This window comes from Enterobacter sp. JUb54, from assembly GCF_014298075.1.
In the GTDB taxonomy this organism is placed as follows: Bacteria; Pseudomonadota; Gammaproteobacteria; order Enterobacterales; family Enterobacteriaceae; genus Klebsiella; species Klebsiella lignicola.
The window spans coordinates 4,768,574-4,882,771 of record NZ_CP060418.1 but is presented as its reverse complement, the minus strand read 5'-3'; the positions used below and the strand labels follow the sequence as shown (position 1 = coordinate 4,882,771).

109 protein-coding genes, 2 tRNA genes, 1 other RNA gene and 1 pseudogene (2 of these 113 only partly in view) are annotated in these 114,198 nt (G+C 55.8%); 49 read left to right on the top strand and 64 right to left on the bottom strand.

Features of this window, described 5'->3' with window-relative positions; genetic code table 11:
* The 5 genes from HF679_RS22665 to HF679_RS22645 form a co-directional block, all read left to right on the top strand.
* Positions 1-1,083 carry the 3' portion of an FGGY-family carbohydrate kinase gene (locus HF679_RS22665; protein WP_032681807.1) on the top strand. The gene continues 456 nt to the left of window position 1, outside the view, so the window shows 1,083 of its 1,539 coding nt (coding positions 457-1,539); its start codon lies beyond the left edge, outside the window; the stop codon is at positions 1,081-1,083.
* Positions 1,084-1,094: 11 nt separating this feature from the next.
* Positions 1,095-1,856 (top strand): SDR family NAD(P)-dependent oxidoreductase, encoded by a 762-nt coding sequence (locus HF679_RS22660; RefSeq protein WP_059356766.1) that lies wholly within the window; start codon positions 1,095-1,097, stop codon positions 1,854-1,856.
* A 16-nt stretch (positions 1,857-1,872) separates the two neighbouring features.
* The gene (locus tag HF679_RS22655; RefSeq protein ID WP_032681811.1) at positions 1,873-2,868 is read left to right on the top strand and encodes a 2-hydroxyacid dehydrogenase; all 996 of its coding nucleotides are present in this window, start codon (positions 1,873-1,875) and stop codon (positions 2,866-2,868) included.
* A gap of 88 nt (positions 2,869-2,956) precedes the next feature.
* Positions 2,957-4,219 carry a PTS galactitol transporter subunit IIC gene (locus tag HF679_RS22650; RefSeq protein ID WP_001546979.1) on the top strand — a complete coding sequence of 421 codons (1,263 nt, stop codon included), beginning with the start codon at positions 2,957-2,959 and terminating at the stop codon, positions 4,217-4,219.
* 597 nt (positions 4,220-4,816) lie between these two features.
* Positions 4,817-5,967, top strand: a protein-coding gene (locus HF679_RS22645) for an IS3 family transposase (protein ID WP_187042386.1) whose coding sequence is annotated in 2 segments (ribosomal slippage) — positions 4,817-5,075 and positions 5,075-5,967 — 1,152 coding nt in all. Because the reading frame shifts where the segments join, the coding sequence is not laid out codon by codon here.
* 197 nt (positions 5,968-6,164) lie between these two features.
* On the opposite strand, the gene HF679_RS22640 is transcribed toward HF679_RS22645, so the two are convergent.
* The 5 genes from HF679_RS22640 to actS form a co-directional block, all read right to left on the bottom strand.
* On the bottom strand, positions 6,165-6,857 hold the full coding sequence (locus HF679_RS22640; protein ID WP_261802970.1) for a Cthe_2314 family HEPN domain-containing protein: 693 nt from the start codon (positions 6,855-6,857) through the stop codon (positions 6,165-6,167).
* 52 nt (positions 6,858-6,909) lie between these two features.
* Entirely contained in the window at positions 6,910-8,151 is a 1,242-nt protein-coding gene (locus HF679_RS22635) for a DUF3644 domain-containing protein (RefSeq protein WP_032694012.1), read from the bottom strand.
* A 107-nt stretch (positions 8,152-8,258) separates the two neighbouring features.
* Entirely contained in the window at positions 8,259-9,443 is a 1,185-nt protein-coding gene (locus tag HF679_RS22630; RefSeq protein WP_187042385.1) for a tyrosine-type recombinase/integrase, read from the bottom strand.
* Positions 9,444-9,607: 164 nt separating this feature from the next.
* A tRNA-Gly gene (locus HF679_RS22625) sits at positions 9,608-9,681 on the bottom strand.
* Positions 9,682-9,761: 80 nt separating this feature from the next.
* On the bottom strand, positions 9,762-10,484 hold the full coding sequence (gene actS, locus HF679_RS22620) for an amidase activator ActS (protein WP_123756569.1): 723 nt from the start codon (positions 10,482-10,484) through the stop codon (positions 9,762-9,764).
* A 232-nt stretch (positions 10,485-10,716) separates the two neighbouring features.
* Between actS and idi the strand changes: the two genes are divergently transcribed.
* Positions 10,717-11,268, top strand: coding sequence for an isopentenyl-diphosphate Delta-isomerase (idi, locus tag HF679_RS22615; RefSeq protein WP_123756568.1), 552 nt, complete (start codon positions 10,717-10,719; stop codon positions 11,266-11,268).
* 91 nt (positions 11,269-11,359) lie between these two features.
* Here the strand turns inward: idi and lysS are convergent, their stop codons facing one another.
* The 5 genes from lysS to xerD all read right to left on the bottom strand — a co-directional run bounded on the left by lysS (position 11,360) and on the right by xerD (position 17,480).
* The gene (gene lysS / locus HF679_RS22610; RefSeq protein ID WP_123756567.1) at positions 11,360-12,877 is read right to left on the bottom strand and encodes a lysine--tRNA ligase; all 1,518 of its coding nucleotides are present in this window, start codon (positions 12,875-12,877) and stop codon (positions 11,360-11,362) included.
* Positions 12,878-12,886: 9 nt separating this feature from the next.
* Positions 12,887-13,985 (bottom strand): peptide chain release factor 2 gene (prfB, locus tag HF679_RS22605; protein WP_123756566.1). Its coding sequence is split into 2 segments (ribosomal slippage): positions 12,887-13,909 and positions 13,911-13,985, totalling 1,098 coding nucleotides; the frame shifts between segments, so codons are not numbered across the junction.
* Positions 13,986-14,107: 122 nt separating this feature from the next.
* Positions 14,108-15,841 carry a single-stranded-DNA-specific exonuclease RecJ gene (gene recJ, locus HF679_RS22600; protein WP_123756565.1) on the bottom strand — a complete coding sequence of 578 codons (1,734 nt, stop codon included), beginning with the start codon at positions 15,839-15,841 and terminating at the stop codon, positions 14,108-14,110.
* Positions 15,842-15,846: 5 nt separating this feature from the next.
* Complete coding sequence (gene dsbC / locus HF679_RS22595; protein WP_123756564.1) at positions 15,847-16,560, bottom strand: bifunctional protein-disulfide isomerase/oxidoreductase DsbC; 714 nt, start codon at positions 16,558-16,560, stop codon at positions 15,847-15,849.
* A 23-nt stretch (positions 16,561-16,583) separates the two neighbouring features.
* Positions 16,584-17,480 carry a site-specific tyrosine recombinase XerD gene (xerD, locus tag HF679_RS22590; protein ID WP_123756563.1) on the bottom strand — a complete coding sequence of 299 codons (897 nt, stop codon included), beginning with the start codon at positions 17,478-17,480 and terminating at the stop codon, positions 16,584-16,586.
* Between the two features lie 176 nt (positions 17,481-17,656).
* Here xerD and fldB point away from each other — a divergent pair, with 176 nt between their 5' ends.
* Positions 17,657-18,178 carry a flavodoxin FldB gene (fldB, locus tag HF679_RS22585; RefSeq protein WP_123756562.1) on the top strand — a complete coding sequence of 174 codons (522 nt, stop codon included), beginning with the start codon at positions 17,657-17,659 and terminating at the stop codon, positions 18,176-18,178.
* Positions 18,179-18,185: 7 nt separating this feature from the next.
* Here fldB and HF679_RS22580 read toward each other — a convergent pair whose 3' ends face one another.
* Positions 18,186-18,596, bottom strand: a complete 411-nt coding sequence (locus HF679_RS22580) for a protein YgfX (protein ID WP_174510451.1) — start codon at positions 18,594-18,596, stop codon at positions 18,186-18,188.
* On the bottom strand, positions 18,577-18,843 hold the full coding sequence (sdhE, locus tag HF679_RS22575; RefSeq protein WP_123756560.1) for an FAD assembly factor SdhE: 267 nt from the start codon (positions 18,841-18,843) through the stop codon (positions 18,577-18,579). The genes HF679_RS22580 and sdhE overlap by 20 nt, the downstream gene beginning before the upstream one ends.
* A gap of 294 nt (positions 18,844-19,137) precedes the next feature.
* Between sdhE and ygfZ the strand changes: the two genes are divergently transcribed.
* A complete protein-coding gene (gene ygfZ, locus HF679_RS22570) occupies positions 19,138-20,121 on the top strand; it encodes a tRNA-modifying protein YgfZ (RefSeq protein WP_154144028.1) in 984 nt (327 codons plus the stop codon).
* 68 nt (positions 20,122-20,189) lie between these two features.
* On the opposite strand, the gene trhA is transcribed toward ygfZ, so the two are convergent.
* Positions 20,190-20,849 carry a PAQR family membrane homeostasis protein TrhA gene (gene trhA, locus HF679_RS22565; RefSeq protein ID WP_123756936.1) on the bottom strand — a complete coding sequence of 220 codons (660 nt, stop codon included), beginning with the start codon at positions 20,847-20,849 and terminating at the stop codon, positions 20,190-20,192.
* Positions 20,850-21,011: 162 nt separating this feature from the next.
* Complete coding sequence (yqfB, locus tag HF679_RS22560; protein WP_123756558.1) at positions 21,012-21,323, bottom strand: N(4)-acetylcytidine aminohydrolase; 312 nt, start codon at positions 21,321-21,323, stop codon at positions 21,012-21,014.
* Positions 21,324-21,372: 49 nt separating this feature from the next.
* On the opposite strand from yqfB, the gene HF679_RS22555 reads away from it, so the two are divergent.
* The 6 genes from HF679_RS22555 (at position 21,373) to HF679_RS22530 (ending at position 27,310) form a co-directional block, all read left to right on the top strand.
* Positions 21,373-22,101: a MurR/RpiR family transcriptional regulator gene (locus tag HF679_RS22555; protein ID WP_123756557.1), complete on the top strand. Its 729-nt coding sequence runs from the start codon at positions 21,373-21,375 to the stop codon at positions 22,099-22,101.
* A gap of 119 nt (positions 22,102-22,220) precedes the next feature.
* Positions 22,221-23,654 (top strand): 6-phospho-beta-glucosidase, encoded by a 1,434-nt coding sequence (locus HF679_RS22550; protein ID WP_154144029.1) that lies wholly within the window; start codon positions 22,221-22,223, stop codon positions 23,652-23,654.
* Positions 23,655-23,788: 134 nt separating this feature from the next.
* Positions 23,789-24,148, top strand: coding sequence for a copper resistance protein (locus tag HF679_RS22545; protein ID WP_123756555.1), 360 nt, complete (start codon positions 23,789-23,791; stop codon positions 24,146-24,148).
* Positions 24,149-24,196: 48 nt separating this feature from the next.
* The gene (locus HF679_RS22540; RefSeq protein WP_154144030.1) at positions 24,197-26,206 is read left to right on the top strand and encodes a protein-disulfide reductase DsbD family protein; all 2,010 of its coding nucleotides are present in this window, start codon (positions 24,197-24,199) and stop codon (positions 26,204-26,206) included.
* Positions 26,207-26,208: 2 nt separating this feature from the next.
* Complete coding sequence (locus HF679_RS22535) at positions 26,209-26,820, top strand: DsbA family protein (protein ID WP_187042384.1); 612 nt, start codon at positions 26,209-26,211, stop codon at positions 26,818-26,820.
* Positions 26,810-27,310, top strand: coding sequence for a protein disulfide oxidoreductase (locus tag HF679_RS22530; RefSeq protein WP_123756552.1), 501 nt, complete (start codon positions 26,810-26,812; stop codon positions 27,308-27,310). The genes HF679_RS22535 and HF679_RS22530 overlap by 11 nt, the downstream gene beginning before the upstream one ends.
* A gap of 47 nt (positions 27,311-27,357) precedes the next feature.
* On the opposite strand, the gene HF679_RS22525 is transcribed toward HF679_RS22530, so the two are convergent.
* The 8 genes from HF679_RS22525 to HF679_RS22490 form a co-directional block, all read right to left on the bottom strand.
* Complete coding sequence (locus HF679_RS22525; protein WP_123756551.1) at positions 27,358-28,101, bottom strand: SDR family oxidoreductase; 744 nt, start codon at positions 28,099-28,101, stop codon at positions 27,358-27,360.
* Positions 28,102-28,161: 60 nt separating this feature from the next.
* On the bottom strand, positions 28,162-31,035 hold the full coding sequence (gene gcvP, locus HF679_RS22520; RefSeq protein ID WP_123756550.1) for an aminomethyl-transferring glycine dehydrogenase: 2,874 nt from the start codon (positions 31,033-31,035) through the stop codon (positions 28,162-28,164).
* 113 nt (positions 31,036-31,148) lie between these two features.
* Positions 31,149-31,538 carry a glycine cleavage system protein GcvH gene (gene gcvH / locus HF679_RS22515; protein WP_123756549.1) on the bottom strand — a complete coding sequence of 130 codons (390 nt, stop codon included), beginning with the start codon at positions 31,536-31,538 and terminating at the stop codon, positions 31,149-31,151.
* A gap of 24 nt (positions 31,539-31,562) precedes the next feature.
* Complete coding sequence (gcvT, locus tag HF679_RS22510) at positions 31,563-32,657, bottom strand: glycine cleavage system aminomethyltransferase GcvT (RefSeq protein WP_154144032.1); 1,095 nt, start codon at positions 32,655-32,657, stop codon at positions 31,563-31,565.
* A 434-nt stretch (positions 32,658-33,091) separates the two neighbouring features.
* On the bottom strand, positions 33,092-34,294 hold the full coding sequence (gene ubiI / locus HF679_RS22505) for an FAD-dependent 2-octaprenylphenol hydroxylase (protein ID WP_123756547.1): 1,203 nt from the start codon (positions 34,292-34,294) through the stop codon (positions 33,092-33,094).
* A 10-nt stretch (positions 34,295-34,304) separates the two neighbouring features.
* Entirely contained in the window at positions 34,305-35,483 is a 1,179-nt protein-coding gene (gene ubiH / locus HF679_RS22500) for a 2-octaprenyl-6-methoxyphenyl hydroxylase (RefSeq protein WP_187042383.1), read from the bottom strand.
* Complete coding sequence (gene pepP, locus HF679_RS22495) at positions 35,480-36,796, bottom strand: Xaa-Pro aminopeptidase (RefSeq protein ID WP_123756545.1); 1,317 nt, start codon at positions 36,794-36,796, stop codon at positions 35,480-35,482. Before pepP ends, ubiH begins: the two co-directional genes overlap by 4 nt.
* Before the next feature lie 23 nt (positions 36,797-36,819).
* Positions 36,820-37,398, bottom strand: coding sequence for a YecA family protein (locus HF679_RS22490; protein WP_123756935.1), 579 nt, complete (start codon positions 37,396-37,398; stop codon positions 36,820-36,822).
* A gap of 165 nt (positions 37,399-37,563) precedes the next feature.
* Between HF679_RS22490 and zapA the strand changes: the two genes are divergently transcribed.
* The 3 genes from zapA (at position 37,564) to HF679_RS22475 (ending at position 38,844) form a co-directional block, all read left to right on the top strand.
* Positions 37,564-37,893, top strand: coding sequence for a cell division protein ZapA (zapA, locus tag HF679_RS22485; RefSeq protein WP_041147162.1), 330 nt, complete (start codon positions 37,564-37,566; stop codon positions 37,891-37,893).
* Positions 37,894-37,934: 41 nt separating this feature from the next.
* Positions 37,935-38,118: non-coding RNA, 6S RNA (ssrS, locus tag HF679_RS22480), on the top strand.
* Positions 38,119-38,244: 126 nt separating this feature from the next.
* On the top strand, positions 38,245-38,844 hold the full coding sequence (locus HF679_RS22475) for a 5-formyltetrahydrofolate cyclo-ligase (RefSeq protein ID WP_123756544.1): 600 nt from the start codon (positions 38,245-38,247) through the stop codon (positions 38,842-38,844).
* Between the two features lies 1 nt (position 38,845).
* Here the strand turns inward: HF679_RS22475 and HF679_RS22470 are convergent, their stop codons facing one another.
* The 3 genes from HF679_RS22470 to rpiA form a co-directional block, all read right to left on the bottom strand.
* Positions 38,846-39,457: a DUF2238 domain-containing protein gene (locus tag HF679_RS22470; protein WP_154144035.1), complete on the bottom strand. Its 612-nt coding sequence runs from the start codon at positions 39,455-39,457 to the stop codon at positions 38,846-38,848.
* Positions 39,458-39,498: 41 nt separating this feature from the next.
* Entirely contained in the window at positions 39,499-40,731 is a 1,233-nt protein-coding gene (serA, locus tag HF679_RS22465; RefSeq protein WP_123756542.1) for a phosphoglycerate dehydrogenase, read from the bottom strand.
* 269 nt (positions 40,732-41,000) lie between these two features.
* On the bottom strand, positions 41,001-41,660 hold the full coding sequence (rpiA, locus tag HF679_RS22460) for a ribose-5-phosphate isomerase RpiA (protein ID WP_123756541.1): 660 nt from the start codon (positions 41,658-41,660) through the stop codon (positions 41,001-41,003).
* 167 nt (positions 41,661-41,827) lie between these two features.
* Here rpiA and argP point away from each other — a divergent pair, with 167 nt between their 5' ends.
* Positions 41,828-42,721 (top strand): DNA-binding transcriptional regulator ArgP, encoded by an 894-nt coding sequence (gene argP, locus HF679_RS22455; RefSeq protein WP_123756540.1) that lies wholly within the window; start codon positions 41,828-41,830, stop codon positions 42,719-42,721.
* A 52-nt stretch (positions 42,722-42,773) separates the two neighbouring features.
* Here the strand turns inward: argP and HF679_RS22450 are convergent, their stop codons facing one another.
* The 7 genes from HF679_RS22450 to tkt all read right to left on the bottom strand — a co-directional run bounded on the left by HF679_RS22450 (position 42,774) and on the right by tkt (position 51,382).
* The gene (locus tag HF679_RS22450; RefSeq protein WP_187042382.1) at positions 42,774-43,541 is read right to left on the bottom strand and encodes an oxidative stress defense protein; all 768 of its coding nucleotides are present in this window, start codon (positions 43,539-43,541) and stop codon (positions 42,774-42,776) included.
* Between the two features lie 92 nt (positions 43,542-43,633).
* Positions 43,634-44,269: an arginine exporter ArgO gene (argO, locus tag HF679_RS22445; RefSeq protein WP_123756538.1), complete on the bottom strand. Its 636-nt coding sequence runs from the start codon at positions 44,267-44,269 to the stop codon at positions 43,634-43,636.
* 211 nt (positions 44,270-44,480) lie between these two features.
* The gene (gene mscS, locus HF679_RS22440; protein WP_123756537.1) at positions 44,481-45,338 is read right to left on the bottom strand and encodes a small-conductance mechanosensitive channel MscS; all 858 of its coding nucleotides are present in this window, start codon (positions 45,336-45,338) and stop codon (positions 44,481-44,483) included.
* Positions 45,339-45,524: 186 nt separating this feature from the next.
* Positions 45,525-46,604, bottom strand: a complete 1,080-nt coding sequence (gene fbaA / locus HF679_RS22435) for a class II fructose-bisphosphate aldolase (protein ID WP_123756536.1) — start codon at positions 46,602-46,604, stop codon at positions 45,525-45,527.
* Positions 46,605-46,799: 195 nt separating this feature from the next.
* Entirely contained in the window at positions 46,800-47,963 is a 1,164-nt protein-coding gene (gene pgk / locus HF679_RS22430; protein WP_123756535.1) for a phosphoglycerate kinase, read from the bottom strand.
* A 77-nt stretch (positions 47,964-48,040) separates the two neighbouring features.
* The gene (gene epd / locus HF679_RS22425; protein ID WP_123756534.1) at positions 48,041-49,060 is read right to left on the bottom strand and encodes an erythrose-4-phosphate dehydrogenase; all 1,020 of its coding nucleotides are present in this window, start codon (positions 49,058-49,060) and stop codon (positions 48,041-48,043) included.
* Between the two features lie 330 nt (positions 49,061-49,390).
* The gene (tkt, locus tag HF679_RS22420) at positions 49,391-51,382 is read right to left on the bottom strand and encodes a transketolase (protein WP_123756533.1); all 1,992 of its coding nucleotides are present in this window, start codon (positions 51,380-51,382) and stop codon (positions 49,391-49,393) included.
* 277 nt (positions 51,383-51,659) lie between these two features.
* On the opposite strand from tkt, the gene HF679_RS22415 reads away from it, so the two are divergent.
* A complete protein-coding gene (locus HF679_RS22415; RefSeq protein WP_154144036.1) occupies positions 51,660-52,430 on the top strand; it encodes a M48 family metallopeptidase in 771 nt (256 codons plus the stop codon).
* 145 nt (positions 52,431-52,575) lie between these two features.
* On the opposite strand, the gene HF679_RS22410 is transcribed toward HF679_RS22415, so the two are convergent.
* The 14 genes from HF679_RS22410 to HF679_RS22345 form a co-directional block, all read right to left on the bottom strand.
* On the bottom strand, positions 52,576-54,216 hold the full coding sequence (locus tag HF679_RS22410; RefSeq protein ID WP_123756531.1) for a thiamine pyrophosphate-binding protein: 1,641 nt from the start codon (positions 54,214-54,216) through the stop codon (positions 52,576-52,578).
* A gap of 14 nt (positions 54,217-54,230) precedes the next feature.
* The gene (locus tag HF679_RS22405) at positions 54,231-55,700 is read right to left on the bottom strand and encodes an aldehyde dehydrogenase (protein ID WP_123756530.1); all 1,470 of its coding nucleotides are present in this window, start codon (positions 55,698-55,700) and stop codon (positions 54,231-54,233) included.
* Between the two features lie 9 nt (positions 55,701-55,709).
* Complete coding sequence (locus HF679_RS22400; RefSeq protein WP_123756529.1) at positions 55,710-56,480, bottom strand: aspartate dehydrogenase; 771 nt, start codon at positions 56,478-56,480, stop codon at positions 55,710-55,712.
* A 13-nt stretch (positions 56,481-56,493) separates the two neighbouring features.
* On the bottom strand, positions 56,494-57,288 hold the full coding sequence (locus tag HF679_RS22395) for an SDR family oxidoreductase (RefSeq protein ID WP_123756528.1): 795 nt from the start codon (positions 57,286-57,288) through the stop codon (positions 56,494-56,496).
* A complete protein-coding gene (locus HF679_RS22390) occupies positions 57,272-58,042 on the bottom strand; it encodes an alpha/beta fold hydrolase (protein WP_123756527.1) in 771 nt (256 codons plus the stop codon). Before HF679_RS22390 ends, HF679_RS22395 begins: the two co-directional genes overlap by 17 nt.
* Positions 58,043-58,051: 9 nt before the next feature.
* Complete coding sequence (locus tag HF679_RS22385; protein WP_123756526.1) at positions 58,052-58,582, bottom strand: cupin domain-containing protein; 531 nt, start codon at positions 58,580-58,582, stop codon at positions 58,052-58,054.
* Positions 58,583-58,592: 10 nt separating this feature from the next.
* Entirely contained in the window at positions 58,593-59,849 is a 1,257-nt protein-coding gene (locus tag HF679_RS22380; protein WP_123756525.1) for an MFS transporter, read from the bottom strand.
* A 26-nt stretch (positions 59,850-59,875) separates the two neighbouring features.
* Positions 59,876-61,072: an NAD(P)/FAD-dependent oxidoreductase gene (locus HF679_RS22375; protein WP_123756524.1), complete on the bottom strand. Its 1,197-nt coding sequence runs from the start codon at positions 61,070-61,072 to the stop codon at positions 59,876-59,878.
* Positions 61,069-61,995 (bottom strand): VOC family protein, encoded by a 927-nt coding sequence (locus tag HF679_RS22370; RefSeq protein WP_123756523.1) that lies wholly within the window; start codon positions 61,993-61,995, stop codon positions 61,069-61,071. Before HF679_RS22370 ends, HF679_RS22375 begins: the two co-directional genes overlap by 4 nt.
* A gap of 88 nt (positions 61,996-62,083) precedes the next feature.
* Complete coding sequence (locus HF679_RS22365) at positions 62,084-62,872, bottom strand: IclR family transcriptional regulator (protein WP_123756522.1); 789 nt, start codon at positions 62,870-62,872, stop codon at positions 62,084-62,086.
* Between the two features lie 14 nt (positions 62,873-62,886).
* Positions 62,887-63,636, bottom strand: coding sequence for an SDR family oxidoreductase (locus HF679_RS22360; protein WP_123756521.1), 750 nt, complete (start codon positions 63,634-63,636; stop codon positions 62,887-62,889).
* Positions 63,636-64,658, bottom strand: a complete 1,023-nt coding sequence (locus tag HF679_RS22355; protein ID WP_123756520.1) for an aromatic ring-hydroxylating oxygenase subunit alpha — start codon at positions 64,656-64,658, stop codon at positions 63,636-63,638. Before HF679_RS22355 ends, HF679_RS22360 begins: the two co-directional genes overlap by 1 nt.
* Before the next feature lie 10 nt (positions 64,659-64,668).
* Positions 64,669-64,977, bottom strand: a complete 309-nt coding sequence (locus HF679_RS22350; protein WP_123756519.1) for a recombinase-like helix-turn-helix domain-containing protein — start codon at positions 64,975-64,977, stop codon at positions 64,669-64,671.
* Positions 64,974-65,297: a Rieske (2Fe-2S) protein gene (locus tag HF679_RS22345; RefSeq protein ID WP_123756518.1), complete on the bottom strand. Its 324-nt coding sequence runs from the start codon at positions 65,295-65,297 to the stop codon at positions 64,974-64,976. Before HF679_RS22345 ends, HF679_RS22350 begins: the two co-directional genes overlap by 4 nt.
* Before the next feature lie 429 nt (positions 65,298-65,726).
* On the opposite strand from HF679_RS22345, the gene HF679_RS22340 reads away from it, so the two are divergent.
* Entirely contained in the window at positions 65,727-66,938 is a 1,212-nt protein-coding gene (locus HF679_RS22340; RefSeq protein ID WP_187042381.1) for an MFS transporter, read from the top strand.
* Positions 66,939-66,941: 3 nt separating this feature from the next.
* Here HF679_RS22340 and speB read toward each other — a convergent pair whose 3' ends face one another.
* From speB to HF679_RS22320, 4 genes and pseudogenes are all read right to left on the bottom strand, one after another.
* Positions 66,942-67,862 carry an agmatinase gene (gene speB / locus HF679_RS22335; RefSeq protein ID WP_187042380.1) on the bottom strand — a complete coding sequence of 307 codons (921 nt, stop codon included), beginning with the start codon at positions 67,860-67,862 and terminating at the stop codon, positions 66,942-66,944.
* A 204-nt stretch (positions 67,863-68,066) separates the two neighbouring features.
* The gene (gene speA, locus HF679_RS22330) at positions 68,067-70,043 is read right to left on the bottom strand and encodes a biosynthetic arginine decarboxylase (RefSeq protein WP_123756515.1); all 1,977 of its coding nucleotides are present in this window, start codon (positions 70,041-70,043) and stop codon (positions 68,067-68,069) included.
* A gap of 88 nt (positions 70,044-70,131) precedes the next feature.
* A pseudogene (gene yqgB, locus HF679_RS24940) lies at positions 70,132-70,242 on the bottom strand (acid stress response protein YqgB); the annotation flags it as partial.
* A gap of 240 nt (positions 70,243-70,482) precedes the next feature.
* Positions 70,483-70,812 (bottom strand): hypothetical protein, encoded by a 330-nt coding sequence (locus HF679_RS22320; RefSeq protein ID WP_148060398.1) that lies wholly within the window; start codon positions 70,810-70,812, stop codon positions 70,483-70,485.
* Between the two features lie 137 nt (positions 70,813-70,949).
* Between HF679_RS22320 and metK the strand changes: the two genes are divergently transcribed.
* The 8 genes from metK (at position 70,950) to ruvX (ending at position 78,524) form a co-directional block, all read left to right on the top strand.
* Positions 70,950-72,104 carry a methionine adenosyltransferase gene (gene metK, locus HF679_RS22315; protein ID WP_095099323.1) on the top strand — a complete coding sequence of 385 codons (1,155 nt, stop codon included), beginning with the start codon at positions 70,950-70,952 and terminating at the stop codon, positions 72,102-72,104.
* Positions 72,105-72,507: 403 nt separating this feature from the next.
* On the top strand, positions 72,508-73,902 hold the full coding sequence (locus HF679_RS22310) for a sugar porter family MFS transporter (RefSeq protein ID WP_123756514.1): 1,395 nt from the start codon (positions 72,508-72,510) through the stop codon (positions 73,900-73,902).
* Between the two features lie 79 nt (positions 73,903-73,981).
* Complete coding sequence (locus tag HF679_RS22305) at positions 73,982-74,497, top strand: SprT family zinc-dependent metalloprotease (RefSeq protein ID WP_123756513.1); 516 nt, start codon at positions 73,982-73,984, stop codon at positions 74,495-74,497.
* A gap of 152 nt (positions 74,498-74,649) precedes the next feature.
* Positions 74,650-75,357 (top strand): deoxyribonuclease I, encoded by a 708-nt coding sequence (gene endA / locus HF679_RS22300; RefSeq protein ID WP_123756512.1) that lies wholly within the window; start codon positions 74,650-74,652, stop codon positions 75,355-75,357.
* An 87-nt stretch (positions 75,358-75,444) separates the two neighbouring features.
* Entirely contained in the window at positions 75,445-76,176 is a 732-nt protein-coding gene (gene rsmE / locus HF679_RS22295; RefSeq protein ID WP_123756511.1) for a 16S rRNA (uracil(1498)-N(3))-methyltransferase, read from the top strand.
* Between the two features lie 20 nt (positions 76,177-76,196).
* Entirely contained in the window at positions 76,197-77,144 is a 948-nt protein-coding gene (gene gshB, locus HF679_RS22290) for a glutathione synthase (RefSeq protein WP_123756510.1), read from the top strand.
* Between the two features lie 400 nt (positions 77,145-77,544).
* A complete protein-coding gene (locus HF679_RS22285; protein WP_123756509.1) occupies positions 77,545-78,108 on the top strand; it encodes a YqgE/AlgH family protein in 564 nt (187 codons plus the stop codon).
* Positions 78,108-78,524 carry a Holliday junction resolvase RuvX gene (ruvX, locus tag HF679_RS22280; RefSeq protein ID WP_123756508.1) on the top strand — a complete coding sequence of 139 codons (417 nt, stop codon included), beginning with the start codon at positions 78,108-78,110 and terminating at the stop codon, positions 78,522-78,524. The genes HF679_RS22285 and ruvX overlap by 1 nt, the downstream gene beginning before the upstream one ends.
* A gap of 74 nt (positions 78,525-78,598) precedes the next feature.
* On the opposite strand, the gene HF679_RS22275 is transcribed toward ruvX, so the two are convergent.
* Both HF679_RS22275 and HF679_RS22270 read right to left on the bottom strand, forming a co-directional pair.
* A complete protein-coding gene (locus tag HF679_RS22275) occupies positions 78,599-79,252 on the bottom strand; it encodes a LuxR C-terminal-related transcriptional regulator (RefSeq protein WP_123756507.1) in 654 nt (217 codons plus the stop codon).
* A 334-nt stretch (positions 79,253-79,586) separates the two neighbouring features.
* Positions 79,587-80,567, bottom strand: a complete 981-nt coding sequence (locus HF679_RS22270; protein WP_123756506.1) for a type IV pilus twitching motility protein PilT — start codon at positions 80,565-80,567, stop codon at positions 79,587-79,589.
* 16 nt (positions 80,568-80,583) lie between these two features.
* Between HF679_RS22270 and HF679_RS22265 the strand changes: the two genes are divergently transcribed.
* The 8 genes from HF679_RS22265 to HF679_RS22230 all read left to right on the top strand — a co-directional run bounded on the left by HF679_RS22265 (position 80,584) and on the right by HF679_RS22230 (position 87,408).
* Positions 80,584-81,288 carry a YggS family pyridoxal phosphate-dependent enzyme gene (locus tag HF679_RS22265; protein WP_123756505.1) on the top strand — a complete coding sequence of 235 codons (705 nt, stop codon included), beginning with the start codon at positions 80,584-80,586 and terminating at the stop codon, positions 81,286-81,288.
* Between the two features lie 17 nt (positions 81,289-81,305).
* Positions 81,306-81,872, top strand: coding sequence for a YggT family protein (locus HF679_RS22260; RefSeq protein ID WP_123756504.1), 567 nt, complete (start codon positions 81,306-81,308; stop codon positions 81,870-81,872).
* Entirely contained in the window at positions 81,869-82,159 is a 291-nt protein-coding gene (gene yggU / locus HF679_RS22255; RefSeq protein WP_123756503.1) for a DUF167 family protein YggU, read from the top strand. The genes HF679_RS22260 and yggU overlap by 4 nt, the downstream gene beginning before the upstream one ends.
* Before the next feature lie 12 nt (positions 82,160-82,171).
* Positions 82,172-82,765 carry an XTP/dITP diphosphatase gene (locus HF679_RS22250; protein ID WP_123756502.1) on the top strand — a complete coding sequence of 198 codons (594 nt, stop codon included), beginning with the start codon at positions 82,172-82,174 and terminating at the stop codon, positions 82,763-82,765.
* Complete coding sequence (hemW, locus tag HF679_RS22245; RefSeq protein ID WP_123756501.1) at positions 82,758-83,897, top strand: radical SAM family heme chaperone HemW; 1,140 nt, start codon at positions 82,758-82,760, stop codon at positions 83,895-83,897. The genes HF679_RS22250 and hemW overlap by 8 nt, the downstream gene beginning before the upstream one ends.
* Positions 83,898-84,211: 314 nt before the next feature.
* A complete protein-coding gene (locus HF679_RS22240; protein ID WP_123756500.1) occupies positions 84,212-85,261 on the top strand; it encodes a sugar ABC transporter substrate-binding protein in 1,050 nt (349 codons plus the stop codon).
* 58 nt (positions 85,262-85,319) lie between these two features.
* Positions 85,320-86,156: an ATP-binding cassette domain-containing protein gene (locus tag HF679_RS22235; protein WP_123756933.1), complete on the top strand. Its 837-nt coding sequence runs from the start codon at positions 85,320-85,322 to the stop codon at positions 86,154-86,156.
* Positions 86,157-86,160: 4 nt separating this feature from the next.
* Positions 86,161-87,408 carry a sugar ABC transporter permease gene (locus tag HF679_RS22230; RefSeq protein ID WP_123756499.1) on the top strand — a complete coding sequence of 416 codons (1,248 nt, stop codon included), beginning with the start codon at positions 86,161-86,163 and terminating at the stop codon, positions 87,406-87,408.
* Positions 87,409-87,461: 53 nt separating this feature from the next.
* On the opposite strand, the gene HF679_RS22225 is transcribed toward HF679_RS22230, so the two are convergent.
* The 3 genes from HF679_RS22225 to trmB are packed head-to-tail and all read right to left on the bottom strand — an operon-like array spanning position 87,462 to position 89,277.
* The gene (locus HF679_RS22225; RefSeq protein ID WP_123756498.1) at positions 87,462-88,181 is read right to left on the bottom strand and encodes a DUF2884 domain-containing protein; all 720 of its coding nucleotides are present in this window, start codon (positions 88,179-88,181) and stop codon (positions 87,462-87,464) included.
* A 50-nt stretch (positions 88,182-88,231) separates the two neighbouring features.
* Positions 88,232-88,558, bottom strand: coding sequence for a YggL family protein (locus HF679_RS22220; RefSeq protein WP_123756497.1), 327 nt, complete (start codon positions 88,556-88,558; stop codon positions 88,232-88,234).
* Positions 88,558-89,277, bottom strand: coding sequence for a tRNA (guanosine(46)-N7)-methyltransferase TrmB (gene trmB / locus HF679_RS22215; protein WP_123756496.1), 720 nt, complete (start codon positions 89,275-89,277; stop codon positions 88,558-88,560). The genes HF679_RS22220 and trmB overlap by 1 nt, the downstream gene beginning before the upstream one ends.
* 136 nt (positions 89,278-89,413) lie before the next feature.
* Between trmB and mutY the strand changes: the two genes are divergently transcribed.
* From mutY to HF679_RS22195, 4 genes are all read left to right on the top strand, one after another.
* Entirely contained in the window at positions 89,414-90,472 is a 1,059-nt protein-coding gene (gene mutY / locus HF679_RS22210) for an A/G-specific adenine glycosylase (RefSeq protein WP_154144039.1), read from the top strand.
* Between the two features lie 27 nt (positions 90,473-90,499).
* A complete protein-coding gene (locus HF679_RS22205; protein WP_123756494.1) occupies positions 90,500-90,772 on the top strand; it encodes an oxidative damage protection protein in 273 nt (90 codons plus the stop codon).
* Positions 90,773-90,822: 50 nt separating this feature from the next.
* On the top strand, positions 90,823-91,908 hold the full coding sequence (mltC, locus tag HF679_RS22200; protein ID WP_123756493.1) for a membrane-bound lytic murein transglycosylase MltC: 1,086 nt from the start codon (positions 90,823-90,825) through the stop codon (positions 91,906-91,908).
* 237 nt (positions 91,909-92,145) lie between these two features.
* A complete protein-coding gene (locus HF679_RS22195; protein WP_123756492.1) occupies positions 92,146-93,405 on the top strand; it encodes a nucleoside permease in 1,260 nt (419 codons plus the stop codon).
* Positions 93,406-93,474: 69 nt separating this feature from the next.
* On the opposite strand, the gene HF679_RS22190 is transcribed toward HF679_RS22195, so the two are convergent.
* Complete coding sequence (locus HF679_RS22190; protein WP_187042379.1) at positions 93,475-95,613, bottom strand: ornithine decarboxylase; 2,139 nt, start codon at positions 95,611-95,613, stop codon at positions 93,475-93,477.
* 438 nt (positions 95,614-96,051) lie between these two features.
* On the opposite strand from HF679_RS22190, the gene HF679_RS22185 reads away from it, so the two are divergent.
* On the top strand, positions 96,052-96,765 hold the full coding sequence (locus tag HF679_RS22185) for a DUF554 domain-containing protein (RefSeq protein WP_123756490.1): 714 nt from the start codon (positions 96,052-96,054) through the stop codon (positions 96,763-96,765).
* 105 nt (positions 96,766-96,870) lie between these two features.
* Positions 96,871-96,946: transfer RNA gene (locus HF679_RS22180), tRNA-Phe, on the top strand.
* Positions 96,947-97,574: 628 nt separating this feature from the next.
* On the opposite strand, the gene HF679_RS22175 is transcribed toward HF679_RS22180, so the two are convergent.
* The 3 genes from HF679_RS22175 to HF679_RS22165 all read right to left on the bottom strand — a co-directional run bounded on the left by HF679_RS22175 (position 97,575) and on the right by HF679_RS22165 (position 99,744).
* Positions 97,575-97,898, bottom strand: a complete 324-nt coding sequence (locus HF679_RS22175) for a TrmO family methyltransferase (RefSeq protein ID WP_199733699.1) — start codon at positions 97,896-97,898, stop codon at positions 97,575-97,577.
* Positions 97,899-98,408: 510 nt separating this feature from the next.
* Positions 98,409-98,804 carry a YidB family protein gene (locus HF679_RS22170; RefSeq protein ID WP_123756488.1) on the bottom strand — a complete coding sequence of 132 codons (396 nt, stop codon included), beginning with the start codon at positions 98,802-98,804 and terminating at the stop codon, positions 98,409-98,411.
* A gap of 49 nt (positions 98,805-98,853) precedes the next feature.
* Positions 98,854-99,744: a LysR family transcriptional regulator gene (locus tag HF679_RS22165; protein ID WP_123756487.1), complete on the bottom strand. Its 891-nt coding sequence runs from the start codon at positions 99,742-99,744 to the stop codon at positions 98,854-98,856.
* 99 nt (positions 99,745-99,843) lie between these two features.
* Between HF679_RS22165 and HF679_RS22160 the strand changes: the two genes are divergently transcribed.
* Entirely contained in the window at positions 99,844-100,446 is a 603-nt protein-coding gene (locus HF679_RS22160; protein ID WP_123756486.1) for a short chain dehydrogenase, read from the top strand.
* A gap of 759 nt (positions 100,447-101,205) precedes the next feature.
* Positions 101,206-102,609, top strand: coding sequence for a purine-cytosine permease family protein (locus HF679_RS22155; protein ID WP_123756485.1), 1,404 nt, complete (start codon positions 101,206-101,208; stop codon positions 102,607-102,609).
* A 189-nt stretch (positions 102,610-102,798) separates the two neighbouring features.
* On the opposite strand, the gene argE is transcribed toward HF679_RS22155, so the two are convergent.
* From argE to HF679_RS22130, 5 genes are all read right to left on the bottom strand, one after another.
* Positions 102,799-103,950, bottom strand: coding sequence for an acetylornithine deacetylase (gene argE / locus HF679_RS22150; RefSeq protein WP_187042378.1), 1,152 nt, complete (start codon positions 103,948-103,950; stop codon positions 102,799-102,801).
* Positions 103,943-104,617, bottom strand: a complete 675-nt coding sequence (locus HF679_RS22145) for a DUF1028 domain-containing protein (RefSeq protein WP_123756483.1) — start codon at positions 104,615-104,617, stop codon at positions 103,943-103,945. The genes argE and HF679_RS22145 overlap by 8 nt, the downstream gene beginning before the upstream one ends.
* Before the next feature lie 9 nt (positions 104,618-104,626).
* Positions 104,627-105,049, bottom strand: a complete 423-nt coding sequence (locus HF679_RS22140) for a RidA family protein (RefSeq protein ID WP_123756482.1) — start codon at positions 105,047-105,049, stop codon at positions 104,627-104,629.
* A gap of 29 nt (positions 105,050-105,078) precedes the next feature.
* A complete protein-coding gene (locus HF679_RS22135) occupies positions 105,079-106,344 on the bottom strand; it encodes a flavin-containing monooxygenase (RefSeq protein ID WP_123756481.1) in 1,266 nt (421 codons plus the stop codon).
* A 315-nt stretch (positions 106,345-106,659) separates the two neighbouring features.
* Positions 106,660-107,589 (bottom strand): LysR substrate-binding domain-containing protein, encoded by a 930-nt coding sequence (locus HF679_RS22130; RefSeq protein WP_123756480.1) that lies wholly within the window; start codon positions 107,587-107,589, stop codon positions 106,660-106,662.
* Between the two features lie 532 nt (positions 107,590-108,121).
* On the opposite strand from HF679_RS22130, the gene HF679_RS22125 reads away from it, so the two are divergent.
* The 5 genes from HF679_RS22125 to HF679_RS22105 form a co-directional block, all read left to right on the top strand.
* The gene (locus HF679_RS22125; RefSeq protein WP_187042377.1) at positions 108,122-109,612 is read left to right on the top strand and encodes an aldehyde dehydrogenase; all 1,491 of its coding nucleotides are present in this window, start codon (positions 108,122-108,124) and stop codon (positions 109,610-109,612) included.
* A 48-nt stretch (positions 109,613-109,660) separates the two neighbouring features.
* Positions 109,661-111,043, top strand: a complete 1,383-nt coding sequence (locus tag HF679_RS22120; RefSeq protein ID WP_123756478.1) for an aspartate aminotransferase family protein — start codon at positions 109,661-109,663, stop codon at positions 111,041-111,043.
* Between the two features lie 315 nt (positions 111,044-111,358).
* A complete protein-coding gene (locus HF679_RS22115; RefSeq protein ID WP_123756477.1) occupies positions 111,359-112,375 on the top strand; it encodes an HlyD family secretion protein in 1,017 nt (338 codons plus the stop codon).
* 9 nt (positions 112,376-112,384) lie between these two features.
* The gene (locus HF679_RS22110) at positions 112,385-113,917 is read left to right on the top strand and encodes a DHA2 family efflux MFS transporter permease subunit (RefSeq protein WP_123756476.1); all 1,533 of its coding nucleotides are present in this window, start codon (positions 112,385-112,387) and stop codon (positions 113,915-113,917) included.
* A gap of 127 nt (positions 113,918-114,044) precedes the next feature.
* Positions 114,045-114,198, top strand: partial view of a hypothetical protein gene (locus HF679_RS22105; protein WP_123756475.1) — the start only. The gene runs 647 nt beyond the window's last position; only the first 154 of its 801 coding nucleotides appear in the window; its start codon is at positions 114,045-114,047; its stop codon lies off the right edge, out of view.

Below are 114,198 nucleotides of genomic sequence, written 5' to 3'. Positions count from 1 at the left end.
CAGAAAGCACATACCATTTTTATGGTAAAAGACCTGATCCGCTTCTACCTGACCGGAGAGGCTTATCTTGAGCTTACTGACCTCTCCGGGACCAACCTGATTAACGTACGTGACCGCAAGTATGACGATGAACTACTGGCATGGTGGGGGCTTGCTGACCTGCGCGCGAAATTGCCCCCCGTCAAACTGTCCACGGACTGCTGCGGTCGGATAACCGATGAAGTCGCCCGTCAGACAGGCTTATGCGCAGGCACCCCCGTCTCTGGCGGCGTGTTCGACATTTCCGCCTCGTCTGTCGCCTCCGGGATTAATACCCTCAATAAGCTGGCTATCATCACCGGAACCTGGAGCATCAATGAATATGTGACTGACCATCCGGTTATCGACAAAGATCTGTTTATGACGTCGATTTACCCGATCGACGGTAAATGGCTGATAACCGAAGCCAGCCCGACCTCTGCCAGCAATCTTGAATGGTTTATCAATAATTTCATGGAGAACGACCGGGAAACCGCTGCTGCTCAGGGATCTTCCGTCTATGAGTTGTGTAACTCGCTGGTCTTATCCACGACGCCAGAAGAAAGCCATCTGCTGTTCTTTCCTTTCGTATTTGGCTCTAACACCATTCCCGATGCCTCAGCAGGCTTTATTGGGGTGAACAGTTTCCATAAAAAAGCGCATTTCCTGCGCGCGATTTACGAAGGTGTGGCGTTCAGCCATCTCTATCACACCGAACGTTTACGAAACATCAATCCGGATTTGAGTCGCACCATACGAATTGCTGGGGGGGTCACCAACTCGCCGGTCTGGCTACAGGTCTTTGCCGATATCTTCCAGTGCACGCTTGAGATTGTCGATGTTAAAGAGCACGGCACACTCGGAACCGCAATGACAGCCGCTGTCATGATTGGCTGGTTTGATGATGTCTTCGCCGCGTCCAATGAAATGGTGCGCGTCGCGCGTACCGTGACGCCGAATCCGGCCCATCAGCAAGTGTACCAGGACAAATATCAGCTCTACAAAAACCTGTTATCTGAAATGCAGTCCCCATGGAAAAGCTGCAGTAACTACATCACGCATTAAGTGAGGAATGAATGGATCTAAATCTGAAACACCGCACAGCCATCGTCACCGGTGGAGCCACGGGGCTTGGCCGGGAATTTGTCCTTTCCCTGGCTAAAGAAGGCGTCAATATCTGTTTCACGTACCTGCGTGATGAAGAGTGCCCGGAATTACTGATTGAACAGGTGAAATCCACCACTGACGTCAAAATTATTGCGGTGAAAACCGATCTTGCCGATGAGAAAAGCCGGGAGCATCTCTTTGCGGCCTGCATTGAGCAGATGGGAAAGGCCGACATTCTGGTCAATAACGCCGGTATCTGGCTCAGTGGTTACGTTACCGAGATAACCCCACAAGACTGGGACTTGGTAATGAATGTGAACCTGAAAGCGGTATTCCATTTAAGCCAATTGTTTGTGAATCACTGCCTGCAACAAGATCAGGCAGGCAGCATTTTGAATATTACCTCACAGGCTGCATTCCATGGATCCACAACCGGCCATGCCCATTACGCGGCCAGTAAAGCGGGCCTGGTAGCTTTCTCTATCTCGCTGGCAAGAGAGGTAGCAAAACAAAATATCAACGTGAACAACATCGCTGTCGGGATTATGGACACCGCGATGATCCGTAAAAATATTGAACAGGACCCAGCCTATTACGTCAGCCGGATTCCAGTAGGTCGGGTAGCTCAGCCAAATGAAATTGCCGACATCGGGGTCTTCATGGTTTCTCCTAAAACCAGCTATATGACGGGAGCAACTGTGGATGTCACCGGCGGTATGTTGATGCGTTAATCTATGGAGAATCACTATGAAATGTCTGGCAATTGCCGATCTTTTTATCAACAAAGCGATGATGGAAGCAGGTCTTAATGCGCTCAGGGATAAAGGTATCGACGTTGAAGTTCGTGAATGGTCGCATGATTCGATCGAAAAATTGCAGGAGGATAATCTGCGGGTCGAGCAGGAAGGCGCAGAAGCGGTTACGTTACCCGCAGCCTTACTCGAGGGTGCTGACGACGTTGAAATCCTGATAACCCAGTTTGCTCCGGTCAATACGGCAGTGCTGGATAAACTGCCAAAGCTCAAATACATCGGGGTATTGCGAGGGGGCGTTGAAAACGTCAACCAGCAGGTCGCACTGGCCCGGGGAATTGAGGTAATGAACACGCCGGGGCGCAATGCCCGCAGCGTGGCGGAATTTACGGTCGGGATGATGCTGGCCGAAATGCGCAATATTGCCCGTTCTCATGATGCGTTACGCGATAAGTTCTGGCGTAAAGACAGCCCGAATCATCAGGCTATTCCAGAGCTTGGCGGTAAGGTTGTCGGTCTGGTTGGCCTGGGTCATATTGCTCAACTCGTCGCGGGTTTTCTTAGCGCCTTCGGCACGGAAATTATCTTTTATGATAAGTACGTCTCCGGCCACGAACGCTATGAGAAAGTCGATACCCTTGACGAGCTGGTAACACGGGCTGACGTTGTCTCACTCCATGCCCGTATGACGCCGGAAACCGAAAACCTGATCAACGCACACCATTTCGGGTTAATGAAAAGCAGCGCCATTATTGTTAATACCGCGCGCTCCGGGCTAATCAATGAACGCGATCTGATTGACGCTCTACAGACCGGAAAAATCATGGGGGCGGCGCTGGATACTTTCGACGATGAGCCGTTACCTGACGACAGCGCGTTTTATTTACTGAATAACGTCACCATCACCCCGCATATTGCGGGCAGTACGCTCGACGCCTTCAGTAATTCACCCAAACTATTTGCTGAGATCTTGCTGAAGAAACTCAGTTAAATATAAAAAAGACCTTTAAGGTTTTTATACAGCCCATTGGGCTCGGCTTCGCTCGCGCCCAATTCGGCCGCCTTGTTAAGGAATCATTATGGATATTATCAACAGCATTATTAGTCTGGGGGCATCAGTCATGATGCCAGTAATATTCTTTATTATCGCACTTTGCTTTGGGGTAAAAATCGGTACGGCATTTAAAGCGGGGATGCTGGTCGGTATTGGGTTCGAAGGCGTCGGCCTGGTAATTGGCCTGCTGCTGACGAACATTGGCCCTGCATCACAGGCAATGGTCGAGCGCATCGGCCTGCAACTGAATGTCGTCGACACCGGGTGGCCGACCGCTTCAACGATTGGCTGGGGCTCTCCGCTGATGCTGCCTGTCGTGGTCGGTTTTATTGTCATCAATCTGGCCATGCTACTGCTCAAATTAACCAAAACGGTGAATATCGATATCTTCAACTACTGGATATTCCTGATCATGGGCTCGGTCGTGTATGCCGGAACCGGTAACTACTGGCTTTCTGTTGGCATAACATTTGGTATTTTTGTCTTAACGTTACTGGCAGCAGATTTAACCGCCCCGTATTTACAAAAAAATTATAATCTAAAAGGGATTTCTTTCCCTCACCTTACCTGTATAGCCTACGTCCCCTTTGGCATAGCCTGTAATTACATTATTGATAAGATTCCGCTTATCAATAAAATTAATTTTGATCCGGAAAGCATTAATAAAAAGTTCGGTGTATTTGGTGAGCCGTTAACGCTGGGTTTCGTACTGGGATTGCTGCTGGCATTCCTTGCCGGGTATGACGTTTCAGCTGCCGTTTCGCTGGCAATCAAGGTCTCCGCGGCGATGCTGCTGTTGCCAAAAATGATTGAAATACTGGTGCAGGGATTGCTTATCGTCCGTGATGCCGCAGAAGCAAAATTGAAGGCCAAATTCCCTGACCGTGACTTTTATATCGGCATGGATACCGCGTTATTGATTGGCGAACCTTCAGTCCTGGCCACCGGACTGCTGTTGATCCCGATGGCCGTAGTGCTGTCTATCATTCTGCCCGGTAACCGCGTTCTGCCATTTGTCGACCTCGCTTCATTGATGTTCCTGCTGGCGATGGTCACGCCATTCTGTAAACGCAATATGTTCCGCATGTTCATTAGCGGCACGCTGATCGTCAGCTGCATTTTGTACGTCGGAACGGACATTTCTAAGGAATACACTCAGGCGGCGGTTAACTCCAACATTCCGGTGCCGGAGGGAATGTCTGAAATTACCAATATTGTCGGGGGGGCGACCACACCGGTTGGCTGGCTGGCAGTGAAGTTTGGGGAGTTTTTCAGTACTGCGCCTTAATTCAGAGTCACAACACAAACAGAGGGCAATCCCCTGCCCTCTGTTTCTTTTTAAACATTTCAGAAAAATCTTCAACTGAATGACATATCAACCAGAGCATTCCTTAGAAAAAGATGACTTCAAAAGACAAATCTTGCTATGAAATTTTCTGTATATGACTCATTTAACTTCGTCTCCAAATTGTTTTTTTTGAAAATAGAATTAACATCAAGCTCACGCTATTAATATCCCCATCCATTAAACCAGTTAACTACCCTGTTCTTTTCTCTTAGGGACATTAACTTACAAACGCCCACGTATAATCACGCCTCTCCCGAATAACGAGCTGTTCATTGTGATGGTATACATGCGTTCATTTCATGGTATTTCCTCGCATCATGAGAGTCGTTATAACTAACATCATTGAAGCGCCAACATTTCTTCGAAGGAGTGGATAATGAAAGTGCTGAGCAAAAGACAAATATCGCTGGTAAATCAATTAGCTCAGGAAGATGGTTGGCTAAGCACGGCTCAGGCCGCGAAAATCCTTCATATTGATCCTACCCGCGAATAGTGGACACACGACTAAGTGAGTAAACTCTCAACCAGAGGTGACTCATGACAAAACCAGCATCAACCAGTAAGAAGCCCCGCAAACAGCACACGCCTGAATTCCGTAACGAAGCCCTGAAGCTTGCGGAACGTATCGGTGTTGCTGCCGCTGCCCGGGAACTCAGCCTGTACGAATCCCAGCTCTACGCATGGCGCAGTAAGATTAACACTGCCCGCAGCTCTTCCGAACGTGAGCAGGAAATGTCCGTTGAAATTGCCCGTCTTAAGCGCCAACTGGCGGAACAGGCAGAGGAGCTGGCCATTATCCAAAAGGCCGCGGCATACTTCACGAAGCGCCTGAAATGAAGTATGTCTTCATCGAAAATCATCGGGCTGAGTTCAGCGTCAAAGCCATGTGCCGGGTACTGCGGGTCGCCCGCAGCGGCTGGTATGCGTGGCGTCTGTCTCGTCAGCAGATAACACCACGTCAGCAATTCCGACTCGTCTGTGATACTGCTGTCCGTCAGGCATTCACGGAGGCAAAACAGCGTTATGGTGCACCCCGTCTCGCTGACGAGCTGCCTGAGTACAACGTCAAAACCATTGCTGCCAGCCTCCGTCGTCAGGGACTTCGTGCAAAGGCTGCCCGGAAGTTCAGCCCGGTCAGCTACAAAGAACATGGCCTGCCGGTGTCTGACAATCTGCTGAAACAGGATTTTTACGCGAGTGGCCCGAATCAGAAGTGGGCAGGAGACATCACGTATCTTCGTACCGACGAGGGCTGGCTGTACCTCGCGGTGGTGATTGACCTGTGGTCGCGGGCTGTCATCGGCTGGTCAATGTCGTCGCGGATGACAGCGCAGCTGGCCTGCGATGCACTGCAGATGGCACTCTGGCGACGTAAGCGACCGGAAAATGTCATTGTCCACACCGATCGCGGCGGGCAATACTGTTCGGCGAACTATCAGGCGCTGCTGAAGCGGCATAATCTGCACGGAAGCATGAGTGCCAAAGGATGTTGTTACGACAATGCCTGCGCGGAAAGCTTCTTCCACTCGCTGAAGGTGGAATGTATCCACGGGGAACACTTTATCAGCCGGGAAATCATGCGGATGACGGTGTTTAATTATATAGAGTGTGATTACAATCGGTGGCGCCGACACAGTGCCTGTGGCGGCCTCAGTCCGGAACAGTTTGAAAATCAGAACCTCGCTTAGGGCCGTGTCCACATTACGTGGGTAAGATCAGTTGCTGCGCGGGCAGGATACTCCAGGTGGCATCTTCAGCGGATTTTTGTGCAGGTGAAATAATTTATTTACTCCTTCTTTCCATGATAATTATAGAAATGTGCAGATACACCACTCCTGGAATTTATAGATAGCTCTTCATGCCTATCTCTATAATAAAAATAAAGCTAATCGACAATATTTTTACAAGAAGAGAGAGCGCTTTGTATTTCATTAACTACAAGATCGTATATTTTATCTCTTGATTTTTCATATATTACATTTAAATCATATCCTTCTAAGTGTGAACCATAGCCCTCTATCCACGACATATTCTTAAACATCTCATCATCATCGGTGTATAAATTACAGAATCCCTTATGAGCTCTTGTATTTCTATCTGTACGTAGAAGACCACCAGAGGAATCAATTATTTTTAAGTTACTCAAAATATCAGAATGAGTGTCTTTAATAATCTTACCGAATTGTTTAATATTTAAAGAGTAATCTGGGATATTAAGTTCTAAAACCTCATTAACAAAATGAAAGGTTATATCACGAAGGCTTGAAAATCTAAATAATGCCAAATCAACAATTGCCTTAAGCCAATCATATCGATTTATATTTCTTACTTTTGAAACCAATGGCAAATTATTAACCCCTAGCATTTGAGGGATGACTCTTAAATCTGCGAATTGTTGTTCTAATGCGTTAAATCTAATATAGGTCAAATGCGCATATGCCATATGGGGATCTGCTTTAGAGAACTCATTCCAATCAGCGTAGGAATGATCATACAGAAAATATGTATTAATCGAATCATAAAGTACCCCTTTGAAAGCAGTCCCCTCCAGATCCCACCAATAATAATCATCTTTCATAAAAAGCCTCGCTGAAGTTAAATGCAAAATCCAAAAAAATATTATTTTAATGTCAGCCTAAAACCTTATCCAACTCTTTACTATCAGAATAAACACTTAGTATTTTACGCACCCATTCCTGATTATATAAATACCCATCAAAACCTTCGATATAACCACAGTACTTCCCTTTTAGAGTTTTATCTACATGAGATGGTCTGACATCAAAATGCTTCCAAAACTTTGCATGAGTACTAAGATTAAAAGACTTATGTTTTTTTTGAACCAACTCAACTACCTTTTTAGGTTTCAACTTAAATTGATTTTCCACTCCTTTGATGAAAGCAATTCCAGTATCAAATTTCTCAAGTTCATCTTCGGTGAGATTATTAACATTGATAAACTCTATAGAAATATCAGAACTTGATGCCTTTTTACCAATCAAGGGGACTAACAAAGCTCTGAGTCGATATTGTTGACTTTCTAATATTTCTTGCTCCAAGTCTCTTTTATAATCCTCGATATATTTCTTAACAATAGTGAAATTTTTTGATTGGACTTTCTTCAAAGCGTCGATCTGCGCTTGCTGAGACATCCTTGTAAGTTGCATTGCAAGAGATAAGTTTACCATTAAAGCATTTTCATCACCAAATTCGTTAATGAGAATATCTTCAAAGTTATTTATTGAAGCCTGGCACTCACCAAAAGTTAGTGTATCTATTTCAGGGAGACCTCGGTGTTCAATGATATTACGTAAACCTATTAAAAAAAATACATTCGATTTTTCTGGGGTATTTCTTCCAAGCCAATATTTTTCACAGCAGGTTTTCAGTTCCCACGCTTTTTTGTCACCATCAACAATTTTATGAGAGCCATCATCATTCAAGTAAAAATAATCAACACCTCTTTTTGCGAATATAGCATGAAATAATGATGTATATGCTATAACTACATTAACTATAAAACCATGAGTTTTAAACTCTGTAAATGGATTATTGTAAACAGAAACAGCAAGCATAGCGAACTCTCTTGCTTTTTTTAAATTAATGCTTCGCTCACTTTTGGCCGGTTCAACGCTCTTCTGACTATGAAGATTTCTGAAGTCTTCCTTACTTAAGTATTTTAATCCAAGTGTGGTATATTGAGCGCCATCCCTTGATATATATTTACTCCATCTTTTAGTTGGATATGTTTTACATGTCTGAACTTTCCAACCAGTAGCCACTGCTAAATCAGCAATAGTAAAAAATTCTTGCCGATTTTCCTTTCCTACTAAAAAATCAAAAGCCTTATCAACCTGATCATATTTTTTCATACAACATCCCTATTTAACTTTTAAAGATGAATATCCTTTTAGATTTGTCTGCGAAAATTTTTTCGCAGACAAATAAAAAGACATTGTACATTCTAAATATATTATTTTTATGTACTTACATCACACATAAAAGATAACAACTCGCCATACCACTGCATCATCTCCCTCCTCCCGTCCAGATACTGCGCATGGTTATACGTCCCACGAATTGAGTTCTTATCGACGTGAGCCAGCTGTAACTCAATCCAGGCCGAATTGAAACCCTGCTCATGCAAAATGGTACTCATCGTGTGGCGGAATCCATGCCCTGTAACGCGCCCGGCATAGCCGATACGCCTGACCAACACAGTCAATGCCATATCACTCATCGGTTTCTTAGGATTATTACGTCCTGGGAACAGCAACGCTCCTGCTCCCGTCATGGGTTTAAGCTGATTAAGTAGGTCAATTGCCTGGCTTGATAACGGAACCAGATGAGGGCGGCGCATTTTCATGCGTTCCGCTGGTACATTCCAAACCTTTTTCTCAAAATCAAATTCCTGCCACTCCGCTTGCCTCAACTCCCCAGGCCTTACTCCCGTTAAAATAAGCAATTGCATCGCAATCTTAACAAGCACACTACCGGCATAGGTGTTCAGAGTCCGAAGAAACTCTGGCAATTCATCCTGGGTTAAAAAAGCATAGTGCTCTTTCTCATGAGGAGTCACGGCGCTGGCTAGATCTGGTGCTGGATTGTACTCGGCCCTGCCAGTCACCACGGCATACTTCCAGACTTCTCCACAACGCTGGCGAATCTTACGGACCTTCTCAGTTGCTCCTCGTGCTTCTATTTTTGAAAGAACAGCAAGCAACTCCATCGGCTTGATATCTTTGATTGGCCGGTGACCGATATAAGGGAACACATCCTTTTCGAAGGTTCTCAGCATCTCTTCGCGGTAGGAGACAGACCAGCGGTCATAGCGACGCTGATACCACTCCCGCGTGATAGCCTCAAAAGAGTTTTCTGCGTCTTGTTGACGACTAAGTTTCTCAATTTTCCGTTCAAGAGAAGGATCGTTGCCAGCCGCTAATGTCCTTTTAGCATCCTCTCGCTTGCTTCTGGCTTCAGCTAAAGAAACATCGGGGTAAACGCCAATAGCGAGCAGCTTCTCTTTACCTAACGAACGGTATTTGAGACGCCAGTATCTTTTACCATTGGGATTAACCAGCAGGTAAAGCCCACCACCATCGGCCAGTTTGTAGGGCTTCTCTTTGGGTTTCGCAGTTTCAACCTGACGAGCAGTCAGCTTCATTGGGGGTACCTCTCAGCAGGGGGTACAATTATACCCCCATCCATACCCCCACATTGAGCTTGACCCTGGGGGAGTACAATTGAGTTCAATAGACTAATAGAATGCTATAACTGCTGATTTATCAAGGGAAAATTGAGTTTGATAGACTTCAGGAGACTTGAGTTTGGAGCGGGCGAAGGGAATCGAACCCTCGTATAGAGCTTGGGAAGCTCTCGTTCTACCATTGAACTACGCCCGCTTTGAGGTGCGTAGGCCATTATAGACCTTACGCACCGTCTTACAAGACTTAACCACACTAACTGCTGATAAAATAACCGGTTAGCACTTAGGCTTGCTGCCCTGCGGCGGCAAATAGCGTAGCGGATCGATAGCCGTCGCCCGATAGCGAATCTGGAAATGCAGGCGCACGGAGTCAGCATCGGTGCTGCCCATGGTGGCAATCTGCTGCCCTATCTTCACGCTCTGACCGTTATTGACCATCAGCTTATCGTTATGGGCGTAGGCGCTAATGTAATCTTCATTGTGCTTAATCATGATCAGATTCCCGTAACCGCGCAGCTGGTTGCCGACATACACCACTTTGCCAGCGCCGGAGGCGTACACCGGCTGCCCACGCGTCCCGGCGATATCAATCCCTTTATTCCCGCCATCGCTTGAGGAATAAGGCAGAATAACTTTCCCGCTGGTCGGCCAGCGCCAGCAACGTTGCCCCACCGGCGGCCAGGATACTGGTGGTAAAGCCGCAGGCGGCTTGCTCGCGGCGGTGCGCGTGCTGCTCTTCGCGGACGAACGGCTCTTCGAGGAGCTGGTTCCGGCAGCCGGGTTCAGCTTCAGACGCTGCCCAACTTCAATGGTATACGGCGGAGAGATATTGTTCAGTCGGGCCAGATCTTTGATGCTGGTGCCAGTCGTCCGGGAAATACGGTACAGCGTGTCACCGCGTTTTACGGTATAGACGGAACCGGAATCAGATGAACTGGAACACCCGGCAATCACCAGGCTACAAACCAACATCATATTGATAAAAAAGCGTTTTCTCATCAGGCGTCCTGCACTCAACACAGCTCTCATCTCATCATTATGGATGACTATCATACCAGCCCACAGGCAGAACCCCAATCGCTACGCTTGTGATGCCCGGTTTCCTCGCTGCGCTGACCACCTGCCTACCGCTTGTTTAGATAATGCCTTTCGTGACGTTATCGGCTACCCTGTGCGTGATTGCATATCCCGGCACGTTTATGCCAGTTGATTTTTACTATCAGGAGTTGTCATGACCGGGGAACATGTCATTTTGCTCGATGAGCAGGATAATCCGGTTGGCATGCAGGAAAAGTATGCTGCCCATACCCTCAATACCCCTTTGCACCTCGCCTTTTCCTGCTGGCTGTTTAATCAGCAAGGGCAGCTACTGGTGACGCGTCGTTCGCTGAGCAAGAAAGCCTGGCCAGGCGTCTGGACCAACTCGGTCTGCGGCCACCCGCAGGAGGGCGAAACGTTTGAACAGGCCGTCCAGCGACGCAGCCTTTTTGAGCTGGGCGTGACCATCACCGACATTACGCCGGTGCACCCGGCGTTCCGCTATCGCGCGGTCGCCCCAAACGGGATTGTCGAAAACGAAGTCTGCCCGGTTTATGCCGCCACGACCACCAGCCCGCTCGCTCCCCATGCCGATGAGGTGATGGATTATCAGTGGTGCAGCCTTGACGATCTGCTGCAGGGGCTCGCCTTAACGCCGTGGGCCTACAGCCCGTGGATGGTTCTTGAAGCGGATGACCAGGATGCCCGCCAGGCGCTGTGCAGCTACGCCGCGCATTTGCGATGACCCGCTAGCGGGAAACACATTCCCACCGGAAATAAAGACCAAAAAAAAACCCCGGCATCGATAGCCGGGGTTAGGTTATTCGCGGTCGGTCTTATTTCACCGGGCGCATAGCCGGGAACAGGATCACGTCGCGGATGGTGTGGCTGTTGGTGAACAGCATTACCATACGGTCGATACCAATACCCAGGCCAGCCGTCGGCGGCAGACCGTGTTCCAGCGCGGTCACGTAGTCTTCGTCGTAGAACATCGCTTCGTCGTCACCGGCCGCTTTCGCATTCACCTGGTCCTGGAAGCGCTGCGCCTGGTCTTCTGCATCGTTCAGCTCGCTAAAGCCGTTACCGATCTCACGCCCGCCGATGAAGAATTCAAAGCGGTCGGTGATTTCCGGGTTCTCGTCATTACGACGCGCCAGCGGAGAAACTTCTGCCGGGTATTCGGTGATGAAGGTCGGCTGAATCAGGTGCGCTTCCGCCACTTCTTCAAAGATCTCAGTCACGATACGGCCCAGACCCCAGCTCTTCTCGACGTGCAGACCAATGGCCTGTGCGATAGCTTTCGCAGAATCGAAGTTATCCAGATCCGCCATCTCGGTTTCCGGACGGTATTTCTTGATAGCTTCACGCATGGTCAGTTTTTCAAACGGCTTACCGAAATCGAAGGTCTGATCGCCATAAGGCACCGCGGTGTTGCCCAGAATATCCTGCGCCAGAGTACGGAACAGGGATTCGGTCAGCTCGATCAGATCTTTATAATCCGCATACGCCATATAGAGTTCCATCATGGTGAACTCTGGATTGTGGCGAACGGAGATCCCTTCGTTACGGAAGTTACGGTTGATTTCGAACACGCGCTCAAAGCCGCCAACCACCAGACGTTTCAGGTACAGTTCCGGCGCGATACGCAGGTACATGTCCATATCCAGGGCGTTGTGATGGGTGATGAACGGACGGGCAGACGCGCCGCCAGGGATCACCTGCATCATCGGGGTTTCGACTTCCATAAAGTCGCGACCAACCATGAACTGGCGGATACCAGCCAGAATCTGGGAGCGAATTTTGAAGGTTTTGCGCGATTCGTCGTTGGAGATCAGGTCCAGATAACGCTGACGGTAGCGGGCTTCCTGATCCTGCAGGCCGTGGAATTTGTCCGGCAGCGGGCGCAGGGCTTTGGTCAGCAGACGCAGTTCGGTGCAGTGAATAGAAAGCTCACCGGTTTTGGTTTTGAACAGCTTACCGCGGGCGGCGATGATGTCACCGAGGTCCCATTTTTTGAACTGCTCGTTGTAGACGCCTTCTGCCAGATCGTCACGCGCCACGTACAACTGAATGCGGCCGCCAACGTCCTGCAGGGTCACGAAGGAGGCTTTACCCATAATACGACGGGTCATCATGCGGCCAGCAACGGAGACTTCAACGTTCAGCGCTTCCAGCTCTTCGTTTTCTTTCGCATCGAAGTCAGCGTGCAGTTGGTCAGAGGTATGGTCACGACGGAAATCGTTCGGGAACGGGATACCCTGCTCACGCAGCGCAGCCAGCTTTTCACGACGGCTTTTCAGTTCATTATTAAGGTCAATTGCCGCGTCAGCGCCCTGTGCTTGTTGTTCAGACATGTTGGTTCCTCATAACCCTGCTTTCAAACTTGCTTCGATAAATTGATCCAGGCTGCCGTCGAGCACGGCCTGAGTATTGCGGGTTTCCACCCCGGTGCGCAGATCTTTAATGCGGGAGTCATCCAGCACATAAGAGCGGATCTGGCTGCCCCAGCCGATGTCGGATTTGGTATCTTCCATCGCCTGCTTCTCGGCATTTTTCTTCTGCATTTCCAGTTCATAAAGCTTGGCTTTCATCTGCTTCATGGCCTGGTCTTTGTTCTTGTGCTGTGAACGGTCGTTCTGGCACTGCGTCACTAAGCCGCTTGGAATGTGGGTAATACGCACCGCGGATTCCGTACGGTTAACGTGCTGACCACCCGCACCTGAAGCGCGGTAAACGTCAATACGCAGGTCTGCCGGGTTGATCTCGATATCAATGTCGTCATCCACTTCCGGATAGACAAACGCGGAACTGAACGAGGTGTGGCGACGGCCGCCGGAATCGAACGGGCTCTTACGCACCAGGCGGTGAACGCCGGTTTCCGTTCTCAGCCAGCCGTAGGCGTAATCGCCAATAATCTTGATGGTCACGGATTTGATGCCCGCGACTTCACCTTCAGACTCTTCGATAATCTCGGTTTTAAAACCGCGCGCTTCAGCCCAACGCAGATACATACGCGTCAGCATGCTGGCCCAGTCCTGGGCTTCAGTCCCGCCGGAACCGGCCTGAATATCGAGGTAGCAGTCGGCGCTGTCGTATTCGCCGGAGAACATACGGCGGAACTCAAGCTGCGCCAGTTTCTCTTCCAGCACGTCCAGTTCGGCAACGGCTTCGTTGAAGGTCTCTTCGTCGTCGGCTTCAACGGCCAGCTCCAGCAGCCCGGAGACATCCTCCAGCCCCTGGGACATCTGGTCCAGCGTCTCGACGATGGCTTCCAGTGAAGAACGCTCTTTCCCCAGCGCCTGTGCACGCTCGGGTTCGTTCCACACGTCCGGCTGTTCCAGCTCGGCGTTTACTTCTTCCAGACGCTCTTTCTTGGCATCGTAGTCAAAGATACCCCCTGAGAACGTCAGAGCGCTCCGTGAGGTCCTGAATGCGGTTTTTTACCGGATTTATTTCAAACATGGTCGATTTTCTTTTAATGGATTCGTCAAAATGCGGTGATAAGAGCGGAATTGTACCGGATCCCCGCTCTCTTTTATAGACACTTCGCCCTTCAGTGCGCCTCTTTATTGGTGGCTTTTTCGTCAGACCGGCCAGAGATGGTCGATGATAAGCTGCAGGCTACGATTACCACGGAACTCATTAATATCGAGCTTATAGGCCAGCGTCACTTCGCGCACGCCGTTATCCGGCCACATCGAAGTATCAACGTTGAAGGCAATACCGTCCAGCAGCGGGCCGCCGCCGACCGGTTCGACCATCACCTTCAGATGACGCTCGCCCACCAGCCGTTGTTGAAGCAGGCGGAAACGGCCGTCAAACAGCGGTTCCGGGAACATCTGGCCCCAGGGGCCGGCTTCACGCAGCATATGGGCCACTTCCATGCTCATCTCCGCCGCCTCCAGCGGGCCGTCGGACACCACTTCACCCTGTAACAGCGCCGGATCCAGCCACTCGGTAACCAGATCGCCGAAGCACTTCTGAAACTCGGCAAAACGCGCCTCTTCCAGTGACAGCCCCGCCGCCATGGCGTGGCCGCCAAATTTCAGGATCAGCCCAGGATTGAGGGTATCAAGACGCTCAAGCGCATCGCGCATGTGCAGCCCCTGAATGGAACGACCGGACCCTTTTAACAGCCCGTCGCCGGTTGGTGCGAAGGCAATCACCGGACGATGAAAACGCTCTTTAATGCGCGACGCCAGAATACCGACCACCCCCTGATGCCACTGCGGGTGATACATCGCCAGCCCGCCGGGCAGGGTTTCGCCGCTACGCTCAAGCTGCTCGCACAGCGTCAGCGCCTCGGCCTGCATGCCCTGCTCAATCTCTTTGCGGGTCTGGTTTAGCGCATCCAGCTCGTTGGCCAGCATCCGCGCGTCGCCGACGTTATCGCACAGCAGCAGCGCCACGCCGACCGACATATCATCCAGCCTGCCTGCCGCGTTCAGCCGCGGCCCCAGGGCAAAGCCCAGGTCGCTGGCCGCCAGCTTTTGCGGATCGCGGTTGGCGATCTCCAGCAGCGCCTTGATCCCCGGACGGCACTTGCCGGCCCGAATACGGCTCAGCCCCTGCCAGGTCAGGATCCGGTTATTGGCATCCAGCGGCACCACGTCCGCTACCGTTCCCAGGGCCACCAGATCCAGCAGTTCTGCCAGATTAGGGGCGGCAATCCCGCGAGTTTCAAACCAGTTTTTATCACGCAGGAAAGTGCGCAATGCCAGCATCAGGTAGAACGCTACGCCCACGCCGGCCAGCGATTTCGACGGGAACTCGCAGTCGCGCAAATTGGGGTTCACGATGGCTTCCGCCGCCGGTAATGTATCGCCCGGTAGGTGATGATCGGTCACCACCACCGGGATCCCCAGCGCGTGTGCGTGATCGACGCCGGCATGCGATGAAATCCCGTTATCGACGGTCATAATCATCTGCGCGCCGCGCGCATGGGCCTGATCGACAACCTCAGGACTTAACCCGTAGCCATCTTCAAACCGGTTCGGTACCAGGTAGGAGACCTTGCTGTAGCCCAGCGCACGCAGCGCCAGCACGCTCAGCGCGGTACTGGTGGCGCCATCGGCGTCAAAATCGCCGACCACGACGATATGCAACTCTTGCTGGAAAGCGCTGTACAGCATCTCCACCGCACGCTCGATGCCGTTCAGCTGCGTCCATGGCAGCATGCCTTTGACACCGCGCTCCAGCTCCTGGGCGCGCAGCACACCGCGGCTGCTATACAGACGCTGCAACAGCGGTGGCAGGTCGCCAGGTAAATCAGCCCCGTCAACCGCCTCGCGGCGGCGTAGTTGTATCTGTGGTTTCACGCGAATTATTTACCGCTTGTCTGTTTTTGATGCTCATCAAGGAAGGCTTTCAGCTCTTTCGGCCCCTGATAACCCGGCAGCACGTAGCCGTTGCTCAACACCATCGCCGGTGTCCCGTTCACGCCAAACTGCACGCCAAGCGTGTAGTGCTTGCTGATATCAACGTTGCAGCTCGCGGCCTGTACGCCTTTGCCGGCCATGGCGTCATCCAGCGCTTTGTTGCGATCTTTCGCGCACCAGATCGCTTTCATATCCTGCTCCGCCTGGCTTTGCAGCCCCTGACGCGGGAAGGCCAGATAACGCACGGTGATCCCCAGCGCGTTATAGTCGCTCATCTCTTCGTGCAGCTTGTGGCAGTAGCCGCAGGTGATATCGGTGAACACGGTGATCACGTGTTTTTCCTGTGGCGCTTTATAGATGATCATCTCTTTTTCCAGCGCGTTCAGCTTGCCGACCAGCAACGCATTGGTGACGTTAAGCGGCTGCGCGCCGCTGACGTCGTACATCGGCCCCTGGATGACATGTTTGCCGTCATCGGTCACGTACAGTACGCCGCTGTCGGTCAGCACGGTGCTCATCCCGGTAACCGGGGAAGGCTGAATATCCGTGCTCTGCACACCCAGCTTGGCCAATGACTGTTTGATGGCCGCCGTGTCAGCATGCGCGGCCCCGGACAGCGTTGCCGCCAGCAGAGTGAACATCAATAAACCGTTTTTCATACATCGTCCTTTTTAGTCAGCACTCACGCCCGTGGGTGATGCTGTTGATGAAGTTGTCTCAGACGCTCGGTCGCCACGTGGGTGTAGATCTGCGTCGTAGAGAGATCGCTATGTCCTAATAGCATCTGTACCACGCGCAAATCCGCGCCGTGGTTAAGTAAGTGCGTGGCAAACGCATGGCGTAACACGTGCGGCGAAAGCTTCGCGCTATCGATGCCCGCCAGTACGGCATAGTGCTTAATCCGATGCCAGAAAGTCTGGCGCGTCATCTGCTGCGCGCGCTGGCTGGGGAAAAGCACATCGGAAGCCACGCCGTTGAGCAGCCAGGGACGCCCGTACTCCAGGTAGTTCTCCACCCACAGCACCGCCTCTTCGCCAAGCGGAACCAGCCGTTCTTTATTCCCTTTACCGACCACCCGCAGCACCCCCTGACGCAGGCTGATATCGCTCATCGTCAGGCCAACCAGCTCCGATACGCGCAGACCGGTGGCGTACAGCACCTCCAGCATCGCTTTATCGCGTAACTCTAAGGGCTGTTCGACCAACGGCGCCTGCAGCAGACGATCGACCTGGGCTTCGCTCAGATCTTTCGGTAACCGCTGCGGCAGCTTCGGCGACGCCAGCAACGCGCTGGGATCGTCCGGGCGGACTTTTTCCCGATACAGATGCTGAAAGAAGCGGCGCACGGCGCTTAACAAGCGCGCGGTGCTGGTGGCTTTATAGCCCCCGGTTTGTCTTTCAGCCAGCAGCGCCTGCAGGTCTTCGCCGCTAACGCTTATCAGGGTCAACGCGCGATGGTGCAGCCATTCCACCACCATAGTCAGATCCCGTCGGTAGGCGCTGAGCGTATTTTCAGCAAGGTTACGCTCCAGCCACAACGCATCGAGAAACTGTTCGATTCGTGCAAGATCCTGTTCCACATCGGCCTCTTTGCTCGTTAAAACGGCTCCAGTATACCCAAATTAGTTGCCCTGCTGGGCAAAAACGGCAGCGCGGTGCTCTCAGACGCTGAACATACAACCTTAAGTATGCGGCCGGCGGTGCCTTTCTGATAAACTAAGCGCAAAGTCACAGCATGAATTGAGATGTTTACCCCATGAACATAGGTCTTTTTTACGGCTCCAGCACCTGCTACACCGAAATGGCAGCGGAGAAGATTCGCGATATCATCGGTCCGGAACTGGTGACGCTGCACAATCTGAAAGATGATTCCCCTGCCCTGATGACAGAATATGACGTGCTGATCCTCGGCATTCCGACATGGGATTTCGGCGAGATTCAGGAAGACTGGGACGCTATCTGGCAGCAGTTAGACACCCTGGATCTGCAGGATAAAATTGTGGCGATGTACGGCATGGGCGACCAACTGGGTTACGGCGAATGGTTCCTCGACGCGCTGGGCATGCTGCACGATAAGCTGATCACCAAAGGGGTGAAGTTTATCGGTTACTGGCCGACGGAAGGCTACGAATTCACCAGCCAGAAACCGATTATTGCCGATGGCCAGCTGTTCGTTGGCCTGGCGCTTGATGAAACAAACCAGTATGAGATGAGCGACGATCGCCTGCAGAACTGGTGCGAACAAATCCTCGGCGAGATGGCTGAGCAGTTCGCCTGACTGGCTCTTAATCTTGCGCCGGGTTTTGTAATACCAACCGGCGCAAATCGCGCCACTCTTTTGCGTCCATACTGTCCGCCGCAACCCACAAATGCTGGCTGCGGCGCGTTTCGCTCTCCCGCAGGCGCAGCAGCATTCCGCTGTTAATCACCCAGGGCGTACCGACGATCTCCCATTCCGCTTTTTGCCAGCGCAGACGCGAATCAGTCAGCAGTTTTATTTCTCCCCGACAGGCGTGGATCCGCCGCTGACTGCGAACGCAGTCAAACACCACCAGCGACAGCAGTAACAGCCATAGCGGTGTGTAGCTCAGCGGCCAGGGCATGAGCAGCACTATCGCCGCCACAATGCCGTGAAGCAGCAGTGAAAACCACTGCGAACGCCAGGAGATGCGTAAATCAGATTGCCACAGGACCACGTTCCCGATTCCGAGTCTGGATTAATTTTACCATCCGTTGCAGTTGCGCATCCGCCGGTTCGCCATGGTTCATCAGCCAGTTGAACAGATCCGGATCGTCGTTTTCTAACAGACGAATGAACAGCAGCTTGTCGTCATCACTGAGCGTATCGTACTCATACTCAAAAAACGGCATGATAGAGATATCGAGTTCGCGCATACCCCGGCGGCATGCCCAGTGGATACGGGCTTTATTAGTAATGTCCATGTTGTCCTTCCAGCATAAAGATACACAGTGCATTCTTCAGGTTAGCGGGATGCGGCCTGATGAATGTTATTAGTAGGTTAGTTTAACCCGTTTTTTGCACTTACTTTACAGCAATATCGCAAACAGAGAACGCCACTCGCAAAAAACCATAAATTAACCATGGTTTTATCTACCTTCGTTGTCAGTTCGTTTAGCTCATCAAGGCACAAATCGCCTGCCAAAAGCGCTTGCATTGCACCATAGCTCTTTTACCATTAGTGACTCACTCTGCGTTAAGCTATTCAGGACATGACTATGGCTTTTACACCTTTTCCCCCGCGCCAGCCTTCCGCTTCCGCCCGTCTGCCGTTAACGCTGATGACGCTGGATGACTGGGCGCTGTCGACGATAACTGGTCAGGATGCCGAGAAGTATCTTCAGGGACAGATTACCGCCGATGTCAGCGCGCTGACCGACGATCGGCACCTGCTTGCCGCGCACTGTGATGCCAAGGGCAAGATGTGGAGCAACCTGCGAATCTTCCATCGCCAGGGTGGCTATACCTGGATCGAACGCCGCAGCCTGCGCGACGCGCAGCTGACCGAACTGAAAAAATACGCGGTATTCTCCAAAGTCGCCATTGCCGCCGACGATGAACACGTCCTGCTGGGCGTTGCCGGCTTCCAGGCCCGCGCCGCGCTCACGCCGCTGTTTAGCGAACTGCCCGGCAGCGACAAACCGCTGGTAACTGACGGCGCCACCAGCCTGCTGTGGTTTGAGCATCCGGCAGAGCGTTTCCTGCTGGTGACCGATGTCGCAACCGCCACCCGCATCACCGATGCGCTGCGCAGCGATGCCCAACTGAACAACAGCCAGCAGTGGCTGGCGTTGAATATCGAAGCGGGCTTGCCGGTCATTGACAGCGCCAACAGCGCGCAGTTCATTCCGCAAGCCACTAACCTGCAGGCGCTGGGCGGCATCAGCTTTAAAAAAGGCTGCTACACCGGGCAGGAGATGGTCGCGCGGGCTAAATTCCGCGGCGCCAACAAGCGTGCGCTGTGGTATCTGGCGGGTAAAGCCAGCCGCGTGCCGCAGGCCGGGGAAGATCTTGAGCTGAAGATGGGCGACAACTGGCGCCGGACCGGCACCGTGCTGGCCGCAGTTCAGCTGGATGATGGCCATCTGCTGGTGCAGGTAGTGATGAATAACGATATGGAGCCGGACAGCGTGTTCCGCGTGCGCGATGATGCCGGCACCTTAAGCATCGTTCCGCTGCCGTACTCGTTAGAAGAGAGTTAAGGCTCGCAGGCCTGCCGTTCCGATAACCGCCGCGCCGCCGGGGCTCTCCCGATGGCGCGGCGTTTTCGTTACACCTGGCCGACGTACAAATAGATCGCCAGGAAATGACAGACGCTGCCGCCCAGCACGAAGCCGTGCCAGATAGCATGGTTATAAGGGATGCGCTTGCAGACGTAGAAGATAACCCCCAGCGAATAGACGACCCCGCCCACCGCCAGTAGCGTGACGCCACCTGCCGCCAGCTTAATTGCCAGCTGATACACCACGATTAATGACAGCCAGCCCATCGTCAGATAGGTCACCAGCGAGAGGATCTTGAAGCGATGCGCGATGGTGAGCTTAAACAAAATCCCCAGCAGCGCCAGGCTCCAGATGACGATCATCAGGCCCCGTGAGAGCGGCGAATTGAGCCCCACCAGCAAAAAAGGGGTATAGGTCCCGGCAATCAGCAGATAGATGGCGCAGTGGTCGAATTTTTTCAGCCACTGCTTAGCCCGCTGATGAGGGATCGCGTGATAGAGCGTGGACGCGAGGAACAGCATGATCATGCTGCCGCCATACAGGCTGTAGCTGGTAATTGCCGTGGCGCTGGCGTTGCTGTCTATCGCCTGAACCAGCAGGAGCACCAGACCAACGATACCGAACACCAGCCCGATTCCATGGCTGATACTGTTGGCAATTTCCTCTGCCAAAGAATAACCCTGTGTGATTAATGGCTTGCGAACCATATTTGACTCCGAAAACAAGAACGCTTTCAATGCACATCTAGGGTAACTGAGAATGATTCCAGTGAACACCTGTTAGCTAAAATAAAAAGATGAATTTTTATAAACTCAATAAAATCATTAAGTTAAATTAAATTTTTCGCCTAACACTCGTTCGCTGTTTTGTTAAAGTTTTTGAAATTCAATAACATAAAACTGGTCATCATCAGGGTAGATCTCGCCGATCACCTGGCGCAGCTGCGGCAGCGTCATATTCTCCTGCTGCGCGTGGCGTTCTGTCAGCGTATCGAGCGTAACCGTCGAGGTTGCCACCACCTGAATCGTACAAAAATAGCCGTCATCTTCATAGCGACCAACCCGCAGCACATCCCCGGTTTTAAAATGCGATTCGGCAGCATCGCGGATGGTGATCGTTTTCCGCCCGGCAAGGATGTCGTCCTGAAAGCGTTGAAAAAAAGTTATGTCATTCGGCTGCATGATATAATTCCCTCCTGGTCATTATGAATTGTGAGTTGTTACTGTGAGCATGTTCTCCCACGCTGCGATCGCCAGTCTCAATAATCTTGAGATGATGGTCTACCACTACGTCATCAAAAATCGTGACAAGGTGATGTACATGACCATTCGCGAACTGGCAGAAGCCTCCGGCGTCTCCACGACGACCGTCCTGCGCTTTTGCCGCAAACTGCAGTGTGAAGGATACTCGGAGTTTCGCGTACGCTTTAAATTATATCTCGAGCAGAACGAGCCTCAACAGGCAAATATCGGCGCCAGCGAAATCATGAGCTTTTTTAAAAGCGTCAATAATGATGAATTTGATGATTTACTCGACCGCGCCGTCGATATTATTCTGGCTTCAGAGCGTATTATATTTGTTGGTGCAGGCACCTCCGGCGCCCTCGCGAAATATGGCGCACGTTTTTTCTCTAACGTCGGAAAATTCAGCAACCATATCGACGATCCTTATTTCCCGGTAACCAACGATATGGCCCGTAACGCGCTGGCGATCGTCCTGTCCGTCTCCGGGGAAACCGAAGAGATCCTGCGCTTCGCCAGCCAGTTCAGCCTGCACAACTGCAAGGTGATGTCGGTCACCAGCCATGAACACTCGCGGCTGGCAAAGCTTGCGGACTTCAACCTCTCCTGGCACGTGCCGCAAACCCGCATTGGCGGCGTGTACGATATTACCACCCAAATTCCGGTCATATATATTCTGGAATCCCTCGGACGTAAATTAGCCCGCAAACTGGTCTGAAAATAACACCCTGTTTTTTCGATGTAACATATTCCACGTCACGGGAATTGTTATATCGTGACATTTATATTCCCTTTGTTAGACTCAAAATCAGATGCTATTTGATGAGATCAGCAAAGATGAAAAAAATCACTTTACCGAAAGACTTTTTGTGGGGCGGCGCAGTAGCGGCGCACCAGGTGGAAGGCGGCTGGAATAAAGACGGCAAAGGCCCAAGCATTTGTGACGTACTGACCGGCGGCGCTCACGGCGTTCCGCGCGAAATCACCCATGAAGTGGAAGCCGGGAAATACTACCCGAACCACGAAGCCATCGACTTCCATGGCCGCTATAAAGAAGACATCAAACTGTTTGCCGAGATGGGCTTCAAATGTTTCCGCACCTCCATCGCCTGGACCCGTATCTTCCCGCTGGGCGATGAAACCCAGCCCAACGAAGAAGGGCTGAAGTTCTATGACGACATGTTTGATGAGCTGCTGAAATACAACATCGAGCCGGTTATCACCCTCTCCCACTTTGAAATGCCGCTGCATCTGGTGCAGCAGTACGGTGGCTGGACCAACCGTAAAGTGGTCGATTTCTTTGTGCGTTTCGCTGAAGTGGTGTTCGAGCGCTATAAGCACAAAGTGAAATACTGGATGACCTTTAACGAGATTAACAACCAGCGTAACTGGCGCGCGCCGCTGTTCGGCTATTGCTGCTCCGGCGTGGTCTATACCGAGCATGAAAACCCGGAAGAGACTATGTACCAGGTGCTGCATCACCAGTTCGTTGCCAGCGCCCTGGCGGTGAAGGCGGCGCGGCGCATCAACCCGCAGATGCAGGTTGGCTGCATGCTGGCGATGGTGGCGCTCTATCCGTTCTCCTGTAAACCTGAAGACGTGATGTTCGCTCAGGAATCCATGCGTGAACGCTACGTCTTTACCGACGTACAGCTGCGCGGTTACTACCCGAGCTACGTCCTGAACGAATGGGAACGCCGCGGCTTCAACATCAAGATGGAAGCCGGCGATGAACAGATCCTCCGCGAAGGCACCTGCGATTACCTCGGCTTCAGCTACTACATGACCAACGCGGTAAAAGCGGAAGGCGGTAGCGGCGATGCGATCTCTGGCTTTGAAGGCAGCGTGCCGAACCCGCACGTGAAAGCGTCCGACTGGGGCTGGCAGATTGACCCGGTAGGCCTGCGCTACGCGCTGTGCGAACTGTATGAACGCTACCAGAAGCCGCTGTTTATCGTGGAAAACGGCTTTGGCGCTTACGACAAAGTCGAAGCAGACAGCAGCATCAACGACGACTACCGTATCGACTATCTCCGCGCCCACGTGGAAGAGATGATCAAAGCGGTCACCTATGACGGCGTCGATCTGATGGGCTACACCCCGTGGGGCTGCATCGACTGCGTCTCCTTCACCACCGGGCAGTACAGCAAGCGCTACGGCTTTATCTACGTCAACAAGCATGACGACGGTACCGGCGACATGTCCCGCTCGCGCAAGAAAAGCTTCAACTGGTACAAAGACGTCATCGCCAGCAACGGCGAAAAGCTCTGATTGTCCCTCGCACGCCTCCTCTCCCCATCCGGGGAGAGGAAAATCCCCTGTCTTACAGACACTTCTTTACAGCTTTAACATTGCTAAAACCTGCCCGCCCGATAAGATAAGCCTCGTGAATTATTGAGGCGATAATGATTAAGCGACAGCGAAAAGCCATTCTTCTTGTAGCCCTTGCCTGTCTGGTGGTGCTGGTATGCACCGCGCAGCGTATGGCCGGGCTGCATGCGCTTGTCATGAACGCCGCGGCCGTGACGCAATCGGCCCAACAGGGACCAGATACGGCGGAAGCGCCGGTGACGCCCTGCGAGCTGAGCGCGAAATCTCTGCTGGCGTCGCCGCCGGTGCTGTTCGAAGGCGCCTTGCTGGCAGTCGCGCTGTTACTGACGCTGCTGGCGGCGATCCCGCCCCGCATCGAGCGTCTCTGGCCTCCCCGCGTTATCTCCCCTCCCCGGCTACGGGTGCATCTGCGATTGTGCGTTTTCCGTGAATGAGCAATTTCCTGAACACTCAGGTTAATTAATCATTTATGGAGAAAATTTATGTTTATGGTATTCAGGCGACTGCTGGTCTGCCTGCTTTGGCTATGGCTGCCCGTCAGCCAGGCTGCCGACAGCGGCTGGTTACGCGCCGCCGATAATCAACACGCCAGCGTCCGGCTGCGCGCCCAGAGCGAAAGCAGCGATACCGCCCGCCTGCTGCTGGATGTGAAACTGGAAAAAGGCTGGAAAACCTACTGGCGATCGCCCGGTGAAGGCGGCATTGCGCCCGCCATCGTCTGGAATACGCCGCTGGATGTTACCTGGCACTGGCCAACCCCGCAGCGCTTTGACGTCGCGGGCATATCCACCCAGGGCTACCACGACCGCGTCAGCTTTCCGCTGGAGATCCGCGGCCCGTTGCCGCAGACCCTGAGCGGCGTGCTGACGCTATCCACCTGCAGCAACGTCTGCATTCTCACCGACTACCCCTTCTCACTGGAGATGAGCGCCTCACCGGGAGACTCCTTTGGCTACGATTTCACCCGGGCGCTGGGTACGCTGCCGCGACCGGATGGCCTGACGTCGCGGCTGACCTCAGCCTATCGCGATGGAAAACTGACGGTAACGGCGGTGCGCGACGCCGGCTGGCAGCAGCCCGCGCTGTTTATCGACAGCATGGATGATGTCGACTTTGGCAAACCGACGTTCTCGCTGAAAGACGATACGCTTATCGCGCAGATCCCGGTCACCGACAGCTGGGGTGAGACGGCGCCCGACCTGAGCGGCAAGCGCCTGTCGCTGGTCCTTGCCGACAACGGGCTGGCGCAGGAGAGCGCGCTGACTATTGACCCGGGCTCCCCGGTAGCAGCGCCGTCGCTATGGTGGGTGCTGCTGATGGCGCTGGCGGGCGGCCTGATCCTCAACGTGATGCCCTGCGTGCTGCCGGTACTGGCCATGAAGCTCGGGTCGCTGGTGCAGAGCGGCGGACAGGAGCGCGGCGTGGTACGCCGGCAGTTCATGGCCTCGGTCTGCGGGATCGTGGTCTCATTTCTGGCGCTGGCGCTGATGATGACCCTGCTGCGCCTGGGCAACCAGGCGCTGGGCTGGGGAATTCAGTTTCAGAACCCGTGGTTTATTGGCGCGATGGCGCTGGTGATGGTGCTGTTCAGCGCCAGCCTGCTGGGCCTGTTTGAGATCCGCCTTTCCTCCGGCACCAGCACCTTTCTGGCCACCCGCGGCGGCCACGGGCTGATGGGCCATTTCTGGCAGGGAGCATTTGCGACACTGCTGGCAACCCCCTGCACCGCGCCGTTTCTCGGCACCGCCGTCTCGGTCGCACTGGTGGCGCCGCTGCCGCTGCTGTGGGGGATTTTCTTCGCCATGGGGGTAGGCATGAGCCTGCCGTGGCTGCTGGTCGCCGCCTGGCCGGGACTCGCCCGACACCTGCCGCGACCAGGACGCTGGATGAACGTCCTGCGCGTGGTGCTCGGGTTGATGATGCTGGGTTCATCGCTGTGGCTGATTAGCCTGCTGGCGGTGCATCTCGGCCAGATGCCGGTTATTGCGCTGGTCGTGCTGCTGGCGCTGGCGTTGCTGCTGGCAATCCTCTGGCGCTACCGCTGGCGCACCGCGCTGTGGGCCGGCGTTCTGGCGCTTGCGGTTGCCGGAGCCTTCACGTTGTTTATGCAGCCTGATGGTCAGGCGTCGCGGCGCGACCGCGTTAACTGGCAGCCCCTCACCGAGCAGGCGATTATCGACGCGCTGGCGAACCATCAGCGGGTGTTTATCGATGTCACCGCCGACTGGTGCGTGACCTGTAAAGCCAATAAATACAACGTGCTGCTGCGTGACGATGTCCAGCGCGTCCTGTCGGAACCGGACGTGGTCGCCCTGCGCGGCGACTGGAGTCGGCCATCGGAAACCATCAGCCGTTTCCTGACCACCCGCGGCAGCGCCGCCGTTCCCTTTAATCAAATCTACGGACCGGGATTACCGCAGGGCCACGTGCTGCCCCCGCTGTTAAACCGCGACGAACTCCTCGCCACCCTGTCTGATGCGAAAGGTCAATAATCATGAGAATCATCACCGCTCTGTTTCTGCTGTGTCTGTCCACCTTCAGCCTGGCCGCCCCGGCTGAACAACCCGACTCATCCGCCGACGACCAGCTGGCAAAGCTGCTGTTCAACGACCCCGACAGCCCACGACTTGGCGCCAAAAATCCGCGCCTGACGATCGTTTCGTTTACCGATTACAACTGCCCCTACTGCAAGCAGTTCGATCCGCAACTGGAGAAGATCGTTCGCGAAAATCCTGACGTTCTGTTGATCGTGAAGCTGCTGCCGTTTAAAGGCCAGAGCTCGGTCAACGCCGCCAAAGCTGCGCTCTCTACGTGGCGCCAGCAGCCGGATAAATTCTGGCCGCTGCACCAGCGTCTGATGGCGAAAAAAGGTTATCACGATGATGCCAGCATTCTTGCCGCCCGCCAGAAAACGGCAACCGACGGCGTAAAGATTGATGACCAGACCATGGATCCCCTCAAGATGAACCTGATTTTGTCGCAGGTGCTGAATATTCAGGGCACCCCGGCGACAATCATCGGCGATCAGATGGTGGCCGGCGCCATTCCCTATAACGATCTGGAGGAGCTGGTGAGAACGCAGCTGGCAAAAGCCGATGGTCAGTAAATTACGCCGCTGGCTACGCGAACTGGTGATTCTGCTGTTGCTCGCCGCAGCGCTCATCGCCGGGATGGATTATCTGCGCCAGCCCGCGCTGCCGCAGAACTTTACCAGCACGCCATTACAGACGCTGGATGGCAAAACGGTCGATCTGGCCGCCATGAGCCAACAGCGCCCGTTGCTGCTCTACGTCTGGGCGACCTGGTGCGGGGTCTGTCGCTATACCACGCCGTCGGTCTCAGCCCTGGCGAGCCGCGGGGAAAACGTGATGTCGGTGGCGCTGCGCTCCGGGGACGATGCCGCTCTGGCGCGCTGGCTGGCGCAGAAAAAGCTAATGCTGCCAACGGTGAACGATCCCCAGGGCCAGCTTTCCCGGCAGTGGGATGTTCAGGTCACGCCGACGCTGATCGTTATCTCCGGTGGCGAAGTGAAGTCGGTCACCACCGGCTGGACCAGCAGTTGGGGAATGCGCCTGCGGTTGTGGCTGGCGTCATAGCCCCCGGCTTGCGCTACGCTTAGCCGGGGTGATAAGTGGTGTGCCGGTTATTTGCCACCGGCCAGTTCGAGGAAACTACCGGTCACGTAGGAGGCCTTGTCGCTCAGCAGCCAGGCGATAGCCTGCGCGACTTCCTCGGGCTGACCGCCGCGTTGCATCGGTAGCGCGGCTTTTACCCGATCCACCCGCCCCGGCTCACCGCCGCTGGCGTGCATCTCGGTATAGATAAAACCAGGGCGTACGCCGTTTACGCGAATGCCCTGCGCTGCCACTTCCAGCGCCAGCCCGGTGGTCAACGTATCCACGGCGCCTTTCGACGCGGCATAATCCACATATTCACCCGCCGCCCCCAACCGTGATGCCGCCGACGAGACGTTGACGATCGCCCCGCCTTTACCGTCATGCCTGAATGACATCCGCTTCACCGCCTCGCGACAACAGAGGAAATAGCCGGTGACATTGGTGCTCAGCACCTGGTTAATCCGCTCGGCGGTCAGGTTTTCAATGGTGCTCTGGGTAAACAGGATCCCCGCGTTGTTGACCAGAGCGGTCAACGGTTCATCCAGCTTATCGATACTGTCGAACATCGCCATGACCTGGGCTTCATCGCTGATATCTGCGGGTAGCGCCACGGCCTTGCCGCCCAGAATGACAATCTCATTCACTACCGCCATCGCGGCATTGATATTGCGGTGGTAATTGACCACCACGGTATAACCTTCCTGCGCCAGCAGCAGCGCGGTTGCCCTGCCAATGCCCCGGCTGGCGCCGGTAATCAGTGCTAAAGCCATATGACTCTCCCAAAAAATAAAGGCGCCGAAGCGCCTTTAAAAGATAGTCCAGTCAGCTAATTACTGGTATTCGCTCATCGGGACGCAGGAGCAGAACAGGTTGCGGTCACCGTAGACATCGTCCAGACGTTTCACCGTCGGCCAGTATTTGTTATCCAGACCAGCCGGGAATACCGCCAGCTCACGGGTATACGGGTGCGGCCATTCAGCCACCAGCTCGCCCTGAGTATGCGGCGCGTTCACCAGCGGGTTATCTTCCAGCGGCCATTCGCCCGCTTTCACGCGGTCGATTTCACCACGAATCGCCAGCATCGCGTCGATGAAGCGGTCCAGCTCGACTTTGCTTTCCGATTCGGTCGGCTCAACCATCAGGGTTCCGGCGACCGGGAAGGACATGGTCGGCGCATGGAAGCCAAAGTCGATCAGACGCTTGGCGATATCCAGCTCGCTGATGCCGGTCTCTTCTTTCAGCGGACGAATATCAAGAATACATTCGTGCGCCACACGGCCGTCGCGACCGGTATAGAGCACCGGGAACGCCTCTTTCAGACGGGTCGCGATGTAGTTGGCGTTGAGGATAGCCACCTGGCTCGCCTGCTTCAGCCCTTCTGCGCCCATCATGCGGATGTACATCCAGCTGATTGGCAGAATAGATGCGCTGCCGAACGGTGCGGCAGATACCGCGCCCTGACGGGTCAGCATGCCTTCGATTTGCACCACGCTGTGGCCCGGAACAAACGGTGCCAGGTGCGCTTTGACGCCAATCGGTCCCATACCCGGGCCGCCGCCGCCGTGCGGAATGCAGAAGGTTTTATGCAGGTTAAGGTGCGACACGTCCGCGCCGATAAAGCCCGGCGAGGTGATGCCCACCTGAGCATTCATGTTGGCGCCGTCGAGATAAACCTGGCCGCCGAACTGATGCACGATTTCGCACACTTCGCGGATAGTCTCTTCGTACACGCCGTGAGTGGACGGGTAGGTGACCATGATGCAGGAGAGATTCTCACCCGCCTGCTCCGCCTTCAGGCGCAGATCCGCCAGGTCAATGTTGCCATTTTTATCACAGGCCACCACCACCACCTGCATGCCGGCCATCTGTGCCGATGCCGGGTTGGTGCCGTGCGCAGAGCTTGGGATCAGGCAGATATCACGATGGCCTTCATTGCGGCTCTCGTGGTAGTGGCGAATCGCCAGCAGGCCCGCGTACTCGCCCTGTGCGCCGGAGTTCGGCTGCATGCAGACGGCGTCGTAACCGGTCAGTTTAACCAGCCAGTCGGAGAGCTGGGCGATCATCTGATGATAACCTTCCGCCTGTTCTGCCGGGCAGAACGGGTGTAGCTCGGCGAACTCCGGCCAGGTGATCGGGATCATTTCTGCCGCAGCGTTAAGCTTCATGGTGCAGGAACCCAGCGGGATCATCGCCTGATTCAGCGCCAGATCTTTACGCTCCAGCGAGTGCATGTAGCGCATCATCTCGGTTTCGCTATGGTAGCGATTGAACACCGGATGCGTCAGGATCGCATCATCACGCAGCATGCTTTCCTGGATAGAACGGCTGTCGAGCGCCACGTCTTTATCCAGCGTGTCGATATCCAGACCGTGATTGTCGCCGATAATAGCGCGGAACAGGTTCACAACATCTTCGCGGGTGGTCGCTTCGTCGAGAGTGATGCCGACCGCGTTGTGAATATCGCTGCGCAGGTTAATTTCCAGCGCTTCAGCACGTGCCAGCACTGCGGCTTTGTCGGCCACTTCTACGCACAGGGTGTCGAAGTAGTGCGCATGACGCAGCTTCAGCCCTTTTTTCTGCAGCCCGTCGGCGAGGATATCCGTCAGGCGATGGATGCGGCTGGCGATACGCTTCAGACCCGCTGGCCCGTGGAACACCGCGTACAGGCTGGCGATGTTGGCCAGCAGGACCTGGGAAGTACAGATATTGGAGTTCGCTTTCTCGCGGCGGATATGCTGCTCGCGAGTCTGCATCGCCATACGCAGCGCGGTATTGCCCGCGGCATCTTTCGATACGCCGATGATACGGCCAGGCATAGAGCGTTTGAATTCATCTTTCGCGGCGAAGAAGGCCGCGTGCGGGCCGCCGTAGCCCATCGGTACGCCGAAACGCTGAGCGGAACCGAAGACGATGTCGGCACCCTGCTTGCCCGGAGCGGTCAGCAGAACCAGCGTCATAAAGTCTGCCGCGACGCTGACCACGACTTTGCGTGCTTTCAGCTCGGCGATAAGTTTGCTGTAGTCGTGAATTTCACCGGTGGTGCCAACCTGCTGCAGCAGTACGCCAAACACGTCCTGATGGTCGAGGGCTTTTTCAGCATCATCAACGATGACGTCAAAACCGAAGGTTTCAGCACGGGTGCGGACCACGTCGAGGGTCTGCGGGTGAATATCCGCGGCCACGAAGAAGCGGTTAGCATTTTTCAGTTTGCTGACGCGTTTGGCCATCGCCATCGCTTCTGCCCCGGCGGTAGCTTCATCGAGCAGGGATGCAGAGGCAATATCCAGACCGGTCAGATCGAGGGTCACCTGCTGGAAATTCAGCAGCGACTCCAGACGACCCTGGGAGACTTCCGGCTGATACGGCGTATAGGCGGTGTACCAACCCGGGTTTTCCAGCATATTGCGCTGAATAACCGGCGGCAGCTGCACGGCGGTGTAACCCATGCCGATGTAAGACTTGAAGCGCTTGTTACGACCGGCTACCGCCTTCAGTTCCGCCAGCGCGGCAAATTCGGTGGTTGCGTCACCCACCTGAGGTGGTGTCGCCAGCTGAATATCCTGCGGCACAATCTGGCCAATCAGGGCGTTAAGCGAGTCGGCGCCGACGGTTTTCAGCATCTCTTGCTGTTGCTGAGCATCCGGGCCGATGTGACGTTCAATAAAGGCGCCGCGGTTTTCAAGCTGACCTAAAGTCTGAGTCATGAGCGATGGTTCCTGAAACGTGCAGTGAATCGTATGTGTCTTTACTTATCTGAACAGGCAAAATCATTCACGCCGTCGGCGCCTGGCGCCGCGGCGTGAAAGGGGCAACGCGGTTATTCGTTTTCCAGCAGCGCAGCGTAAGCCGCCGCATCCAGCAACGCCGCAACCTGCGCTTCATCACTGGCCTTGATTTTAAAGATCCAGCCGTCAGCGTACGGGTCGCTGTTCACCAGCTCCGGAGAGTCATTCAGCTCTTCGTTAACTGCCACAATCTCGCCGCTCACCGGGGCGTAAATATCAGATGCCGCTTTTACCGACTCGGCAACCGCACAGTCGTCGCCCGCTTCAACGGTCGCGCCGACGTCCGGCAGGTCAACGAAGACCATATCGCCAAGCAGTTCCTGAGCATGTTCGGTGATCCCAACGGTGTAGGTGCCGTCAGCTTCTTTGCGCAGCCATTCGTGTTCTTTACTGTATTTCAGTTCTGCTGGTACGTTGCTCATCAATTGCTCTCCAAAAAGGGGGAATCACACTACGGCTTTGCCGTTGCGTACAAAAACAGGTTTAGTGACCTTGACCGGCATTTCGCGGTTGCGAATCTGCACGATGGCCGTTTCGCCGATACCGGCCGGTACGCGCGCCAGCGCGATACTGTAGCCCAGCGTCGGGGAGAAGGTGCCACTGGTAATAATACCTTCTTTCTGATTGCCCTCGGCATCGCTAAAGCGCACCGGCAGTCCACCGCGCAGTACGCCTTTCTCGGTCATCACCAGGCCCACCAGCTGCTCGGTACCTTTTTCACGCTGCAGCTCCAGCGCTTCACGGCCGATGAACGCACGGTCAGCCGGTTCCCAGGCAATGGTCCAGCCCATGTTGGCGGCCAGCGGAGAGATGCTTTCGTCCATCTCCTGACCATACAGGTTCATCCCGGCTTCCAGACGTAAGGTATCGCGCGCGCCCAGGCCGCAAGGCTTCACGCCAGCGTCGAGCAGGCCACGCCAGAAATCGGCCGCCTGTTCATTTGGCAGCGCAATTTCGTACCCGGCTTCACCGGTGTAACCGGTGGTTGCAATAAACAGATCGCCGGCCTGCACGCCAAAGAAGGGTTTCATCCCGGCAACGGCCTGGCGCTGCGCCTCGGTGAGCAGGGTCGCTGCTTTCTCTTTCGCCTGCGGTCCCTGTACGGCAATCAGTGAAAGATCGTCGCGAACGGTCATTTCAAGGCCATACGGCTCAGCCTGCTGGGTGATCCAGGCGAGGTCTTTTTCACGGGTGGCGGAGTTAACAACGAGGCGGAAATAATCTTCAGAGAGGAAATAGACAATCAGGTCATCGATGACGCCGGCGGAGGCGGTAAGCATGCCGCTATAGAGCGCTTTGCCGGGGACCGTGAGCTTCGCCACATCGTTCGCCAGCAAATAGCGCAAGAACTCCCGAATGCGGCTGCCGTGGAAGTCGACGATGGTCATGTGAGATACATCGAACATTCCGGCATCGCTGCGCACCGCGTGGTGCTCATCAATCTGGGAACCGTAATGCAGCGGCATCATCCAGCCATGGAAGTCCACCATGCGAGCGCCGCACAGCGTGTGTTGTTCATACAACGGAGTCTGTTGAGCCATCTTTTCCTCATCGAGTAAAACGCAAGCAGCTACGAGTTGAGCGAGATTGTCCGGGCGATTTCACACGATAAAATCGACCGCCGGTGCCGTTATCAGACGCCGACGCAAACGTTCTCTTTTGCCTGAACTTACCACCGAACCCGGCGCTAAACCATAAGCTAAATCAGGACATCACATTAGCTTATGACCAAAATCCGCCAGAAAGACTACAGAGTTATCGACTGGAAAAAAGCGATTTATGCCACATAAAATTAACATAACTGAGCAATAACGCCGAGCATGATGGTATTTTATGCGAAAAACCGGGCCTATTTTCCGTGACAAAAAACGACAGGCATTAATAAAACTAATGCGAAAAAATGGGTGAGATTAGTTTATTTCAAATGAGAAGGGAAAACCCGGCGCGAGGGCCGGGAAAGAGAAGTGTGACGGGCTTAACGTAACCAGCTGGGGAGATCGTTCAGGCCCATCGCCTGACGAATAAGTTGCGGTTTGACGCCCGGCAAGGTATCCGCCAGCTTGAGGCCGATATCGCGCAGCAGTTTCTTCGCCGGGTTGCTGCCGGAGAACATTTCACGAAAGCCCTGCATCCCCGCCAGCATCATCGCGGCGCTGTGTTTGCGGCTGCGCTCATAGCGGCGCAGATACAGATGCTGACCAATATCTTTGCCCTGCGCATGCAGGCGTCTGAGTTCATCGATAAGCTCTGCGGCATCCATAAAGCCCAGGTTAACCCCCTGCCCGGCCAGCGGATGGATGGTATGGGCGGCGTCGCCAACCAGCGCGAGACGATGGGCGGCAAACTGCCGAGCGTAGCGACCGGTCAGCGGGAATACCTGACGCTCGCTTTCCACGTGGCACAGTCCCAGCCGATTATCGAAAGCGATATTCAGCGCCTGATTAAAGGCCGCCTCATCCGCCTGCTGCATTCGTTGCGCTTCCTGCGGCGACAGCGACCAGACGATGGAGCACAGGTGCGGGTCGCTTAACGGCAGAAAGGCCAGAATGCCGTCACCGTGGAACGCCTGACGGGCAATTGCCTGATGGGGATCTTCGGTGCGGATCGTGGCCACCAGCGCATGATGGCGATAGTCCCAGAAGGTCAGCGGGATGTCCGCCTTGTTGCGCAACCACGAGTTTGCACCATCGGCCCCCACTACCAGTCGGGCTGTCAGCATCGTCCCGTCCTGCAGACTCAGGAAGGCCTCGTTTTCGCCCCACGCCACCTGTTGCAACTGCGCCGGTGCCAGCAGCGTCACATCAGCGCAGCGCTGGGCTTTCTGCCACAAGGCGTGATGGACAATGGCGTTTTCAATAATATGACCCAGATGGCTAAAGCCCATGCTGCGATCGTCGAAGCAAATACGGCCAAAGCTGTCTTTATCCCACACTTCCATGCCATGGTAACAGCTGGCGCGCTGGGCAAGGATTGCCGGCCAGACATCCAGCTTGCTGAGCAGTTTTTCGCTGGCGGCGTTAATGGCCGAAACCCGCAGCGCCGGCGGCGCATCGGCGCTCAACGGCTGTGGCTCAGATTGTTCCAGCACCGCAACCCGCAGCCCGCTCCCCTGTAAACCACAGGCGACCGCTAACCCCACCATGCCTCCGCCAACAATGGCAACATCAACACTTTGCACGTTTAACTCCTTAACGGGGAACCCAACCGAGGGTACGCTGCGCCAGCGCATCACGCGCCGGAGTAAATAATTCCATGGCCATCAGACCCGCGTTGCGCCCCGCCACCAGCGGCGCCCAACGATTAGCAAACAGATGCACCAGCCCATCGGTCACGCCGATAGTGGCGGCTTTGTCATCCGCCCGCCGCGCCTGATAATCGCACAATAGCGAATAGTCACCGGGATCCTGGCCGTTCGCACTGGCCTGCGCCAGCAGTTCCGCCAGACTCATAACATCCCGCAGGCCCAGGTTAAAACCCTGACCGGCGATGGGATGCAGGGTCTGCGCCGCGTTGCCGACCAGCGCCAGACGATGCGCAACCGGGCGCGTCGCGGTGGTCAGCGCCAGCGGATAAACGCTACGCGTTCCGGCATGGGTGATGCGTCCCAACCGCCAGCCGAATGCCTGCTGCAGCCGTTCGCAAAACTCCGCGTCGGACCAGCTCAGCACCGCTTCACGCTGCGATTGCGGGTGACACCATACCAGTGAACAGCGGCCCTGCGACATGGGGAGCATCGCCAGCGGGCCATGCTCGGTAAAGCGTTCAAAAGCCCGCCCTTCATGGGGCAAGGCGGTACTGACGTTGGCGATCACCGCCAGTTGTTCATAGGGCTGTTGCTGCCAGCTCATGCCGCAGCGGGCGCCCAGCGTGGAGCGCGAGCCGTCGGCGGCCACCAGCAGTTGACCGCTAATCGTCTGACCGCTGTCCAGCGTGATACTGACGCCATCCTCCCATCGGCTGACGTCTTCGACTTTCGCCGGACAGTGCAGAGTGATACCCGGCGCCTCACGCAGTTGCGCAAAAAGGCGCTGGCCAATATCGTGGAGCTCGACGACCTGCCCCAGCGCGGCCAGGTTGTAATCCTGCGCATCGAGTGTGACAAAGCCCGCATGCCCACGATCGCTGACGTGGACTCGCTGAATCGGCGTCGCGCAATCGGCTATTCCCTGCCAGATACCCACTCGTGCCAGCTGCTGACAGGTGCCAGCCGCCAGCGCAATAGCGCGGGCGTCAAAGCCAGGGTGTTGCGACGATTCCGGCTGTGCGGCCTCCACCAGATGAACCGCTAGCGCCCCTCTGGTCAGGCGAGAAATTGCCAGCGCCAGCGTCGCGCCGGTCATCCCGCCGCCAACGATCAGTACGCTCATGACTGCCGGGCCGCCGCCATCAGCGCCTCGATATCGTCGGCGTTTTTCACCACGCCTGCGGTCAGGTTTTCGTTACCGTCTGCGGTGATCACGATATCGTCTTCAATGCGCACGCCAATCCCGCGATACTGCGGCGGAACATCGGCATCGACGGCAATGTAGAGACCCGGTTCAACGGTCAGCACCATTCCCGGCTCCAGAAGACGCGAGCGTTCAACATCGTAGAAGCCCACATCATGGACATCCAGCCCCAGCCAGTGGCTCAGGCCATGCATGAAGTAAGGTCGATGAGCATTGTTCGCAATCAGCTCGTCCACTTCGCCTTTCAGGATACCGAGGCGCACCAGACCGCTAATCATGATGCGCACCACCTGCTGGTTCACCTGTTGAATCGAGGTGCCGGGACGGAAAAGCGTCAGCGCCGTGTCGAGCGATTCGAGGACGATATCGTAAATCTCGCGCTGTGCCGGGCTGAATTTGCCGTTCACCGGGAACGTACGGGTGATGTCTCCGGCATAGCCGCGATACTCGCAGCCGGCGTCAATCAGGACCAGATCGCCATCGCGCAGTTCGGATTCGTTTTCGGTGTAGTGAAGAATACAGCCGTTTTCTCCACCGCCAACGATGGTGTTATAGGACGGGAAACGTGCGCCGTGGCGGGTAAATTCATGCAGAATTTCCCCTTCCAGCTGGTATTCAAACATCCCCGGGCGGCAGTGCTGCATCGCGCGGGTGTGGGCCAGCGCGGAAATCTCGCCGGCACGACGCATGACTTCCAGCTCTTGTGCTGATTTAAACAGGCGCATTTCATGCACCATCGGCCGCCAGTCAACCACCGAGCCTGGCGCCTGCAGATTCTGGCGCGAGCCTTTGCGCAGTTTATCGAGCGCGTTGAAGACGATTTTGTCCGCGTAGTCATACTCGCCCTGCGCAAAGTAGATAGCGTCAAGGCCGTTGAGCAGCTGGAACAACTGCTGATTAATTTCGCTAAATGCGAGGGCGCGATCGACACCCAGCTTCGCCGGTGCCGCATCCTGCCCAAGACGGCGACCGAACCAGATCTCGGCGGTTAAATCGCGGACGCGGTTAAACAGCACGCTATGGTTGTGGGTGTCGTCGCTTTTAATCAACACCAGCAGGGCTTCCGGCTCATTAAATCCCGTGAAGTACCAAAAATCGCTGTTCTGCCGGTAGGGATATTCTGAATCTGCGCTACGTACCGCTTCCGGTGCGGCAAAAATCAGCGCCGCGCTGCCTGGCTGCATCTGCGCCAACAGTGCCTGGCGACGAGAAAGAAATTCCTGCTGTGTCATGACGCCCCCTCAACAAATTATTGTTAGTGTAATGTTGGCTTGCGAACTTCCGGTGCGGTTGGCTGCTGGCGCAAGAAGGTTTCGTGGCACAGCAGCGCGGCGACGCGCACGTACTCGATAATCTCTTCCAACGACATTTCCAGCTCTTCCTGATCTTCGTCTTCGTCGTAACCGAGTTGCGCAATATTGCGCAGATCGTCGATGGCTTCCCCGGCTTCGTCTTTGACTTTATCCAGTTTTGGCTGAGTCACGCCAAGGCCCAGCAGGAAGTGGTTAACCCAGCCTGCCAGCGCATCCGCGCGTTCAAACACGCTCACGTCATCGCCGTCCGGCAGATAGAGCTGGAATAAGAAACCGTCATCTTCCAGAGAGTCGCTGGTCTGGGAGTGCATGCTACGCAGGGACTCGGCAAGTTCGTGACCAAAGGCGAGGCCTTCGTTGGTCAGGTCATGCACCAGCGGCTGCCAGCTGCTGTCTTTATTGCCGCCGCACAGGATCCCACTGATCAAACCGTGCATTTCGGCAGGGGTTAAGCCCACACCCTGTTGGTTCAGTAACTGGTCTACCGCGCGGTAGCCAGGCATTTCGTTCTGTATAGACATGCGCATTCGTCATCATTGGGAGGAATATTCATGGTATGCTACCACTTTGGACCCTGGTGAACCAGAATGGGGCTTGTACCTTCGCACCAGGGTAGCTATAGTGTCGCCCCTTCGCAGGCCCGGTACGGGCGTGAAGGCCGCGCAGTCAATCAGCAGGAAGGTGGCATGTCTGCACAACCCGTCGATCTCCAAATTTTTGGCCGTTCACTTCGTGTGAATTGCCCGCCTGAACAAAGGGATGCTTTGAGTCAGGCAGCTGATGACCTGAATCAGCGGTTGCAAGATTTAAAAGAACGCACTAGAGTCACAAATACTGAGCAGCTGGTCTTCATCGCCGCGTTGAACATCAGCTATGAGTTGACTCAGGAAAAAGCGAAAACCCGCGATTACGCTTCCAGTATGGAACAGCGTATTCGGATGCTTCAGCAGACCATCGAACAAGCGTTGCTTGAGCAAGGTCGCATAAGCGAAAGAACCGGGCCGAAGTTTGAATAACACTTTGCAATTAACTGTGTTAGAGTAAGTACCAGAACAAAATTTCTCTGAGATGTTTGCAAGCGGGCCAGTCCCCTGAGCCGATATTTCATACCACAAGAATGTGGCGCTCCACGGTTGGTGAGCATGCTCGGTCCGTCCGAGAAGCCTTAAAACTGTGACGACGCATTCACCTTGAACCAAGGGTTCAAGGGTTACAGCCTGCGGCGGCATCTCGGAGATTCCCTTCTTTCTGTTCGACCCCCTCTTTGCGTCATTTTCGGTTTTTATCACCTTGTGTATTACACTACGCCAACACGCATCCCTGGCCATTCGCGCATAGTGCGCGCGTGCCAACGCAGGTGGCTTAACATGACCCAACTTTCCGACACCCAAGCAACCCGACAGCAGATCCGTCAACAGATTCGCCAGCGTCGCCGCGCGCTGACGCCCGAGCAACAGACCGAGTTTGCCCTGCAGGGCGCCGATCGCATGATGGCCTACCCGCCGGTGGTTCTGGCGCAAAACGTGGCGCTGTTCTTATCCTTTGATGGCGAGCTTGATACCCGTCCGCTGATCGACCAGCTGTGGCGCGCCGGGAAGCGAGTCTACCTTCCGGTGCTCCACCCTTTTAGCCCGGGAAATCTGCTGTTTTTGCACTATCACCCGCACAGCGAGCTGGTCAGAAACCGGCTGAAAATCGACGAGCCTAAACTTGATGTGCGCGACGTCCTGCCGCTAAGCCAGCTCGACGTGTTGATTGTCCCGCTGGTGGCTTTTGATGCCGCCGGGCAGCGTCTGGGTATGGGAGGAGGGTTCTACGACAGGACCTTACAAAACTGGCAGGCGTATCGTCTGCAGCCCGTTGGCTACGCTCATGATTGCCAGCAGGTAGACGCCCTGCCAACGGCCCACTGGGATGTGCCACTGCCTGCCGTCATCACGCCGTCGACATGCTGGCAGTGGTCGTAAATTAGCGCTGACCGAGCGTTTTCAGCTGCCGGTCATGCCAGCCGCGCAGCAGGAAGAGGGTCGTCAGCGCCCCTAGCAGCGCACAGAACATATCTGACTGGGTGTCCCACGGGTCACCCTGAGTGCCGAGAAAATCATCCGCCCCCTGCCCCATCGCCAGTGCCGCCCACCATTCAATCAGCTCATAGGTGGCGCTGATCGCCAACGCGATACACCCCACCAGAAATGACAACATCTTGCGCCCACGAACATAGCCGCCGCGGATCAGAATCTCCCGCGCCGCCAGCGCCGGCACCAGACCCTGGAAAAAGTGGCCAAGCTTATCGTACGGGTTGCGGCTCAAATTCAGCCACGCCTGCACGTCAAAACCAATCGGCACTTTTGCGTAGGTATACATCCCGCCCACCATCAAAATAATGGCGTGAAAGAAGATAAGCGTATACAGGAGAGGTGTAAGGGGATAACGCGATCGCGTCGCCAGCAGTAACGGCACGATAATAATCACCGGCGTCACTTCCATCAGCCAGGTCAGGCTGTCGTGCGTACCCAACCCCGTCCATGCCAGGATCAGCAGCAGAAGAAAGGCACCCACATTCAACTGAGAAGTATGCATAAATTAAAGGGATCCCCGCAGGGATCCTTTTCAAAGGTTAATCAGAACAGCAGACGCGCGCGGATCGTGCCCGGAATGGCCTTCATCGCCTGCAGCGCATGTTGCGCCACATCTTCTTCCGCTTCAATATCGATAACCACATAGCCCATCTGCGGTGTGGTTTGCAGATACTGTGCCGCGATGTTGATGCTCTGAGCTGCAAAGATCTGGTTGATTGCGGTCAGCACGCCCGGACGGTTTTCGTGGATGTGCAGCAAACGACGACCGCCGTGCAACGGCAGAGAAACCTCCGGGAAGTTAACCGCAGAGAGTGTCGAACCGTTGTCAGAATACTTCGCCAGCTTGCCCGCCACTTCCAGGCCGATGTTCTCCTGCGCTTCCTGCGTCGAGCCGCCAATGTGCGGCGTCAGGATCACGTTATCAAACTCGCACAGCGGGGAGGTGAACGGATCGCTGTTGGTTGCCGGTTCGGTCGGGAATACGTCGATCGCCGCGCCAGCCAGATGCTTACGTGACAGCGCATCGCACAGCGCCGGGATATCGACCACGGTACCGCGCGAGGCGTTAATCAGCAGCGCGCCCGGCTTCATCAGCGCCAGCTCTTCCGCGCCCATCATATTTTTGGTGGAGGCATTTTCCGGCACATGCAGGCTCACCACATCGCTCATGTTCAGCAGGTCGGAGAGATGCTGTACCTGAGTGGCGTTACCCAGCGGCAGTTTGCTTTCGATATCATAGAAATAGACGTGCATCCCCAGCGACTCAGCCAGAATGCCCAACTGGGTACCGATATGGCCGTAACCAATAATCCCCAGCTTTTTACCACGCGCTTCGAAGCTGCCAACGGCCAGCTTGTTCCACACGCCACGGTGGGCTTTGGCGTTGGCTTCCGGTACGCCGCGCAGCATCAGCAGCAGCTCGCCAATCACCAGCTCCGCAACGGAACGGGTGTTTGAGAACGGCGCGTTGAAGACCGGGATCCCGCGTTTTGCCGCCGCGTCCAGGTCAACCTGGTTGGTGCCGATACAGAAGCAGCCGACCGCCACCAGTTTTTCCGCCGCGGCGAAGATCTCTTCAGTCAGATGAGTACGGGAACGCAGGCCGATGAAATGGGCATCACGGATCGACGCTTTCAGCTCTTCGCTGTCCAGCGCGCCTTTGTGAAATTCGATATTGGTGTAGCCTGCTGCACGAAGGTTTTCCACCGCTTTTTGGTGGACGCCTTCAACCAGCAGAAACTTAATCTTGTCTTTTTCCAGTGATACCTTAGCCATTTCCCCGTCCTGTATTTGTCTTATCTGATGTCGTGCGGAACGAAAGTTCTTCCCAGCAACATATCAAAAAAAACTATCGCGGCAATATGAACGTTTGCGTAGGCGACCTGAAGAAATATCACACAGAGGGAAATGACAGGACAAAACACCAGAAAGAGAAGAAAAGGTAGATTGTTACTGAGGCCGGTTGCATAAATGTGACAGAAGTCACCAAATTCGGCCAGGAGAAAAAATATTTGCGAGGGAGCGGATTCGCTCCCTCAATAATATTATTTTACGATGGTTTTCACGCCATCGGCGGTACCGATCAGTGCCACATCAGCCCCGCGGTTGGCGAACAGCCCAACAGTGACGACGCCTGGAATACCGTTAATGGCATTTTCCAGGGCGATAGCGTCAAGGATCTCCAGGCCGAACACGTCGAGAATAACGTTGCCGTTATCAGTGATCACGCCCTGACGGTACTCCGGGCGACCGCCCAGCTTCACCAGCTCACGCGCAACGGCGCTGCGCGCCATCGGAATCACTTCGACCGGCAGCGGGAAGGTCCCCAGAATATCAACCTGCTTGGAGGCGTCTGCGATGCAGATAAATTTGTCTGCCACCGAGGCGATAATCTTCTCGCGGGTCAACGCCGCACCGCCGCCCTTAATCATCTGCATATGGCCGTTAATCTCATCGGCGCCGTCGACGTAAATTCCCAGACGGTCCACGCTGTTGAGATCGAAAACCGGAATACCAAGGCTTTTCAGTTTTTCGGTAGAGGCATCAGAGCTGGATACCGCGCCTTCAATCTGCCCTTTCATGGTGCCCAGCGCATCAATAAAATGCGCCGCCGTGGAGCCCGTACCGACACCCACGATGGTGCCCGGTTGTACATATTGCAATGCCGCCCAGCCTACTGCTTTTTTCAGTTCATCTTGCGTCATGATTATGGTCCGAGATGTGAATACCTGTGGCGCATTATAGAACACCATAGGGGCCATTGTCCCTGTGACAGGCTCACACAACTGAGCAGACCATTTTTCGTCTTCATCAAAAACAAATTTATGTCATAGTGCAAGTTAACGAAAAGTTATGGGGGTACGCCTGAGCAATGAAACGACCGGACTACAGAACACTACAAGCGCTGGATGCGGTGATTAGAGAACGTGGGTTTGAGCGCGCCGCGCAGAAGCTATGCATTACACAGTCCGCCGTCTCTCAGCGTATAAAACAGCTGGAAAATATGTTCGGACAGCCGCTGCTGGTCCGTACGGTACCGCCGCGTCCTACCGAGCAGGGACAAAAACTGCTGGCCCTGCTGCGTCAGGTTGAGCTGCTGGAAGAAGAGTGGCTGGGCGATGAGCAGACCGGTTCAACGCCGCTGCTGCTGTCGCTGGCCGTTAACGCCGACAGTCTGGCGACCTGGCTACTGCCGGCGCTGTCGAATGTCCTTTCCGATTCCCCTATCCGCCTCAATCTGCAGGTCGAAGATGAAACCCGCACCCAGGAGCGGCTACGTCGCGGCGAAGTTGTCGGCGCGGTGAGTATTCAGCCGCAGGCGCTGCCAAGCTGCCTGGTGGATCAACTGGGCGCGCTGGACTACCTGTTCGTCGCGTCAAAACAGTTTGCGCAACGCTATTTCCCGAATGGCGTCACCCGCTCAGCGCTGCTGAAAGCGCCGGTTGTCGCCTTCGATCATCTGGATGATATGCACCAGGCGTTCCTGCAGCAAAACTTCGATTTGCCGCCGGGCAGCGTCCCCTGCCATATCGTTAACTCGTCAGAAGCCTTTGTACAACTCGCCCGCCAGGGCACGACCTGCTGTATGATCCCGCATCTGCAGATTGAAAAAGAGCTCAACAGCGGCGAGCTGATCGATTTAACGCCGGGGCTGTTTCAGCGTCGAATGCTCTACTGGCACCGCTTCGCGCCGGAGAGCCGGATGATGCGTCGGGTAACCGATGCGCTGATCGACTACGGCCACAAGGTATTGCGTCAGGACTAAACGCCGCGCATAAAAAAAGCCACTTCAGAGAAGTGGCTTTTTAATGTATGGCTTAGTGTGCGGTTTCAGGGGCCTTCGCCGGTGCTGCCGGCGCTGCTGGTGTAGCGGCCTGAGACGGTTGCAGTTCAAATACCACATCGACCTGATCGTCAAACTGAATGGTCGCCTGCTCGTAGGTTTCCTGAGCGGAGACCGGCGCCGCATCGGCAGCCTTCATCATGCGCACCATCGGGCTCGGCTGATAGTTCGAGACATGATAGCGAACGCTGTAGATCGGCCCCAGCTTGCTGTGGAAGCCTGACGCCAGCTCCTGCGCCTGATGCACAGCGTCATCAATCGCTGCTTTACGGGCTTTATCTTTGTAAGCATCCGGTTGCGCAACGCCTAAAGAGACGGAGCGAACTTCATTCAGCCCCGCTTTCAGTGCGCCATCCAGCAGCCCATTCAGCTTGTCCAGCTGACGCAACGTCACTTCAACGCTGCGCACCGCGCGGTAGCCTTTCAGAATGCTCTTGCCGTTCTGGTAGTCGTAATCCGGCTGGGTGCGTAAATTCGCAGAGTTAATATCTTTTTTAGCGATGCCGTTCTTTTCCAGGAAAGAGAGATACTGCGCCACCCGATCGTCGGCCTGTTTCTTCGCCGATGCCGCGTCTTTCGCTGCAACGTTAACTTCAATCGCCAGGGTGGCGATATCCGGAACCGCCGCCACGCTGGCGGTACCTGAAGTGACAATGTGCGGTCCATTTGGCAATTCATTTGCCTGCACTGCCATTGCGCTGAATCCGATTGCTGCCGCCAGGGCCATGAGTTTTAACTTCACTGTCGTTTCTCCATCTTACACATGAGTCGCCCATCTACGGGCGCATGTCTGCAAGCTTAACGCGTACGCGACGAAAGTCCATCGGACAACACTTAGTTCACTAACGCCTGGAGATGCACAAGCCCCTCTTTTGCCAGCTGAAAGGCGATAAACCACATCACGACACCCACCAGCACATTGATGATCCGTTGCGCACGCGCAGTACGTAGGCGTGGCGCCAGCCACGCCGCCAACAGCGCCAGGCTTAAGAACCAAATAAAGGAGGCGCTGATCGTCCCTAATGCAAACCAGCGTTTCGGCTCCACGGCAAGCTGCCCGCCCAAGCTCCCCAGCACCACAAAGGTGTCGAGATAGACGTGCGGATTCAGCCACGTCACCGCCAGCATGGTGGCAATAATTTTCCAGCGCCCCTGCTTCATCACTTCCGCGCTGGCCAGTTCCAGATTGCTGCTCATCGCCGTTTTCAATGCGCCGAAACCGTACCACAACAGGAACGCCACGCCACCCCAGGTCACCAGCGCCAGCAGCCACGGCGACTGCATCAGTAATGCGCTGCCGCCAAAAATCCCGGCACAAATCAGCAGCAGATCGCTGACCGCGCACAGCAGCGCGATCATCACATGATACTGCCGACGAATACCCTGATTCATCACAAAGGCGTTTTGCGGGCCAAGGGGTAAAATCATAGCCGCGCCCAGGACAAGCCCCTGAAAGTAATACGATAACATGACGTGTTTTTCCGATAAGGTCGTTAATGCAGGGGAATATAACGCGTAAAAATCATTAGAGGAAATTGATAATTTTAATCATTAATTAATACAGCTAATGACGATGTTATTAAAAAAGGGTCCATGCATAACATGAACCCTTTTTATGCCAGCCTTTAATCAATCAAGCTAACCGATATCCGACGGTCAGGCCTGGCATATCGACGGCGAATTACTCCGCTTTCTCCTGCGGGCGAACCACATGGACATCCATCTGCGGGTACGGGAAGCTGATGCCGTTCGCGTCAAAGTCACGCTTAATACGCTCCAGCACGTCCCAGTAAACGCTTTGCAGGTCGCTGCTCTGGCTCCAGGCACGCACCACATAGTTCACGGAGGATGCCCCCAGCTCATGCAGACGCACGGTCATTTCGCGATCCTTAAGGATACGATCTTCCGATTCGATGATATTGGTGAGCAACTGCTTCACCTTATCAATGTCGGCATCGTAGGATACGCCGATAATGAACTCGTTACGGCGCACCGGCTCGCGGGAAAAGTTAATGATATTGCCGGCAATAATTTTGCCGTTGGGGATCACCACAATTTTACCGTCAACCGTGCGCATCGTAGTCGAGAAGATCTGCACGTTCAGCACGGTACCGGCAATGCCACCGAGATCGACATACTCACCCGCGCGGAACGGACGGAACATCACCAGCAGCACGCCTGCAGCGAGGTTAGACAAGGAGCCTTGCAGCGCCAGACCTACGGCCAGACCTGCGGCACCGAGGACGGCGATCACCGATGCCGTCTGCACGCCAACGCGGCCCAGTGCGGCAATCAAGGTAAAGGCGATAACGGCATAGCGTACAAGCGCAGACAGAAAATCGGCAACGGTCGCATCAATCTTACGCGCCAGCATCAGGCGGTTAACTGTATTCGATACCACCCGCGCCACGATCATCCCGACAATGATAATCGCAATGGCAGCGACGATATTGACGGCATAGCTCAGCAGCAGTTCCTGATTGCGCACCAGCCACGAGCTGGCGTTATGTAGGCTGTCGCCAACGTTCAAATCTTCCATTTAACATTCCTTATGAATACCCATAGGGGAAATAAATAACCAAACCTGCAGTCATCAGGTTAACTAAGGGTAAACAATAAGGGCATATTTTGCCAAGTTGATCACAATTTTCCGCGACCAATCACTGGCTTCAGATGTAAAAAAGCCCGCAATAGCGCGGGCTTTTGGGCAAGAAACAGAATGTTCTTACAGAACGTCGATCGCGTTCAGTTCTTTAAATGCCTGCTCCAGACGAGTCACCATGGACGCCTGTGCAGCGCGCAGCCATACGCGCGGATCGTAGTATTTCTTGTTCGGCTGGTCTTCGCCTTTTGGGTTGCCCAGCTGGCCCTGCAGGTAAGCTTCGTTAGTTTTGTAGTACTGCAGGATACCGTCCCAGGTTGCCCATTGGGTATCGGTATCGATGTTCATTTTGATAACGCCGTAGCTGACGGAATCTTTGATTTCCTGAGCGGAAGAACCGGAACCGCCGTGGAAGACGAAGTTCAGGCTGTTGTGCGGCAGGTTGTGTTTCTTAGAAACATATTCCTGAGAATCGCGCAGGATAGTCGGGGTCAGAACAACGTTACCCGGCTTGTACACGCCGTGTACGTTACCGAAGGAAGCAGCGATGGTGAAACGCGGGCTGATTTTGCTCAGTTCAGTGTACGCGTAATCAACGTCTTCCGGCTGAGTGTACAGTGCAGAAGCGTCCATGTGGCTGTTGTCCACGCCGTCTTCTTCGCCACCGGTGCAACCCAGTTCGATTTCCAGAGTCATGTCCATTTTGGCCATGCGCGCCAGATATTTAGAGCAGATTTCGATGTTTTCGTGCAGCGTCTCTTCAGACAGGTCGATCATGTGAGAAGAGAACAGCGGTTTGCCGGTAGCAGCGTAGTGTTTTTCACCCGCGTCCAGCAGGCCGTCGATCCACGGCAGCAGTTTCTTCGCGCAGTGGTCAGTGTGCAGAATAACCGGCACGCCGTAATGTTCAGCCATCTGGTGAACGTGATGTGCGCCAGAGATAGCACCCAGGATTGCAGCACCCTGCGGAACGTCAGTTTTCACGCCTTTACCTGCGATGAACGCAGCGCCGCCGTTAGAGAACTGAACGATAACCGGAGATTTAGCTTTTGCAGCTGCTTCCAGAACGGCGTTGATGGAGTCAGTACCCACACAGTTAACCGCTGGCAGAGCAAAGTTGTTTTCTTTAGCTACCTGGAACACTTTCTGAACGTCATCACCAGTGATCACGCCAGGTTTTACGAAATCAAAAATTTTAGACATGTTACGTAGTCCTGTATCTTCGGCCGTTTATGCTCGCCATCATGGGTATGGCAGTCCTCTGGCTGACCTCGCGTTCCCCGGTGACGTCAGTCCCCGACGTTCGCGCTGTTGCCCGCGTCCTGCAACACCAACGATTTAAAGCAACAAATTGAATTTTATTTGTAAAACAGGCGGGAATGTCCCGCCTGATCAAACTTACTTCTTAGCGCGCTCTTCAAGCATCGCTACAGCTGGCAGTACTTTGCCTTCCACGAATTCGAGGAATGCGCCGCCGCCGGTGGAGATGTAGGAGATTTTGTCCGAAATACCGAACAGGTCGATCGCAGCCAGAGTGTCGCCGCCGCCTGCGATGGAGAAACCTTCGCTGTCAGCAATCGCGTTAGCCACGATTTCGGTACCTTTACGGAAGTTCGGGAATTCGAATACGCCAACCGGACCATTCCACAGAATAGTTTTAGCGTTTTTCAGGATATCAGCCAGTTTCTGTGCAGAAACGTCGCCCAGGTCCAGGATCTGCTCTTCATCTTTGATGTCGCTAACAGATTTCAGAGTTGCGGTAGCGGTTTCGGAGAACTCAGTGGCTACGCGAACGTCTGTCGGGACCGGGATATCACAGGTGGTCAGCAGGCGCTTAGCTTCATCAACCAGGTCTGCTTCATACAGGGATTTACCAACGTTGTGGCCCTGGGCTGCAACGAAGGTGTTGGCGATACCGCCGCCAACGATCAGCTGGTCAGCGATTTTGGACAGAGAGTCCAGCACGGTCAGTTTGGTAGAAACTTTAGAACCACCAACGATAGCAACCATCGGACGAGCAGGTTCTTTCAGTGCTTTACCCAGCGCATCAAGCTCAGCAGCCAGCAGCGGGCCTGCGCAAGCGACGTCGGCGAATTTACCGATACCGTGGGTAGATGCCTGTGCACGGTGTGCAGTACCGAATGCATCCATCACGAACACGTCACACAGTGCCGCGTATTTTTTGGACAGCGCTTCGTCGTCTTTCTTTTCGCCTTTGTTGAAGCGAACGTTTTCCAGAACAACCAGTTCACCCGCGGCAACTTCAACGCCATCCAGGTAATCTTTAACCAGACGTACCGGGTTAGACAGTTTGTCTTTCAGGTAATTAACAACCGGCAGCAGAGAGAATTCTTCGTTGTACTCGCCTTCGGTCGGACGACCCAGGTGAGAAGTGACCATCACTTTAGCACCCTGTTTCAGAGCCAGCTCAATGGTCGGCAGAGAAGCACGGATACGCGCGTCGCTGGTTACTTTCCCGTCTTTAACTGGTACGTTCAGATCGGCACGGATGAAAACGCGTTTACCAGCCAGATCCAGATCGGTCATCTTAATTACAGACATGGTGAATCCTCTCAATGATTCTTAAAGTTTTGCAGACGCCATACGCGCTATCGCGAACGATTTTGCGCAGGGATGTCTCACCTGAAACCAATAACGGCCATCGCTAACGTCGTGTCGAGCATCCGGTTAGCAAAGCCCCATTCATTATCGCACCAGACCAGAGTTTTGATCAGATGGGCACCACTCACCCGGGTTTGCGTGCCATCAACGATGGCGCTGTGCGGGTCGTGGTTAAAATCTATCGAGACCAACGGCAATTCCGTATAGTCAACTATACCATGAAATGCACCTTGTGCTGCTTTTTGCAACAACTGGTTGACTTCACTGGCTTTTACGGGATTTCTCACCGTGACGCTCAGGTCGATCGCCGTCACATTAATCGTCGGAACGCGGACCGCAATCGCCTCAAAACGGTCATTAAACTGCGGGAAAATTCGCGTAATCCCCGCGGACAATTTGGTATCAACCGGAATGATCGACTGGCTCGCCGCACGCGTACGCCGCAGGTCCGGATGATAAGCATCGATCACCTGCTGATCGTGCATCGCGGAGTGAATTGTCGTTACCGTTCCTGACTCTATGCCGTAGGCATCATCTAACAGCTTTATGACCGGGATAATGCAGTTGGTGGTGCAGGAGGCGTTAGAGACAATACGGTGCTCGGCACGTAGCTCTTCGTGGTTCACGCCAAATACCACGGTCGCGTCGAGATCGCTGGCACCGGGATGGGAAAAGAGCACTTTCTTTGCCCCAGCCTGAAGATGGGCTTCGCCATGCTCACGACTGCCATACACGCCGGTGCAATCCAGAACGATATCAACCGCCAGTTCCTGCCAGGGCAGCGCCGCAATTGAAGGTTCGTGCAGCAGGCGGATGGCATCATCGCCGACAAACAGCTGCTCTCGCTCCTGGCGAACATCCCAGGCAAAGCGCCCATGGCTGGTGTCATATTTCAACAAATGCGCGATGCCTGCGGCGTCCGCCAGTTCGTTGATAGCCACCACGGTAATTTCCGCACGACGCCCGGATTCGTATAACGCGCGAACCACGTTGCGTCCTATGCGACCGAAGCCATTAATCGCGATGCGTATGGTCATAGGTCTCCTGCAAGGTTGTCCCTGATTTGAGATGGCTGACAGAGTAATCCAGCCGCGCCTTAAGGGAAACCTTACCCGTCGCAAACTGCGACTGATTGATTAATTGTCGAACATTTATACGACTGAAACGCTTCAGCTAGAATAAGCGAAACAAGGAATAAAAGGAATGGCTGTCCAGTGGAAGAAGTGAGTTATCTGACATTCGTCACATTTTTGTTGGAATAATATGCCATCGACAGACGGCTTTTGGGAATAACGAAGATAAAAAAAAACCGGGAAAATTCCCGGTTTTTTCTGACGTTAGCCCCCGGATAACCGGGAGGCAGACGACTACAGCAGCGCTTTCGCTTTGGCGACCACGTTTTCCACGGTGAAGCCAAACTCTTCGAACAGCAGCTCTGCCGGCGCAGACTCACCGAAGGTGGTCATACCGACGATAGCGCCGTTCAGGCCGACGTATTTGAACCAGTAATCAGCGATACCGGCTTCAATGGCCACGCGCGCAGAAACGGCTTTCGGCAGCACGGATTCGCGGTAAGCCGCGTCCTGCTTGTCGAACGCGTCGGTGGACGGCATGGAGACCACACGCGCCTTCACGCCTTCGGCAGTCAGTTTGTCCCAGGCAGCAACGGCCAGCTCAACTTCAGAACCGGTCGCGATGAAGATAAGCTCAGGCTGACCTGCGCAATCTTTCAGCACGTAGCCACCGCGAGCGATGTCTTTCAGCTGCTGCTCGGTACGATCCTGCTGTGCCAGGTTCTGACGAGACAGAATCAGCGCAGTCGGGCCGTCATGACGCTCAACGCCATATTTCCACGCCACCGCAGATTCAACCTGGTCACACGGACGCCAGGTGGACATGTTCGGTGTAACGCGCAGGGAAGCGACCTGCTCAACCGGCTGGTGAGTCGGGCCATCTTCGCCCAGACCGATAGAGTCGTGGGTGTAAACCATCACCTGACGCTGCTTCATCAGTGCCGCCATACGCACCGCGTTACGGGCATATTCGACGAACATCAGGAAGGTCGAGGTGTACGGCAGGAAGCCGCCGTGCAGGGAGATACCGTTAGCGATAGCGGTCATACCGAACTCGCGCACGCCGTAATGGATGTAGTTACCGGCGGTATCTTCGTTAATCGCTTTCGAACCAGACCAGATAGTCAGGTTAGATGGCGCCAGGTCAGCGGAGCCGCCGAGGAATTCTGGCAACAGCGGGCCGAACGCTTCGATCGCATTCTGAGACGCTTTACGGCTGGCAATCTTGGACGGATTAGCCTGCAGTTTAGCGATGAATTCATTGGCTTTCGCATCGAAATCAGACGGCATGTCACCTTTCATACGACGGGTGAATTCAGCCGCTTCCTGCGGGAAGGCTTTCGCATAAGCTGCGAACTTCTCGTTCCAGGAGGCTTCTTTCGCCTGACCGGCTTCTTTCGCATCCCACTGCGCATAGATGTCAGACGGGATTTCGAAGGCCGGGTGATGCCAGCCCAGCGCGTCACGGGTCAGCGCAATTTCTGCGTCGCCCAGCGGTGCGCCGTGGGAGTCGTGGGTACCGGCTTTGTTCGGGGAACCGAAACCGATGATGGTTTTGCACATCAGCAGGGACGGTTTGTCGGTGACCGCACGCGCTTCTTCTACTGCACGTTTGATGGCATCGGCGTCGTGACCATCTACGCCACGCACAACGTGCCAGCCGTAAGCTTCAAAACGTTTTGCCGTATCGTCGGTGAACCAGCCTTCAACGTGACCGTCGATGGAGATACCGTTGTCGTCATAGAACGCCACCAGTTTACCCAGTTTCAGGGTACCGGCCAGGGAGCAAACCTCGTGAGAGATCCCTTCCATCATGCAGCCGTCACCCATAAAGGCATAGGTGAAGTGGTCAACGATGTCGTGGCCCGGACGGTTGAACTGCGCCGCCAGCGTTTTTTCTGCGATAGCCATACCTACGGCGTTAGCAATACCCTGACCCAGCGGACCGGTGGTAGTTTCCACACCAGCGGTGTAGCCCACTTCCGGGTGACCCGGGGTTTTAGAGTGCAGCTGACGGAAGTTTTTCAGCTCTTCGATCGGCAGGTCGTAACCGGTGAGGTGCAACAGGCTGTAGATCAGCATGGAGCCATGGCCATTGGACAGCACGAAGCGGTCACGATCGGCCCAGGACGGATTCTGTGGGTTATGGTTCAGGAAATCACGCCACAGGACTTCGGCAATGTCAGCCATACCCATCGGGGCACCCGGGTGGCCGGATTTGGCTTTCTGTACAGCATCCATGCTCAGCGCACGAATAGCGTTAGCAAGCTCTTTACGTGAGGACATTTTGACTCCAGTTCGGACTGTTGAAGGTCATACCCTTAACGGCTTGACGAGAGCGCATTTTGGGCTATGCCAGAAAAAAGTGACAACAATGTAACCCAAGCGACAAAGCATGTACATGGAGCATCCTTTTGTGGTTTAAGAAATCTCCGGAACACGTTGTGCTGCCCCGGAATCCTCTCACCACTGTTGCGCAATAGTCTTTATAATTTGTGCAGGATGCGACTGGCTTATCGTCGTCATTTTCAGACAGATCATCGAACGATTGTGGAAGATAAAAATGAAAATTCGCTCAACTATTCTTGCCCTTGGGATTGCCGCAACCCTTAGCGGATGTCAGAACATGGACTCCAACGCCCTTCTCAGCTCCGGCGCAGAAGCTTTTCAGGCTTACTCGCTGAGCGATGCCCAGGTCAAAGCCTTAAGCGATCAGGCCTGCAAAGAGATGGATGCGAAAGCCACGATTTCTCCTGCCAGCAGCCAGTACAGCCAGCGCCTGAGTAAAATCGCCGCCGCGCTGGGCGACAACATCAACGGCCAGCCGGTGAATTACAAAGTCTATGAAACCAAAGATGTGAACGCCTTTGCGATGGCTAACGGCTGTATCCGCGTATACAGCGGCCTGATGGATATCATGAACGATAACGAAGTCGAAGCCGTGATCGGCCATGAAATGGGCCACGTCGCCCTCGGCCACGTGAAGAAAGGGATGCAGGTCGCCCTCGGCACCAATGCCGTTCGCGCCGCTGCCGCCTCCGCCGGCGGTATCGTCGGTAGCCTGTCGCAATCTCAGCTCGGCGATCTCGGCGAAAAACTGGTGAACTCACAGTTCTCCCAGCGCCAGGAATCAGAAGCCGACGACTACTCCTACGACCTGCTGCGCAAACGTGGAATTAACCCGACAGGGCTGGCCACCAGCTTCGAGAAGCTGGCCAAACTGGAAGCCGGTCGTCAAAGCTCGATGTTTGACGATCACCCGGCGTCTGAAGAACGTGCCCAACACATCCGCGATCGCATGAAAGCGGACGGCATTACGAGCCAATCCCGGTAGGCGTAGATTGTTGCAGCCAGTTTGGCCACGAACAGCGCGGAACCACCGGAGCGTACACGCAGTACGTGAGGATGGTGAGCACAGCCCGGGGCCAAAATGGCAAATAAAATAGCCTCCCCCCTCCCGCATGGGAGGGGGTATCCGGTTAGTAGAGAGTCTTCTGCGGCGGCCCGGCAAAGCGCAACGCGCCGATGCTGCCCATTCTGACTTCAACCACCGACGGCCCCGGCATCGCCAGCGCCTCGGTCATCACCGCGCGGAAATCGTCAGCCCGCTCAACGCTCCACGCCTGCAGGCCGATAGCCTGCGCCAGCAGCGTGAAGTCCGGCGTATGCAGCTCGTTGTAATACTGACGACCGCCAAAATATTTATCCTGAATGCCACGCATCACCCCATAGCCGCCATCGTTCATGATAATCAAGGTCACGTTGGCTTTTTCCTGCGCCAGCGTCGCCAGCTCGCCCAGGTTCAGGCTCAGGCCGCCGTCGCCCACCAGGCCGACAATCTTGCGCTGCGGGTTGGCGATGGCGGTCCCGATAGCCATCGGCAGCCCCATGCCAATGGCGCCAGCCAGCGAATGCACGTTCATCATCGGACCATGGGCGCGGAACAGGCGGCTGCCCCACAGGCTGCCGGAAACGGTAATGTCGCGAACCAGAATACCGTCGTCAGGCAGCGCCTGCGCAATAGCGTCGTTCAGCTGAGCATAGGCGCCGCACTGCTCGCGTAGCCCCTGCTCTGCCAGCTCCAGCGCCGCTTTTATTTGCCCGTCCCACTGGGCACTACCCCACTCACGCCCCCGCGCCTTAGCCGCCAGTGCGCTCAGCATCACGCTGCAGTCGGCCGTCACGGTGTTATCCATCAGATAGTTACGGCTGGCCGCCGCCGGGTCGATATCAATCTGCACCCGCGGAGACGGCAGCTCCAGCGTCCAGGAGCGGGTTTCGTTGCTGCGCAGGCGCGAGCCCGCCACCAGCGTAAAATCACATTGCGCCATCAGCGCCTCAACGGAAGGCGAGTTATGGAACGCGCGCAGGCTGGCGCGATGGCTGTCCGGCAGAATGCCGCGTCCGTGGGTGCTGGAAATCACGGTGATCCCCGCATCCGCCAGTGCCTTCACCGCTTCTCCGCTGGCGATGGCGCCGCCGCCGAGCCACAGCAGCGGCTGTTTAGCCTGCTTCAGCTGCGCCCACAGGGCATCCACGGTGGCCGGGTCAGCGGACGCCACCGGCGCGGTGCTCAGCGGGGCGGTCACCAGCGACAGCGGTATTTTCGCCCCCTGAATATCAATTGGGATCTCCACCGAAACCGGCCCGCACGGCGGCGTCTGCGCCTCCTGGATAGCCTTGTGCAGAATCGCGATGGCCTGGTTGGCATTGCTGATGCGCCAGGCGCGTTTAGAGCTGGCTTTCAGGAAGCTCAGCTGATCGCGGGTTTCGTGAATAAAACCGGTATCCGCATCCAGCCAGGTTTTCTCTACCTGACCGGTCAGATGCAGCAGCGGCGTACCGGCGTTCATCGCCTCGACCAGCGCGCCAACCGCGTTGCCCGCTCCGGCGCCGGTACTGGTCAGCGCCACCCCAAGGCCGGAGAAGCGACCGTGGGCATCCGCCATGGTGACCGAGCCGGCTTCGCCGCGCGCCGGGACAAAACGGATCTTGCCGCGCTGACCAATCGCATCGGCCACCGGCAGGTTATGAATGGAGATGACGCCGTAAATAGCCTCAACGTTATACTGCTCCAGCGTTCTGGCGATGGCTTCGCCGACGGTTATCATTTCGCTCATTGCTCACCCTTCTCTCAATCGCACCAGTGATTCACGCTATTACCCGTCGCCAGATAAATGCTCTTTTGTTGCATCCAGGCTTTCAGCCCCTGAATGCCTTTTTCGCGGCCCAGACCGCTCTCTTTAAAGCCCCCAAACGGGGTCGAAATGGAGAAAACTTTGTAGGTGTTGATCCACACCGTCCCGGCATCCAGGCGATCGCTTAAGCGCAGAGCGCGTCCACTGTCGCGGGTCCAGATGCCTGCCGCGAGGCCATAGACCGAATCGTTAGCCTCGCGGATCAGCTGCTCTTCATCACTAAACGACATCGCGATCAGCACCGGGCCGAAGATCTCTTCCTGGCACACGCGCGCGCTATTGCTCAGGCCTTCGACGATCGTCGGCTGGAAGTAGCTGCCCGCCGCCAGCGCCGGATCCGCCGGGATCTCGCCGCCGCACAGCACCTGGCCGCCTTCGCGTTTCGCCAGTTCGACATAGGCCAGCACGCTGTCGCGATGCTGTTGATTAATCAGCGGCCCAACGTGGGTATCTGCATTAAACGGATGGCCGATCCGCAGCCCGAGGGTCAGTTCCAGCAGTCGCGCCATCAGCTGCGGGTAGACTTTTTCATCAACAAACAGCCGTGAACCGGCGATACAGGCCTGGCCGCCAGAGCTGAAAATGCCGTAACAGATGCCGCGTGCCGCCTGGTCAATATCGGCATCTTCCAGCACGATGGTCGGCGATTTCCCGCCCAGCTCCAGCGACGCCGGGATCAGTTTGTCTGCCGCCACGTGCGCCAGATGACGCCCGGTACGGGTACCGCCGGTAAACGAAATTTTGCGGACCCGCGGATGGCGGGCCAGCGCGTCGCCAATCACCGAGCCTTTCCCCGGCAGGACGCTCAGCAGCCCGGCGGGCAGGCCGGCCTGTTCGAAGATCCGCGCCAGCTCCAGCGCCATCAGCGGCGTGGCTTCCGCCGGTTTAAGGATCACCGCGTTACCGGCGGCGATGGCCGGGGCTACTTTTTGCATCTCGCTGGCGATCGGCGAGTTCCACGGCGTGATCGCCGCCACCACGCCCAGCGGCTCGTAGCGGCTCAGGGTCAGCAGATCGTTGTGGCGCGGCGTCGGCAGTTCCCCTTCCAGCAGTTCGCAGGCGGCGGCGAAATATCGGGCGCAGCCCGCCGCGCTCATCACCAGCCCCCGCGTTTCCGCCAGCGGTTTGCCGTTGTCGCGGCTTTGCATCTGCGCCAGCGCATCCACGCGTGATTCGATCAGGTCCGCCACCTTATGCAGGATCTTTGCCCGCTGGTGCGCCAGCATGTTGCGCCAGGCCGGATCCTGCCAGGCGCGATCGGCACAGGCGATCGCCTCGTCGAGATCCTCCAGGCTGGCCGCATGCAGGCTGGCATTCACCGAACCGTCGGCCGGAAAGTAGCTGTGCATCAGGTTGCCGGTGCCGTGGCGCCAGTGGCCGCCGATAAAAATCATTAAGTCATCCATCGCAGCCTCTCAGCGTTGCGCCAGTTCACGGCAGGCGCGGACCGCGCTCAGTGCCGCCAGGGTGGACGTTTTGGGGTTATCGGCAAGCGGTAAGCCGCTCAGCTCGAGGCGAAATTCGCCGAACAACCCTTCAACATGTAACGTATGGGTATTGCGTTGCGTCACCGGGTCGACCATCAGCTGTACGCGGGTGGCATCCATCCCGATGCCGCCCAGCGCCACGGTGGCCGCGACGTTGGCATTCGCCGGAAACAGGCGAGCCGCTTCACGGGCGCTGCCCTCGAAAAAAATGGTCGCTTCGTTGACCGCATTAAGATCAATCAGCATTTCTGCGTAGCTGCCGCGCCAGCTGGCCGGGCTTTTACGCGACTGATAGGTCACCCGCTCCAGGCCCCCCTCTTTCGCCGCCGCCAGCCCGTCGATACCCGCCACCGCGCCGGATAACAGGCTCAGACGGCCGCCCGCCTGCTGCAAACGCTGTTCAAGGGCGCTATCGGCGAGGGCGCCGGTGGAGATCACCGCCAGGTGCCAGCCGCGCGCCAGAATCGCTTCGCCAAATTGCGCAACCGCCTGCTGGCTGGCGCACTCCAGCACCAGGTCCGGGTTTTCGCTACAGTCCTGCGGGTCGTCGAGTACCGTCACCGCCACGCCGAAGCGGGCGCGGATCGCCGCATGGTGCGGTTCACGGGCGACAATCCAGCCTAACGTCACCTCTGCCGGCAGGCGGGCAATCACCGCCTGCGCCATGGCGCCGTAACCGATGAGCATGATTTTTTTCATGATGGCTCCTTATCTACAGGTGACGGCAAAAACCGCCGGAGACATCCAGCGCGGCACCGGTGGTAAACGACGCCAGCGGCGAAGCCAGGAACAGCAGCGCCTGCGCGGGCTCCTGCGGCTTGCCGAGACGTGCCATCGGGATCCCCCGCTGACGGGCGATATCCGCCGTCCACTCAGGCCAGCTCTGGTGCTTATCGGCGCGGTTTTCAAAACGCCGCTGCCACTGTCCGGACTCCACCATGCCCAGTAAAATCGAGTTCACACGGATCCCTTTTCCCACCAGATCTTTTGAGAGCGTCAGGGTCATATTGAGCAGCGCCGCGCGGGCGGCGGAGGTGGCGATCATGTGCTCCTCCGGCTGCAACGCCAGCAGTGAATTGACGCAGGTAATCGAGGCGATATCCGACTGCTCCAGCTGCGGCAGGAAGGCGTTCACTGGGTTAATGACGCCAAACAGTTTCAGTTCAGCTTCGTGCAGCCACGCCGCGCGCGGGGTGTCGGCGAAATGCGCCACGTAGCCCTGCCCGGCGTTGTTGATCAACATATCCGTTCCGCCAAAGCGCTTAGCCACCTCGGCGGCAAAGGCCTGAACCTCTTCTTCTTTAAGCACGTCGCAGCAGTAAGAGAACACCTCTGCGCCGGGATATTCGTTTTGCAGCGCCGCATGGGCGCTGGCGAGGCGGTCAGGATTGCGGCCGCAGAAGGCGACGTTCGCCCCTTCTCCCAGCAGCAGACGCAGCGTTTCAAAGCCGATCCCTGACGAGCCTCCGGTGACGACCGCAACACGTCCTTCAATTTGTGCATTCATCGCGCACCTCTTCCCCTACTCGTAAAAGCTGTTGATTAAAAAAGGTTTCATTATCGAGATAGCTGGCATGTCCCGCCTGCGGAATAGCGGTGTACGGCATGCCGTAGCGCAGCGCCAGCCCCTGAACCAGTTCGGGCTGAGTGATCGCGTCCTGCTCGCCGCACCACACTTCAAACCGGCCGCGATAGTCACCAAGCCAGCGGTGAATATTGTCGTGCGCCAGCATCCACGCCGCCGCAAGGTAGCCCTCACGACGCAACGCGCGCATGCCGGCGGCCACGGTGGCGATATCGCTCGCCTTCGCGCAGGGGTGCAACAGCTTCGCCGCCCGGGTGGATGCCATGACTTCGGCGCCCTGGGCGATCAGCTGCTGGCGGCTGTGCCAGACCTTTTCCCGTTGTTGAGCCTCGGCCTGACCGTAGCCTTGCGCGGCATCGGCTAACACCAGATACCGCACGCGCTGCGGATACTTCGCCGCAAAGGCGCTGGCCACCAGCGCGCCGAGGGAGTGTCCCACCAGCACCGTCTGCGCAACGCTGGCGCGGTCCAGCAGCTGTGCCAGCGCGTCGGCATAATCGCCGGCATCGGCCTGCTCAACCGGCAGCATCGGGCTTTCGCCATAACCGGGCATATCCCAGGCCAGCACGCGGTAGCCGGACAGCGCCATCTGTTTATGCCAGGAGGCCGCGCCGGAACTGATGCCGTGCAACAACATCAATGGCGTGCCCTGCCCCTGATCACGAAAACCCGTCATAGCGCCTCCTTAATTACGCTTCACTTTCGACAGCGGATGATCTTCCGGGTAGGTCGGGATATTCGGCTTCTTCGTCCCCAGCATCACGCACATCAGCGCCTCTTCTTCACCGTGGTTAAACAGCCCACGGTAGATCCCCGCCGGGACGGAAATCAGGTCGCGCTCGCGCAGCACGGTTTCGGTATAGCTGTCGCCATCCTGAATCATCAGCGTGATCTGCCCTTTGAGCATGAAGAACACTTCCTCCACGTCGTCGTGCAGGTGCAGCGGCCCTTCACATTTCGCTGGCAGCACCATGGTGGAGAAGGTGAAGTTTTCTGCCGCGACGGTATTGGTATCATTGGCGACGCCGGTGGCGCCGGTGCCGATATAGCGCATCTGGGCACGGCGATATTTCGGGTCAAAATCGGCCTGGAATTTCAACGCGTTCCAGTCGTATTTCCGCCCTTCAAAGCGCGCGATACGCGACTCCACCCACTCTTCCATCGTCAGATGTTCAGGTTTGATACCCTGTTTTGCAGTTACGGTTGAATCAGTCATCGTTTTATCCTCAGTAACGTCTCAGCAGCGGCAGTAACAGGACGCAGCCCACCGCCGCCATCACCGCCAGAAAAATCATTCCGGAATCCATACTGTGCGTGAAGGCGATGAGCGCCCCCATCACCGCCGGCGACAAGGCACCAGCAAAGTTTCCCAGCCCGTTGAAAATGCCCCCGGCGGTGGCGCTGACCCGTGGATGGGTCGCCTTAGCCAGCAGGGCGAAGATGTTGGGTGCACCGGTGCCCCACATAAAGGTGCTAAAACTCATGGCCGCAATTACCGTCAGCGGGGTGTGGAGATGCATCACCGCCGCCAGACCAACCGCCGCCCCGGCCAGCGAAATAAAGCAGGCGGCAGCGCGTTTATCGAGGCGGTCGGAGAGCCAGGCGCCGATCACTTCGCCCAGCAACATGGCAATAAACGGCATCGACGACAGCCAGCCGGCATGCTCCAGATGAATGCCTTTACCTTTAACCAGATAGCCCGGCAGCCAGCCGTTAATGCCCCACAGATAGGCCAGGAAGGCGATGTTAAAGACGCAGATCATCCAGAAGTGCGGGCTGACGAACAGCTCGCGGCGGGCGGCGCGCCGGGCTTCCTGCGACACTTTCTCCGTGGTCGTTTTGCTCTCCAGCTGGATCCCACGCAGACCAATACGCACAAAGATCAGCACCGGCAGCGTCAGCATCGCCATCACAAAGAAGGTGCTCTGCCAGCCGAAGGTGTTCAGCAGCCAAATGGAGAGCGGGAAACCAATTGCCGCCCCGATCGGCGTGCCGAGCAGCCACAGCATGGTGGCCCTCGCCTGTAGCCGCTGCGGGAAAGTGTGGCGGACAACGGCGAACGCCAGCGGGAACAACGGCCCTTCCGCAATCCCCAGCAGGATGCGCAACGTGACCATAGCGGTATAGTTATGGGTAAAGCCCATCATCACCATTAAGATGCACCACACCACCATCATGCCGGTCAGCAGACGCAGCGGCGCAATACGGTCGCCCAGACCGCTGAGCAGCACTGAGGAGAAGCCGTAGCTCAACAAAAAGGCGCTCATCAGAATGCCGAGCCGCGTGGTGTCAAACTCCATCCCCATCGCCTGTTGGAAATGGCTATCGGAAAACAGCGCGGCGATGCTGATTTTGTCGAAGAACGCCAGCAGCACGCAGGCCAGCAGCGACAGCGGAATTGCCCAGCGAACCGCTTTTTCAGGCGTGCAGACGCTCTCACCGCTTGCCTCAACCGGCGCGGCGTTTGTCTCTAATGTGGTCATCTCTCCCCCTTAAGGGTGCGCGTGTCTTATCGCAGCGACATCAGCGAAAAGGTCAGGTCATCGAGCGGTACGGCGGACAGATCCCGCCCCGCAGCCATCCAGCGTTTCGCCAGCTTGACGGTGCGCGCGTCGTTAAACGCCACCAGCTGAGTCAGGCGACCGTGGGCATCGAGCGAGAAGAACAGCGGTCCTCGCGGTTCCCGGCGTACCACCGTCCGGCAGCCGGGCTGCGGGATGCCGAGGATCTGGATATTGCAGGCATATTGATCCGACCACAGCCACGGCGCCTCGTCGTAACCGGCCGCCTGCGGATCGAGCATTGCTTTGGCGGTCGCCACCGCCTGATTCTGCGCGAAGGCCCACGACTGAATGCACACGCCGTACTGGTGGTGCCGGGCGACGTCGCCGGCGGCGAAGATCGCCGGATCGGACGTTTGCCCCTGCGCGTTGACCACGATCCCGCGATCCACCGTCAACCCCGCTTCCTGCGCCAGCTCGAGGTTAAGATCCACGCCGATCCCCACCACCACCGCATCAAAGGTTTCGCGTTGTCCGTCGCAGTGGATCACCGGCTGACCATGGTCATCTTCCAGCTCCAGCGCCCCGCAGCCGCGTCGAATATCAACGCCCTGCTCGCGATGAAGACGCTCAAGCTCTTGCGAAACATCCGCGCTTACCGAGCGCATACACAGCAACGGTTGCTGTTCAAACAGGGTCACCGCCACGCCGCTTTTCCGTGCCGATGCGGCAATCTCCAGCCCTATCCAGCCGCCGCCGACAATCGCCAGCCGCGAGGTGCTGGCCAGCCGTTGCTTCAGGCGCTGGGCATCCTGCCAGTGGCGCAAGGTGTACACCTGCGGATGCTGCGCCCAGGCGTCACCTGGCAGACGCGCCCGGCCGCCGGTGGCGATCAGCAGCGTGTCGTAGCCCAGCGATTCTCCGTTGCTCAGGCGCACCGTCTTGCCTTCGCGGTCGATGGCGTCGGCGCGTAGCGGGCGGTACCAGCTGAGATTCAGCGCCTGCTGCGCCTCTTCACTGAACAGGCGCGGCAGCGGCGCGTCGGCCTCCAGCAACGCCGCTTTTGACAGCGGCGGGCGCTCGTAGAAATCCCACGCCTCTTCGGCCACCACGCAAATCTCGCCGTCAAAGCCTTCATCGCGCAGGGTTTTTGCCGCCCAGCCGCCCGCCTGGCCGCCGCCGATAATCACGATCCGCGCGGTCATACCGCCTCCGGCTTTTTCTGCTGGCGGCGGGTGTCGTGGTCGATTCCCCCTTCAACCGCCCATTCGGTAAAGGAGACCAGCGAGTGTTCAAGCTCGCGCGGCTGCCACTTCTCGGTCAGGAAATCATCGTTGGTGTAATACTCAAACGCCCCGCCGGTCGGGCTGTTGACGTACCAGAAATAGGCGGAAGAAACCGGGTGGCGGCCTGGACCGATAAAGGTGCTCCACGCGTTTTTGTTCATCGCAATGCCGCCGCCGATCACTTCGTGAATATCGCGCACGGTAAAGGCCACGTGGTTCAGGCCACGCTTGCGGTTGGGAAGCTGTAACAAAAAGAGGTTGTGATGGCCGCCGCGCACGCCGCAGCGCAGGAACACCGCGCGGTTGATGTAGCGGTCCGATACCTGGAATCCCAGCACATCACGATAGAAGCTTTCGACCGCCGCCAGCTCTTCAACAAAGAACACCACATGCCCGACGTTGATCGGCTGTGCGCGATCGTAGACCGGGCTGGGAGTGTCAATGCGGCGGATATCGCCCCACTGGTTGATCGCCTCGACGTTGAGATCCACCGCGGTTTGTTGCGTGACCTGCACGCGCAGCGTCATGCCGTTCGGATCCTGGCACTCGAGGGCACCGTCAACCTCACGAAACGCCGGCTGCTGCGCCAGCTTTGGTCGCAACGCATCCAGCGCCGCCCGATCCGCCACCGCCCAGGTCATCCGGCGCAAGGTGTTGCCTGCTTCAAAAGCCGCAGGCAGGTCCGGGCTATCGATCGGGTTGAGTTCTACCCGCGCGCCGCTCAGGGTGGTAAAACGTTGGCCGCTGGCATCGCCCTTCAGGCCAAAATCACGCATAAATTTGGCGCTGTGGGTCAGGTCATCAACGCCAAATTCCAGCTTTTCAATTCCGGTTACACTCATCGTTCGTTGCCTCTTTACCGTTCAGTCGCCCTGATTTGGGCGTAAAACATGCCCGACGCACTCAAGCGCCTGCCGTTAACTCGTTGATTTAGCTGGCCTGTGACAAGTGCCCTAAGAAGCCAGAAATTTTGTCCGCCGCCATGCTGACGTCGTTTTGCAGCCGTTCGCGATCGCTTTGCGGGATCTCATCCGACGGCACCAGGATACTGACCACTGCCGCCACCCGCCCGCTGCGATCGTAGACCGGGTAGACGATGGAGGAGATACCGTGACGGTAGAAGGATTCGCCAATCACGTAGCCGCGCGCTTTGTCCTGCTGGACCATCTGCCACAGCGCTTCGCGGTCGTGAATTTGCCCCGGCGCGTTGCCCGGCAGCCGCTCGTCAGGAAACAGCTGTTCGAAGTCACCGCGTGAGATATCGGTCAGCAGCATACGGCCAAGCGAGGTGCAGTGAACCGGCAGACGGGTGCCGATGCTCACCTGGTTGATGCGGGAACCGGCGGCGCTGACGCGGGCGATATAAATGATGTCTCGTCCGTCGCGGATCGCCAGGTGGCTGCTGCATTGACTGGTATCACGCAGCTGTTCAATCACCGGCTGGCCGACCTGCGCCACATCCAATGAAGCGATATATTCAAAGCCAAGGCGCAGAACGTTCATCCCCAGCGAGAAGGTATTGGTGCGCGGGTTGCGCTCCAGAAACCCCATATACTCCAGCGTCTGCACCACGCGATAAGCGGTCGCTTTCGGCATATCCACCAGCCGATGCAGCTCGGCAAAGGTCAGATCGCGATGTTGTTCGCCAAATGCCAGCAGCAGCTGTAATCCCCGCTCCAGTCCCGGCACCAGGTATTTCACTTCCTGATCGTTTGCCATACCGCTTCGCCTCATTAGTTAAAAACAAATCCGCCGTTGACCGGGATCAGCTGCCCGGTGACAAACCGCGACAGGTCGCTCAACAACCACACCACGCTGCCGGTGACGTCTTCCGGCTGCTGGGCGCCGCTCAGGGCGCGCCCGTTTTCATAGAGCTGATGGCGTTCTGCCGGGACATATTCCGTGGCTTCAACTCGGGTCAGCCCTGGGGCGATCGCGTTGATACGAATGCGCTTTTCGCCCAGCTCACGGGCCATGGAACGGGTCATGGCAATCACCGCGCCTTTGCTGGCAACGTAGGCCATCAACCGCGGCGCGCCCCAGAGCGCGGTGTCGGAGGCGACATTGACAATCCCGGCGCCTTCCCGCAGCAGCGGCACCGCCGCCCGAGTCACCAGCCAGGTGCCTTTGACGTTCACCGACATCACCCGATCCCACAGATCGGGATCGTAGTCGATCATATCTTTGCCGCCGACGCCGGTAGCCATCGCCGCGTTATTCACCAGACCGTCGATCTTTCCCCGCTCGCCGATCGCCTGAAATGCCTGCGTAATCGCCTGAGCATCCGCCAGATCGATGATCTGCGATTCGATACGGTAGCCCTGCTCGCGCAGACGATGGGCGCTTTCCGCCAGCTCACCTTGCAGGATGTCGCACATCACGACCTCAGCGCCCTGTTCGGCACAGGCCTGGGCAAAATGGAAACCCAGCCCGCGCGCCGCACCGGTAATCACAATGCGCTTGCCGGTTAACAGCCCGTTCATCAGGCGGCTCCCTGCGGCGCTTCGCGGGCGGCCAACTGCTCTTTCGCCGCTTTTTGCATCATCCGCCGCAGGCGGGAAAGGCCGACGTCATGTTGATAGAGATATTCGTGATCGCGGGCGTTCGGCGCCAGGCTCTCCAGCACCACGCGATCCTGCTCCAGTACTTCCCAGTGCAGTTTTTCCAGGCGGTTGCGGTACATAAAGCGCCACAGATCGCGCTGCCAGCCCTGCACGCCGCGAATACGCCAGAAAAAGACCCGGCAGTTGTCGTTGTCTTCCGGCACCACCATGCCGACGATCCAGAAGTGACCGCCCGGCCCAAAACGCTTTTTGTAAGGGATCGATAAACGCATCCAGTAGGCGCCGCTGTTGCCCAGCTCGACCCAGTCAAAGTTGACGCCACTTTGGCCTTTCTTCTCAAAGATAAAACCGGTTTGCGTCGGCTGGAGGACCATTTCGGCTTTACGCTCACCTTCCGCCATCGAGTGCGATGAGGAGTGCAGATAGGTGCCGTGCATCGGGTCCATCACGTTTTCCAGCGCGTACTGGTAATTACATTTCCAGGCCGCGGTGCAGAGGAAGTTGCTGTACTTATCGCTATCGGCCAGCTCCTGCGGGAAGGTCAGTTCTTCGGGCTGCTGGTCGGCGGTGGCGCCAAACCACAGGAAAATCGCCCCGTGCGCTTCCTGGACGTTGTAGCTGCGTACGCACTGCTGACCCACCAGCGGGCATTTATCGACTGCCGGCACATCTTTCACTTCGCCGTTGCCGGCCACTTCCACCCCGTGATACCAGCAGGCAATCCGATCGCCGAGGTTCCAGCCCATCGACAGGCGGGCGCCGCGATGCGGGCAGCGGTCTTCCAGCGCCTGCAGCTGACCGTCTTTGTTACGCCACACCACAATTTGTTCGCCAAGGCGGGTAATCCCCACCGGGGCGGATTGCACTTCCCAGCTCGCCAGCACCGGATACCACAGGCCGCGTAACCCTTTATCGAGATAGTTCTGTACCGTTGTTGTCATCGCTGTTTCCTCAGTATCCGTTGACCTGTAAAAAGGCCTGGAAGCTGGCTTCGCTCCAGGGTTCACCCTGCTGGTCGTGCATTTTCAGGGCGTTCAGCCCATTGACCAGCTGGCTCAGGCTTTCCGCGCCCTGCTCGAACAGCGTTTCGAGGGTGGCGATAAGCTGCAGCTCCCAGTTTTCCGGGACGCGGCTACGGGTTTGCCAGATAAGGTTGTGATAATCGCCCGGCTTATGAATGTTGCCGTTCCCGCCTTCTGCGGGCGGCGTAAACTGGCGGCTTTCCGGCAGCGCCGGGTTGAAGTTCAGGGTTTCGCTCATGCCACACTCTCCTCGATAAACGTAATCTGGATCTGATTGTCGAATACCCGCACCGGGTAACGATTGAGGTTACGGCCGCCCGGACCATGCAGACACTGGCCGGTTTTGACGTCGAACACCGCCTCATGCAGCGGGCATTCAACCTTGCCATCTTCGACAAAACCCTGGCTTAACAGCGCATAGGCATGGGGACAGACGTCCTCCAGCGCGTAGTACTCACCCTCAATCAGATAAATACCGATCTCTTTACCGTCGATGTTGCCGCTAAAAGGGAAATCTTCCTGTACTTGCTCTGCGTCACATACGCCTATCCAGCTCATCACGATCCTCCAGGCCTTTGTTTCATATATGAAACTCTGTTTCTTATTTAATACGGTCAATATAAAAGCGTTCAACATTTCGTCAAGCGGCAATGTGAAAGATTTGTTAATCAAACGCGCTTTAATGAGCTAAGTGTGCAATTGATCACGAAAAATCGCTGCAATACGAAATTGTGATATTTAAAGCGGCGGGTAGAAATAATTTAATCGGTTGATGATATTTTCGTAAATGGCGATTGACTTCTTTTCAAGATGGCTATTAAAAATAATAATATGGACGAATGATAAAGTTTCACCGGTGAAACAACATGTAAATTTAACCAATTAAAACAATGAGTTTCACCTATGAACCATTTTCACATGGCAACTATCACTGAGATTTAAAAATAACCAGATCGCGTTATCGTTGATCAAGAGAGAAAAATAAAAATGACCGCAAGATGGCAGGGAACAATCGCACTTCTGGTGCTAATAATCATTTCTTACGTGGACCGGGTAAATATCTCGGTGATGATTCTTAACCCCGATTTCGCCGCTCACTTTCAGTTAAATGATAACAGAATGTTACAGGGAATGCTGATGACCTGCTTTCTTCTGGGTTACGGATTTTCGGCATTGTTATTAACGCCAGTTATAGAAAGTAAACTTAATTACCGCCAGGGGTTATTAGGCAGCATCGCCCTGTGGGCGCTGATTTGCGCCATCTCGCCGCTGCTGGGTTCGCTGATGGGGATGCTGATCGCCCGGCTGATCCTCGGAATAGCGGAAGGCCCGCTGTTTTCACTCAAAACGCGCTTTATCAGCGACAACTTCGCCGCCGAGGCCATCGGCAAGCCGAATGCCGTCACCGCTCTGGGCGTCTCTTTGGGACTGGCGCTGGGCTTTCCGCTGATCACCTTTCTGGTGGAACACCAGGGGTGGATGGGATCGTTTTACAGCCTGGCGCTACTGAACCTGCTGCTCGGTGGCGGCGTGGTGTGGCGCTTTTTACCCGCCCCGACCGCCAGGGCGAACGCCGTCAGCCCCGGCTTTCGCCAGACGTTTCTGCTGGCGTGGCGTACGCCGCTGCTCGGCTGGATCCTGCTGGTTGAAATTGCCACCCTCAGCTACCTGTGGGGCAGCAGCGCCTGGCTGCCGGCCTGGCTGCGCGATGAGCACCAATTTTCCCTGCAGGCCACCGGGTTTCTGGCCGCGATCCCTTTTTTGCTCAGCCTCGGGTCGAAATTTCTCGGCGGCGTGCTGCTCGATAAAATGCGCCCGGAACAGGCGCCGCTGCTGTTTGTGGTTGGCGGCTTTCTCACCGCCGGTTCGGTGCTGGCGCTGATGCTCAGCCAGCAGCCGGCCATGCTGGCGCTGTTTATGCTATCGGCCAATATCTTCTGGGGGCTGCAGGGCGCGGCGATCCCGGCGGTGGTTCAGCATCATGCATCGCCACAGGCGGTGGGCAGTGCCTACGGTATTATTAATGGGATTGGTAATCTCTGCGCGGCGTTTATTCCGCTGCTGATGGGGATGGTGATGAAGTCGGTGGGATCGGTAAGCTCAGGGTTTTCGGTGCTGGTGGCTTCGCAGGTGATAACGCTGCTTGCCGGAGGCGTGTTGCTGCTGCGCATGCGTCGCGCAGCAGCCGTGCGGGTCTGAGGCTTATTCGCCTTTTTTCGCCGCCTGAATGTACAGCATCTCCAGCGCCAGCGTTGCCGCGGCCAGAGCAGTGATCTCGGACTGATCGTAAGACGGCGCAACTTCCACCACGTCCATCCCGACGATATTCAGATCCTTCAGGCCGCGCACCAGTTTGATCGCGCGGTCGGAGGTCAGCCCGCCAATCACCGGCGTACCGGTTCCCGGAGCAAACGCCGGATCCAGCGCATCGATATCAAACGTCAGATACACCGGCATGTCGCCAACGATCTGTTTCACCTGGGCGATGATGTCGTCAACGGAACGATCGTTGACCTGGCAAGCGTCGAGCACGGTAAAACCGTTATCTTTGTCGAACTCGGTACGAATACCGATCTGCACCGAGTGGTTCGGGTCGATCAGGCCTTCTTTCGGCGCGGTGAAGAACATGGTGCCATGGTCGAATTCGCAGCCGTTAGCGTAGGTGTCGGTGTGCGCATCAAAGTGCACCAGCGCCATCTTGCCGAAGTGTTTCGCGTGAGCGCGCAGCAGCGGCAGGGTGACAAAGTGGTCGCCGCCGAAAGAGAGCATCCGTTTACCGGCTGCCAGCAGTTTTTCAGCGTGGGCCTGCAAACGTTCGCTCATGTCGCGCGCATCGCCGAAGGCATAAACCAGATCGCCGCAGTCAACCACGTTCAGACGTTCGCGCATATCGAAGTTCCACGGGAAGCGGCTGCCTTCCCAGGCGAGGTTGGTAGACACCTGACGGATCGACGCAGGACCGTGACGTCCGCCCGCACGACCGGAGGTTGCCGCATCAAAAGGAACGCCGGTGATCACCCAGTCGGCGTTGCTGTCGTACGGCTGGAAGTTCAGCGGCAGACGCAGAAAACCAAACGCGTTAGATACCAGGGAGTTATCGTATTGATGACCTAAGGTGCTCATGAGAATGACCTCTTTTTACCGTCGATGTATGTTTATACAGATATAAAAAAACCCCTCCGCGTCGTTAGGCCCGACGAGGAAGGGTTTGAATAGGGGACTGCTTGTTAGTGCGAATTATCGCCGTTAATGCGTACGGGTTCAAGTCGGCATCACAGTTGTGTGACCGGGTGCCCTCCCCCGACTGCAGAGAGGGCCCGTAAAACATTATTCGTCTTCCAGGTAGGTGTACCCGTAAAGACCGGCTTCGAACTCTTCGAGGAACTGCACCTGTAGCGCCTCGTCCAGACCGGAGTTTTTCACCTGGTCGCGGAACTGGGTCAGCAGGGTGTTGGGATCCAGCTGCACATATTGCAGCATATCCGCTACGGTATCCCCTTCGTCGGACAGCTCCACTTCGACGCTGCCGTCAGGGAACACAAACACGTCGACCGCTTCGGTATCACCGAACAGGTTGTGCATGTTGCCGAGGATTTCCTGATACGCACCGACCATAAAGAAGCCCAGCATCGGCGGGTTCTCAGGGTCGTACTCCGGCATCGGCATGGTGGTGGCAATGCCGTCGCCATCCACATAGTGGTCAATGGCGCCATCGGAGTCGCAGGTGATATCCAGCAGCACCGCACGGCGCTCAGGCACCATGTTCAGCCCTTCCAGCGGCATCACCGGGAACAGCTGATCGATACCCCAGGCATCCGGCATCGACTGGAACAGCGAGAAGTTGACGTAAATTTTATCCGCCATACGTTCCTGCAGCTCGTCGATAATCGGACGATGCGCGCGGTTGCTCGGGTCGAGCTGCTTCTGAACTTCATGGCACATGTTCAGATACAGCTGCTCTGCCCAGGCGCGTTCCTGCAGGTTAAAGGTGCCGGACGAGTAGCCGATGTGGATATCGTGCAGATCCATCTGGCTGTCGTGCAGCCATTCGCGCAGCGAGCGGCGGTTGCCGGTCTCGTGCATCTCCTGCCAGGTTTCCCACATGCTCTGCAGCGGACGCGCCGCGTCCTGCGCCGGCGGGGTCGCTTCGGTGTATTCGTTGCGCTCAACGCCGATGATGTTGGAAACCAGCACGGTGTGGTGCGCCGTCACCGCACGCCCGGACTCGGTAATCACCGTCGGGTGCGGCAGACCGTTCTCTTCGCAGGCATCGCCAATCGCCCAGATAATGTTGTTGGCATATTCGTTCAGGCCGTAGTTCACCGAGCAGTCGGACTGCGAACGGGTCCCTTCGTAGTCAACGCCGAGACCGCCGCCGACGTCAAAGCACTGAATATTCACGCCCAGCTTATGCAGCTCGACGTAGAAGCGGGCCGACTCGCGCACGCCGGTGGCGATATCGCGAATGTTGGCCATCTGCGAGCCGAGGTGGAAGTGCAGCAGCTGCAGGCTTTCCAGATGCCCCGCGGCACGCAGAATCTCAACCAGCTGCAATACCTGGGTGGCTGCCAGGCCGAACTTCGATTTTTCACCGCCGGAAGACTGCCATTTACCGGAACCCTGCGACGCCAGACGTGCACGCACACCCAGGCGCGGAACGACGTTCAGGCGCGCGGCTTCTTCCAGCACGATCGCGATTTCCGACATTTTTTCGATGACCAGATAGACCTTGTGGCCCATCTTTTCACCCACCAGCGCCAGGCGGATGTATTCACGGTCTTTATAACCGTTACAGACGATCACGCTACGGGTCATCCCCGCATGGGCCAGAACCGCCATCAGCTCCGCTTTGGAACCGGCTTCCAGTCCCAGCGGCTCGCCGGAGTGGATCAGCGACTCAATAACGCGACGATGCTGGTTAACCTTGATCGGGTAAACCAGGAAGTAGTCGCCGTTATAGCCATAGGATTCACGCGCGCGCTTAAAGGCGGCGTTAATCGAACGCAGGCGGTGCTGCAAAATCTGTGGGAAGCAGAACAGTGCCGGCAGGCGCTGCCCCTGCGCTTCGCGTGCTTTGACTAATTCAGCAAGGTCGACGCGGGCTTCCGGGACGTCAGGATCCGGGCAAACGCTGATATGGCCCAGTTCGTTAACGTCGTAGTAGTTATTACCCCACCAGGCAATATTGTAAGTACGTAGCATTTTGCTGGCTTCCTGGGAGCTCATCGCAACCTCCTGCATGGAACGTAGTACACCGTGTTCGCCTGCTGACGAAGGCGAAACTAAAGACATGTCGTCAGACATCGCGAACCTCGAATTCTCTAAAAAGTGTATACCCTCGCGGCGTTGTGGTGCAGGCAGGCTGCCCGATAGCACGACCGACAACGGGTATAAAACAGTCAACTACTATCGCAGTCCAAAGACGCGATAACAACCCATGAACAGTCCTAAACCCCAGCAGATAGTGCTGGCTTTGCGACTGCGCGACCGGTTTCTTATTCATATCATAGTAAAACACATACCCGAACCTTATATGACAGTCCGGAGAAACCACGAGAAAACCCTTGCGATAGCGATAGCAAGAGAGCCCTTGTTCAGTTTTCAGATAGCCTGCCGGCCCTGGAATCCTGAGAAGCGCCGAGACGGGAAGAACATCGGCTGGTTTGCATGAGAGAGATGCTGATTGCGGGTAATTGACGCGCGACAGAACGACGCGACGAATCAAGTGAAAAACGTGGGTTCATTATCTGGTATCACCTCCACACTGCCCCGATACGGGCCAGCGACAAGCCAAAGCTAGACATACCACAACAACGTCAAAACACGTCGTCGCAGAGTTCTGTATATACAGACTGCTTAACCCGGCTGGAAGTGGCGTCACGAGATGCTTTTCGTGCGCTTTTTTAATGAGCCGCGCGCGGCGTTTTATACCGAGAAGCAGGGTAAAAAGCAAAATAAAAATATGCGCATGCCGATGATTGGCAGGAAAAATTGCCACCTGCCTTTTTTCACAAATGCGAGGCACATCAAAAAAGGCTGGAAATGGGATTAAGTTCTGACCTAAAATAGCCATCCAGAAGTTAATCCGTCTATACTGATTAACACTCAGACTGCTCGTGTCACTACCTGCAAGCTTTGGTAGAATCATCCACCGAAGCTAATCCACACAACAGTATGAGCTACACGAATACTCCACAGGTAAAATAAAACATGGCAAAACACCTATTTACGTCCGAGTCCGTATCAGAAGGGCATCCAGACAAAATTGCTGACCAAATCTCCGATGCAGTGTTAGATGCGATCCTCGAGCAGGATCCGAAAGCGCGCGTCGCATGTGAAACTTATGTCAAAACTGGCATGGTGCTGGTTGGCGGTGAAATCACCACCAGCGCATGGGTTGATATCGAAGAGATCACCCGTAATACGGTTCGTGAAATTGGCTATGTGCATTCCGATATGGGCTTTGATGCCAATTCCTGTGCCGTACTGAGCGCCATCGGCAAACAGTCTCCGGACATCAACCAGGGCGTTGACCGTGCCGATCCGCTGGAACAAGGCGCCGGTGACCAGGGCCTGATGTTTGGCTATGCGACTAACGAAACCGACGTGCTGATGCCAGCGCCGATCACCTATGCTCACCGTCTGGTGCAGCGTCAGGCTGAAGTGCGTAAAAACGGCACCCTGCCGTGGCTGCGTCCGGATGCGAAAAGCCAGGTGACCTTCCAGTACGATGACGGCAAAATCGTCGGTATCGACGCGGTAGTTCTGTCGACTCAGCACGCCGAAGATATCGATCAGAAATCGCTGCAGGAAGCGGTGATGGAAGAGATCATCAAGCCGGTTCTGCCGACCGAATGGCTGAACAGCGCCACCAAATTCTTCATCAACCCAACCGGACGCTTTGTTATCGGCGGCCCAATGGGCGACTGCGGCCTGACCGGTCGTAAAATTATCGTGGATACCTACGGCGGCATGGCTCGTCACGGCGGCGGCGCGTTCTCCGGTAAAGATCCATCTAAAGTTGACCGTTCTGCGGCCTACGCAGCCCGTTATGTGGCAAAAAACATCGTTGCTGCTGGCCTGGCTGACCGTTGTGAGATTCAGGTTTCCTACGCCATCGGCGTGGCTGAACCAACGTCCATCATGGTAGAGACCTTCGGTACCGAGAAAATCGCCTCTGAGCAGCTGACGCTGCTGGTGCGTGAATTCTTCGACCTGCGTCCATACGGCCTGATCCAGATGCTGGACCTGCTGCACCCGATCTACAAAGAAACCGCTGCATACGGTCACTTTGGTCGCGAACATTTCCCATGGGAAAAAACCGACAAAGCCGCACTGCTGCGTGAAGCTGCCGGTCTAAAATAATCCCGCTGCTTTTCTGCTGAACAGGCCAGCCTAGCGCTGGCCTTTTTATTGCGCCCTTTCCCTGCCTTTCAGCCCCCTGTGCCGTTTTCTGCCGCTGCGCTATTTACCCTTCGCCCACTAATGAAAGCGATTACATGAGCATAACCGCCGTTCATTACCCATTAACATCGGTTAGTGAAACAACTTTTCACTATGTTGCATAATGTTTCAGCATTGTCTGATTACCGCTTTTTTACGCTAGCTTTATAATCATTTATCTATTTGAATTTAATAATATTTAACAGATTACATTTCTTTACCCTTGTGTAACCGTTTACACAGTCGTGATTGCTATCACGTTTTTTTGTCATCGACTCCCCTACTCTAACCATCGACAGAATCAATAACTCAACTGGAGGGCGTTATGCCTGACAACAAAAAACAAGGGCGCTCGAACAAAACGATGACGTTCTTTGTCTGTTTCCTCGCCGCGCTGGCTGGCCTGCTTTTCGGCCTTGATATCGGCGTCATTGCAGGTGCCTTACCTTTTATTGCCAACGAGTTCCAGATAAGCGCTCACACTCAGGAATGGGTGGTGAGTTCCATGATGTTCGGTGCCGCCGTCGGTGCCGTGGGCAGCGGCTGGCTCTCCTTCCGCCTTGGTCGTAAAAAGAGCCTGATGATCGGCGCTATCCTGTTCGTTGCCGGCTCGCTGTTCTCAGCAGCTGCGCCGAACGTGGAAGTCCTGCTTATCTCCCGCGTTCTGCTTGGCCTGGCCGTTGGTGTCGCCTCGTATACCGCACCGCTGTACCTGTCTGAAATCGCCCCGGAAAAAATCCGCGGCAGCATGATTTCGATGTATCAGCTGATGATCACCATCGGGATCCTCGGCGCCTATCTGTCGGATACCGCCTTCAGCTACACCGGCGCATGGCGCTGGATGCTGGGCGTCATTATCATCCCGGCGATCCTGCTGCTGGTCGGCGTGATTTTCCTGCCGGACAGCCCGCGCTGGTTTGCCGCCAAACGCCGCTTCGTGGATGCCGAACGCGTACTGCTGCGTCTGCGTGATACCAGCGCCGAAGCCAAACGCGAGCTGGATGAAATCCGTGAAAGCCTGAAGATCAAACAGTCTGGCTGGGCGTTATTTAAAGAAAACAGTAACTTCCGTCGCGCGGTGTTCCTTGGTGTTCTGCTGCAGGTGATGCAACAGTTCACCGGTATGAACGTCATCATGTACTACGCGCCGAAAATTTTTGAACTGGCAGGCTATGCGAACACCACCGAGCAGATGTGGGGGACCGTGATCGTCGGTCTGACCAACGTGCTGGCGACCTTTATCGCCATCGGACTGGTTGACCGCTGGGGCCGTAAGCCAACGCTGATCCTCGGCTTTATCGTGATGGCCGTCGGTATGGGCGTGCTGGGCTCAATGATGCACATCGGGATCCACTCTGCGGCTGCACAGTACTTCTCCGTGTTGATGCTGCTGATGTTTATCGTTGGCTTCGCCATGAGCGCCGGTCCGCTGATCTGGGTTCTGTGCTCTGAAATTCAGCCGCTTAAAGGCCGCGATTTCGGTATCACCTGCTCAACGGCGACCAACTGGATTGCCAACATGATCGTCGGGGCGACCTTCCTGACCATGCTTAACTCGCTGGGCAGCGCGAACACCTTCTGGGTTTACGGTGGTCTGAACGTGTTGTTTATTTTCGTAACACTGTGGCTTATCCCGGAAACCAAAAGCGTTTCGCTGGAGCACATCGAGCGTAACCTGATGAGTGGCCGTAAGCTGCGCGAAATCGGCGCTCGCAACTAACCTTCTACGCTTCCTCCCTTGGCGGGAGGAAGCGTCTTTCCCTTGCTCTCCCCGTCGCAGCGCACTATCCTCTGGCGCTATGAAAACACCCCGCATCCCCATCGCTATTCAACAGGCCGTCATGCGCAGCCTGCGGGAAAAACTTGCCCAGGCGAACCTCAAACTGGGCCGCCAGTACCCGGAACCAACCCTGGTCTATCAGCAGCGTGGTACCTCCGCCGGCACCGCCTGGCTGGAAAAAAATGAAATTCGTCTCAACCCGGTGCTACTACTGGAAAACCAGCAGGACTTTATCGACGAGGTGGTGCCTCATGAGCTGGCGCATTTACTGACGTGGAAACACTTCGGTCGCGTGGCGCCGCACGGGAAAGAGTGGAAATGGATGATGGAAAGCGTGCTCGGCGTCGAAGCCAAACGCACCCACCGATTCGAACTCGACTCGGTTCGCCAGAACACCTTCCCCTATCGCTGTCAGTGCCAGCAACATCAGCTCACCGTGCGCCGCCACAACCGTGTGGTGCGGGGCGAAGCAACCTACCGCTGCGTGCGCTGCGGCGATCTGCTGGTCGCCGACAAACAGACCCCTTCTGAGTAACACTGGCAAACCCGTCAGGCGGGAGGGTGGCATCAACCACTCGTCGGGACTTTGCTATGTGACGGCAATAACTGGAAATTTTCTGATCTAGCTGATTGCATCTGACAATCGCATTCGCTACGTTGCGGGCTCGTTTTGACACGGAGTTTACGATGTCCCGTATTGATGTTATTGCCGCGGCGTTATTGACCGCAGCGTTCAGTGGCCAGGTTGCGGCCGAAGGAATCAACAGTTTTTCCCAGGCCAAATCCGCCGGTGTGAAAGTGAATGCCGACGCGCCCGGTGATTTTTACTGCGGCTGTAAAATTAACTGGCAGGGGAAAAAAGGCGTTATCGATCTGGAATCTTGCGGCTATAAAGTGCGTAAAAATGAAAACCGCGCCAGCCGGGTTGAGTGGGAGCACGTGGTACCCGCGTGGCAGTTTGGCCATCAGCGCCAGTGCTGGCAGGATGGCGGACGTAAAAACTGCGCCAAAGACCCGGTGTATCGCAAAATAGAAAGCGATATGCACAACCTGCAGCCGGCGGTCGGTGAGGTGAACGGCGATCGCGCAAACTTTATGTACGGTCAGTGGAACGGCGGCGAAGGCCAGTACGGCCAGTGCGCCATGAAAGTCGATTTTAAAGACAAAGTCGCCGAGCCGCCTGCCCGCGCTCGCGGTGCGATCGCCCGTACCTACTTCTATATGCGTGATACCTATCAGCTGACCCTCTCGCGTCAGCAAACCCAGCTGTTTACCGCCTGGGATAAGATGTATCCGGTGAGCTCCTGGGAGTGCGAGCGCGACGAACGTATCGCCAAAGTCCAGGGCAACCACAATCCATATGTCCAGCAAGCTTGCCAGGCGCAAAAGAGCTAACCTACACTAGCGACAATTGTTAATTTGCAGGTTCATCCCCCGGCCTTCCGGCAACGGTGAACCTGCGCGTAGAACGGAATATCAAGCATGCGCATCCCTCGCATCCACCACCCGGAACCGATTACGGTAGGTAGCCAGCTCGCCCTTTCAGAAGATGCCGCTAACCACGTTGGCCGCGTATTACGTATGGGTAAAGGCCAGGAAATTCAGCTTTTCGACGGCAGTAATCAGGTGTTCAACGCGGTGATTGCCGAAGCGGGCAAAAAAAACGTGTTGGTTGAGGTGCTCAGCGCTGAGACCGACGACCGCGAGTCACCGCTGCACATCCACCTCGGCCAGGTGATGTCGCGCGGCGAAAAGATGGAATTCACCATTCAAAAGTCGATTGAACTCGGTGTAAGCCTCATAACGCCACTGTTTTCCGAGCGCTGCGGCGTTAAACTGGATGCCGAACGTTTGCAGAAAAAGATCCAACAGTGGCAGAAAATTGCCATTGCCGCCTGCGAGCAGAGCGGCCGCAACGTGGTGCCGGAGATTCGCCCGGCGATGCAGCTGGAAGCCTGGTGTGCCGAGCAGGATGATAGCCTGAAGCTCAACCTGCACCCACGTGCCAGCGCCAGTATTAACACGCTGCCGCTGCCGGTCGAGCGCGTTCGTTTGCTGATTGGGCCGGAAGGCGGTCTGTCGGCGGAAGAGATCGCGATGACCGCTCGCTACCAGTTTACTGATATTCTGTTGGGACCGCGCGTTCTGCGTACAGAGACAACTGCGCTCACTGCCATCACCGCCCTGCAGGTGCGTTTTGGCGACTTAGGTTGAAGCGTTAACGGAGAATAACAATGATCAAGCTCGGCATCGTGATGGACCCCATCGCAACCATCAACATCAAGAAAGACACCAGCTTCGCCATGTTGCTGGAAGCGCAGCGTCGCGGCTATGAACTCCATTATATGGAGATGAACGACCTGTACTTAATCAACGGTGAAGCACGCGCACGCACGCGTACGCTGAGCGTGGAGCAAAATTACGATAAGTGGTACGACTTCACCGGCGAGCAGGATCTGCCGCTGGCGGACCTCGACGTCATTCTGATGCGTAAGGATCCGCCGTTCGATACCGAGTTTATTTATGCCACCTATATTCTGGAGCGCGCCGAAGATAAAGGTACGCTGATCGTCAACAAGCCGCAGAGCCTGCGCGATTGTAACGAGAAGCTGTTTACCGCCTGGTTCGCCGACCTGACGCCGGAAACCCTGGTCACCCGCAATAAAGCCCAGTTGAAAGCCTTCTGGGAGAAACACGGCGATATTATTCTTAAACCGCTGGACGGGATGGGCGGCACTTCCATTTTCCGCGTGAAAGAAGGCGACCCTAACCTGCCGGTGATTGCGGAAACGCTGACGGAGCTGGGTAGCCGTTATTGCATGGCGCAGAACTATCTGCCGGCGATCAAGGATGGCGATAAGCGCGTGCTGGTTGTCGATGGCGAGCCGGTTCCTTATTGCCTGGCGCGTATCCCGCAGGGTGGTGAAACCCGTGGCAACCTGGCCGCCGGCGGTCGCGGTGAAGCGCGTCCGTTAAGCGAGAGCGACTGGGCCATTGCCCGCCGCGTCGGCCCGACGCTGAAGGCCAAAGGTTTGATTTTCGTCGGCCTGGATATCATCGGCGATCGCCTGACGGAAATTAACGTGACCAGCCCGACCTGCGTGCGTGAAATCGAAGCCGCATTCCCGATCTCCATCACCGGTATGCTGATGGACGCTATCGAAAAGCGCCTCAGCAAGTAAGCGGGTTCAGGCCACACAGAGGGGCAGAATGCCCCTCATAAGAATCCTGGTCCGAGCGAAACAATCTACGCATCTTTAGCCAGATTCAACGAAAGATTTCGGGTGACAGGAAGGCGATGACGCAGCGAGAGACCGGGAGCATAGTTTACTATGTGACCGGTTCGAGCGAGGAAATCAACGCATCTGCCGCCTGAAAGATAATCGCCAGATTCAACGAAAGATTTCGGGTGACAGGAAGGCGATGACGCAGCGAGAAACCGGGAGCATAGTTTTCTATGTGACCGGTTCGAGCGAGGAAATCAACGCATCTGTCGCCTGAAAGATAAAGTTGAATCGACAGGTCCAGGGTTTACCCGCATACTAACTGCTGCTTTTTGAACCAGGAACAGAACCTCTGACAATGAATTTACAGCATCACTTTCTGATTGCCATGCCTGCTCTTCAGGATCCTATGTTCCGCCGCTCCGTGGTCTATATCTGCGAATATAATGAGGATGGCGCCATGGGGATTATCATCAATAAGCCGCTGGAAAACCTGCAGATTGACGGCATTCTGGAGAAGTTGAAGATTGTCGCTGAGCCACGTAACCCGGACATTCGCCTGGATAAGCCGGTGATGCTTGGTGGCCCTCTGGCGGAAGACCGCGGTTTTATTCTGCACTCGCCCCCGTCTGATTTTTCCTCCAGCATTCGCATTTCTGATAACACGGTGATTACCACTTCCCGTGACGTGCTGGAAACACTCGGTACGGATAAGCAGCCCGATAACGTGCTGGTCGCTCTCGGGTATTCCTCCTGGGAGAAAGGACAGCTGGAGCAGGAGATTCTGGATAATGCCTGGCTGACGGCCCCGGCAGATCAGAATATTTTGTTTAAAACCCCTATCGCCGACCGCTGGCGCGACGCGGCTAAGCTGATTGGTATCGATATTGTGACGATGTCTGGCGTCGCGGGGCACGCATAATGAGCGGAACATTACTGGGTTTTGATTTCGGCACCAAAAGCATCGGTGTCGCCGTCGGTCAGCGAATTACCGGGACCGCCCGCCCTCTTCCGGCCCTCAAAGCGCAGGACGGCAAGCCGGACTGGAACCTGATCGAAAAGCTGCTAAAAGAGTGGCAGCCAGAAGCCGTTATCGTCGGCCTGCCGCTGAATATGGACGGCACCGAGCAGCCGCTAACCGCGCGGGCGCGCAATTTTGCCAATAAGATTCATGGCCGTTTTGGGGTCAAAATCACCTTACACGACGAGCGCCTCAGTACCGTGGAAGCCCGTGCCGGGCTTTTCGAGCACGGCGGGTTCCGCGCTCTGAACAAAGGCAGTATTGATTCGGCTTCCGCAGTGATTATTCTCGAAAGCTACTTCGAGCAGGGTTTCTGAATCACCCTCAGGCGGATGGTGCCTTCTTATGCACATCGCATGGCGCCATCGCTTCCTCTGAGCGTTAGAACATCTTAGTGACGCAAATTTTCATTTGCCCAGCTGACGGCCTGGGTACGGTTTTTCACGCTCAGCTTGCGGAAAACGTTGTACAGATGAGTACGTACGGTGTTTTCGCTGATAAACAGTGCCCGGGCAATGTCCATATTGGTGGCGCCACAGCGTAGCTCATTCAGAATTTCGCACTCACGCTCGGTCAGCGGCGAGCTTTCCGCAGGGATCGATGCATGATCCGCGGCATACATCGCCGGGTGCATCACGCTCAATTCAGCCGTCTGTTCGCCATTTAATACGGCCTTAACGCCCTCAATTAAGCGCGATTCATCATCGTCATGGCGGAAGACGCCGTACAGTGCCGGCCACTGCGCCATTTCATAGAGTTCATATTTCTGCGCGCTGTTGATAATCAGCAAACGCGGGCTGTCAGCATAAGAGCGAATAATATCCCGCCACAGGCCATTCAGCTTTTTATTCGACACGGCAATATCAAACAATATTACAGCATCTTTCGGCAAACGCTGAGTTAGCGGCTTATTGATATTATGAATCGTCACCATGACCGACAATGAATCCGTCAGATACGAGGCGAACGCCTTACTCTGAATTGACGGATGGGTAATAAAGAAAACCTGACGAGAATCAGAATAATCACCTGATAAATTAATCACTTAAAACTCTCCTTAGCAAGCAACCCACCATCTTGGCGGTTAAGTTAATTAAACTTAAAATTACAAAAAATTAAAAAATTTACAAATTAAAACAATATTTCATGGGAAAAGTCCTATTCCCACAAACAGCATAAGTCGAACCTACGAAAAGTGTCAAAAGATAATCTTACTTTTTTCTTAAATATGAGAGAACAATGCACTACGGGCTTGACTACCGTCATTCATTTGGCCTGGTTATTTACGCTGAGTAATATTCAACTGCAATAGCCGCAAACATTAATAAAACATTGCGATAACACCCCACTGGCATGACAACTGAATAATAAACCAACGCCTATAACAGACCGGATGCCACACGCTGTTGAAAACTTTGCGTAAAAGTCTGCATTCCGGCCTGCTGCCCGGTTTGCATCACGCCAGGCAGTTGGTGAGTTTTCCCCTCACGGATCAAATTTGCCACCGCCTGGGTATTCACCAAAAGCTCGTATAGCGCAATTCTGTCGCCTGACACAGTAGGTAACAATTTCTGTGCGAGGACGGCACATAGGCTTCCCGCCAGCTGGCTGCGGACCTGCTCTTTCTCCTGCGCCGGGAAAACGTCAACCAGACGCTCAACGGCCTGCGCCGCACCGCGGGTATGCAGCGTTGCCATCACCAGATGGCCGGTCTCTGCAGCAGTCAGTGCCAGACGGATGGTGTCGCTGTCGCGCAGCTCCCCCAGCAAAATAACATCGGGGTCCTGACGCAGTGCAACCCGCAGAGCGGAAGTAAAGGAGGGACAGTCACGTCCGATTTCACGTTGCTGCACCAGGCAGCGCTCGCTGCGGTGTATAAACTCCACCGGATCTTCGAGGGTCAGAATATGGCCATCACGCTGCTGATTGAGGTGATGAACCATCGCCGCCAGGGTGGTGGACTTTCCGCTGCCGGTGGCGCCGGTCACCAGAATCAAACCGCTCTCTTCATTCAGCAGTTCCGTCAGCGCGTCCGGAACCCGGAGCGCGGGGAGCTGAGGACAGCTTTCCGGCAGCAGGCGCAGCGCCAGCGATATCCCACGCGTATGACAAAAAGCGCTGACGCGCAGCCGTGGGCCGGCGGCCAGCGTTAAGGCAAAATCGACCTGGCCGTCAGCCTGCCAGTGCGCGAGCTGCTTATCGTTAAGCCGCTCATGAAGCAGCTGCACGATATCCGGCGTATGAAATGGTGCGGGTTCCAGTTTTCCCTGTCGCCGCCAGCGGGGTGGTGACGCATTGCACAGGTGTAGATCGGAGACGTTATGCTTTACACTAAGGGCCACGATTTCTTCCAGCTCCATAACTCATCCTCGGAATATGAACGATATTGCGCATAACCTGGCACAGGTCCGGGACAAAATCTCAGACGCTGCCGCACGTTGCGGCCGCGATCCAGCAGAAGTGATGTTGCTTGCAGTGAGTAAAACAAAACCTGCGAGCGCGATTGAAGAGGCGATAGCAGCAGGCCAGGTGGCTTTTGGTGAAAACTATGTTCAGGAAGGGGTGGAGAAAATTCGCCACTTCCAGCAGGCCGGCGCCAGCCATCTGCAATGGCACTTTATTGGGCCATTACAGTCCAACAAAAGTCGTCTGGTGGCGGAACATTTTGACTGGTGCCACACCGTCGATCGTCTGAAAATCGCCACGCGACTAAGTGAACAGCGCCCTTCGCATCTACCGCCGCTGAACGTATTGATTCAAATAAATATTAGCGACGAGCAGAGCAAATCTGGCATTCTTCCGGACGCGCTGGATGCCCTGGCGGCAGAGATTGCCGCCCTGCCAAACCTGCAGCTACGCGGGCTGATGGCGATTCCGGCACCAGAGTCAGAATATGTAAGGCAGTTTGCCGTGGCCCAACAAATGGCGGTAGCATTTGCGCGGTTGAAAACGCAATACCCTACGGTCGATACATTATCTCTGGGCATGTCGGACGATATGGAAGCCGCAATCGCGGCGGGAAGCACCATGGTGCGCATCGGTACCGCAATTTTCGGTGCGCGCGACTATAGCAATAATTAAGGAATCTGAGGAACGCCATGAAGACGTTGACTTTCCTGCTGGCAACCGTCATTGAGCTCTACACAATGATCATGTTGCTACGCGTCTGGATGCAGTGGGCACGCTGCGACTTTTACAATCCCTTTTCGCAGTTTATCGTTAAGGTCACCCAACCTGTCGTCGGGCCGCTGCGCCGCATTATCCCGGCCATGGGCCCCATCGACAGCTCATCGCTGCTGATCGCATTTATCCTCTGCGTGGTGAAAGCCATCGTGCTGTTTATGGTGGTCACCTTCCAGCCGATTATCTGGATTTCCGCGCTGCTGATTCTGCTCAAAACCATCGGCCTGCTGATCTTCTGGGTGCTGCTGCTGATGGCTATCATGAGCTGGGTAAGCCAGGGCCGCAGCCCGGTTGAGTTTGTGTTGATGCAGTTGGCTGACCCGCTGCTGCGTCCGATTCGCAAAATGTTGCCGTCGATGGGCGGAATCGACTTCTCGCCAATGGTACTGGTTCTGCTGCTGTACGTGGTCAATATGGGCGTCGCTGAACTGCTGCAGGCAACCGGCAACGTCCTGCTTCCGGGGTTATGGATGGCGCTATGAGTGCCGTCGAACTCTGCGCTGACGGGCTGGTGTTGCGGCTGTATATTCAGCCCAAGGCCAGCCGTGATAGCATTGTTGGGTTACATGGCGACGAACTCAAAGTCGCCATTACCGCACCACCCGTTGATGGCCAGGCTAACGCCCATCTGGTTAAATTCCTCGCCAAACAGTTTCGTGTCGCGAAAAGCCAGGTACTGCTTGAAAAAGGAGAGCTTGGCCGCCACAAACAGATAAAAATCATCAACCCGCAACAGATCCCGACCGCGGTCGCGGCGCTGACAGAATAAACAGGATTAATGATGCAAAAAGTTGTTCTCGCCACCGGTAATGCCGGGAAGGTCCGCGAGCTGGCCTCGCTGCTGGAAGATTTTGGTCTGGATATCGTCGCTCAAACCGAGCTGGGCGTGGATTCCGCGGAAGAAACCGGGCTGACCTTTATCGAAAACGCGATTCTGAAAGCCCGCCATGCCGCTGAGATCACCGGCTTACCGGCAATTGCTGACGACTCCGGTATTGCGGTCGATGCCCTGGGCGGCGCGCCGGGGATCTACTCTGCACGTTACAGCGGCGAAGACGCCAGCGACCAGCAGAACCTGGAGAAGCTGCTGGATGCCCTGCAGGACGTCCCGGACGACAAGCGCCAGGCGCAGTTCCACTGCGTGCTGGTCTATATGCGACATGCGGCTGACCCGACGCCGATCGTCTGCCACGGCAGCTGGCCTGGCGTGATTACCCGTCAGGCGGCAGGCCAGGGTGGCTTCGGCTACGACCCGATCTTCTTTGTGCCGTCTGAGGGTAAAACCGCAGCGGAACTCAGCCGTGAAGAAAAAAGCGCGATCTCCCACCGTGGACGCGCCTTGAAACTGTTACTGGAAGCATTACGTAATGGCTAATTTGCCGCCTCTGAGCCTGTATATTCATATTCCCTGGTGCGTGCAGAAATGCCCGTACTGCGACTTCAACTCGCACGCGCTGAAAGGCGAGGTGCCGCACGACGATTACGTGCAGCATCTGCTGAGCGACCTGCGGGCCGATGCCGCCTATGCTCAGGGACGTGAAATCGGCACTATTTTCATCGGCGGCGGTACGCCGAGCCTGCTTTCTGGCCCGGCGATGCAAACCCTGCTGGATGGTGTACGCGCCTGCCTGCCGCTGGCCGCCGATGCGGAGATCACCATGGAGGCCAACCCTGGCACCGTGGAGGCCGATCGCTTCGTTGAGTATCAGCGCGCGGGGGTCAATCGCATCTCCATCGGGGTACAAAGTTTTAGTGAACCTAAGCTGCAACGCCTTGGCCGTATTCATGGCCCTGACGAAGCCAAACGCGCGGCGCATCTGGCCCGCGGCCTCGGGCTGCGCAGCTTTAACCTCGACCTGATGCACGGCCTGCCGGATCAGTCGCTGGAAGAGGCGCTGGACGATCTGCGCCAGGCCATCGAACTCGATCCGCCGCATCTCTCCTGGTATCAGCTGACCATTGAGCCAAATACCCTGTTCGGCTCCCGTCCGCCGGTACTGCCGGATGACGACGCGCTGTGGGACATCTACGAGCAGGGCCATGCTCTGCTGAGCGCTGCGGGCTACCAGCAGTACGAAACCTCGGCCTACGCTAAACCTGGCTATCAGTGTCAGCACAACCTGAACTACTGGCGCTTTGGTGACTACCTTGGCATCGGCTGCGGCGCGCACGGCAAAATCACCTTCCCGGACGGGCGAATTCTGCGTACGGCCAAAACCCGCCACCCGCGCGGCTACATGGAAGGGCGTTACCTAGAACGCCAGCATGATGTGGAAGCCTGCGATAAGCCGTTCGAGTTCTTTATGAACCGTTTTCGTCTGCTGGAAGCGGCGCCGCGCGAAGAATTCAGCCGCTATACCGGCCTGGATGAAAGCACGATCCGCCCGCAAATCGAGGCTGCCCTCGCGCAGGGCTATCTGACCGAAGATGCGCAATACTGGCAGATAACCGAGCACGGTAAGCTGTTTTTAAACTCGCTGCTGGAGCTGTTCCTCAGCGAAGCGTAATTCATCGGGCGGTTCCCCACCGCCCGTTTTTTCGTGCACTTTCCGCCCTCATCCCACCCTGTTTTTCACCCGCGTTTCGGTCAAATCAGTTGCTGGTTTTTTATTCAGTTCTTTGCGACCAGTCACAGATCTGCATCGACATTTTTCCATTTCTTGACTCCTTTTTTAGGCAATGGTAATCCTGCTTCATCGGTTGAGCAAATGTAAAACCGAAGTATCCTACATGTGAATTATTGGTAACTCTTATTAAAAAAGTCTGAGTGACGCCGGCTCAACCCCGGCGGGAACACGCCTATAAAAAAGAGGGTAATACAATGAATTACCGTAATATTTTTATCGCACTCGCAACAATCTCCGGCAGCCTGGCCGCCTCGGCACAGGCGGCAGAATCCGCGACCGTGGCCTTTTTAATGCCCGATCAGGCCTCCACGCGATATGAGCAGCATGATTTCCCGGGCTTCAAAGCCGAAATGAGCAAGCTGTGCGCGGACTGTAAGGTCATTTATCAAAACGCCAACGCCAGCGCGACGCTGCAACAGCAGCAGTTCAACTCGGTCATCGCCCAGGGGGCGAAGATTATCGTACTCGACCCGGTGGACTCTTCTGCCGCCGCCGCGCTGGTGGAAAATGCCCAGGCGCAGGATGTGAAAGTGATCGCCTATGACCGTCCAATCCCCGGCAAACCGGCGGATTTTTACGTCTCTTTTGATAACGAAGGTATCGGCTACGCTATTTCCCAGTCGCTGGTTAACCATCTGAAAGAGAGCGGCGTGCCAACAGGGGCCGGGGTTCTGCAGATTAACGGCTCGCCGACCGATGCCGCCGCGGGGCTGATCCGCGATGGTATCCACCGTGGTCTGAAAGAGTCGGGCTACGCTACGCTGGCGGAGTTTGACACGCCGGAGTGGGCGCCGCCGAAAGCGCAGGAGTGGGCCGCCGGGCAGATAACCCGCTTTGGCGACAAGATTAAAGGCGTGGTCGCCGCCAATGACGGCACCGGCGGCGGTGCGATTGCCGCCTTCAAAGCCGCCGGCGTTCAGCCCGTCCCGCCGGTCACCGGAAACGACGCCACCATCGCTGCACTGCAGCTCATCATCGCCGGCGACCAATACAACACCATTTCCAAACCGTCAGAAATCGTTGCCGCCGCCGCGGCAAAAGTCGCCGTGGAACTCATTCAGGGTAAGAAACCGCAGGCGAGCACCACGCTGTACAACACGCCTTCGCAGCTGTTTACCCCGGCGGTGATCACCGCCAAAAATATCAAAGCGGAAATCTTCGATAAAAAGATCCAGACCTACGCTCAGGTTTGCAGCGGCGACTATGCCGCCGCCTGCCAGAAATTAGGTATCGAGAAGCAGTGATGTCCCTGCGCCCGTCTTCAGCGACGGGCGTAGTTTCGCCATGATTGAGGTCTCTTTTATGTTGCAAGCACAGTCGCACGAACACACACCAAAACCAGACCATGTCGCCAGCACCAGGCAACCCATTTTGAAACTGAGTCAGGTCTCGAAACACTTCGGTGCGGTCAGCGCATTGACCGATATCGAGCTGGAAGTCCACGCCGGGGAAGTGGTCGCGCTGGTCGGCGATAACGGCGCGGGTAAATCAACGCTGGTGAAAATCCTCGCTGGCGTACACCAGCCCACCGCCGGGACCATTGAATTCGACGGCAACATCATCACCCTCGACAGCCCCGGCAAAGCGCTGGAATACGGCATTGCCACGGTCTTTCAGGATTTAGCGCTGTGCGAAAATCTCGATGTGGTGGCCAACCTGTTTTTAGGCCACGAGATCGCGCCTTTCCAGCTGGATGAAGTTGCGATGGAGGTTCGGGCGTGGACCCTGCTGCAGGAGCTGGCGGCCAGGATCCCGTCGGTGCGCGAGCCGATCGCTTCGCTCTCCGGCGGCCAACGCCAGACCGTGGCGATTGCGCGTTCGCTGCTGATGAACCCCAAAATCATCATGCTCGATGAACCCACCGCGGCGCTTGGCGTCGCGCAGACCGCAGAGGTGCTGAACCTGATTGAACGCGTTCGCGAGCGCGGGCTCGGGGTCATTATTATCAGCCACAACATGGAAGACGTGCGCGCGGTGGCCGACCGGATTGTGGTCCTGCGGCTGGGTCGCAACAAGGGCATTTTCACTCCCGATGCGTCAAACCAGGATCTGGTGGCGGCGATTACCGGTGCGACCGAGAATGCCGTGTCACGCCGTGTCGAACGGAAATCACAGTTACGTTCTACTGAAGTGAGTTAACGTTATGAACAGCAAGATAGAATCTCGCCCTGCCCTGGATCGTAGCGATGAGCGCGTCCGGCACAACGATGGCCTGTTCGGCGTGGTGCGTGCGCAAATCAATCGCATCAGGACCGGCGATCTCGGCACCGCCCCGGTCATCGCCGGCCTGATCGTGATCTCATTGGTCTTCACCTGGCTCAACCCGGTGTTTATCGCCCCCAATAACCTGGTCAACCTGCTGTTTGACTGCGCCACCGTGGGCTTTATTTCGCTGGGTATTGTCTGCGTGTTGATGCTCGGAGAGATCGACCTCTCCGTCGGCTCCATGAGCGGCCTCGCCTCGGCGATAGTCGGTGTACTGTGGGTGAATGCCGGCTGGCCGGTAGCCGCCGCCATCGCCGTCGCGCTGCTGTGCGGCCTGGGCGTCGGCCTGATTTACGCACTACTGTATACCCGAGTCGGGATGCCAAGCTTCGTGGCGACGCTCGCCGGCCTGCTGGCGCTGCTCGGGCTGCAGCTGTATATCCTCGGTCCCAGCGGCAGTATCAACCTGCCCTACGCCTCGCCGTTGGTGCGTTTCGGGCAATTGATGGTGATGCCCGGCTGGTTCTCTCACCTGATGGCGCTGCTGCCCGGACTGGCGATGGTGGTTTTTGGCCTCAAAACGCGGACCCGTCGGCTGGCGGCGAACCTCTCGGCGGAAGCTGTCGGCTCGTTGCTGCTGCGCGCCATTGTGTTAACGGCGATTTTTGAAGCCGCCGTGTTCTATCTAAACCTCGGGCGCGGTGTACCCTGGATCTTCGGCCTGTTCGTGGCGTTTGTAATGGTACTCAACTATGCGCTCAAGCGTACCCAGTGGGGGCGTTCGATGTTTGCCGTCGGCGGCAACCGCGAGGCCGCTCGCCGCTCGGGGATCAACGTGCGGGCCATCTACGTCAGCGCCTTTATGCTCTGTACCACCCTGGCGACCTTCGGCGGGATTCTGGCGGCGTCTCGTCTCGCCTCCGCCAGCCAGCAGGCCGGGACCGGCGATGTGAACCTGAACGCGATTGCCGCCGCGGTCATCGGCGGTACCAGCCTGTTCGGTGGACGCGGTAGCGCGTGGTCCGCGCTGCTGGGGATCATCGTGATTCAGGCAATTTCGAATGGTTTGACGCTGTTGAATCTGCCGTCGTCGCTGCGCTACATCATTACCGGCTGCGTACTGGCGATTGCGGTGATTATTGACTCTCTGGCCCGCCGCTCTCGTGTTTCCCACGGGCGTGCCTGAGTGAACTGAATGCGGTGTGTCCCGGCGCTGACCGTGGCACACCGCGAAAGGCGTTACTTCAGAGTGCTCACCAGCGCCTTGCGGCTGTCTTCCAGGGAGACCACCCGGCTGCACACGTCTTTACCAAACTTCTGGAAATCCGCTTCCTGGTTTTTCCACTCTTCCTGAATCGCCGTTTGCAGGCCGCCGAGACTGCCGAGGATCCCCTGTAACGGGTTGCCGCCGCCTTTCAGCACCGCTTTGGCGCCCATCTCGTTAATGCTGTCCTGCAGGATGCCGCCCATCGCCTGGTTCACCAGCTGCTGACCGTCGGCCCGCACCTGATCGATCGCTTTATAGTGGAAGGTCAGGCCGTCGCTGCGATGTTCGATAACCCGGTTCATCTGGGTTTTAAGCTGCGCGTCGAGCTTGGTCAGGCGGCCATGCATGCTGCTGCTGGCGCCCACCTGTTCGGTGATGATTTTATCCAGCGCCTGACGCCCTTTTTCGACTCTGGTGCGCGCGCCTTCATCAATCCACGGCAGGCTGCTGCGCAAACCGGCCTGATAATCCTGTGCTTGCTCGCGCTGGGCCGCAGTCAGGGTATACGACTTTCCGTTCCAGGTGAGGTTGCCGTCCGGCATTATCACCAGATCGCCGTTCTCCCCTTTAACCTGTACTTTTTGCGGACTGAGGATCACATCGTCACGCGGCGTGACGCTACACTGGTAGTCCGCATGCGCGGACAGAGCGGTAACGGACAATGCCACCGCCAACAGCGTTTTGCGCATCATAAAGCTCCCTTAAGACAAAACGGGTCGGCAATTGCCGACCCTTGTCAAACTTAGTCCCACCAGACGTCAAAAAGTTCGCTGGTGCGTACATCGGCGAGCTGGCGATCTTCCAGCCACTTGCGCACGAGAGCCTGATGCTCTTCCGTGCACTTGCCGATTTCCTGCATGCAGATCAGACCTTCCCAGGAGAGGTAGCCGCTGCCGTCAAACGCCAGCTTGTTCGGCTCAATCACTTCATCGATCAGATCGTTCACGGTCTGGTCGATATGATCTTCAGTGCTCCCTTCTGGGAAACGCCATGCAACGGAAAAACCGATCTCCTGAAACTCATCGATATGCATTTTTTTACGCAGACGACGGCTACGATTTTTTGCCATTATTTTACCCTCTCGAACATTAAGTCCCATACGCCGTGGCCAAGACGATGACCACGCTGTTCAAATTTGGTTACCGGGCGCGATTCCGGGCGCGGTACGTAATCGTTGCTTTCCGACTGGTTACGATAGCCGTCGAGCGATGACATCACTTCCAGCATGTGCTCTGCATAGGCTTCCCAGTCGGTCGCCATATGGAAGACGCCGCCCAGCTTCAGCTTACTTTTAACCAGCTCAGCAAACGGTGCCTGGACGATACGGCGTTTATTATGACGCGCTTTATGCCACGGGTCAGGGAAAAACAGCTGCACCATATTCAGGGAGTTATCCGGGATCATGGTGTGCAGCACTTCCACCGCATCGTGACACATGACGCGCAGGTTCTGGACGCCCTCTTCTTCTGCGGAGGCCAGACATGCCCCGACGCCAGGCGAGTGGACTTCAATACCGAGGAAATTCTGCTCGGGTTTGGCCTTCGCCATCGCCACCAGCGAGGCGCCCATGCCGAAACCGATTTCCAGGGTCACCGGCGCTTCGCGGCCAAACAGCGCGGAGAAGTCGAGTGGCGCTTCGTTGAATTCAACGCCCATCACCGGCCAAATGTTATCCAACGCGTGCTGTTGCCCTTTAGTCAGGCGCCCCTGGCGGCGGACGAAGCTACGAATGCGGCGCAGCGGGCGGCCGTTTTCATCGAATTCCGGAGATATGACGTCGTTTTTCATAAAAGTTAAGTCTGCTTGTGAAAGTGTTCGGAAAACGGGCATTATCCAAAGTTACCCGACGGATGCAAGGGTTTACAGCCTGTCGCCCTTATGCTGCAATCTGCCACCCTGTTCTCGCGATTCCGGAGCTGTACCTTTGACTTTTCTCGCCGCGCAATTTTCAACCCAGGTGTTGGACTGGTACGACAAATACGGCCGTAAAACCCTGCCGTGGCAAATCGGCAAAACGCCTTACAAAGTATGGCTCTCCGAAGTGATGTTGCAACAAACCCAGGTCACAACGGTTATCCCTTATTTTGAACGCTTTATGGCGCGCTTCCCGACGGTGACCGACCTGGCTGCGGCGCCGCTGGATGAAGTCCTGCACCTGTGGACCGGGCTGGGTTATTACGCCCGCGCGCGTAACCTACATAAGGCCGCGCAGCAGGTGGCCAACCAGCACGGCGGTGAATTCCCCCAGACCTTTGACGAAGTGGCCGCGCTGCCCGGCGTCGGGCGCTCGACGGCGGGCGCTATTTTATCGCTTTCTCTCGGCCAGCATTTCCCCATTCTCGATGGCAACGTCAAGCGGGTGCTGGCACGCTGCTACGCGGTTAGCGGCTGGCCGGGGAAAAAAGAGGTGGAGAAGCGTCTGTGGCAGATCAGCGAAGAGGTCACGCCGGCCAACGGGGTCGAGCGTTTTAACCAGGCGATGATGGATCTCGGGGCGATTGTCTGCACCCGTTCAAAGCCCAAATGCGAAATTTGCCCGCTGCATAATGGCTGCATTGCCTATGCAAACCATTCCTGGGCGCAATATCCTGGCAAAAAACCGAAACAGATTATTCCGGAACGTACCGGCTATTTGCTGCTGATGCAGCACGGTAATGAGGTGTTTCTTGCCCAGCGTCCGCCGGTGGGATTGTGGGGCGGATTATTCTGCTTTCCGCAGTTTGAGGAGGAGTCCGCACTGCGTGAATGGCTGGCTCAGCGGCAAATTAAGGCCGATACTCTGACGCAGATGACCGCGTTCCGCCATACTTTCAGCCACTTTCATCTGGATATCGTCCCGATGTGGCTTAAGGTAGATTCATCCGGGTCATGCATGGATGAAGGCAACGCACTCTGGTATAACTTAGCGCAGCCACCGTCGGTCGGACTGGCCGCTCCCGTCGAGCGCCTGTTGCAACAACTGAAAGCCGGGGCGCTGGCATAGCTTTCTGGCGAACAAAGAGGATCACTAATGAGCAGAACGATTTTTTGTACTTTCCTGCAGCGTGAAGCTGATGGCCAGGATTTCCAGCTGTATCCGGGCGAGCTAGGCAAACGTATCTATAACGAGATTTCTAAAGAAGCCTGGGCGCAATGGCAGCATAAGCAGACCATGTTAATCAACGAGCAGAAGCTCAACATGATGAACGTGGAACACCGCAAGCTGCTGGAACAAGAGATGATCAAGTTCCTGTTTGAAGGGAAAGATGTGCACATTGAAGGCTACACGCCGCCAGAAAAATAGTCGTCGTCAGATGACCCTTAAGCACAACAAACACAACGCACACTCCCGGAATGATGAAAAAATATTTAGCGCTAGCGCTCATCGCGCCTTTGCTCGTTTCGTGTTCCAGCTCTAATAAAAAGGGCGCCGGGTATAACGAAGCCTGGGTCAAGGACACCAACGGCTTCGATATTCTGATGGGGCAGTTTGCCCATAACATTGAAAATATTTGGGGTTATAAAGAAGTCCTGCTCGCCGGGCCGAAGGACTACGTCAAATACACCGATCAGTATCAGACCCGTAGCCACATCAACTTTGATGAGGGGACCATTACCGTCGAGACCATCGCAGGTACCGATCCGACCGGCCGTTTACGCCAGACGATCATTAAGACCTTGCTGATGGGCGACGATCCGGGTTCCATCGATCTCTACTCCGACGCCGACGATATTCAGATCTCGAAAGAGCCGTTCCTGTACGGCCAGGTGGTCGATAACCACGGCGATCCGATCCGCTGGGAGTGGCGCGCCTCGCGCTATGCCGACTATCTGCTGCAGACGCGGCTGAAAAGTCGCAGCAACGGCCTGCGCATCATCTACAGCATTACCATCAATCTGGTGCCCAACCACCTCGACAAACGTGCGCATAAGTACATCGGCTACGTTCGTCAGTCGGCGCGGAAATATGGCGTGGATGAGTCGTTGATTCTGGCGATTATGCAAACGGAATCGTCCTTTAACCCGTATGCCGTCAGCCATGCCGATGCGCTGGGCCTGATGCAGGTTGTTCAGCACAGCGCCGGGAAAGACGTCTATCGTTCGCAGGGTAAATCGGGGCTGCCAAGCCGTAGCTATCTGTTCGACCCGGCAAATAACATCGATACCGGCACCGCCTATCTGGCGATGCTGAATAACGTCTATCTGTCAGGCATCGATAACCCGACCTCGCGGCGCTATGCGGTGATCACCGCCTATAACGGGGGAGCGGGCAGCGTGCTGCGCATCTTCTCCAGCGATAAGGTTCAGGCCGCTAACATCATTAACAGCATGACGCCGGGCGATGTTTACTCCACCATCACCAATCGCCATCCGTCCGCAGAATCACGCCGTTACCTGTATAAGGTAAATACCGCGCAGAAGTCCTACCGCCGGAAATAAACGTCCTCCCCACCCGCCCTTTCGCGACCAGAAAGGGCCGGGTATTCCATCGCCCTCGCCTGCACTTCATACGAAAATGTTATTTGCATCACAATTTAATCTGCAAGCTAATGTGGATTGCATTTTTTTGCGGAAGGTAACAAAACATAACCACCGGGGCTGATAGAATCGCATCAAACAGCAACCCTGTATGTAATTAACAAAACAAGAACCCCGCCATTTTGTGAGGAAAATAACATGAACCTTAAGCTGCAGCTTAAAATTTTGTCGTTTCTGCAGTTCTGCCTGTGGGGTAGTTGGCTGACAACACTCGGCTCCTATATGTTTGTGACGCTCAAGTTCGATGGCGCGTCTATCGGTGCCGTGTATAGTTCGCTCGGTATTGCGGCGGTTCTGATGCCGACGCTGCTGGGGATCGTGGCGGATAAATGGGTCAGCGCAAAGTGGGTGTATGCGCTGTGTCACCTGGTGGGAGCCGGTACGCTGTTTATGGCGGCCCAGGTCACCACGCCAGGAGAAATGTTCTTTGTCATCCTGCTTAACTCGCTGGCCTATATGCCAACGCTGGGCTTAATCAATACCATCTCCTACTACCGGTTGAAATCCGCCGGTATGGATATCGTGACCGATTTCCCGCCGATCCGTATCTGGGGCACCATCGGCTTTATCATCGCCATGTGGGGCGTGAGCTTTGCCGGCTTTGAACTGAGCCATATGCAGCTGTATATCGGCGCAGCGCTCTCCATTGTCCTTGCGCTGTTCACCCTGACGCTGCCGCATATCCCGGTCTCGAATCAGCAGAAAAACCAGAGCTGGAGCACCATGCTGGGCCTGGACGCGTTTGCCCTGTTCAAAAACAAGCGCATGGCGATTTTCTTTATCTTCTCAATGCTGTTAGGCGCTGAGCTGCAAATCACCAACATGTTCGGGAACACCTTCTTGCACAGCTTCGATAACAACCCGCTGTTCTCCGGCAGCTTTATCGTTGAGCACGCGTCGGTGATGATGTCGATCTCGCAGATCTCGGAAACCCTGTTCATTCTGACCATCCCGTTCTTCCTGAGCCGCTACGGCATCAAGAATGTGATGATCATCAGTATCTTCGCCTGGATGCTGCGCTTCGGTCTGTTTGCCTATGGCGACCCGACGCCGTTCGGTACCGTGCTGCTGGTGCTGTCGATGATTGTCTACGGCTGCGCCTTCGACTTCTTCAACATTTCTGGTTCGGTGTTTGTCGAGAAAGAAGTGCGGCCGGAAATCCGCGCCAGCGCCCAGGGGATGTTCCTGATGATGACCAACGGCTTCGGCTGCATTCTCGGCGGCGTGGTGAGCGGGAAAGTGGTGGAGATGTATACCACCAACGGTATCACCGACTGGCAGCCGGTATGGCTGATCTTTGCGGCATACTCACTGGTGCTGGCTATCGCCTTTATCGCCCTGTTTAAGTACAAACACGTCCGCGCACCGGCAGGCGCACAGGCTACCACCGCGCATTAATACGCCACGGGTAGCGATACCAGAAAGCAACACTATGCAGCGCCCCGCCTTCCCGACGGGGCGTTTTTTTTAAGCCTTCAGCACGTAACCATACAGCCGCTTGATGCCATCAGGGTCCGTTTCACTGTAGACCCCCTGCAATTCAGGCGAGAAACCAGGCAGCATATTGACGCCCTCTTCCAGCGCCAGGAAGTAGCGCAGCACCGCGCCGCCCCAGACTTCCCCCGGCACCACGCACAGCACGCCCGGCGGGTACGGTAACGCCCCTTCGGCGGCAACGCGGCCTTCGGCCTCGCTCAAACGCACCAGCTCAACGTTACCGCGGATAAACTCGCGGTTTGCATCCTGCGGGTTCATCACCACGCGCGGGAAGCTCTGTTTGCGGAACATCTCTTTTTGCAGGTCTTTCACCTCAAAACTGACGTACAGGTCGTGCATCTCCTGACACAGCTCACGGAGGGTATAGTCGCGATAGCGAACCGGGTATTTGTTATAGATGGTCGGCAGTACGTCGGCCAGCGGGGTGTCGGCTTCGATATGCTGTTCGAACTGCGCCAGCATCGCCACCAGTTGAGCCAGCTTTTCGGCGCTCTCGGCAGGGGTGAGCAGGAACAGAATCGAGTTGAGGTCGCACTTCTCCGGCACGATACCGTTCTCACGCAGATAGTGCGCCAGAATCGTCGCCGGGATGCCAAAGTCAGTATATTCACCGCTTTCAGCATCGATGCCCAGCGTGGTCAGCAGCAGTTTGCAAGGGTCGACGAAGTACTGATCCTGGGCGTAGCCTTCAAAACCGTGCCAGCGGGCGCCTGGCTCAAAGCTGAAGAAATGACGTTCAGCCGCGATCTCTTCGGTGGGATAGTCCTGCCACGGACGTCCTGCCACCTGCGGCGGCACAAACGGTTGGATCATTTTGCATTGGGCGATAATCGCTTTACGCGCTTCAATCCCCAGCGCCACGCACTCCGCCCACAGGCGACGGCCGCTCTCCCCTTCGTGGATTTTGGCGTTAACATCCAGCGCCGCAAAGAGCGGGTAAAACGGACTGGTCGAGGCGTGCAGCATAAAGGCGTTATTCAGCCGCTTGTGCGGGCAAAACCGCGCCTGGCCACGCAGGTGGTTATCTTTCTTGTGGATCTGCGAGGTTTGCGAGAACCCGGCCTGCTGCTTATGCACCGACTGCGTGACGAAAATGCCCGGATCGTTTTCATGCAGATCGAGCAGCAGCGGCGAGCAGTCCGCCATCATCGGGATAAACTGTTCGTAGCCTACCCATGCGGAGTCAAACAGGATGTAATCGCAGAGGCTGCCGATTTTATCGACCACCTGACGCGCGTTGTAGACCGTGCCGTCGTAGGTGCCCAACTGGATCACCGCCAGGCGGAACGGACGCGGCGCATCGGCTTTCTCCGGCGCTACTTCCTGAATCAGCTTGCGCAGGTAGCTTTCGTCAAAGCAGTGGTCGTCGATGCCGCCGATAAAGCCAAACGGGTTGCGCGAGGCTTCGAGATAGACCGGCGTTGCCCCGGCCTGAATCAGCGCGCCATGATGGTTGGATTTATGGTTGTTGCGGTCAAACAACACCAGGTCGCCGCGCGTCAGCAGAGCGTTGCTCACCACTTTATTCGCCGCCGAGGTGCCGTTGAGGACAAAATAGGTTTTGTCGGCATTGAAGACCTTCGCCGCGAACTTCTGTGCGTGCTTGGCCGATCCTTCGTGGATCAGCAGGTCGCCGAGCTTAACATCGGCGTTGCACATATCGGCACGAAACACATTTTCGCCGAAGAAATCAAAGAACTGACGGCCTGCCGGGTGCTTTTTAAAGAAAGCACCGTGCTGATGTCCCGGGCAGGCGAAGGTGCTGTTATCCATTTCAACATACTGGGTCAGGGTGTCGAAAAACGGCGGCAGCAGACGTTCTTCGTAGCTGCAGGCGGAGGCTTCCAGCTCAAGCCACTCCTGTTCTTTACCGGTGATGACTGCGGTTACGCCCTGTGGCTTTGCCGGGCTGGCATCGCTCAGCAGATAGACGGGCAGATTAAAACCGCTGCGATTAAGCAGCGTGAGGATGCCGCTGCGGCTGTCCGCTTCGGTAATGACGACTGCCGCCACATCGGTAAAATCAGTACTGTCCAGCGCCACCACGCTGCGGTGGGTGGAGAGATGAGAAACCAGCGCGTGGCTGGCGGCAATGTGCATGGATTTCATTAGCGCGAATACCCGTTTCGGGAGAGTAAAAGGCTTCAGGCAAGGCGTTAATGCCTTGCCCAACGAACTGTCAGGGTCTGACTGGATCCCAGCTCCGACCGCCCGACATCAGTAAAAACAGACCGGGTCCGCTCTTACTGTTGTCCTGCAGTGAGCATGCGCTGCCGTCACCGCATGGGTGGCAGGTCATCAGAAGATAGCGTAGCAAGATGAGGCAGCTGATGCACCTGTGCGCTGCGGCAGTGGCGATATACAGACGGTGTTAGCATCCCAGCGGCCTCATGGTTGAAGAGAAGAAAATTCGCGCAATAATGTCACCTTTGACATACCCGCGCAAGATGAAATCTGTATGCAATCTGCTGGCATATTCGCAGGCCTTTACCGCACTTTCAGGTCATAATAACGCGGTGATCAGGGACAATGAACAGGAGCTTCACAGTGGTTACAGGACCTTTTATTAACGCCGGCGCGGTCCTTTTGGGCGGTATTCTGGGCGCGCTATTGAGCCAGAGACTGCCGGAGCGGATCCGCACGTCGATGACCTCTATTTTTGGTCTGGCCTCGTTGGGCATTGGTATTCTGCTGGTGATCAAGTGCGCCAACCTGCCGGTAATGGTGCTATCAACGCTGGTGGGAACGCTGCTTGGCGAAGCCTGTAACATGGAAAAAGGCGTCAATACCCTGGTGAGCAAGCTCCAGCAATGGCTCACGCCGAAAGGCAAAACCAAGGCCCCGGTGAATGCGTCGTTTATACAGAGCTACGTCGCTATTATCGTGCTGTTTTGCGCCAGCGGTACGGGGATTTTTGGTGCCATGCGCGAGGGCATGACCGGCGATGCCAGCATACTGATCGCTAAGGCCTTTCTCGACTTTTTCACCGCCACGATTTTCGCCTGCACCCTTGGGTTTGCGGTTTCCGCGATTAGCGTACCGATGCTGCTTATTCAGCTGTCGCTGGCGGCCTGCGCCTCGTTGATTATGCCGCTGACAACGCCGATGATGATGGCAGATTTTACCGCCGTTGGCGGGATGCTGCTGCTGGCAACGGGTCTGCGCATCTGCGGAATTAAGATGTTTGCGGTGGTGAACATGCTGCCCGCCCTGCTGCTGGCAATGCCGATATCACTGGCCTGGACGGCATTTTTCGCCTGAAGATGCGTGCTTTTAATTCGAACTGGTGATAGATTGTGCAGTCTGCATCAAATTGAATAAATTTCGTTGACGCAGCGAGGCGGATCGGTTTTAATGCGCCCCGTTGCCCGGATAGCTCAGTCGGTAGAGCAGGGGATTGAAAATCCCCGTGTCCTTGGTTCGATTCCGAGTCCGGGCACCACTATTTAGAAGAACCCGCCTATGGCGGGTTTTTTGCTTTCTGAGAACCGGACTCTCCATCGAACTCCGTTCGATTATTCGCGGGTAAACCGCTCACCCCTTCCGGGGCCAGCGCGACAGGCGCGCTGTTCAACGCCTGCGGCGTTAGTCCGAGTCCGGGCACCACTATTTAGAAGAACCCGCCTATGGCGGGTTTTTTGCTTTCTGAGAACCGGACTCTCCATCGAACTCCGTTCGATTATTCGCGGTAAACCGCTCACCCCTTCCGGGGCCAGCGCGACAGGCGCGCTGTTCAACGCCTGCGGCGTTAGTCCGAGTCCGGGCACCACTATTTAGAAGAACCCGCCTATGGCGGGTTTTTTGTTTTCTGCAATACGGACTCTTCATCGAATTCAGGTCGGCAAACAGCTGGCTGAAGAAAACACCTACGCGTAGGTGTAGGTGTAGGTGTTTTCACTTTCATTGATTAATTTTCAAAGTTGAACACTCTGGCCCAGTCAAAATCACGTGATTTTTCGATGCTATCTGGCCAATTAGAAAACCAATCAGGCTGTTCTCCTATATGTTCAAGCCGATCGAAGCTTGGCATATAAGGCTTAATATCAAGTAATAGTGAACCATTCTCAGCGTCAATATAACTTATATCCTACCTCCCCTTTTTCAATATCCACATAGGTAATTTGGCAACAGGTTAATGCGATAGGATTCGGCCGTTCAGGTGAACGCGTTGCAAATATTCCTACTATATTTGGTGCATGTAGATAAGGGGTGTCTACCGTAAGTACATTACGTGATCTGGAATTATCACAATGATTAAACCACCATAAAACCTGCATGTGGGGAATGCATTCCAATGTTGCCAGCGCTGCACGATACTCTGGTTTTAACACAAGGCGATACATATCTTGATTGACAACAACCTGACCAATCGACTCCATTTTGAGTGTGCTCATAATCCCTCGCTAAAAATTAACAATTTAATCAGTTGGTTAGTTAAAAACAGCGCTGTAAAATTAGTGTAGGGAAACTTTATAAATGGTGGAAGGATTATTTTTATAAAAAGGCTAACTGAACCCATCTTTTAATAATGGCATACGAGTGATCTTACCCAGCAATAGTGAATACCAGCCGTGGCGGGTAGTACTGTTCTTCATATTATCAGGCACGGCATAATCAGCGTGACAGCATAAGTGGCAAAGGGGAGTCAAAGCTGGGGTTAAGAAGGGAAAGTTCAAAGTGCTTAAATTGAGCCATGATGTTTAGTTATCTCAACTGGTGCATGACGGTATCTCAAAAACCTTTATTTCAACATATCAAATGTAAGTTTGAACGATGTTCAATGCGAAGAAAGGTGCACGGATAAAAAACCCGCCTGTCAGGCGGGTCTGTGCGTTCAGGAATACAGGGCCAATAGCAAATGCCGTGCGACGATCTGCGGCACGCCACTTACCCCGCCCCCATCCTTAGCCGAACAGCTTACCTTTAAGCAGGTTCATGCCTTCTGACAGCAGGTCCTGCTGGGCAGGCTCCTCGCCGTTGGGTGATAAGCCATCGACGATTTTAGGCAGATACTCAGAAATCACCGACGATGCTGTTTGCGGATCGATCCCCAGCTTATCGCTCAGATCCTGCAGCGCGGAGGATCCTAACGCCGACGACACCTGATCGCGGGAAACCGGCAAGTTGTTCTGCTGGCCGATCCACGATTCGACGATCTCTCCCAGCCCGCCGCCGCGCAATTTCTCCAGTACGCCCTGAATACCGTCCTGCTGCTGGATCCAGCTCATAATGGCCTGCAGCTGCTCCGCTTTACCGGCCTGCCCACCCAGCATGCCGCCAATCTGATCAAGTAACCCCATGACAGACTCCGTGAACTGTGTCGTGAATGAATGACGGGATAAGCGTAGTTCATAAATCACGTTCCGACGCGGTCATCACGTGCTGCACAAAGCGGCTCAGCTTCGGCAACGGGCGCAGATCCTGACGCCACAGCAAATGGACCGGTCGTGACTGAGGCGTGTAGGCGTCCAGTACCCGCACCAGTTTGCCACTGGCAAGCGCCTCGCTGAGCAGGACTTCCGGCTGTAATAGCAACCCGGCACCGGCGATGGCCGCCATTCGCAGGCCGTGCCCGTCATTGCAGCGCAGCACCGCATCACGCTTCCAGCGCACCGCGTCCTGTTCGCCCGGCAATATCCACTCGTTGCGCGCGGTCCATACCGTATGGGACAGACAGCGATGGCTGGCCAAATCCGCCGGGGTGAGCGGCGTACCGTAGCGGGCCAGATAATCGGGAGCGGCGCAGATCACCATGCGGTATGGACAGAGATATTTCGCCACCAGATCGCGGTTGTGAATATCGCCGATACGGATCGCCAGATCGATGCCTTCATCCACCAGATCGACCATCCGGTTGGTCAGATCCAGCTCGATGCGTACATCCGGCCAGCGCTGCAAAAAGCTGGCGGTGAGCGGCGCGATCACACAGGCGCCAAAGGAGGTTGGCGCGCTAATACGCAACGTCCCGGCGGGCGCCAGCCGCAGCCGTTCGACCGAGCGTTCGGCAATGGCGACCTGTTCCACAACCCGCCTGGCTTCCTCATAATAGACCCGCCCGGCGTCGGTCAGACTCTGGCGACGGGTATTGCGCTCAAGCAGTCGGGTGCCGAGCTGGCGCTCGATATTGGCGATGTATTTCCCAACCATCACCGCCGACATCTCCAGCCGCGATGCCGCATCGGTGAAGCTACCGCATTCCACCACGGCGATGAGTATCTCCATTCCGCGCAGCTTATCCATATTGCAAACCTCTGGTTAGTAATCATCTAACTTTTAGCCAGTTTATCCGATTCCTGTTTCATTAAAGAATAGAGGCTCACCACAGATAAGGAGCCAGCCATGAAAATCATCGTTATCGGAGCCAGCGGTACCATCGGACAGGCGGTCAGTGAAGCACTGAGTCACCAACATGACGTGATTCGCGTGGGTCGTACCCACGGCGATTTCCAGGTTGATATCACCTCGCAGTCAAGCGTTGAAGCGCTGTTTGAAAACATCGGCCAGGTCGATGCCATCGTCTCGGCCACCGGCAATCTGTTCTTTGGTCCGCTGGCCAGCATGACCGACCAGGATTTCAATCAAGGTTTGCAGGATAAGCTGCTGGGGCAAATTCGCCTGGCGCTGACCGGGCAGCACTACCTGAATGATGGCGGCTCGATTACCCTGGTCAGCGGGATTGTCGCTCACGAACCGATTGCCCAGGGCGTCAACGCCACCACGGTGAACGCCGGACTGGAAGGATTTGTCCGCGCCGCCGCCTGCGAACTCCCGCGCGGGATCCGCATTAACCTGATAAGCCCCACCGTATTGACGGAATCGCTCGCGACCTATGACAGTTTCTTCCCCGGCTTCGACAGCATTCCCGCCGCAACCGTCGCCAGGGCCTATCGCCGTAGCGTGGAAGGGGTGCAGACTGGGCGGATCTACACCGTCGGCTACTGATTCACTCCATCACCGGGAGCGACGGCCAGCCAGACGCTCCCGGCTGACAGGCCGCTTTTACCAGCCCGGTTAAACAACACATGTTTTAAATATTGATCCGCTGCACACTCTCACTAAATAGCGCGGAGTGTGAGCGCTTTCGCATTCTTAATTTCCGCTGCCGCATCCCGCTTCAATTCACCCTATTCAGGAAACAAACCAATTCATTGATTTATTTGAAAATAACAATTCTTATCTTTAAAAATCATGGTGCAGACATCCGCCACAAATTCTCCACAGAATAACCAGGCCTTTTATACCGTGGCTGACAACCAATCATTCCGGACAATTTTCACCGAGGCGGAGTTTTATCTGCCTGAAAATAACCTTCCAGCGAGTTAATTATTAAATCGCCTTTTAGATAGCAGAAACCGCTGCAAAATGGTTTTTCGGGTTTATTCGCGCCGTTGAATCAGGCGCCAGGACAGAGGTAAAGCATTTTTTTTATATCGACGTTAGACATTTTTAATAATTTCTTAAATGCTGCGAGATTGTGACAATGGTAAACGAAATGTTATGATGAGTAGATTAGCTGTACTCCTCATTGGAATATCCATCTATACCCTAAATAATTCGCGTTGTAGGCAGGCGGCGACGCAGAGAATCTCCGGGAGCTTACTGAAGTAAGTGACTGGGGTGAACGAGTAACGCCAACGCCCATACAACTTGAAGTATGACGGGTATAACGCTGACTTAGCCTCGCAGTGATGAGAGAGCGCCATGACTAAACATCAATCTGTGCCTGTTGAAAATCTTGAAAGTAATACCATAAGACCCATTCCCCTTAATATGCGACACGGTAAACCCAGCGATCTTTTTACCATTTGGTTTGGTTCTAATATTATGCTGCTCACCGTTATTACCGGTGCCATGTCCGTCACTATTTTCCATCTTTCATTTTTCTGGTCAGTGATTGCATTACTTATCGGCAGCCTGGTTGGTGGCCTGTTTATGGCGCTACATTCTGCTCAGGGGCCTAAACTGGGCGTGCCGCAAATGGTACAAACCAAAGGTCAGTTCGGCTCCTATGGTTCCGTGCTGGTGGTATCGATAGTCGTATTAATGTATATCGGCTTTACCGCCTCCAGCCTGGTATTAGGCGGGCAATCCATGCATGCTATCTATAAACCGATGAACTCAGATATCGGTATTATTGTGGTAGGTGCGCTCAGCTTATTCGCAACCATTTTTGGTTATAAAATCATCCACTCCTACGCCAGAATAATGTCGTGGATTTCAGGGATTGTGCTGGCGGCGACCTTTTTATGGATCGTCTTTGTGCACGGCCTGCCGGTCGATTTTCTCGATCGCGGCGGCTTTAACGGCGTCGGCTTCCTCGGGGCCGTCTCCATTGCCGCCCTGTGGCAGCTGGCCTACGCACCATATGTCTCTGATTACTCACGCTATATGCCCTACAGCACCAACGACAAGAGCGTGTTTTACGCCAGCTACTTTGGCTGTATTTTAGGCTCATATCTGCCGATGATCCTCGGGGTGCTGGTCGCCACCTGCATTGGTAATGATGATATTATTCAAGGCATTATCGACCTCACCGGCGGCATGGGTGCGGTGGTAATTGTGGTTCTGGCCTTAGGGATCGCCGCCACCAACTCAATGATGCTGTACTGCGGCGTGCTCTGTACCTTGACCCTGGGCCAGACCTTTATTGATGGCTGGTCGCCGATGGCGCGGGCCAGAATCATTACCGCGATTCTGACGATGCTCCTCGAAATCGCGCTGGCAATTTATGGTCAGGAAAACTTCTTATTAATCTATACCAACTTTATTACCGTGCTGTTGTATGTGCTGGTGCCGTGGACCGCCATTAACCTTGTGGATTATTACCTGGTCGCCCACGGTGAATATGATGTTGAATCGTTCTTCAAACGTGATGGCGGCGTCTACGGTTATTTTAATGCGACCGCCATCTTCTGTTATTTATTAGGTATTGCGGTAGAAGTGCCGTTTATGTCAACGGCTATATATACCGGCCCGATTGCGTTATCAATTGGCGGGGCTGATTTATCCTGGATTATTGGTCTGCTGGTGGTTTCACCTGTCTATTACACGCTCTCAAAAGCGAAGACCGTCAAGAAGATGGCTTTTGCTAAAGAGAAAGCTTAAGCAATACATTCCCTCAGTGTTTATTCCTGACTCCGGATACCCTCCGGAGTTTTTTTTACCCACGTTTTCCCACGACCAGCAGAATATGGCACGCGGAAATATCCCGCGCTAAACGAGAAAAAGAGGAAAAAAAAGCGCCCAATAATGGGCGCTTTATCGTTATCGTCATCGTCATCGTCATCGTCATCGTCAGGAGACGGCCATCCAGTGGCGCAGGTTATCTAACATCGCCAGGCATTTCTCCAGTTCGGCCAGCGCAATAAATTCATCCGGCTTGTGCCCCTGCTCCATGCTACCCGGCCCACAGATCATCGTCGCCACGCCCGCCTCGTCAAACAGACCGCCTTCGGTACCAAATGCGACGGTAGCAAAGTCAGCATTTCCCGCCCACTGCGCCAGCCAACCGGCAAACGCCGACTGCGGGTCGCTCAGCAGGCCTGGATACTGGCTGAGGGGATGAAAGCGAATCGTGGCGTCCTCCGCCACCGCACGCATCGCCGGTACCAGCTCTTCTTCGGCATAGGCCTGCAGCCCGGAAAGGGTATCGTCGAGGGAGACATCCGGCAAATGGCGAATTTCAAAATCGAACTGGCAGCGTTCAGGCACGATATTCAGCGCCGCGCCGCCGCTAATTAGCCCCACCTGCACCGTGCTGTACGGCGGGTCGAAACGCGCATCCTGGCGCAGCGCCAGCTTTTCACCCAGCACGCCTAATCGGGTCATCAGCTTCGCCGCATACTCAATGGCATTCACCCCTTCCGGGGCATAGGCCGAATGGCAGGCCTTGCCGTGAATATGGCAGCGCATCGCTAACTTGCCTTTGTGGCCATATACCGGGCGCATCCCGGTGGGCTCGCCGATAATGCACAGCGCGGGCTTCTCCGTTGAGGCTTTCAGGTGGTTGACCAGGCTCCGGACGCCCAGGCAGCCCACCTCCTCATCATACGAGAAGGCGAGATGCAGCGGCATGGTTAATGGCTGGGCGAGAAACGCGGGCACGGAGGCCAGAACGCAGGCGATAAAACCCTTCATATCGCTGCTGCCACGGCCGTAGCACAGGCCGTCGCGGAGAGTGAGTTCAAAAGGAGGGACCGTCCAGCGCTGCCCGTCAACCGGGACCACGTCGGTATGACCAGAGAGCATCACCCCGCCCGGCCCCGGTGGCCCCAGACGAGCATAGAGATTCGCCTTTTTACCCTCCTCGTCAAAAAACAGCCGGGATTCAATGCCAAAACCGCTCAGAAAGCGGTTTATGAAGTCGATCATTGCCAGATTGGATTCGCGACTGGTGGTATCAAAAGCCAGTAGCGTTGCCAGTATCGTTGTCGCTTGATTATTCATCGCCCGGCACTCCGTAACTGGGGGCCTCCCGCGGGTCGAGCGCACGCGTGATATAGGCCTGCATCTGCGGTTCATACGCCTGCCAGAGCGTGGAAAGCTCCCCGATGGGATCGTCATCGCTCCAGTCCACCCGCAGGTCGACCAGCGGCCACGAGTAGTCATCCACCACTTTCACCGCCGCAGAATGCACCGGGCCGGCCTCACCGCCGCAGGCCAGTCCGGCCTTCAGGGCGGCAATCAGCCGCATCGCCATTTCACCTTCGCTACGCTCGAATCCGCTCACCATCGCCTCAACAACCGACGGGCTGGCCAGCATATTGCCGCCGGCGATACAGCTCTGCCCTTCGGCAACGTGGTAAATCCCGAGGGTTTTATCCCCGCTGAACGAGGCGGTTTTGCCGTTGGCATCGATGGCGATAATTTGCCGGTAACGGCTGAAATCATCCTCCGCCAGCGCGCGGCGCAGGGCCTTTTCAGGCTCAACGCCCTGCTCCAGCTGGGCCAGGGCGATCTGCCCCAGCGCCGGTAAAGTAATATTCTGACTGGACACCGCCCCCACGCCGGCCTGGAGCCACGGGCAACGCGCGCCGACGGCAATGCTGGAGGAGCTGATAGCAATACCAAACTGCCCGCTTTCCGGGCAATAAGCAGCAATAGAAAAGGTCATGGTGGCTCCTTATTTCACGTAATCATCAGGGATCACGGCAATCACATCGATCTCCATCAGCCACTGCGGCTGCGCCAGCGCGGAAATCACCAGCCCGGTGGAGATCGGGAAGACGCCCTTCAGCCACTTGCCCACTTCCTGATACACCGGCTCGCGGTAGCGCGGGTCAATAATGTAGGTGGTGGTTTTCACGATGTGCGACAGCTCGCTGCCGGCCTCTTCCAGCAGCTGTTTAACGTTTTTCATCGCCTGCTCGGCCTGGGCTTGCGGGTCGCCCAGCCCCACCAGGTTCCCGGAAAAATCGGTCCCTACCTGACCACGAACATAGACGGTATTGCCGGCGCGAACCGCTTGGCATAAATCGTTATCCAGGCTCTGATTCGGGTAGGTCTCTTTGGTGTTAAACATGCGAATACGGGTATGGGTTGGCATCTTGTTTATCCTGTTCAATGGGCGAAGGTTCAGCGCTGACCGGCGGACTGGTACTGGCTGTATTTGCGTTGGGTGGCGATATGGTCCGCAATGTGTTTTGCGTCATGCCAGACGCCCCAGATAAAGGTTGAGCCACGGCGTGACAGCCACGGCAATCCGAGGAAATAGACCCCCGGTTCGCTGGAGACACCGCGCTGATGCTGCGGCCGACGCTGCTCATTGAAAGCGTTGACGTTCAGCCAGCTGTAATCCACCGCATAGCCCGTCGCCCAGATAATGGTGGTGATCCCGGCATCGGCGAGATTCAGTGACAGAATCGGTGTCGTCATGCACGACGGGTCGGGTAAAAACTCGCGCGCCTGTGGCTCCGGCGGCAGATCGAGGCCGTTTGCCTCAACGTAGCGATCCGCAGCATCCAGCAGCGCCAGGTAGTTTTCATCTCCGCGACGGATGTTGTCACACAGATCCGCCTGGAAGGTGGCCGTACCGGATTCAAAGGCTTTGGTCAGCCCCACCAGGGTGATGCCGCGCTGCGCCAGCTGGCGGAAATCGACGGTATGCCCGCCGTGGGCGCCGCTTACCGCGATGGTGACATGCTCTTTCCCCGGCGCGCTGGCAGGCGCATCCCACATGCCCAGCACCCCCAGCCACCAGCAGAAATCGCGATCGCGGTAAGCGCGTGGTGGACGGTCGTGGGCGCCAACGGACAGATAGACCTGGCGGCCCGCACGTTGCAGTTCGTCGGCAATCTGTACCCCAGAGGAACCCGCCCCGACGACCAGCACCCCACCAGCAGGCAGCTGTTCGGGGTTGTAGTAGCGGGCAGAGTGGATCTGATGGATCTCGCTCTCTTTCGGCGCAATCGCCGGGATCACCGGTTTCTGAAAGGGCCCGGTCGCCGCCACAATGCGCTGCGCTTCAATCACGCCATCGGTGGTTTCGATGGTAAATCCCGGACGCCCGCTGTTGCGTACCGCGCTCTTGACCTCCACCCCGGTACGCACGGGCAGCGCGAATTCCCTGACGTAATCTTCAAAATATTCCGCTACCCCCTCCTTGGGAATGAAGCTGTCGGGATCCCCCCCCTTAAACTCCATGCCGGGAAAGCGGTCATGCCACGCCGGACCATTCGCCACCAGCGAGTCCCAACGCCCGGTACGCCAGGCTTCCGCAATGCGGTTTTTCTCGATCACCAGATGTGAAATGCCAAGCTTCGTCAGATGCTCGCTCATGGCAATACCGGCCTGGCCCCCGCCCACAATCAGCGTATCAATATTTGTTTTTTCTACGGTCATAACATGTGTCCTTCGAATGGTGTTCAATCGCCAGGAATAAACCACTGCGCAGGACCGAGGTTAATAAACCGTAACAAACAGGTAAATTATTATAAATTTAGAACCTGAGAATAAAATAGTGATGCAGAGTGCAGCACCTTGAATAGTCTGAATAAATATAAAAAACCGCAGGATATCGGGCCTGAAACAGCTCAATAAAAGTCGTGAAATAAAAATAATGCGCCAACGCTCAAGCAATAAAAAATAGGTTAAGAGCCTCGTTTTTTTATATTTAAGCCGTCTGTTTAAAATAATCAGACGGCTGTCTTTTGGGGGTCAGGCTACCTTTGCCTCGACGTCCGGCGGGCTGAGCACCGCGTGACGGCAATATTCCATAAACAGCTGCGTCGGTTTGGTTGGCTCGCTGCTGCGCAGATGCGCCATGACCAGCGTGGAGTTGGCCATCTCATCCTGAATCTCGACGCAGCGCACCCGCTGGCCATCATAGGTCACGTCCGACACCGGGCGGGTCACCAGCACCGAAAAGCCCAGCCCCTGGCCGACCATACAGCGCACCATTTCAATCGACGGCGAGCTATAGGCAACCTGCGGGTTGTAGCCTTTATCTTTGAAAATACTGATAAAATAGTTGCGGCTCGGCACCACATCCAGCAGCACCATCGGCAGGGCATGCAGATCGGCGAGCTTCACCGTCGCCCGCTGCGCCAGCGGATGGTTCGCTGGCAGCAGAGCATAGGGTTTCTGCGGTGCGTTGAGACTCTCCGTCTGGATGGAGGTATCCAGCTCCAGGTCATACAGAAACGCCAGGTCAAAGCGACCGCGATGCAGGCCGTGGGCGATTTCATGCTGTTCGCCGTCGTAAATTTTAATGGTGATATCCGGATAGATTTTTTTAAACCCGGCAATCAGCGCGGGCAAATAGAGCGGCGCCGCAGTTTCAAAACAGCCGAGCGAAATAATGCCGGAGACCAGTTCGTTATCCGCTTTCGAATTTTGCTCAAACTGATGCGCCAGGCGCAGCAGCTCTTTGGCCTTCTCATAAAAGCGCTGCCCGCTGGGGGTCATCGACACGCCCTGGGCATGGTGGCGAATAAAAAACTGTTGCTCAAACATATCCTCCAGCGTTTTTACCGCAATGGAGACGGACGGTTGCGCGATGTGCAGCTGTCGGGAGGCTTCGGCAATACTCTCGGCTTCGACAACGGCCACGAAGTATTTCAGCTGTTTCAGGGTGAAGTGGGGCATCGGGGAGTACCTTATTTTTTATTCTCAGAGAGATAAGCTCGTTAGCATTAAACGATGCTCCCCTGCCCCCGCAACCCCGCCAGCGGAAAAAGATCAACAATCCGACACGGGTCTGATTTTTACAAAAAATTAACAGACAGCCGCCGCACAATGGCACGCCGACGACCATCAAGCGGTACCCAGCCTGCCCGATATTAAGCTCATCGCTATTTTTTTTATAATCTAATGACATGAAAGACAATATTAAATATTGTCAAAGCACGCCTGTGGCAATAAACAAAATCGTGAAGAAAAATAAAATAATTACCTTAAATACAATACATTAAAAACCTTTCACGGCGATTCTCGCGACAGTCATCCCCGTCACCGTCGCCCCGTGAATTCGCGGCTATTTTCCCGCCAGCGGGACTAACACAGTTTTTTATGGAGGTTACCTAGATTTTTAGTCCTTTCTCGTCGTCCTCCCCTCCTGCATCATGAATTAACGGCAACAAATAAATAACAAACAAGCAACACATTAAGGGAGAGTCGGATGTCTGACAGAAACTTTTGGCAGCATAAACTGCGGGAGCAACGCTTTATCAGCCACGCGATCGTCGATGGCCGCCCCTGCTTCGCCCACAGCCGCGCGGTGTGCCCGGCGATCAACCCGGCGACCAATACCGTACTCGCGGAGGTCACCGCGCTGCAGGCGGAAGATATCGATCTTGCGGTGAAATCGGCCCGCGATAGCTTCAACGCCGGCGTCTGGTCAGGGCTGTCGCCACAGGAACGTAAAACCGTGCTGCTCAGGCTCTCCGCGCTGATCCTCGAACACCGTGAAGAGCTGGCGCTGCTGGAGAGTGCCAGCATGGGCAAACCGGTCAACGATGCGCTGAATATCGATATTCCCGGCGCCGCGTACGTCATCGCCTGGTACGCCGAGAGCATCGACAAAATGTACGACGAGGTCGCCCCCACCCGCAAAGGTTCGCTGGCCACCCTCACCCGCGAGCCGGTAGGCGTCGTGGCGGCCATCGTCCCGTGGAACTTTCCGCTCGACCTGGCCTGCTGGAAACTGGGGCCTGCGCTGGCCGCCGGCAACAGCGTGATTCTGAAACCGTCCGAAAACTCACCGTTCTCGGCGCTGCGCCTGGGCGAACTGGCCCTCGAAGCGGGTCTGCCGCCCGGCGTGCTGAACGTGGTCACCGGTCTCGGTACCGAAGCCGGCACCGCGCTTGGGCTGCATCACGACATCGACGTGATCACCTTCACCGGTTCGACCGCCGTCGGAAAGGCCTTTATGGCCTATTCCGCGCAATCCAATCTGAAGCAGGTGTGGCTGGAGTGCGGTGGTAAAAGCGCCAATATCATCTTTGCCGACTGCCAGGATCTCGATCTGGCCGCCGAAAAAGCCGCATTTGGCATCTGCTTTAACCAGGGCGAGGTCTGCTCCGCCAACTCGCGCCTGCTGGTTGAACGCCCGATCTACGCTGAATTCATCGCCCGGCTACAGGTAAAAATGCAGGCCTGGGCACCGGCTCACCCGCTCGATCCTCAGGCCAAAATGGGCGCCATGGTCAGCGCCGCGCATGCGCAGAAGGTGATCGACGCTATCCGCTGTGCTGAACAGGCGGGCGCTCACGTGCTCACCGGCGGCCAGCAGGTTGAGATTGACGGGGTTGCCAACTACGTACAGCCCACCTTGCTGGAAACGGTCAGCGAAGAGATGCCGCTGTGGAAAGAGGAAATTTTCGGCCCGGTGCTGGCGGTCCTGCCTTTTGATGATGAGCAGCAGGCGGTCCATCTGGCCAACAACCATATTTACGCCCTCGCCGCCTCAGTCTGGACGGATGACCTGCACCGTGCGCACCGCGTGGCCGGGCGTCTTAACGCCGGAACGGTGTCGGTCAATACCGTCGATGCGCTGGATGTCACGGTGCCATTTGGCGGCAATAAACAGTCTGGCTTTGGCCGGGATCTGTCGCTGCACGCCTTCGACAAATTCACCCAGCTTAAAACCACCTGGTTCCAGTTTCGCTAGCAGGCAGCGGCCATTGCCGCGCGCTGATTCCGCTTAAAGGAGAAAAAAATGATCGATTCTGTTCGCCCGACGCGCTCTACCACCGAGTATCAAAGCGCAGATGCCGCACACCATATCCATGCCTTCCTTGACCAGAAAGCGCTGAATGCCGAAGGGGCGCGCGTGATGGTGCGCGGCGAGCGCCTGCACCTGTGGGACAACGACGGTAATAAATACCTCGATGGCATGTCCGGGCTGTGGTGCACCCAACTGGGCTACAGCCGTCAGGATCTGGCGGATGCCGCGGCGGCACAGTTCGCCAAACTGCCCTATTACAATATGTTCTTTCACACCACGCACCCCACGGTCATCGAGCTGTCCGAACTGCTGTTCAGCCTGCTGCCCGGCCACTACAGCCATGCCATCTACACCAACTCCGGTTCCGAATCGAATGAAGTGCTGATCCGCACCGTGCGTCGCTACTGGCAGATCCTCGATAAGCCGCAGAAAAAGGTGATGATTGGCCGCTGGAATGGCTATCACGGTTCAACCCTTGCCGCCACAGCCCTCGGCGGCATGAAAGCGATGCACACCATGGGCGGGATGATCCCCGACGTCGCCCACATCGATGAACCCTACTGGTATATGCACGGCGGCGACCTGACGCCGCAGGAGTTCGGGCTGCGCTGCGCCCGCCAGCTGGAAGAGAAAATTCTGGAGCTGGGGGCAGAGAACGTCGCCGGCTTTATTGCCGAGCCGTTCCAGGGCGCCGGGGGAATGGTGTTCCCGCCGGAGAGCTACTGGCCTGAGATTCAACGCATTTGCCGGAAACATGACGTGCTGCTGTGTGCCGACGAAGTCATCGGCGGCTTTGGCCGAACCGGCGAGTGGTTCGCCCACCAATATTTTGGCTTCGAACCGGATACCCTTTCCATTGCCAAAGGACTCACCTCCGGCTACGTACCGATGGGCGGCCTGGTGTTGAGCAAGCGCATGGCCGACGTGCTGGTCGAGAAAGGCGGCGTGTTCGCCCACGGTCTGACCTACTCCGGCCATCCGGTGGCTGCCGCTGTCGCCATCGCCAACCTCAAAGCGCTGCGGGATGAGCAGTGGGTGACGACAGTGCGTAACGACAGCGGTCCCTATTTACAAAAGACGTTGCGCGAAGTGTTTGGCAACCACCCGCTGATCGGTGAAATCCAGGGAGCAGGCCTGGTCGCGGCCCTGCAGTTCGCCGAAGACAAGCAGACCCGCAAACGCTTTGCCAATGAAAACGATCTGGCCTGGCGCTGCCGGACCATCGGCTTTGAGGAAGGCGTGATTATCCGCTCGACCCTGGGACGCATGATCATGGCCCCGGCGCTTATCGCCAGCCACAGCGAGCTGGATGAGCTGGTTGAGAAGACTAAAAAAGCCGTCGACCGCACCGCCCGAGAGATCGGCCTGCTGTAACCCCCTCTGCTGCTTTTCCCCAAGCCCGCTTCACCGCGGGCTCATCACTATTTCCAGCGTCATTTCCCCCGCGCCCGGCGTTTATTTTTAAACAGCTAATAGCACGAGGTGCTTAGTTTATAATAAGCGTGCTAATTATATTACCCGTTATCAACGACACCTTGCGGTAGCCGTTCGCCATTCATCAATTATCCCTGCAAGGCACCGATGGTTCACATCGCATGTCATCGCGTGCCATCAACATTCACATACCGGGCATCCTGGGTCGCTCACTATCGGGATATTTAGAGCCTGTTTAATGAAGAGATCGACAATATGAATATTAAAAAACTGCGTGTCATGCTGTTACTGGTTGTGCCTGCTCTGGGGCTGGCCGCGGGTGGCTGGTATTATTTAGCCAACGGTCGTTACGTCGAAACCGATAATGCGTACGTCAAAGCGGATAAAACCGGCATTAGCGCGGAAGTCGCTGGCCGGGTTGAAAATGTCGCGGTGAAAGAGAACCAGCACGTTAATAAAGGCGACCTGCTGTTTAGCGTCGATCCGAAGCCCTATCAGCTGGCTGTCGCCCAGGCAGAGTCCGACCTGAATACTACCGTTATCGATTTGAACACCATCAAATCGCAATACCAAAGCAAGCTGGCGAATATCGCGGTGTCGCAAAGTCAGCACCAGTATGCCCAGCGTGAGGAAGACCGTCTGCATCGTCTGAACGGGCCTGGCTATGTTTCCGCCTCGGATCTCGATGGCGCCCATCAAAAAACGCTGCTGATGGCGCTGGAAGTCAACATGCTTAAAAAACAGCTGCAGGAAGTGGCGGATAGCTTTGGCGGCGATATTGCAATGCCGGTTGAACAACACCCGCGTTATAAAAAGGCGCTGGCCGAGTTAAATACCGCCAAAAATAATCTGTCGCACGTGCAGGAATATGCCCCGGCCTCCGGCACCATTACCAAAGTGCTGCAGAAAGGCGAATATGTGCAGAACGGCACCACCACCATGTTATTAGTCTCCGATAAGAACTTATATATCGAAGCGAATTTCACGGAAAAAGATCTGGCGCATATCCGCAATAACCAGCAGGCAGAAATTAATGTCGATTACGCCCCAGGGGTGACCTGGCACGGCAAAGTGAGCAGCATTAGCCCGGCGACCGGCGCGGAATACTCGGTGATCCCGGCCGAAAACGCCACTGGCAACTGGGTCAAAGTCACCCAGCGTGTCCCGGTACGTATTCGTCTGCAAACTGACGCCCAACAGCCGCAGCTTCGTGCTGGCCTGAGCGCGGCGATCAAAATCGATACCCAATCTGACGTCAACAGCGCGTCGTAAGGGGGAACCGTGTCTGATGTGATTGCGGCTGCGCCGCCGAAAAACAGCGCCGTTGACCGTCGCCTGCTGATCACCTTTTCGGTGATGCTGGCGACGATTATGCAGGCGCTGGATACCACCATCGCCAACGTTGCCCTGCCCCATATGCAGGGCGCCATGGGGGCCACCCAGGACCAGACTTCGTGGGTACTGACCTCGTATATCGTCGCGGCGGCCATCGCCATGCCGTTGACCGGGTTTATCTCCGCGCGTATCGGGCGTAAGCGTCTGTTTGTCATTGCGGTGATTGGCTTTACGATCGCCTCGATGCTGTGCGGTGCCGCGCAGACGCTCAACCAGATCGTGTTGTTCCGTTTATTGCAGGGGATATTTGGCGCCAGTCTGGTGCCGCTGTCGCAATCGGTGATGCTGGACAGCTGGCCGCCGGAGAAACATGGTTCCGCCATGGCCATGTGGGGCATGGGGGTGATGGTCGGTCCGATTCTTGGCCCGGCGCTGGGCGGCTGGTTAACCGAGTATTACAGCTGGCGCTGGGTGTTTTATATCAACATTCCTTTTGGTGTTCTGGCCTGGCTGGGCATTAGCACCTTCGTCAGCGAAACCCCCGTCGACCGTACGCGGAAGTTTGACCTGCTGGGATTCTTTTTCCTCAGCGTCGCCATCGGCAGCCTGCAGCTGTTTCTCGACCGCGGCGAGTCAAAAGAGTGGTTTTCCAGCGGTGAAATTATTATCGAGGCGGTACTGGCCGCGCTGGCGCTCTATCTGTTCGTGGTGCATATCTTCACCATCAAAAAGCCGTTTATCGACCCGGGGATTTTCCACGATAAGAACTTTGTCGTCGGCCTGCTGTTCAGCTTTGTGGTGGGGACGATCCTGCTGGCAACGATGGCGCTAATGCCGCCGCTGCTGCAAGGCATGATGGGCTATCCGGTGATTGACGTCGGGTTGCTGATGACCCCGCGCGGGTTTGGCACCATGCTAAGCATGATGCTGGTCGGGCGTATCGCGGGCAAGGTCGACATGCGTTACGTGATTAGCGTCGGTATCGTGATCATGGCGTTTTCCCTGTGGATGATGACGCGTTACGCCATGTGGATGAGCCCGTGGGATATTATCAGCTCCGGCGTGGTCCAGGGGATCGGGATGGGGTTAACCTTCGTGCCGCTTTCCACGTTGACCTTCTCGACGCTGCCCGCGCAGTATCGTACCGAAGGGACCTCGCTCTATTCGCTGATCCGCAATATCGGCAGCAGTATCGGGATTTCGGTCGTGACCACCTACCTGGCGCAGCAGGTCCAGCGTAACCACATGACCTTCTCCGGCTTTATTAACCCGTTCAATAAGGCGTTGCAGCATGATATGCAGTCCGGCGCGTACAACATTCATCATCTGCCGGGGCTGCTGGCCATCAACGGCGAAGTGACGCGTCAGGCGACGGTGCTGGCTTACTATCAGGATTTCCGCCTGATGATGTTCTTGTGTTTTCTGTTGTTACCGCTGGTGTTTTTATTTTCTCGGCCATCTGTTGTTAAGAACAACTAATATATTTAATACCACCGGTAAAATTCAAAATTAAATGTAAATCCATGCCTTAAAATACGCTACGACCTGTACAGTTATTGGTTGTCGTTTAATTAAGACGTGTTGATCTTCACTCTGGATATTAGTAATGCAAATGAAATACCTCCCCCTTTTTACCCTGTGCATCGGGCTGTTTTCCGGTGTTCCTTTCGCTAAGGCGGGAGAAGTTAAAACCAACGCTGAAAAATCAGCGGACGATCCGACCAAAGTCACCACCAAAGTCGGGGTCTCCTGGTCCGATA

Bases quoted from the DNA above. Each gene is read 5' to 3' on its own strand.
- HF679_RS22550 (WP_154144029.1), top strand. From the start codon at position 22,221: ATGAAAAAAATCACTTTACCGAAAGACTTTTTGTGGGGCGGCGCAGTA.
- HF679_RS22240 (WP_123756500.1), top strand. From the start codon at position 84,212: ATGAATTACCGTAATATTTTTATCGCACTCGCAACAATCTCCGGCAGC.
- HF679_RS22350 (WP_123756519.1), bottom strand. From the start codon at position 64,977: ATGAGCGAAACCCTGAACTTCAACCCGGCGCTGCCGGAAAGCCGCCAG.
- HF679_RS22205 (WP_123756494.1), top strand. From the start codon at position 90,500: ATGAGCAGAACGATTTTTTGTACTTTCCTGCAGCGTGAAGCTGATGGC.
- HF679_RS22400 (WP_123756529.1), bottom strand. From the start codon at position 56,480: ATGAAAAAAATCATGCTCATCGGTTACGGCGCCATGGCGCAGGCGGTG.
- yggU (WP_123756503.1), top strand. From the start codon at position 81,869: ATGAGTGCCGTCGAACTCTGCGCTGACGGGCTGGTGTTGCGGCTGTAT.
- HF679_RS22220 (WP_123756497.1), bottom strand. From the start codon at position 88,558: ATGGCAAAAAATCGTAGCCGTCGTCTGCGTAAAAAAATGCATATCGAT.
- zapA (WP_041147162.1), top strand. From the start codon at position 37,564: ATGTCTGCACAACCCGTCGATCTCCAAATTTTTGGCCGTTCACTTCGT.
- epd (WP_123756534.1), bottom strand. From the start codon at position 49,060: ATGACCATACGCATCGCGATTAATGGCTTCGGTCGCATAGGACGCAAC.
- actS (WP_123756569.1), bottom strand. From the start codon at position 10,484: ATGAGAAAACGCTTTTTTATCAATATGATGTTGGTTTGTAGCCTGGTG.
- HF679_RS22195 (WP_123756492.1), top strand. From the start codon at position 92,146: ATGAACCTTAAGCTGCAGCTTAAAATTTTGTCGTTTCTGCAGTTCTGC.
- HF679_RS22405 (WP_123756530.1), bottom strand. From the start codon at position 55,700: ATGGATGACTTAATGATTTTTATCGGCGGCCACTGGCGCCACGGCACC.
- HF679_RS22530 (WP_123756552.1), top strand. From the start codon at position 26,810: ATGGTCAGTAAATTACGCCGCTGGCTACGCGAACTGGTGATTCTGCTG.
- HF679_RS22355 (WP_123756520.1), bottom strand. From the start codon at position 64,658: ATGACAACAACGGTACAGAACTATCTCGATAAAGGGTTACGCGGCCTG.
- trmB (WP_123756496.1), bottom strand. From the start codon at position 89,277: ATGAAAAACGACGTCATATCTCCGGAATTCGATGAAAACGGCCGCCCG.
- ygfZ (WP_154144028.1), top strand. From the start codon at position 19,138: ATGGCTTTTACACCTTTTCCCCCGCGCCAGCCTTCCGCTTCCGCCCGT.
- HF679_RS22635 (WP_032694012.1), bottom strand. From the start codon at position 8,151: ATGAAAAAATATGATCAGGTTGATAAGGCTTTTGATTTTTTAGTAGGA.
- HF679_RS22385 (WP_123756526.1), bottom strand. From the start codon at position 58,582: ATGACTGATTCAACCGTAACTGCAAAACAGGGTATCAAACCTGAACAT.
- gcvT (WP_154144032.1), bottom strand. From the start codon at position 32,657: ATGGCTCAACAGACTCCGTTGTATGAACAACACACGCTGTGCGGCGCT.
- HF679_RS22145 (WP_123756483.1), bottom strand. From the start codon at position 104,617: ATGACCTTTTCTATTGCTGCTTATTGCCCGGAAAGCGGGCAGTTTGGT.
- rpiA (WP_123756541.1), bottom strand. From the start codon at position 41,660: ATGACGCAAGATGAACTGAAAAAAGCAGTAGGCTGGGCGGCATTGCAA.
- gcvP (WP_123756550.1), bottom strand. From the start codon at position 31,035: ATGACTCAGACTTTAGGTCAGCTTGAAAACCGCGGCGCCTTTATTGAA.
- lysS (WP_123756567.1), bottom strand. From the start codon at position 12,877: ATGTCTGAACAACAAGCACAGGGCGCTGACGCGGCAATTGACCTTAAT.
- HF679_RS22535 (WP_187042384.1), top strand. From the start codon at position 26,209: ATGAGAATCATCACCGCTCTGTTTCTGCTGTGTCTGTCCACCTTCAGC.
- HF679_RS22660 (WP_059356766.1), top strand. From the start codon at position 1,095: ATGGATCTAAATCTGAAACACCGCACAGCCATCGTCACCGGTGGAGCC.
- HF679_RS22370 (WP_123756523.1), bottom strand. From the start codon at position 61,995: ATGAGTGTAACCGGAATTGAAAAGCTGGAATTTGGCGTTGATGACCTG.
- serA (WP_123756542.1), bottom strand. From the start codon at position 40,731: ATGGCTAAGGTATCACTGGAAAAAGACAAGATTAAGTTTCTGCTGGTT.
- HF679_RS22190 (WP_187042379.1), bottom strand. From the start codon at position 95,613: ATGAAATCCATGCACATTGCCGCCAGCCACGCGCTGGTTTCTCATCTC.
- idi (WP_123756568.1), top strand. From the start codon at position 10,717: ATGACCGGGGAACATGTCATTTTGCTCGATGAGCAGGATAATCCGGTT.
- HF679_RS22650 (WP_001546979.1), top strand. From the start codon at position 2,957: ATGGATATTATCAACAGCATTATTAGTCTGGGGGCATCAGTCATGATG.
- HF679_RS22135 (WP_123756481.1), bottom strand. From the start codon at position 106,344: ATGACCGTAGAAAAAACAAATATTGATACGCTGATTGTGGGCGGGGGC.
- HF679_RS22655 (WP_032681811.1), top strand. From the start codon at position 1,873: ATGAAATGTCTGGCAATTGCCGATCTTTTTATCAACAAAGCGATGATG.
- speB (WP_187042380.1), bottom strand. From the start codon at position 67,862: ATGAGCACCTTAGGTCATCAATACGATAACTCCCTGGTATCTAACGCG.
- HF679_RS22270 (WP_123756506.1), bottom strand. From the start codon at position 80,567: ATGGAGCTGGAAGAAATCGTGGCCCTTAGTGTAAAGCATAACGTCTCC.
- HF679_RS22165 (WP_123756487.1), bottom strand. From the start codon at position 99,744: ATGGATAAGCTGCGCGGAATGGAGATACTCATCGCCGTGGTGGAATGC.
- argE (WP_187042378.1), bottom strand. From the start codon at position 103,950: ATGAATAATCAAGCGACAACGATACTGGCAACGCTACTGGCTTTTGAT.
- HF679_RS22345 (WP_123756518.1), bottom strand. From the start codon at position 65,297: ATGAGCTGGATAGGCGTATGTGACGCAGAGCAAGTACAGGAAGATTTC.
- HF679_RS22340 (WP_187042381.1), top strand. From the start codon at position 65,727: ATGACCGCAAGATGGCAGGGAACAATCGCACTTCTGGTGCTAATAATC.
- HF679_RS22230 (WP_123756499.1), top strand. From the start codon at position 86,161: ATGAACAGCAAGATAGAATCTCGCCCTGCCCTGGATCGTAGCGATGAG.
- HF679_RS22125 (WP_187042377.1), top strand. From the start codon at position 108,122: ATGTCTGACAGAAACTTTTGGCAGCATAAACTGCGGGAGCAACGCTTT.
- HF679_RS22470 (WP_154144035.1), bottom strand. From the start codon at position 39,457: ATGCATACTTCTCAGTTGAATGTGGGTGCCTTTCTTCTGCTGCTGATC.
- mltC (WP_123756493.1), top strand. From the start codon at position 90,823: ATGATGAAAAAATATTTAGCGCTAGCGCTCATCGCGCCTTTGCTCGTT.
- dsbC (WP_123756564.1), bottom strand. From the start codon at position 16,560: ATGAAAAACGGTTTATTGATGTTCACTCTGCTGGCGGCAACGCTGTCC.
- gcvH (WP_123756549.1), bottom strand. From the start codon at position 31,538: ATGAGCAACGTACCAGCAGAACTGAAATACAGTAAAGAACACGAATGG.
- sdhE (WP_123756560.1), bottom strand. From the start codon at position 18,843: ATGGACATTACTAATAAAGCCCGTATCCACTGGGCATGCCGCCGGGGT.
- gshB (WP_123756510.1), top strand. From the start codon at position 76,197: ATGATCAAGCTCGGCATCGTGATGGACCCCATCGCAACCATCAACATC.
- ubiH (WP_187042383.1), bottom strand. From the start codon at position 35,483: ATGAGCGTACTGATCGTTGGCGGCGGGATGACCGGCGCGACGCTGGCG.
- HF679_RS22170 (WP_123756488.1), bottom strand. From the start codon at position 98,804: ATGGGGTTACTTGATCAGATTGGCGGCATGCTGGGTGGGCAGGCCGGT.
- HF679_RS22235 (WP_123756933.1), top strand. From the start codon at position 85,320: ATGTTGCAAGCACAGTCGCACGAACACACACCAAAACCAGACCATGTC.
- HF679_RS22410 (WP_123756531.1), bottom strand. From the start codon at position 54,216: ATGAGCGAAATGATAACCGTCGGCGAAGCCATCGCCAGAACGCTGGAG.
- HF679_RS22375 (WP_123756524.1), bottom strand. From the start codon at position 61,072: ATGACCGCGCGGATCGTGATTATCGGCGGCGGCCAGGCGGGCGGCTGG.
- argP (WP_123756540.1), top strand. From the start codon at position 41,828: ATGAAACGACCGGACTACAGAACACTACAAGCGCTGGATGCGGTGATT.
- endA (WP_123756512.1), top strand. From the start codon at position 74,650: ATGTCCCGTATTGATGTTATTGCCGCGGCGTTATTGACCGCAGCGTTC.
- HF679_RS22320 (WP_148060398.1), bottom strand. From the start codon at position 70,812: ATGGCTATTTTAGGTCAGAACTTAATCCCATTTCCAGCCTTTTTTGAT.
- pgk (WP_123756535.1), bottom strand. From the start codon at position 47,963: ATGTCTGTAATTAAGATGACCGATCTGGATCTGGCTGGTAAACGCGTT.
- fbaA (WP_123756536.1), bottom strand. From the start codon at position 46,604: ATGTCTAAAATTTTTGATTTCGTAAAACCTGGCGTGATCACTGGTGAT.
- HF679_RS22305 (WP_123756513.1), top strand. From the start codon at position 73,982: ATGAAAACACCCCGCATCCCCATCGCTATTCAACAGGCCGTCATGCGC.
- HF679_RS22130 (WP_123756480.1), bottom strand. From the start codon at position 107,589: ATGCCCCACTTCACCCTGAAACAGCTGAAATACTTCGTGGCCGTTGTC.
- HF679_RS22490 (WP_123756935.1), bottom strand. From the start codon at position 37,398: ATGTCTATACAGAACGAAATGCCTGGCTACCGCGCGGTAGACCAGTTA.
- HF679_RS22310 (WP_123756514.1), top strand. From the start codon at position 72,508: ATGCCTGACAACAAAAAACAAGGGCGCTCGAACAAAACGATGACGTTC.
- HF679_RS22415 (WP_154144036.1), top strand. From the start codon at position 51,660: ATGAAAATTCGCTCAACTATTCTTGCCCTTGGGATTGCCGCAACCCTT.
- tkt (WP_123756533.1), bottom strand. From the start codon at position 51,382: ATGTCCTCACGTAAAGAGCTTGCTAACGCTATTCGTGCGCTGAGCATG.
- HF679_RS22140 (WP_123756482.1), bottom strand. From the start codon at position 105,049: ATGCCAACCCATACCCGTATTCGCATGTTTAACACCAAAGAGACCTAC.
- HF679_RS22160 (WP_123756486.1), top strand. From the start codon at position 99,844: ATGAAAATCATCGTTATCGGAGCCAGCGGTACCATCGGACAGGCGGTC.
- HF679_RS22265 (WP_123756505.1), top strand. From the start codon at position 80,584: ATGAACGATATTGCGCATAACCTGGCACAGGTCCGGGACAAAATCTCA.
- HF679_RS22545 (WP_123756555.1), top strand. From the start codon at position 23,789: ATGATTAAGCGACAGCGAAAAGCCATTCTTCTTGTAGCCCTTGCCTGT.
- mscS (WP_123756537.1), bottom strand. From the start codon at position 45,338: ATGGAAGATTTGAACGTTGGCGACAGCCTACATAACGCCAGCTCGTGG.
- HF679_RS22225 (WP_123756498.1), bottom strand. From the start codon at position 88,181: ATGATGCGCAAAACGCTGTTGGCGGTGGCATTGTCCGTTACCGCTCTG.
- HF679_RS22175 (WP_199733699.1), bottom strand. From the start codon at position 97,898: ATGAGCACACTCAAAATGGAGTCGATTGGTCAGGTTGTTGTCAATCAA.
- rsmE (WP_123756511.1), top strand. From the start codon at position 75,445: ATGCGCATCCCTCGCATCCACCACCCGGAACCGATTACGGTAGGTAGC.
- HF679_RS22155 (WP_123756485.1), top strand. From the start codon at position 101,206: ATGACTAAACATCAATCTGTGCCTGTTGAAAATCTTGAAAGTAATACC.
- argO (WP_123756538.1), bottom strand. From the start codon at position 44,269: ATGTTATCGTATTACTTTCAGGGGCTTGTCCTGGGCGCGGCTATGATT.
- ruvX (WP_123756508.1), top strand. From the start codon at position 78,108: ATGAGCGGAACATTACTGGGTTTTGATTTCGGCACCAAAAGCATCGGT.
- HF679_RS22120 (WP_123756478.1), top strand. From the start codon at position 109,661: ATGATCGATTCTGTTCGCCCGACGCGCTCTACCACCGAGTATCAAAGC.
- speA (WP_123756515.1), bottom strand. From the start codon at position 70,043: ATGTCTGACGACATGTCTTTAGTTTCGCCTTCGTCAGCAGGCGAACAC.
- yqfB (WP_123756558.1), bottom strand. From the start codon at position 21,323: ATGCAGCCGAATGACATAACTTTTTTTCAACGCTTTCAGGACGACATC.
- fldB (WP_123756562.1), top strand. From the start codon at position 17,657: ATGAACATAGGTCTTTTTTACGGCTCCAGCACCTGCTACACCGAAATG.
- hemW (WP_123756501.1), top strand. From the start codon at position 82,758: ATGGCTAATTTGCCGCCTCTGAGCCTGTATATTCATATTCCCTGGTGC.
- HF679_RS22365 (WP_123756522.1), bottom strand. From the start codon at position 62,872: ATGGCAAACGATCAGGAAGTGAAATACCTGGTGCCGGGACTGGAGCGG.
- HF679_RS22395 (WP_123756528.1), bottom strand. From the start codon at position 57,288: ATGAATGCACAAATTGAAGGACGTGTTGCGGTCGTCACCGGAGGCTCG.
- pepP (WP_123756545.1), bottom strand. From the start codon at position 36,796: ATGACACAGCAGGAATTTCTTTCTCGTCGCCAGGCACTGTTGGCGCAG.
- HF679_RS22115 (WP_123756477.1), top strand. From the start codon at position 111,359: ATGAATATTAAAAAACTGCGTGTCATGCTGTTACTGGTTGTGCCTGCT.
- HF679_RS22630 (WP_187042385.1), bottom strand. From the start codon at position 9,443: ATGAAGCTGACTGCTCGTCAGGTTGAAACTGCGAAACCCAAAGAGAAG.
- HF679_RS22525 (WP_123756551.1), bottom strand. From the start codon at position 28,101: ATGGCTTTAGCACTGATTACCGGCGCCAGCCGGGGCATTGGCAGGGCA.
- HF679_RS22390 (WP_123756527.1), bottom strand. From the start codon at position 58,042: ATGACGGGTTTTCGTGATCAGGGGCAGGGCACGCCATTGATGTTGTTG.
- trhA (WP_123756936.1), bottom strand. From the start codon at position 20,849: ATGGTTCGCAAGCCATTAATCACACAGGGTTATTCTTTGGCAGAGGAA.
- HF679_RS22555 (WP_123756557.1), top strand. From the start codon at position 21,373: ATGTTCTCCCACGCTGCGATCGCCAGTCTCAATAATCTTGAGATGATG.
- HF679_RS22380 (WP_123756525.1), bottom strand. From the start codon at position 59,849: ATGACCACATTAGAGACAAACGCCGCGCCGGTTGAGGCAAGCGGTGAG.
- HF679_RS22250 (WP_123756502.1), top strand. From the start codon at position 82,172: ATGCAAAAAGTTGTTCTCGCCACCGGTAATGCCGGGAAGGTCCGCGAG.
- HF679_RS22640 (WP_261802970.1), bottom strand. From the start codon at position 6,857: ATGAAAGATGATTATTATTGGTGGGATCTGGAGGGGACTGCTTTCAAA.
- metK (WP_095099323.1), top strand. From the start codon at position 70,950: ATGGCAAAACACCTATTTACGTCCGAGTCCGTATCAGAAGGGCATCCA.
- HF679_RS22260 (WP_123756504.1), top strand. From the start codon at position 81,306: ATGAAGACGTTGACTTTCCTGCTGGCAACCGTCATTGAGCTCTACACA.
- HF679_RS22540 (WP_154144030.1), top strand. From the start codon at position 24,197: ATGTTTATGGTATTCAGGCGACTGCTGGTCTGCCTGCTTTGGCTATGG.
- HF679_RS22475 (WP_123756544.1), top strand. From the start codon at position 38,245: ATGACCCAACTTTCCGACACCCAAGCAACCCGACAGCAGATCCGTCAA.
- HF679_RS22285 (WP_123756509.1), top strand. From the start codon at position 77,545: ATGAATTTACAGCATCACTTTCTGATTGCCATGCCTGCTCTTCAGGAT.
- HF679_RS22360 (WP_123756521.1), bottom strand. From the start codon at position 63,636: ATGAACGGGCTGTTAACCGGCAAGCGCATTGTGATTACCGGTGCGGCG.